A 91550-nucleotide genomic window follows, 5' to 3' on the forward strand; every position below is an offset into this window, starting at 1 on the left:
TTGACCCGCAGCTTGTCGTCGGTGACCTCGGCGATGCCGTTGGCGGCGCCGCGATCGCTCAGGCGGCGGCCGCTCTTGTCGCCATAGAAGGTGCCGGGCGGGTCGCCGCGCAGCGACGCATCGCCGAGGTACTGCATGGGCGCCTGCGGCAGGGCCAGGTTGAGGTCGGTGGCCGACTGCGGGCCGGTCGCGCCGGCCGCGGACTGGGCCAGGGCGACGCCGGGGGCAAGCAGGCACAGCAGCAGCGATAGCGAGCGGATCATGTGGGGCTCCGGAACGGGCTGGCGGCAGGCAGTGCGGCCGACAGCGCTGACGCTAGCACCGGCCGCTTGAACGATGCCTGTCATGGCACCGACCCTGGGGGAACTTTACTCCAGCCGTCCGAACCCGAACAGCGCCGCCAGCGGATGCCGGCGGCGTTCGATCTGGGCGCGCAACACGCCCGCGCCGATCATGGAGTAGGTGATGCCGTTGCCGCCGTAGGCCATCGCGAACAGGACCCGCGGCCCCCACTGCGGGTGTGCGCCGAAGAACGGCAGGCCGTCCTTGGTCTCGGCGAACGTGCCGGCCCAGGAGAAGGCAGGCTGCAGCGGCAGGTGCGGGAACAATTTGGCCACCTGCTTGAGCAGGGTGCCGGCCTTGGCCTGGACGCGGCGGTCGCGCCGGGCCGGGATGTCGATCGCATCGTCCTCGCCGCCCACCAGCAGGCGATGGTCGCCGGTGGCGCGCAGGTACAGGTACGGCCGGGCCGACTCCCACAGCATGGTCTGCGCCAGCGGGCCCAACTGGTCGGGATCGATCGGATCGGTGATGAAGGCATAGCTGCTGCGGTTGCGCGCCACCGACGGCTTGAGCCAGCGCTGGCTGGCATACCCGGCGGCCATGACCACATGCCGGCAGTGGATCTGTACGCCCTCGGGCGTGCGCGCGGTGACCCCACGGCTGGTGGGGGTGAGGGTATCGAGCACGGTGCGGTCGTACACGCCGCAGCCGCGCTTCTGCAGTCGCATCAGCAGCCGATAGGCCAGCCGGTACGGGTCCACGCGCGCGGCAAGTGCGCTGAGGATCGCGCCGGGTGCGCGGATGCCGAACGCGTCCTGCACCTCGTCGGCCTCCAGCCAGCGCACGTCGAACCCATGTCGTTGGCGCAGCAGGAATTCCTCATGCAGCACGGCATGGTGGCCGCGCTTGCTGGCGTAGTACAGGCTCTGCATGCGCTGGCAGTCCACGCCGGAGAAGGCCCCGGCCACCGCGCGCAGCGCCGGGATCGCATCGGCGCAGGCCTGGTAGGCCATCACCGCGGCGTTCTCGCCGTACTGCCGGGCAAGGTCGATCATGTGGGTATCGATCTCGTACTGCAGCAGCGCGGTGCTGGCCGCCGTGCTGCCCCAGCCGACGTCGCGCTGCTCGATCACCGCCACGTCGTGGCCATGGGCGCACAGCTCGTTCGCGATCAAGGCGCCGCTGATCCCGCCGCCGACCACCAGCACCTCGCAGTGGAGGTCCTGCTGCAGGGGCGGAAAGGCGTGCATCAGGCCGTTGCGTATGGCCCAGAACGGATACCCGCTTTTCAGGTCCATGGGTCAGGCCGTGGGCCGGCCGGTATGCGGGGTGTGGATGAGCGGGGTCAGGTCGAACCCCTGCTGGCGCGCCTGGGCCAGGTAGTGCTCCTGCACGGTCGCATCCAGCGTCGGCGTGCGCGAGAGCAGCCAGAGGAACTTGCGGTCCGGGCTGCCGACCAGCGCGACGCTGTAGTCCGGGGCGACCTGGATCACCCAGTAGTCGCCCTTGGTGAAGGGAATCCAGCGCAGCCCGCGCGGCAGGAAGCTGACTTCCAGGCGCGCGCTGTCGTTGTCGACCGCGCAGGCCTCGCCTTCGGCTTCCTCGATCTCGTCACCCAGCCGGCAGCGGTTGAGCACGGCCACGTGGCCGTTGTCCTTCAGGCTGTAATGCGCCGACACATCGGTGCAGTCCTCCGGCTCGTGTTTCATCGGCAGGCGGGCGATCTCGTACCACGTGCCCAGATAGCGCGGCAGCTTGAGATCGGGGACGGTCTTGAGGTCGGCGTGGGTGTTCATCGAAGGCGCGCGGTGGAAGAGGTCCCAACCATGCCGGGGCCCCTGCCACGGGCGGGTGAAGCCGGGGCGATGGCGGTGTCGAGAACGCTGCGTTGCCGGCGTGGCGCGCCCCGGTCGCGGGCGCGGCGCTATGCTGGGGCCAGGCGCACCGTGCGCCGGTATTCAATGCGATGGAGGTGCGGATGTACCAGGTGATCCTGCTCACGAGCGAGACCACGTTTGCGCGCGAGCGCTGGGATGCGGTGGAGGAGGTCCTCGACTACGACGGGGCGACCTACTCGCTGCGGGCCGGCCCGCGCCAGCCCTTGCCCACCGATCATGCCTGGGACCCGGTGGCGGTGTATGCGCCGGACGAGATCAGCGAAGAGGAATTCCAGGACTGGTATGCGCGGCTGCAGCCGCAGGTGGAGGAGCTGAGGCTCAAGTACTGAGGGCGGCCGGGGCCGCACACCTGCTCTGAACGGGGCGCGGTTTATAGTTCGCGCAGGCGCGGTGGTCCGCGCGAACCCCGTGGTGTGCCGGCTTTGTCTTCCCGTCTTTTTTCCTCCTTCCTGCGGCCGCTGGCCGGGTTGATGGTGTATGCCTGGCTGGGCATGGCACCGGTCGCGCTGGCCCAAGGCGACGATGCGGTCGATGCGGACCCGATCGCGCAGCTGGCGCAGGCCGGCAAGGACCTCAAGCAGATCCAGGCGTCGCTGGACGACGCCGATACCCGCGACACGCTCAAGACGCTGTCCGACCGCGCACTGGCGGTGCAGCGCGATGCCGATGCCGCACGCAACGCATTGCAGCCGCAACTGGATCAGATGGACGCACGCGTGGCGCAACTCGGCGATGTGCCCGAGGGCACCGTCGAGGCGCGCGACATCGCGTTGCAGCGCAAGACCCTGAACCAGCAGCGCAGCGACATCGCCTCGGCGATCGCGCGGGCCAAGCTGCTGGCCGGCGATGCCAGGCAGCTGGGCGCGGACATCGAGAAGATGCGGGTCAGCCAGTTCAGCGAAGAACTGGCGCGCAAGGTCAATTCGCCGCTGTCGCCGTCGCTGTGGCGGCAGTTCGCCACCCATGTGCCGGCCGACCTCGGGCGGCTGGCATCGCTGTACCGCCAGGGTGAAACCACGGCGCGCAAGGCGATCGCCGAGCACGGCTGGGCGGCGCCATTGACCGGGCTGGCGCTGGCCCTGCTGATGTTCTTCCCGCTGCGGCTCTGGCTGCGTGCGGCCGGGCGCCGCTATGCGGCCTCCGAACGCGCGCCGGACGGGCGCCTGCGCCGTTCCGGGCTGGCGGTGTGGCTGCTGGCGGTGGGCACGCTGCTGCCCGGCTTCGCGGCGGTCGTGCTGGTGGCCTCGCTGGAGAACATCGGCGCGATCCCGCCGCGGCTGGAACAGCTGGCCCTGCACTTCCAGGTGGCCACCTTCGTGGCGGCCTTCATCACTGCGCTGAGCGCCTGCTTGCTGGTACCCAAGCGCCCGTCGTGGCGCCTGCTGAGCCTGGATGACAGCGCGGCCTGGCGCCTGCGCAAGTACGCCTGGGGCGCCGCCGGGCTGACCTTCCTCAGCATCCTGCTGGTGGAGATCAATCGCGCCTCGCGCACCAGCGAGATCACCACGGTGGCGGTGGACGGGCTGATCGCGATCACCTACATGGCGCTGATCATTGCCATCCTGGTCTCGCTGGCGCGCCTGCACCGGCGCCAGGCCGACGAGGCCCAGGCCAAGCTGGACGCGCAGGCCGATGCCGGCGCCAAGCAACCCAAGGCCCCGGTGCGCAGGAGTGGCTGGATCGTGCTGGCACGCCTGGCCGGCCACATCGTGGTGGCCGCGGCGGTGATCGCCACGCTGCTGGGCTACCTCAACCTGGCGCTGTTCGTGGCCCAGCAGCTGGTGTGGGGCGCGGTGGTGCTGCTGGCGGCGTCGCTGCTGCTCAAGTTCGCCGACGATCTGTCGTTGTGGGTGCTGTCGCCCACCAGCCGGGTGGGGCAGAGCATCGTGCTGACCACCGGGCTCAACGACGCCAAGGTGGAGCAGGCCGGCGTTCTGCTGTCGGCGGTGCTGCGCATCGGCGTGATCCTGCTGGCGGTGCTGGCGTTGACCGCGCCGTTCGGCAACCTCAACGCGTTCTTCGGCGCGATGGACTCGCTGTCCAACGGGCTGACCATCGGCACCACCACACTCCGGCCCAGCAGCGTGGTGTACGCCGTGCTGGCCTTCCTGGTGGTGTGGGCGGTGATGCAGGCCTTCCAGAACTGGCTGACCAACACCTACCTGCCCAAGACCGACCTGGACGCCGGCGCGCGCAACTCGATCAGCACCGTGACCCGCTATCTGGGCATCATCGCAGCCGTGTTGTGGGGCCTGACGGCGCTGGGCATCGGCTTCGAGAAGCTGGCGCTGGTGGTGAGCGCGCTGTCGGTGGGTATTGGTTTCGGCCTGCAGGCGATCACCCAGAACTTCGTCTCCGGCCTGATCCTGCTGGCCGAGCGGCCGGTGAAGATCGGCGACTGGGTCAAGCTGGGTGACCAGGAAGGTGACATCAAGCGGATCAGCGTGCGCTCCACCGAGATCCAGGTGGGCGACAAGTCCACGCTGATCGTGCCCAACTCCGAACTGATCACCAAGACCATCCGCAACATGACGATGGGCAATGCGCAGGGCCGCATCCAGATCCAGTTCTCGGTGCCGCTGAGTACCGACGTGGCCTCGGTGCGGCAGATCCTGCTGGACAGCTACGCCGAGCATGTGGCGGTGCTGGCCGAACCGGCGCCGTCGGTGTTCATCGACTCGATCGCCAACGGCCAGATCGCGATCAACAGCTTCGCCTACGTCTCCGGCCCGCGCGCGGTGTACGGCGTACGCAGCGACCTGTACTTCACCATGCTGCAGAAGTTCGCCGCCGCCGGCATCGCGTTGTCTTCGCCGACCGACATCCACCTCGTCCGCGATCCCACCGCGCCGCCGCAACCGGAGGCGTAAGCGGGCGACCGGCCATCGGTCGCGACCGCACACGCGGGGTGCCGGCCGCTGGCCGGCACTCGCGCCGCACGATCAGCCGCGGTTGCCGCGGCGCGAGGGGACCAGGGCGACGTTGTCCACGGCCAGCTTCTCGGCATGGTTCAACCACGCACGGATCTCCAGGTCGTCCACTTCATGGTCCAGGCCGAACGGCACGCTGATGCGGCCTTCGGCATCCGGCTGCACCCACTGCTGGGCCACCACGACCTTGCGTTGCGAGGACACCGCCTCGATCCAGAAGCCGCGGTCCGGCGACTGCTTGGCCACGAACTGCAGCATGTACTGGCCGGCACGGGTGCGGCGGCCCTTCTGGGTGATCATGTGCGCCTGGCGGATGCTCGGGCGCGGGCCGCTGAACGGCTCCAGCGGGCCATCCACCGCAAAGCCGTCGCGCAGGGCGTCGTCGCGGTACAGCTTGATGCCCTTGTCGCGGTTGACCAGCATCGCGCACCAGTCACCGTCGGCCGAGCCGTCCTCGAACGCCGTGCAGCGGTCCACGTAGGCCAAGGTGTTGGCCGGGTCAGCCAGGTCGAACTGCTTGGAGGTGTTTTCCAGGTACACCGACTTCAGGTCGAACTGCTTGTCGTACTCCAGCAGCACCGGCGGCTGCACGTGCTGCAGGCCGATCACCACCTGGTTGTCGTCGTCGATGCGTAGCTGGCGGGTCTTGTCGCCCAGCCACAGCGAGCGTGAGAAGGCCAGGTAGCGCGGATAGTCCTTGCCGTTGTCGCGCAGCGCGGCCGCGCTGGCACTGTCGGTGCGCTTGGGGTCCAGCAGCGAGCGACCGAAGCCGATGGCGTTGATGTTCGGCTGGATCAGGCTCAGCAGGGTGGCACCGGAATCCAGCGTGGAGCCGGCGGTGGTGGCCAACTGGCGCGGTGCGATGTCCTTGCCCAGGAACAGCAGCAGGTTCTCGCGCTTCTGCTTGGCCAGGATGTGGCTGAGATCATTGGGCATGGCCAGGTGGTCGGAGGCGATCACGATCAGCGTGTCGTCGCCGTACGGGCTGGCCTGGATGCGGTCGACCAGCTTGGAGATCAGCCCATCGGTGCACTTGAGCGCGTTGAGCATGCCGATGTTGCCGTACTCGCTCTGGTAGCGGGTGCGCTTGCACGCCGAGGGCAGGTGCCCGGCCGGGTGGTGGGTGTCCATGGTCAGCGTGGTCAGCATGAACGGCTGGCCCTGTTTGGAGAGCTGCACAAAGCGGTCGTAGGCCTTGTCCAGCAGCACGTCGTCGTGCACGCCCCACGGCGAGAAGTGCGAGCGTGCCACCTTCTGCTGCTTGAACCAGGCCAGGTCGTCGACCGCATCGAAGCCGTGCGTGGCCAGGAACTGGCCCTTGCCGGCGAACTGCCCGTTGGCGCCGCCCATGTAGTGGTTGGTATACCCCTGCTGCTTGAGATAGTCGCCCAGGCAGACCGCTTCAGGCAGGAAACTGCCCATGCGGCCCATGCTGTTCTCGTCGTCCTTGGCGGTGGTCAGCGGCACGCCGCACATGGACGACACCAGCCCGGCGATGGTCCAGCCGCCGCCCTCGGCCGACACCAGGCCGCGCACATCCAGCGCCTGGCCGGCGAGGCGGTTGAGGTTGGGCATCAGGTCCGGGAAGGTGGACGCATCCAGGTAGGTGCGCTCCAGGCTCTCGCCGTAGATCCACACGATGTTGCGCGGCTTGGCCAGCGCCTGTTGCGGCACGCGGTATTCCGGCGCGATGACGCTGTAATCGACCGGACGGGTCTGCTGGTACAGCCGCTGCCCGTCGCTGTACAGCGGGCTCACCAGCACTGCCACCAGCCACATCGCGATGAACCCGCCGAACACCGCCTTGCCGTGTTCGATGCGGCGCCAGCGCTGCACGCGAACAAGCGCCAGCGGCAGCAGCGAGACCAGCAGCAGCGCGATGTAGGCGGCGATGTAGCCCTTGAAGTCGGCGACGCCGGCCCCTTCCATGTCCGCGCCGAGGTGGTACAGCGTGGCGGCGTTGAGGCCATCGCCGGACAGCTTGTTGATCAACCACCACGAACTCAGCAGCACCAGCAGCAGCGACATCAGGCTAGCCTTCCACCATATCCACTTGCGCGAGGCGAGCAGCAACCCGGTGAGCAGCAACAGAGACAGCAGCAGGATCCAGAGCATCGGCGGTATCGGTAGCGAAGGACAGTTGGTGATGGACGCCATGACGACGTATTTCCCATCCGACCGGCTGTCCAACCACACCTGCATGACAAGCCGATGACCCGATCATGCATGCACGAACCTGACTGAAATGTTTGTTTGGCGATACCGCCGATGCGTTACAACACACCGTGTTTCAAGGTGTAAAACGAGCGTGAAGGAAGACCCGCGTTCTTGCAGCGCAGCAGCGGTAATCGATGCAGGAGGTGAATGCGCGCGCTGCGCGTCAGCGGTGCCCGCGCTCTTCCTTCGAACGTGCGCGACGATCGAAGATCAAGGCGCTCAGCACGATGCCGAGGCCAAGGAAGACCCCGATGAACATCAGCATGAAGGCAATGGCTGGATAACCGAACAGGTGCCAGCCGGTCTCCACCTTCATCATCATCGCCGCGGCGAGAATGAGCGCCGCGGTGACGATGCCGGCAGACACGCGGTTGGCGATCTTCTGCAGGTTCTCCATCAACCGCGATTCTTCCAGCCCGGTCACCTTCATCTGCAGGCGGTTCTCGGCCAGCAGCGCGAGGATGTCGGACATCTTGCGCGGGCCTTCGCGCAGCAGCTGTTGCATCTCCATCGCCTCGCTGGCCAGGTTGGCCGCCGACAACGATTTCTTCAGCCGCGCACGCATCACGTGCTGCAGCTGTTTCTCCACGATACGACGGGTATCCAGGTCCGGCGACAGCAGCCGGCACACGGTTTCCAGGTTGAGCAGGGCCTTGCCGAGCAGGCTCAGCTCCGGCGGCGTGCGCAGGCCGCTGGCGGTGGCGATGCGGACCAGGTCGAGCACGACGCGGCCTTCGGAGTAGCTGGTGTTGGCGGCGTAGCGGGCGATCATCTGCCCGGTTTCGCGCAGGTAGCGCTCCTCGTCGAAGGATTCCAGCCGCGTGCTGATGCCGATGATCTCATCGGCCACTTCCTCGCCGCGCCCGTCCACCGCGGCGAAGAGCAGCTTGAGCAGGCGCTCGCGCAGCCGCGGCGGCATGTGCGCGACCATGCCCAGGTCGAAGATCGCCAGGCGCCCCTCCGGGGTGACCCGCAGGTTGCCCGGGTGCGGGTCGGCATGGATCTCGCCGTGCACGAAGATCTGGTCGACATAGCCACGGATCAGCGCCGCCGCCAGCGGTGCCATCGGCTGCTCGGTGCGGCGCACGTCGGGGATCATGTCCACGCGCACGCCGTGGGCCAGCTCCATGGTCAGCACGCGGTGGCTGCAGTAGTCCCAGATCGGCTGCGGCACCCACAGCGGCTTGAACGGCTTGAGGTGTTGGCCGAAGCGCTGCAGGTTCTCGGCCTCGGCCTGGTAGTCCAGCTCCTGCATCAGGGTCTTGGCGAACTCGTTGAGCCAGTCGCGCAGGCGCACGCGACGGCCGACCTGGGTGAGGTGGTCGGCGGCCAGCGCGAAGCTGCGCAGCACCTCCAGGTCCGAGCGCAGCTGGGCGGCCACCTCCGGTTTCTGCACCTTGACCGCCACCTCGCGGCCGTCATGCAGCTGGGCGCGGTGCACCTGGGCGATCGAGGCGCAGCCCAGCGGCACCGGGTCGAAGCTGGCGAACAGCTTGGAGACCGGTGCCCCCAGTTCCTGTTCGATGATGGTGGAGATGCGCTCGACCGGGATCGGCGCGACCTTCTCCTGCATCCGCTCCAGCGCCGTGGCGAACTCCACCGGCACCATGTCCGGGCGGGTGGAGAGCATCTGCCCGAGCTTGACGAAGGTGGGGCCCAGCGATTCCAGGTCGGTGACGAACTGCTCCGGGTTGCCCTCCGGCGGCAGGTCCTGCATCGCCCGCGCATCCAGGTTCATGCCCGAAAACACCCCCGAATGGCGGTACCGCAGCAGCAGGCGCAGGATCTGGCTGCGGCGGTTCATGCCCTTGACCAGCGACGGCGTACCGGGGGCGACAGGCGTGGTATTCAAGCAGGGCTCCAGCAAAGGGATCATCGGCAGTGTCGCCGGGAGGGGGTGGTGGGCCGGTGAATCCGCCGGCCGCTACCGCCCCACACCCCGGATCGGGCAGAATCCACGCTCCCGCTTGATCTATTGGATTGCCATGGCCGGTGCCAGCCTGTTTGCGTTGCTCGATGACATTGCCGCGCTGTTGGACGATGTGTCGGTCCTGACCAAGGTCGCGGCCAAGAAAACCGCCGGCGTGCTCGGCGACGACCTGGCGCTGAACGCGCAGCAGGTGACCGGGGTCAACGCCAACCGCGAGCTGCCGGTGGTCTGGGCGGTGGCCAAGGGCTCGCTGGTCAACAAGGCGATCCTGGTGCCGGCCGCGCTGGCGATCAGCGCGCTCGAGGCCTGGCTGCGCGGCAAGGGCTACCCGGTGCCGATCGTGGTGCCGCTGATGATGATCGGCGGCGCGTTCCTCTGCTACGAAGGCGTGGAGAAGCTGGCGCACCGCTTCCTGCATTCGCAGGAAGAAGATGCCCAGCAGAAGGCCGCGCGGCTCAAGGCGCTGGCCGATGAAAAGGTGGACATGGTCGCGTGGGAGAAGGACAAGGTGAAGGGCGCGGTGCGTACCGACTTCATCCTCTCGGCCGAGATCATCGTGCTGTCACTCGGCGTGGTGTCCGCGTCGCCGTTCCTCAACCAGGTCACCGCGCTGGTGATCATCGCCCTGGCGATGACGGTGTTCGTGTACGGCCTGGTGGCCGGTATCGTGAAGCTGGACGACGTCGGCCTGTACCTGTCGCGCAAGGGCGCGGCGCTGGCGGCGATTGGCCGTGGGCTGCTGGTGACCGCGCCGTGGCTGATGAAATTCCTGTCGGTGGCCGGCACGGCGGCGATGTTCCTGGTGGGTGGCGGCATCCTGGTGCACAACGTGCCGGCCCTGCACCACCTGGTGCTGGAACTTGGTGGCGAAGGCCGTTGGGGCTGGCTGGTCAACGCGGTGGGCAACATGCTGGTCGGCGTGGTCGCCGGCGCGATCGTGCTGGCCGCGGTGACCGGCATCCAGAAGCTGCGCGGCAAGCAAGCCGCGCATTGAGGGTGGCGCCGCCGCGCCTGGCGCGGCGGCGCTGGCCGTCGTGGCGCACCGCCGTTGCGCGGGACGCTATCCAAACGCGCGGCGGGTCAGTCGGCCTTCCAGGCCCGCACTGCATCCAGTTCCGCACGCGCGCGGGCCAGGCGACGACCGGACAAGGCGTCGAGGGCGCGCTGCAGGCGTGGCGACTGCGGATCGCGCCGATGCCAACGCCGTGCCAGGACCAGCAGGGCGGTCATCAGCGCCGCCCCGGCCACCAGCGAGATCAGCAACCAGCGCGTGGCAAACACCGACAGGTCCACGCCCCACGCCTGCCAGGCCACCAGCACCGGCACCGCCAGCCACAGCCAGCACCAGGGCAGGCCGAGCAGCAGTTCGCCGGCGGCGGTCTGCAGGCGCAACGCCGCCAGTTGCCGCGACTGGTCCAGCACCGGCTGGTCGGCATGCAGCTGCCGGCGCAGGTGCAAGCGTGCCGCGCTGGCGATGATCACCGCCACGCAGTAGGCATGCAGGGCCATCGCGCTGAGCATGACCGCCAGCGGTGGCCGCGGCCACCAGATGCTGCCGCAGTAGATCGCCAGCGCCAGCCAGAACAGCAACCGCATCACCTGCATCGCCCCGAAGGCGGACAACTGGCGCTGCGCGGCGTGCTGGCGGTGGCGGCGCCACGCCTCCAGCGCGGCGGCGTCCTCGCCATCGCCGCGGGTGGCGTGCTGCTGCCACATCTGCTTGAGCGGATCGGTGGTCTGCATCGGCATGTCCTCAGGGGGTGGGGTCGAAACGCGCGCGCAGCTGCTGGCGCAGCCGGTGCAGGCGGGTGGAGACGTTGGCGCTGCTGATGCCGAGGATGTCGGCGATCTGGCGGTGGTCGTAGTCGTCCAGGTGCAGCAGCATCAGCGCCCGGTCCAGCGGCGGCAGGGCGTGGATCGCTGCTTCCAGCTGGCGCAGGGCGTGCCGTTGTTCGGCCGGCGCGGCCCCATCGGCCGGCAACGCCTCCTCGTCCAGCGGCGCATGGTGGCGCTGGCGCAGCTGCTGGCGGCGCAGTTGCGAGATCGCCACGTTCAAGGCCACCCGGTACAGCCAAGTCGAAAAGCGTGCGCGGGCCGGGTCGAAGCCGTCGAACGCATCCCACGCCTGCACGCTGATCTCCTGGATCAGGTCGAGCCGGTCTTCCTGGTGGGCGCAGTAGCCGCGCGCGATCTTCAGCACGATCCCGCGGTGCTGCTCGAGCAGGCGGGAGAACTGGGTGCGCGGGTCGGCGGCGGTGGTCTTCATGGGCATACCGGGATGATTCGCACCGCCGCGACAGATATCACAGCGCGGCGACGATCATGGTGGCGCGTCCGCTGCCTGCACGCGGTTCTTGCCGACCCGCTTGGCTGCATACAGCGCCGCATCGGCACGCCGCAGCAGCGCATCGGCGCTTTCGCCCGGCAGCCACTGCGCCACGCCGGCGCTGAAATGCACCGGTACGCGCTGTTCGTCCAGCTGCAGCGGGCGCTGGGCCAGCGAGCGCTGCAGGCGCAACAGGGTGGACATGCTGTCCGCGCCGGGGGTTTCCGGCAGCAGCAGCACGAACTCGTCGCCGCCGAGGCGGGCGATCGCATCGGTGCTGCGCAGGTGCAGCTGGCACACCGCGACCAGGTGGCGCAGCACTGCGTCGCCGCCGGCATGGCCGTGCGCGGCATTGGTCTGGTGGAAGTCATCCAGGTCGATCAGGGCCAGCGCCAGCGGGTGTGCGTGGCGGCCGGCCCGGGCCAGCTCGCGTTCGACCAGTTCGTCGAACCCGCGCCGGTTCAGTGCGCCGGTCAGGGGATCGGTCCGGACCAGCCCGGAGACGTCGCGCAGTTCCTGCTCCAGCTCGGCGATGCGGGCCTCGGCCTGTTCCACGTCGCGGCGGGCATTACCCAGGTGATCACGCGCCTGCAATGCCTGTTCCTGCACGCGGGTGGTGTCCTGCAGCACGTCCTGCAGCAGCTGGTTGAGGTCGGCGATGCTGCGCGCTTCGCGCAGCGCCAACGCGTAGCTGCTGATCCGGTCGTGGTACTCGCCGGTGCTGACCGCCATCCCGTCGAGGCGTTCGATGAAGCCGCCCATCAGGTGCTTCATCGCCGCCTTGGATTCGCTGATGCCCTGCTTCAGCAGGCCCTGCTTGTAGATCACTTCACGCAGGTTGATCCGCGCCTGCTCGACCGACTCGCGGTCCAGCGGCCCGCCGATCAGTTCGCGCACCGCATGCACCTGGCCGTGCAGCCAGCTGCTGTCGTCGAGCAGCTCGCCGATGTTGTCCAGCAGCAGGTCGAACAGGCTCAACAGCAGCTCCTGCTGTTCCTGCCAGCCATCGCTGCGCACGCCGATCTGGTGGGTCAGTTCGCGCAGGCGCAGTTCCAGCGGCTGCAGCGGCTGGCCGGGATGCCAATGGCGCAGCTCGGCGGCGATCTGCACCGGCTCGTCCTTCAGCTCGGGCATGTTCTGCAGCAGGCTGGCCACGGTCACCCCGAGGGTATGCCGCAGCAGCTCGCGCAGGCGCACGCTGTCGGGCTGGCCGTCGGGGCTGTCCTGCTCGATGGTGCGGATGTACTTGTCGATCAGCTGGCGCATGGCCCGGCCGTAGCTCACCCAGTCGGCGCTGCGCTGGGCCGACTGCAGGCGCAGGCCCATGTCGCCGAGTTCGCCGGGCAGGGTGGACATGCCATTGGCGAAGGCGGCCAGCAGCGGCTCGGGGCTGTCGATGCCGGCGAACAGGCGCTGCAGCATGGCGCTGGTGCCGCCCTTGGGGCCGGGCGCCTGCGCGCTCGCCGCATCGATCACGCGGGTATCGGCCTGGCGCCGCGACAGCAGCCGGCCCACGGCGGTGCCGGGGCTGGGAGGAGCGTCGTGCGGGTCGGTCATGCGGCAGGTCCTTGGCGGATGACCGGCGTCGGTCGCCGGGGCGGTAGGGAGGTTGGAACAGTATCGGCGCGGCGCAGGCAGGCTTGAACGCGCCCTCCCGCCACGGCCGGTATGCCACGATGGTAGGCAATCTGAAGGCAGGAGCGTGCGATGAAGGTGATGCTGGTAGGCGCGACCGGCCTGGTCGGCGGGCAGGTGCTGCAGCAGCTGCTCGACGATGCCCGCTGCGATGCGGTGGTGGCCCCGACCCGACGGCCGCTGGCCGTGGCCGATCCGGTCCTGCTCAACCCGGTGGTGGACTTTGCCGCGCTGCCGGTGGACGCCGACTGGTGGGCGGTGGATGCGGTGGTCTGCGCGCTGGGCAGTACGATCAAGCAGGCCGGCAGCCGCGAGATGTTTGCCCGGATCGACCACGACTATCCCTTGCAGGTGGCCACCCTGGCCCAGGCGCACGGCGCGCAGGCGTTCGTGCTGAACTCGGCAATGGGCGCCAATGCGCAGTCGCGGATCTTCTACAACCAGGTCAAGGGCCGGCTGGAGCAGGACCTGCGCGGCCTGGATTACCCGTCATTGACCCTGGTGCGGCCGGGCCTGATCGGCGGCGAGCGCGCCGAGCGGCGCACGGGCGAACACCTGGCCGGCGTGGTACTGGGCGCGCTCGGCCACGTGCTGCCGCGCGCTTGGCGGATCAATCCGGCCGAAAACATCGTCGCGGCGATGCTGGAGGCGGCGTTGGAGCCGCGTCCGGGCGTGCAGGTGATCGATTCGTCGCAGTTGGCCTGATTTGCGTAAAGGCAAGTAGGCCGATCCCCGCGTTGGAGGGCCTCGGCGGGGGCGGCCCAAAACTGCTGGCGACGGGAGAGCGGGTGACCCGGCCGATGGCAGCACGGCCAATGGGCGCATAGGTCGTGAATCACAGGCGTCCCTCAGGCGGCTACTCCAGTGGCCGGACGCTGGGCGCACGCTCCTCGGCAAACGTCCTGTAAAGCGAAGACGCACGTTCGTCCGCGACGGCACGTTCAATGCTGCTCAGGTCTCTTCCAGCCAACTCGCCCGCCGCCTTGCTGTCGCCCAGGATGTAGGCCAGCCGCAGGTATGCATAGCTATTGATGGGGTCCGCACTACTTCCTTCCAGATAGGCGTCCGAGATGCCGTAGTAGGCATAAAGAGACCCTGCCTGCGCCGCCTGACGAAGAATCGTAAGGCCAGAGAGGAAATTCGACTCGACGGCTATTCGCTTGCCGTAGAGCACCTGCGCCGCGCGATTGCCGGCATCTGCCTCGATCCCAAGCTGGGCGGTGTTGAGAAGACTGAGTCGCTTGCTTTCGTCCTCGCTGGGATAGCCATTTTCAATGAGCCATCTCGCCTCATTCAGGCTGCGCGCCTGTAGCCGCCCACTGGCTCGACAGCGTTCGGGGATGCACAGGTAGTCCTGCTCTGCGCGGCGATTGAGCTGCTGCTGAGGGGCCGCAGTTCTGGGATGCGCTCGCCGCCCCTGATTCTCTGAGGCAGTCGGATGCAACGCCGGGTCGGACGGTGTTGATTCGCCAGTGCAGGAAGTTGCCACAACAACCATGCAAAGAGCGCACGCTCCGGCGAGAAGCTTTCCTTTCATCACGGTACCCCGCACGTGTTCTGATGTATCGCTCTCCACCATTGAGAGCAGCCAGCGTCTTCAGTAGTGACTCGCCATTTCGCTCCGATCGAATTCTGCACATCGGCCGAATCAAGGATCGCGGGTGGAATGTAGTCCCCAATCGGTAATCCGTACAGTTTCGCCTGCGAAATGAACCAGTCGATGAAGGATTGTTCGTCATTGCTCTCCTGATCGAAGGACCTCATGATCTCAAAGCAATACCTCTCGGGTCCCGTCAGCGTGCCGTGCAGGCGGTACGCGTTTGAGGCGTTCATCTGTGCGTTGCAAGCAAGATCGAGGCCTATTCTGAAGTTCCGGTTGGCATCCTTCAGTGACATGCCTTTGGCAAAGTTGTCAGTCTGATCACGAAGGGCACCCTCCATGAACCAGCGCGCACCTTCGCTTACCTGGATAGCTGAGCCCTCGTAGGAGACAGTGTCTCTCGAGAACGCCAATGCCATCCGCATGGTTGATTTGCTTCGCAATGAGGCGCCGGGATACTGATCCTCTCCATACTCAGGTCCCGACGGGAACGGAATAGGGTTCGGGCAGGATTGGGGCCTCGTGGCCATCAAGGTCCGGCATATCTGCTCAGTGTCTGGATTGCCTCCGGGGCCCCCACCATCTTCGCCCCCATCCAAGTCAGGCGGTTTAGGATCCGGAGGGGGAGGTGGCGTGTAATCAGGTGGAGGTGGGGTAACTTCGAACTCGGGCGGTGGCGGATCGGGCACCGCATCAACTGGCGGTAGGTTGGTGGTTGGTGGCCCCTGCGTATCTGTCGTATCAAGTGCTGATGCGTCGGCTGATGCCAATCCAATGCCGGCGAGAAGCAGACCTATACTCAGAGCCTTCTTGATGCTGATGCGTAGATCATCAGCACAGCATGTAGCGGCAAATGCTCTTCCTTGGTAGATCACGTCGACTCCCTTCGCGATTATTGAGTTGCTTCGTTTGTGTAAAAACCATTAATCCACGCGCTTCATGCTGTTTCCAAGATTCATGGCGCGTCTCTCGAAGACCTCGTTGAATAGTGTTTCTCCATCAGTATTGAAATCGGACCTTGCTTTCTCGATGAGCTTCCTGGCCAGTTGATTGCCCATAGATGGGAACAAGTGGGTGAGTGCAGCGACCGATGCATGACCGAACAGCGTGATGGCATCGGCGATGCGAGGGTCCACCGGGCCGCTGTTAGACCCATGGAGCGCTGATGCGAGCGAGGTCGCCTCGTCCAGCCACGACCTGTAGTGCATGCATGGATATTGATCACGGGGGGCTGCCGACGGAGATTGCCATTTCCGCGCAATCCCCTGTTTGTCGAAAATCAACCTCCATGCAAAATACATCGCGTACGAAGAACGGCTTGCCAGAGCAAGCTGGAGGACGATGAAGCGTGTCGAACGTCCATTTCCGTCCCTTAAGGGATGGATCATGAGGAGCTGGTAGGCGAGAGCCTCGAAAAAGGCATTCGACTCTGATCGCCGATTGTTTCGAAAGAAAAGTGCCAGATCCTGAAGCTGCGCCGGGATACACGTGGCTTCGGGAAGTACGAGCGATGAGGCTTTCGGACCGGCCGATCCCACCCACGCGAAATCGGACCTTCTCATGGCATCCGGGATCTGAAGGGCTCCGGCTATCTCAGCGAGCTTGGACTCCGGATCGTCCGGAAAGTCCGAGACCGCATGCTTGGTTGCCTTCGCGACCCACGCGAAGTCTTCAGCGCTGATGCGGCCTCCGACGCGCTGTCCTCGATGGGTAAGGCTGAGCCTGTGGCTCAGGTTGTAGAGCGCTTTGAATACAGGAGGGGAAAGATTCTCCCATTCCTCCCTGGTCGAACGCTCGCATTTGAGCTGAGCGATGGGATGTGGGTGAGCGACGCGCAATGTGTGTGCTCCCCAAATTCTGTCAGATGCGCAGACGCGAATCAGCGGCCTCGGACTGAAATGGGTTTTGGGCGAGATCTCTCTCAAAGCTGCTGCTTTCATGGAAAAGACGCCGGATCGTGGTGCCTGAATCTTCTGCGTTCACCGACAGTAATGACCGTGAGGCCCGTAGCAGTATCAGATCATTCGATCCCGCTGCCTCTTTCGGCCCGGTGTTCTTCTCTCCAATATCTATTGCGGCGGTATGTTTCGCTTATTGAGTACGCAGTTTGCCCATGGGTGAGGCACGCATGGGGGATGTCGAGGTCGTGGCAATGCATGCACCGACAGGATGCACGGCACGCACGCGGGGTCGCTGCGTCGCTCAACGCTCGGTGTTGTCGGGGTGAGACGTGGAACGCCGCAAACGACAACGGCCACCGTGCGGTGGCCGTTGTCGTCTTCCTCATTGCCTGCCGACCCGTCGTCGGCAGTTACCACATCAGCTGGCCAGCGCCAGGTCATCCATCATCGCGCGCAGGAAGCGCGCCGCTTCGCCGCCGGTGGCGGCGCGATGGTCGAAGGTGACCGATAGCGGGATGACCTTGTGCGCTTCCACGCCGCCCATCACCGGGGTCATCTGGTGGCGGGCGCGACCGGCACCGACGATGGCCACGCACGGCGGCACCACCACCGGGGTCGCGTAGCGGCCGGCGAACATGCCGAAGTTGGACAGCGAGATGGTGTAGCCACTCAGCTCGGAAGCGGCGATCGAGCGCGATTCCACCTGTTCGCGCAGGCGGTTCACGCCTTCGCGGATGCCGCGCGCGTCGAGCATGTCGGCATTGCGCAGGGCGGGCACGAACAGGCCATCGTCGGTGTCCACCGCGATGCCGATGTCCACCTGGTTGTGCAGCGTGCGGGTGAGCGCGTCGCCGTCGAACCAGGCATTCAAGGCGGGCACCTTCTGGCAGGCCACCACGATCGAGCGCACCAGGCGCGCGGTGACGTCGTTGCCGGGCACCCAGGCGTGGATGTCGGCGTCGTCGTTCAGCGTGGTCGGTACGACCTTGCTGTGCGCGTCGGCCATGACCCGGGCCATGTTGCGGCGCACGCCCTTGAGCGGTTCCGGCTGGCCCTTGGCGACCACGCCCGGCGGCTGCGTGCGCATCGGGCGGCCGGCCGCCGACAGCGGCGTACGCGATTCGGACGGGCGGGTAGCCGCTGCCGGTGCGGCCACGGCGGCCCGCGCGGGGGCGGCACCGATCTTCGCGCTGCCATCGGCGGCGGCCTGCTTGACGTCGGCCATGGTCACCGCGCCGTCGGCGCCGGTGGCACGCACGCGGCTGAGGTCCACGCCGAGCTTGCGCGCGGTGGCACGCACGGCCGGCACGGCCTTGACCCCGCCGACCGCCACCGCCTGCTCGGCGTGCACGGCGTTGGAGCTCTGCATCGCGCCGACCACGGTGCCGGCGTCATCGCGCTCGGCGGCGGGCTTGGCGATCTCGCCACCGTCATCGGAGGCGACCACCTTGTCCGGGTGCGCGGCCGCAGGTTGGCCGGTGCTCGGGGTGGGGGCCGGGGCGGCGTGGCCGTGGCTGTGGCCGGTATCCTGGCCATCGGCGCGCTGCGGCAGGTTCGGGTCCAGTTCGAACTGGGCCAGCACGCTGCCGGTCGGGATGATGTCGCCCTCGCCACCGGCCAGCTTCAGCACCTTGCCCGAGAACGGGGAGGGCACTTCAACCACGGCCTTGGCGGTCTCCATGGAGACCAGCGGCGCATCCAGCTCGATCACGTCGCCGACCTTGACGAACCATTCCACGATGGTTGCATCGGGCAGGCCTTCGCCGAGGTCGGGCAGGTGGAAATTCTTGTTCTCACTCATGTGCAGTTCTCTTCCAGCAGTTCGAGATCGCGGGCCGGCAGCCAACCCGTCGCGCCGTTCGCGCGCTCGGACCACCACCAGCCACCGTGTTCATGATGCAGTTTGACCAGTTCACCGCTGTCCACGTCCAGTTCGCGGGCGTCATAGTCGCGCAGGGCTTCTGCGCGACCATCGTCCAGCAACTGCAACCACGCCACCGGTGCCCAGCCGGCACGCCCGTCATCGGTGCGTACCCAGGCAAACGCCGGCCATTCCTCGTCACGAACACCGAGTTCGACGATCTGGCCGGTGCGGAACCGGAGCGGGTTGGGGTACTGGCTGCGGTACGGGCCTAGGAGGCGGGCCCGCACGTCAGCCTGCCGCAATGGCGCGTTTGGCCGCGCTCACGATCCGGTCCACGCTGGGCAGGTACTTCATTTCCAGGCGGAACAGCGGAATGTGGGTGTCATAGCCGGTGACGCGCTCGACCGGTGCCAACAGGTCGTACAGCGATTCCTCGGCCAGGCGCGCGGCGATTTCCGCACCGAAGCCCGCGGTCTTCGGCGCTTCCTGCACGATCACGCAGCGGCCGGTCTTGGCCACCGATTCGGCGATGGTGGCAAAGTCCAGCGGGCGCAGCGTGGCCACGTCGATCACTTCGGCGCTGATGCCTTCGCCGGCCAGCTTGTCGGCCGCTTCCAGCGCTTCCTTCACCTGCGCACCCCAGGTCACCAGGGTCACGTCGGTGCCATCGCGCAGCACGAAGCACACGTCCAGCGGCAAGGCTTCGCCGTCGTTGACGACCACTTCCTTGTACTGGCGGTAGATGCGCTTGGGCTCCATATAGATCACCGGATCCGGCTCGCGGATCGCGGCCAGCAGAAGGCCGTAGGCACGCTGCGGGGACGACGGCAGCACCACGCGCAGGCCCGGCACGTTGGTGAAGATCGATTCGTTGGCTTCGCTGTGGTGTTCCGGGGCGCGGATGCCACCGCCCCACGGCACGCGCAGCACCATCGGGCAGTGCAGGCGGCCACGGGTGCGGTAACGCAGGCGCGCGGCGTGGCAGATGATGTGGTCCACCATCGGGTACATGAAACCGTCGAACTGGGCTTCGGCGACCGGCTTCATGCCCTGCGCGGCCAGGCCGATGGTCAGGCCGGCGATGGTGGTTTCATCCAGCGGGGTGTCCAGGATGCGGTCGGCGCCGAAGCGCTGCTGCAGGCCGGCGGTGGCGCGGAACACGCCGCCGTTGACGCCCACGTCCTCGCCCAGCACCAGCACCGACTTGTCGTGCTCCAACTCCCAGGCCAGGGCCTGGGTGATGGCTTCGATGAGGGTGATCGGGGTGGTGGTCATGCTCTGTTCTCCGCGCGCGACGGCGGCGCTGTCGGCGGCGTTGGTCTGCGCGCCGGAGGCGCCGTTCTTGATCTCATCCATGGCGCTGCTCCAGGGCGATCGCCTGCGCACGCTGGGCCAGCAGGTCCTGCGGCGGATCGGCGTAGAGGAAGTCGAACATCGCCTCGACCGGCTGCACCGGGGTGTTGAGGTAGAGGTTCACTTCCTCGTCCACGCGCTTGCCGCACTCGGCGGTCCACGCCGCTTCCTCCGCCTCGCTCCACACACCGGCATGGGTGAGGTACTTGCGCAGGCGCAGCATGGGCTCGCGCTGCCAGGCATCCTTCACCTCGGCGTCGTCGCGGTAGCGGCGCGCGTCATCGGCGGTGGTGTGGTCGGACAGGCGGTAGGTCATCAGTTCCAGCACCGTGCCACCGTCGCCGGCCAGCGCGCGCTCGCGCGCCTGCAGCATGGCGGCCATCACCGCGATCAGGTCGTTGCCGTCCACCTGCAGGCAGAACAGGCCACCGGCCAGGCCCTTCTGCGCCAGCGTTTCGGCACCGGTCTGGGCCGAACGCGGGACCGAGATGGCCCAGCCGTTGTTGACGATGCACAGGATCAGCGGGAGCTTGTAGGCACCGGCGGAGTTGAGCGCAGCGTAGAAGTCGGTCTTGGAGCTGCCGCCATCGCCGCACACCGCGACCGCGATCTGCTTCTCGTTGTTGAGCTTGAACTTCAGCGCGGCGCCGGCGGCGTGCAGGCACTGGGTGGAAATCGGCACGCAGAACGGGAAGTCCTTGGCCGCGTTGCCGCCGTAGTCGTTGCCACGCTCGTCGCCGCCCCAGTACATCAGCACGTCGCGGGGGCGCACGCCACGCATGAACATCGCGCCGTACTCGCGGTAGGACGGCGCGAACACGTCGTCCTTCTGCATCGAGGCGCCAATGCCCACGTGCGCGGCTTCGTGGCCCAGGCAGGCGGCGTAGGTACCCAGCTTGCCGGTGCGCTGCAACGCGATCGACTTGCCGTCGAACACGCGCACGAACAGCATCTGCTTGAACATGGGCAGCAGCGCGCGCGGGTCGCGCAGCGCCTCGGGCAGGTCATCGCGGACGAGCATGCCGTCCGTGTCCAGGTACTGGAGGTATTCGATCTTGAACTCAGCGGCAACCGTCATTGCGTACTGCACCTTCGACAGGAAGTTACAAATGATATGAATTGCCATGTTAAGGAAGGCGTACGAAAAAGCCGTCCTGCGGCGCAGCAAGTGTCCCGGTGGACATTACGCCGATATACCCCATCGGGGGTGCGAAATGCCAATGACTGCAACGTATTCAGTTGCTGCAACCGGGCATGAGCGGGTGCTGGCGGGGCCGGTCAGGCGGCAGCCGTAGGCGGCCTGCCCGCGCAGAAATCCCGGCCTGGCCTGGCACCACACGGCGGCGTAGGGTGCCCGCCGCCCGGGAGCGCATGCTCTGCGCTACCCTTTGACCCCCTCATTTGGCCCACGCCATGTCCGTCGAGAAGAACCAACGCGACCTCGAAGCCGGTATCCACACCGATCTGGAGGGGCGCCTGACCTACGGCGGCTACCTGCGGCTGGACCAGCTGCTCAGCGCCCAGCAGCCGCTGTCCAACCCGCCGCACCACGATGAGATGCTCTTCATCATCCAGCACCAGACCTCCGAGCTGTGGTTGAAGCTGCTGGCCCACGAACTGCGCGCGGCGATCGGCTTCCTGCAGCGCGATGAGGTCTGGCAGTGCCGCAAGGTGCTGGCGCGCAGCAAGCAGGTGCTGCGCCAGTTGACCGAGCAGTGGTCGGTGCTGGAAACCCTGACTCCCTCGGAGTACATGGGCTTCCGCGACGTGCTGGGCCCGTCCTCGGGCTTCCAGTCGCTGCAGTACCGCTACATCGAGTTCCTGCTGGGCAACAAGAACGCGCAGATGCTGCAGGTGTTCTCGCACGACCCGGCCGGCCAGGCGCAGCTGCAGGAGGTGCTGGACGCGCCGAGCCTGTACGAGGAATTCCTGCGCTACCTGGCGCGCTTCGGCCACCCGGTCCCGGCCGCGTACACCGGCCGCGACTGGCGCCAGCCGCACGTGGCCGACGATGCCCTGCACCCGGTCTTCGAGCGGATCTACCAGAACACCGACCGCTTCTGGCGCGAGTACGCCCTGTGCGAGGACCTGGTGGACCTGGAGACCGCCTTCCAATTGTGGCGCTTCCGCCACATGCGCACGGTGATGCGGGTGATCGGCTTCAAGCGCGGTACCGGCGGCTCCAGCGGGGTGGGGTTCCTGCGCCAGGCGCTGGAGCTGACCTTCTTCCCGGAGCTGTTCCAGGTGCGCACCACGATCCGCAACGACGACCCGATGCCGCCGGACGCCTGATCCGGCCGGTGCACGAATAAGCCTATTCATATTTGTCGAGCGCATCCGCCGTACGGTGCGAGAGGCCCCGCCGTTGCTGCGCTGGCGGGGCCGGCCGGTGGTTGCAGATGCAAGTTCAGCGACCGTGCCGGCAGTTGCAGGAATCGGCGTGTATTTGACGTGAACGCCGTTGGTCTGGGATTCTCCCGCGCTGTTTCGCACATCGGACGTGCATGTCTTCCACCGAACCCAGGAATCCCGCATGAGCGTAGACGCCGCCGCGAAATCCGTCCCCGATCCGGCGCTGCCGGAGTTCAAGACCACGATGGGCCACCCGCGCCCGCTGTGGATGCTGTTCATGACCGAATTCTGGGAGCGCTTCGCGTTCTACGGCATCCGCTGGGCGCTGGTGCTGTACATCGTGTCGCAGTTCTTCGAAGGCGACGCGGCCGGCCAGGCCGCCGCCAGCCGGACCTACGGTGCCTACCTGGCGCTGGTCTATGCCGCGGCCATCTTCGGTGGCTACGTCGCCGACCGGGTGCTGGGGTACCAGCGCTCGATCCTTACCGGGGCGGTGATCATGGCCGCCGGCCTGTTCATGGTGGCCATGCCGAACAAGGAAGTGTTCGAGCTGGGCCTGGCCACGATCATCATCGGCAACGGCCTGTTCAAGCCCAACATCTCCACCATGGTCGGCAAGCTCTACGGCCTGAAGGATGAGCGCCGAGACTCGGGCTTCACCATCTTCTACATGGGCATCAACATCGGCGCGATGATCGCCCCGGTGCTCACCCAGTACCTGGCCGAGCAGGTCTTCGGTACCCAGGCGATGCCGTCCTACAAGATGGTCTTCATCGCCTCCGGCATCGGCATGCTGATCAGCCTGGTGTGGTTCTACATCGGTCGTGCCGGCCTGAAGGGCATCGGCGCACCGCCGGTCGGTGCCGAAGGCTTCGGCCGCATCGTCATGGTGTTCGTCGGTGCCCTCGTCGCCATCCCGGTCGCCTACTTCCTGCTGTCCACCGGCGCCACCGCGCTGGCCTGGATCCTGGGCGTGATGTTCATCGCCCTCGGCGTGTTGCTGCTGGTCGAAGGCATCCGGGAGGGCAAGGTCCAGCGCGACCGCGTGATCGCCATGCTGATCATCTTCGTCTTCAACGTGATGTTCTGGATGTTCTTCGAGCAGGCCGGCAGCTCGTTCACCTTCCTGGCCGATGAGATCGTCAACCGCAATCTCGGCGGCTGGACCTTCCCGACCGCCTGGTTCCAGTCGGTCAACTCGGTGGCCATCATCACCCTGGCCCCGATCATCGCCTGGATCTGGATCAAGCTGGGCCGCGCCAACCCGTCGATCCCGCGCAAGTTCGGCCTGGGCCTGCTGTTCAACGGCGCGGCGTTCGCACTGCTGATGCTGGCGCTGTCGAGCATGGTGGTGGATGGCAAGATCCCGTTCTGGACGCTGTTCATGGTCTACGTCATCCAGTCGGTGGGTGAGCTGTGCCTGTCGCCGATCGGCCTGTCGATGGTGACCAAGCTGGCACCGGTGCGCCTGGTCGGCTTCGGCATGGGCGGCTGGTTCCTGTCCACCGGCATCGGCAACAACCTGTCGGGCATCTTCGCCGGCGTGGTCAGCGGCGAAGGCGGCATGACCGTCGAATCGGCGCTGAAGGGCTACACCTTCGGCTTCTGGGCGTTGATCATCTCCGGCGTGCTGCTGTTCCTGCTCGCCCCGCAGATCAACAAGCTGATGCACGGCGTCAAGTGAGATCCGCGATGCGCATGCAAGCCTGGGGCTATTCGATGATCGTGGCCGGCCTGCTGGCCGCCTGCTCGCCATCGTCGGCGCCCACCGCTGCGCCTGCGCAGCCGGTGGACACCACGCCGCAGAAGGCAGCGGTCGCCGATCCCGGCGAACCGGTCGCCTCGGGCAACACCCCGGCCGCGGCCGATGTCGCGGCCATCGCCGCGCTCAACGCGCAGTTCGACCCGGGCCGTGATCCGGTCGCCGACCTGGCCACGGCCAAGGTCGAGGCCCAGCGCAGTGGCAAGCGGATCGTGCTGGACGTGGGCGGCGAGTGGTGCTCGTGGTGCCACCTGATGGATGCCTTCATCGAAGGCGATGCGGAGATCCGCAGCTTCCGCGACGCCCACTTCGTGTGGATGAAGGTCAACTACAGCGAAGACAACGAGAATGCGGCGTTCCTGTCGCAGTTCCCGGCGATCAAGGGCTACCCGCACCTGTTCGTGCTCGACGCCGACGGCACGTTGCTGCATTCGCAGTTCACCGGCGAGCTGGAGGCCGACAAGGGCCAGCCCAAGGGCTACAACCGCACGCGGTTCTTCGCCTTCATGAAGGACTGGGCGCCCAAGGCGCCGTAAGCAGAAAAGCCGCGGATTCCGCGGCTTTTTTTTGTCGCGTGCTGCAGGGAGTCGAGCTACTTCAGCACGCAGATGCCGAAGGTTTCGGTGTCGGGATGGGCGACCGCCTCGTGCGCGAGGTCGCACACCAACGCCAACGGCCGGCCCTTCACTTCGCCCCGCCGGTCGTAGTTGTGCTTGGCCATGAACCAACCCGTGTGCTCCTTGCCCTGGTAACGCAGCGTGAGGCGTTGGACGATGACCGGCTCATGCGGCAGCAGTCCGGCGGTCCACGACGTTCCGGTCACTTCCGCGAAGTGGAAGCGGCCCTGCGCATCGGTGGTCACGGTCGTGGTGCGCTTCTGTTCGCCCCAGTGCCAGTGGTAGTCCTGCTCCACTTCGACGCCCTGCACCGGCTGCCCGTGCAGCAGCACGGTGCCGTGCACTTCGGAGAACAGATACAGCGTCTTTGAAAAGGCCATTGCCCATCCTGGTGTGAGGAGTCCCGCCAGCAGCAGCGTGAGGCAGGTCAAGCGGATCCGTTGTGCGTTCATGGCCGTGGCTCGCCTGCTCAACGCAGCGTGCAGATGCCGAAGGTTCTCAGCTCCGGACGGGCCACTGCGTCGTCGGCCAGGTCGCAGACCAGCTGCAGCGGCCGGCCGGCCACTTCGCCCAGCCGGTCGTAGTTGTCCTTGCCGTGGCTCCAGCCGCTGTATTCCTTGCCCAAGTAGCGCAGGGTGATGGTCTGCATGATCACCGGCTGGTGGGGCAGCAGATTGGCGGTCCACGAGGTTCCGGTCACTTCCGCGAAGTGGAAGCGGCCCTGCGCATCGGTGGTCACGGTCGTGGTGCGCTTCTGTTCGCCCCAGTGCCAGTGGTAGTCCTGCGCCACTTCGACGCCCGGCACCGGCTGCCCGTTCAACAGCACCGTGCCATGCACTTCGGAAAACAGATACAGCGTCTTTGAAAAAAATGCCATCGCCCCTCCTGGCGTGAGAATGCCTGCAAGCAGCAGGGTGCAACCGGCCCATCGCCTCGTTCCGGCATGCATTGGCGTGCCCTGCCTCGTCCCTGATCAAGCGGCCATGGTCGCATCATTGGCCGCGCTGCCGGAACCCGCCCTCAACTTCCGCGCCTGCCTGCCGCTATCCCCAAGGACCTCATGCCGCGCAGTTCGTGGCGCACAACCGACGGATCGATACGCATGCAGCCGGGCACCAGCGACAGCACTTCCGATACCACCCTCGAGGCACCGGCTGGCGTGAGCCTGCCGCCGGTGGACGTCCTGCTCGACGACCACGGCGCTGGCGAGACCGCCGCCGCCGACACGCCCGCCCCCGGCGCGATCCGCTACCGCCTGCCGTTGGTGGCCGTGCCGGACAACGTGCTGCTCAAGGCCGCGGTGCAGAAACTGGTCGAGCAGAAAACCCAGCTGGACATGCTGGCGCGCACCCCGGCGCTGGCCGGCGTGCTGCCGGCCGAGTGGCAGGGCAGCGGGGTGCGGGCAGTGGACCTGCAGGGCTTCGTGCTGTCGGTGCTGCCGTTCCTGCACAACGCGGCCAAGGCCGAGACCTCCCCGGCGCGGCTGCCGCTCAAGCACGTGCTGGGCGATACCGGGCGCTGGGACAGTGGCGACGTGGACGAGCCCAAGTCGCTGGCGTTCTTCCTGGCCAGCGACGATCGCGCCAGCGCGGGTGCCAAGGACCCGGCCGAGGCCTACCTGGTGGCCGCGCTGGGCCTGGCCTGGGCGCACGAAGGGCGCACCCGCCCCGGCTTCCTGCGCCAGATGGGCTACGACAGCATGGCCGCGCGCGTGCACCTGCTGCCCTATCCGGAGCCGGGCCAACTGGCGCTGTATGGCGTGGTCGCCAACGGGGTGAGCCAGCTGTGGTGCGTGCTCGACCGGCGCAAGCTGCGCCCGCTGCTGGCGCCGTGGATCAGCGTGCCCTTGCTGACCGCCTACGGGGTCGCGGCGCCGGGGACATGGCCGACCTCATTCCCACCGGTGGAGGAGGTGGCGCAGATGCTGGCCACCGCGCGCACCGGCAAGGGGCCGGTGGAAGTGGACCTGACCAAGGTCGCCGCCAAGGTCCAGCAGGACGCCTCGGCCGAAACCTGGATGCCGGTGAGCCTGCTCCAGGTCGGCACCTGGGCGCCGCGCTGGGGCTACTTCATGGCCACCTTCATCGGCCTGCCGACGGCGCTGCTGGTGCTGGCCGCGCTGGCCCTGCCCAACGCCATCGAAGCGGCGGTGGTGGCCGCCTCGCTGGCGTTCGCCGGTGGCGCCATCGGCGCGCTGGCCGCGCCCTGGGTACATGCCCGGCGCAAGCACCTGAGCTGACCCGCAACGCCCCTGCGGGGGCGTCGCCGGGCTCAGCCCTGGTCCATTTTCTGCAGGCCTTCCCCGGCCAGGCGCAGGATCAGCGTTTCCAGCATCTGCTCCTCCTCCTCGCTCAGCACGGACATCAGCTTGCGGGTGATCTCGATCACCAGCGGGGCGATGGTCTCGTACACCTCGAAGCCGGCCGCCGACAGCGCCAGCACCGAGCGGCGGCGGTCATCGCCGTGGGTTTCACGCTTGATGAAGCCCCGCTCGAGCAGTCTGGCCACGGCGCGGCTGACGGCCACCTTGTCCATCGCGGTGCGGTCGGATACCTCGCTGGCCGAGGAGCCGGGGTACAGGGCCAGGATGGTGATGACCCGCCATTCCGGGATCGCCAGACCGTAGCGGTCCCCGTACAGCTTGGCGATATTGCCGCTGACCCGGTTGGACAGCACGCTCAGCCGGTACGGCAGGAACTGCTCCAGGTCGAGCAGGGCGTGCGAGGCGCGGATGCTGTGGCTGCTGGGATCGGGTGGGCTCATGCTGCGGTGCACCTTGATGGTGGTTTCATGTGAAACTATAAACCTTAGTTCCGGACACCGCATTCTCGCGGGTCTGCCTTCCGCCCGCACCTGGTTTTTTCCGCTGCGGACCTGCTTTGGAGCCACATCATGACCAGCCAACTGAGCACCGCGTCCTACGCACCCGATCCGGGCATGCAGGTCACCACCTTCGAAAACCCGATGGGCATCGACGGTTTCGAGTTCGTCGAGTTCGCCGCACCGGCCGGCCGCGGCCCCGAACTGCACGACTACTTCCGCAAGATGGGCTTCACCGCGGTGCTGCGCCACAAGCGCCGCGCGATCACCGTCTACCGCCAGGGCGACGTCAACTTCCTGGTCAACGAAGAGCCGGACTCGTTCGCTGCCGATTTCGCCGACAAACACGGTCCCTGCGCCTGCGGCTTCGCCATCCGCTTCAAGAAGCCGGGTGACGAGGTGTACCAGATGGCGCTGGGCAACGGTGCCGAGCCGATCGACTTCAAGCCCGAATCCAAGGCCGTGCCGGCCCCGGTGATCAAGGGCATCGGCGACTGCATGCTGTACCTGGTGGATCGCTACGGCGCGGCCGGCAGCATGTTCGATGCCGACTACGCGCCGATCGAAGGCGTCAACCAGCGCCCGACCGGGTTCGGCCTGACCTTCATCGACCACCTCACCCACAACCTGTATTTCGGCAACATGCAGCAGTGGTCGGACTACTACGAGCGCCTGTTCAACTTCCGCGAGATCCGCTACTTCGACATCAAGGGCCTCAAGACCGGCCTGGTGTCCAAGGCGATGACCGCCCCGGACGGCATCGTGCGCATCCCGCTCAACGAATCCTCCGATCCGAAGAGCCAGATCAACGAGTACCTCGACGCCTACAAGGGCGAGGGCATCCAGCACATCGCCTGCTTCACCGACAACATCTACGACACCGTGGAAGCGATGCGCGCCCAGGGCGTGGAGTTCCTCGACACGCCGGACACCTACTTCGACGTGATCGACATGCGCGTGCCCGGGCATGGCGAAGACGTGGCGCGCCTGGCGAAGAACAAGATCCTGATCGACGCCGATCCGGAAACCAAGCAGCGCAAGCTGCTGCAGATCTTCACCACCAACTGCATCGGCCCGATCTTCTTCGAGATCATCCAGCGCAAGGGCAATGAAGGGTTCGGCGAAGGCAACTTCACCGCGCTGTTCGAAAGCATCGAGCGCGACCAGATCAAGCGCGGCGTGCTGTAACGTCACCCGGCATCGGTCCGGCGCGGCGTCCGCCGCCGGACCACCTCGTAGCGCCGGGCACTGCCCGGCTGCTTCAATGCCCCCCATTGCACACCTCCCAGGCTCCGCCAGGACACGCATAGATGAGCACCTCCATCACCGCCCGCGGCTACCAGACCGGCTTTGGCAACGAGTTCGCCACCGAGGCCGTCCCCGGCGCGCTGCCGGTAGGACGCAATTCGCCGCAGCGGGTTGCGCATGGCCTGTACGCCGAACAGCTGTCGGGCACCGCGTTCACCGCACCGCGCGGCAGCAACCGGCGCAGCTGGCTGTACCGCATCCGCCCGGCAGTGGCGCACGGCGAATTCAGCGCGTACGCCCAGCCGCACCTGCACGGCGATTTCGCCGCCGCGGCGGTGTCGCCCAACCAGCTGCGCTGGGACCCGCTGCCGCTGCCCGGCACCCCCACCGATTTCATCGATGGTCTGTACACCATGGGCGGCAACGGCGCGCCCGATGCGCACCATGGCGTCGGCATCCACCTGTACGCGGCCAACGCCGACATGCAGGGCCGTTACTTCTACAACGCCGACGGCGAGCTGCTGATCGTGCCGCAGCTGGGCCGCCTGCGCCTGCTCACCGAGCTGGGCGTGATCGAGATCGAGCCGCAGCAGGTGGCGGTGATCCCGCGTGGCGTGCGCTTCCGGGTCGAACTGCCCGACGGTGAGGCACGTGGCTACGTCTGCGAAAACTTCGGCGCGCTGCTGAAGCTGCCGGACCTGGGGCCGATCGGCTCCAACGGCCTGGCCAATCCGCGCGATTTCGAAACACCGCAGGCCGCCTTCGAGAACATCGAGGGTAGTTTCGAGCTGATCGCCAAGTTTGGCGGGCAGCTGTGGCGTGCCGACATCGATCATTCGCCGCTGGACGTGGTCGCCTGGCATGGCAACTACGCGCCTTACCGCTACGACCTGCGTCGCTTCAACACCATCGGCTCGATCAGCCACGACCATCCGGACCCGTCGATCTTCCTGGTGCTGCATTCGCCCAGCGATACCGCCGGCACCAGCAACATGGACTTCGCGATCTTCCCGCCGCGCTGGCTGGTGGCGCAGGACACGTTCCGCCCGCCGTGGTTCCACCGCAACATCGCCAGCGAGTTCATGGGCCTCATCCACGGTGCCTACGATGCCAAGGCCGAGGGGTTCGTCCCCGGCGGCGCCTCGCTGCACAACTGCATGAGTGGCCACGGCCCGGATGCGGCGACCTTCGACAAGGCGTCGGCGGCCGACCTGAGCAAGCCGGACGTGATCAAGGACACCATGGCCTTCATGTTTGAAACGCGTGGCGTGATCCGCCCCACCGCGCAGGCGATGGACGCCGCGCACCGGCAGCGTGGTTACCAGCAGTGCTGGAAGGGGCTGAAGGCGAACTTCGTCCCGTGACGTCGGCGTTGCCGAAGGCCGCGTTGGCGATGTTGTACGCGGCGGGGGCATCGCTGCCGCTGCCGCCTCGTGCGCGTTTCGTGGACGAGCAGATCGACGACCTGGCGCTGCAGGGCGTGACCCTTGCAGCGCCGATCTTCGAGGGGTGCCGGGTGCAGCGGGGAACGTTCGCGCACTGCGATTTCTCCGGTGTCCGCTTTTTCCACCGCAACCAGCTGGCCGGCTGCCGCTTCACCCGCGCGGACTTCCGCAACAGCGGGCTCAATGACACCGTGTTTCGCGAGTGCGTCTTCGACCGGTGCGACTTCCGCCAGAGCCGGTTCAATGAGTGCGTGCTCGACCGCTGCACGTTCATCAACTGCCGGATCGTGGACACCGACATGCCCGCGCAGGCCACCACCGGGTGTCGCTTCGAAGGCACGTTGAAGGACGTGAGATTCGTTGCCGCCGGTGCACCGGCCCAGCTGGACGCCGATTTCAGCCGCTGCATCCTGGACGACGTGTCCTTCGAAAACTGCCGGCTGGACCACGTCGTCCCGCCGCGTGATCCCCGCCATTCCTACCTGCCGGACGTCGCGGTGCGCGCGCGGCGCGCATTGGATGCGTTGCCGGCCGCGCCGGACGACACGACCACCAAGGTCCTCATGCGCCGTCTTCGCCGTTATGCGCAGATGCAGGGCACCATTCTCAACCTGGACAACCTGCGTTGCGTGGAAGACCCCGCCGTGGCCGCGGCGTTGATTGCCGCGCTCGCGGTGGCGTGATCCAGGGTTCCGGCGACGGGACGCGAACCCTGCTCAGGCCGTGGCGATCGCGGCATGGGCCAACTGCGCGGCGTGCGCGTCCGGCATGGCCTCCACCACGCGCTGCCGCACCCGCTCGGCATACCCGGGCGAGGTCAGGCCGGGCAGCGCCATCAGGGCGGTGTGCAGCGAGGCGATGACGTCTTCGTCGCTGCGCGCGCGCTGCAAGGCGTGGAACAGCGCGGCGGCCTGCGGGTGGCGCTGCAGTTCGAGGATGCCCAACAGGTAGATGCGCGCGGCCACCAGCGAGCGACGGCGTTCGGCAGGGGCGGGCGCGGCCACGGGTGCCGCGCCGGGCGGCGCCGGCAGCGTGGCCGGTTCCAGCGGTGCGCTGGACACCAGGTACCCGGCCTGGATCAGCTGGATCACCATGGCGGAGGCTTCCGGCCCGATCATGCCGGTGAGCTGGGCCAGGTCGCGCTGGCCGTCGCACAGGATCAGCAGGCGGCGCTGGCGCATGTCGAGCGGCGCGCGGTGGGCCTGCAGGGCGGTGCGGGCGAGGTCGGTCTTGCGCGGTTGCATGGGCGTGGGGTCGATGCGGTGCAGGCCGAGCCTGAACCCGGCAGGTGAAACCGCGATGACAATCACGTTCCTGCATGCAGCCGCTGCACGGCGATCGCGCTAGGCTGCCGGGCACTGACTGGAGGACACGCATATGAAGCAGCTGGGAAGCGTTTTGGCACTGGCTATCGTGCTCGCATTGGGTGGCTGCGCGCGCAGCCCGGAAACCCCGTCCAAGGACGCCGATGCGGCTGCGCCGGCACCGACCCCGACCCCGACCGCGCCTGCTGCCGGCGCTGCGCCAGACCAGGGGGCGGCTGCCGGCTCCGATGCCGCCGCCGCCGCGACCGGTCCGGCCCGGCTCGATGGCTACGGCCCGGTCGCCCTGGGCAGCACCCTGGAGCAGGTGCAGGCCGCCTGGAAGGAACCGCTGCAGGGCGAGGTTCCGGACGACTACTGCCACGCGCTGCGGCCGCAGGGCGCGCAGGCCGATGATGTGGTCTTCATGATCGAAGGCAAGCGACTGGTCCGCTACGACGTGCGCAACGACCGCATCGTCGCACCCGGCGGCGGCAAGGTCGGCATGTCGCTGGGCCAGTTGCAGACGCTGTACCCCGATCGCGGCGACGTCACCGCGCACAAGTACGACGAGAAGGGGCACAACCTACGGGTGCGCCCGGCCACCGAGGGGGGCGCGCTGATCAACTTCGAGATCGGCGGCGACGGCAATGTCACCGCCTGGCGGGTCGGCCAGACCCCCCAGGTCGACTACGTCGAAGGCTGCTCGTAAGCCAGCGGCGGCGCGTGCCCGGAGCGGGCCGCTCCGCTGCACCCTGCGTCGGCGGTGTCCTCACCCCCCTGCGCGCGCGGTGGCTCTAGAATCGGGCCATTGCTGCCTGGGGATGTGTCGATGATTGCTGCTACCTCGTGGTTCCTGCTGGGATTGCTGCTGCTCGCGCTGGGCGGCGACTCGATCGTCAAGGCGGCCTCGGGCCTGGCCCAGCGCTTCGGCGCCTCGCCATTCGTGGCCGGGCTGCTGCTGGTGGCCTTCGGCACCTCGCTGCCCGAGCTGGTGGTCAACGCCCGCGCGTTCGTGGTCGGGGCCGAAGAACTGGCGCTCGGCAACGCGGTCGGTAGCAACATCGTCAACGTCGGGCTCACCCTGGGCCTGGCCGCGCTGGCGGCCCCGTTGCTGGTCCGCGCCCGGTTGCTGTCACCGCTGCTGGTGCTGCTGGCCGTGGCCAGCCTGGCCCTGATCGTGTTCGGCCTGGATGGCGTGGTGACGCGCTGGGAGGGCGGGCTGCTGCTGCTTGGTTTCGTGGCCGTGCTGGTGTTCCTGCTGCGGCAGGCGCGGCGCGAATCCGAGCCGGTGCGCGAGGCCATCGCCGGCTATGCGATGACCCGCACCGGGCTGTTCCTCAACGTCCTGCGGCTGGTGTTCGCCGCGCTGTGCCTGCATTACGGCGCGCGCTGGATCGTGCAGGCCGCGCCGGTGTTCGGCGCCGGCCTGGGCTGGTCGCCGCTGCTGGTCGGCCTGCTGCCGGTGGCCATCGGCACCGCGCTGCCGGAAGTGGCCGCGGCGATCGCGGCGGCACGGCGTGGGCAGGGCGACATGGTGCTCGGCCACGTGATCGGCTCGAGCCTGTTCAACCTGCTGGTGGTGGTCGGCGGCATGGCCGCGCTGCGACCGCTGGCGGTGCCGGCCTCGTTCGTGCGCCTGGAACTGCCGGCGGCGATCGCGTTCGTGCTGGTGCTGTACCCGATGCTGCGGGGTGACCTCACCATCAGCCGTCGCGAGGGCGGGGTGCTTGTGGTGGCGTTCCTGGCCTGGATCGGGTTGGAGCTGGCGCTGGTCCGGGGCGGCTGAACGAAGCCGCGCGTAGCGCCGACCGTTGGTCGGCTGCTCCAGGTGCGATGTGAGTGCAGCCGACCAACGGTCGGCTCTACGCGCGGGATTGGCGGCAGCCGACCAACGGTCGGCTCTACGTGTGGGATTGGCGGCAGCCGACCAACGATCGGCTCTACGTGCGGGATTGGCGGCAGCCGAGCAACGGTCGGCTCCACGTGCGGGATTGGCGGCAGCCGAGCAACGGTCGGCTTTGTGCCCGATGCTGCGGGGTGACCTCACCATCAGCCGTCGCGAGGGCGGGGTGCTGGTGGTGGCGTTCCTGGCCTGGATCGGGTTGGAGCTGGCGCTGGTCCGGGGCGGCTGAGCGAAGCCGCGCGTAGAGCCGACCGTTGGTCGGCTGCTCCAGGTGTGATGTGGGTGCAGCCGACCAACGGTCGGCTCTACGGGTGGGATTGGCAATAGCCGACCAACGGTCGGCTCTACGCGTTGGGATTGGCAATAGCCGACCAACGGTCGGCTCTACGCGTTGGGATTGGCAATAGCCGACCAACGGTCGGCTCTACGGGTGGGATTGGCAATAGCCGAGCAACGGTCGGCTCTACGCGTGGGATTGGCAATAGCCGACCAACGGTCGGCTCTACGTGGTTCCTGGCCGGTATCCGATCCCGGGCCGGGCTCCACCCGGCTCCCTCATTACGGCGCCTGGTCGACGTCCGGTTGCGGGGGCGGCAACTGCTCTTCCTTGGCGGTCTCATGGCCCGGCAGGCTGGGGCGCTTTTCCATCATCAGCGACAGCGCTGCCTTGGCCATCATGTGCGCGCTGATCGGCGCGGTGATGAACAGGAACACGGTGATCAACAGCTCGCGCGGCTGCGGGTCCTGGCCCAGGAAGATGTGGTAGCAGACCGAGCCGACCAGCACACAGCCCACGCCGAGCGTGCTGGCCTTGGTCGGTGCGTGCAGGCGCTTGAAGAAGGTGGACAGCTTCACCAGGCCGAGCGCGCCGACCAGGATGAAGAAGCAGCCGAACAGCAGCAGGATCGACAGCACGATCTGGATGACGGTGATCATTCGACGATGTCCCGGCGCAGCACGAACTTGCTCAGCACCACGGTGCTGCCGAAGCCGAGCATGGCGATGATCAGCGCCGCTTCGAAATACACCGCCGAGTTGAGGTACATGCCGAACAGCATCAGCTCGGCAATGGCGGTGACCGACAGGGTGTCCAGCGCCAGGATGCGGTCGGGCACGGTCGGGCCGCGCAGCAGGCGCCAGGTGGCCAGCAGCATGGCCAGCCCGACCACGTGCATGCACACCACCATGGTGGTCTGGATGAAGGTGTAACCGGTCATGGGAAGATCTCCATCAGCGGGGCTTCGTAACGGCGTTTGATCTGCGCGATCAGCTCGTCCGGGTCGTCCAGGTGCAGCACGTGCACCAGCAGGTAGCGGCGGTCGTCGGACAGGGCCGCCGATACCGTGCCCGGGGTCAGCGTGATCATGCTGGTGAGCGCGGCGATGCCGTGGATGTTGGCGATGTCCAGCGGCAGCCAGATGAAGCCGGGGTGGATGCGACGCTCCGGCCCGAGCACCTGGATGGCCACGCGGATGTTGGATGCCAGGATGTCCCACAGCGTCACGAACAGCAGCTTGGGCACCGGGCGCAGGGAGCCGATGCGGGCGAACTCGCGGTCCAGGCGCGCGGCGAACAGCGGCACCACCAGGCCCAGCAGCATGCCCAGCACGAACTGGCCGACGGTGAAGCTGTCGGACATCAGCAGCCAGAACGCCACCACCATCACGCTCAACGAGGGCGACGGGATCAGGCGCTTGTACAGCGAAGGCGTACGCGTCATGGCTGGCGGATCTCCGGCGGGGTGGCGCGCAGCTCGCCGACATAATCGCCGGGATGCAGCAACTGGTTGGCCATCGCATCGGTGTGCTGCATCAGCGGGCCGGCGAACAGGCTCATGGCGATGCCGTAGCAGAGCAGCAGCGCGGCGGCGAACAGTTCGACGGTGCGGGTCGGTGCCTTGCGTGGCGGCGGTACGCCTTCTTCCTGCACCGGCACGCGCCAGAACAGGCGGATGCCGCCGCGGGTGAGGCCCACGATCACCATCAGGCTGCTGCCCAGCACCACCGTCCAGACTACGGCGGTGTACTGCGCCGGCATCCCGGCCAGCAGCGCGGCCTTGGCCAGGAACCCGGACAGCGGGGGCAGGCCGGCCACGGCCACCGCCCCGATCAGGAACAGCACGGCGGGCGTCTGCTTGCCAGGCATCGGCGCGATGATTTCCTTCCTGTCGCTGGCCCCGCCGCGGCGGCGGCGGATCAGGTCGGCGATCAGGAACAGCGCGGCGGCCACGAAGGTGCTGTGGGGCAGGTAATACAGCCCCGCCGACAGCACCTGCGGGGTACGCACGGCGAAGGCGATGAACAGCGTCGCCGCCGACACCACCACCAGGTAGGAAATCATCACCCGCAGGCGCGCGGCGGCCAGCACGCCCAGCCCGCCCAGCACCAGGGTGGCCACGCCGGCCCACAGCAGCCAGTCGCTGCCGTAGCCGGCCATCGGGCCGGCGCCCTCGCCGAACCACAGCGTGCTCACCCGCAGCACCGCATACAGGCCGACCTTGGTCATGATCGCGAACAACGCGGCCACCGCGGCCGGCGCGCGCGCATAGGCCTCGGGCAGCCACAGGTACAACGGCATCAGCGCCGCCTTGCTGCAGAACACCAGCAGCAACAGGCCCATGGTCGCCTTGACCAGCACCAGGTGCGAGGCCGGCACCTCGGCGATGCGCTGGGACAGCTCGGCCATGTTGAGCGACCCCAGCGAGGCATACAGCAGGCCGAGGGCGATCAGGAACAGGGTCGAGGCGGTGACGTTGAACACCACGTAATGCAGGCCGATGCGCATGCGCAGGCCGCGCCCGCCACTGAGCAGCAGGCCGTAGGAGGCGATCAGCATCACCTCGAAGAACACGAACAGGTTGAAGATGTCGCCGGTCAGGAAGGCACCGTTGAGGCCGACCAGCTGGAACTGGAACAGCGCATGGAAGTGCGGCGCGCGCCGGTCCCAGCCCGAGCACGCATGCAGCAGGCACGGGATGGCCAGCAGCAGGGTGGTGACCAGCATCCATGCCGACAGCCGGTCGGCCACCAGCGCGATGCCCAGCCGTGCCGGCCAGTCGCCCAGCAGGTACACCGCGATGCTGCCATCGGCAGTCTGGGCGAACAGCAGGGCCACCGCCGCCGCCAGCGCGGTCAGCGTGGTCCAGGCCACGCTGCGCTGCACCCTGGGGCCATAGCGGCGATGCTCGACGAACAGCGAACAGGCCGCGCCGAACAACGGAATCAGGATCGGCAGGATCACCGCATGGTTCATGCGCCACCCTCCCGGCCCGGCGCGGTATCGGCGGGGGCGTCGTCGGCCTCTTCTTCGTGCGCGTCGACGTGGTCGCTATGGTTGTCGCTGCGGCTGCGCATGGCCAGCACGATGCTCACCGCGGTCATCGCAAAGGCGATCACGATCGCCGTCAGCACCAGCGCCTGCGGCAGCGGGTCGGTGTAGTTGCCCAGGTCGCTGTCGATGCCCTCGCGCAGCACCGGCGCCTTGCCGGTTACCAGGCGCCCACCGGCGAAGATCAGCAGGTTGGTGGCATAGGACAGGAAGGTCATGCCAAGGATGACGTCGAAGGTGCGCGCACGCAGCAGCAGGTAGATGCCGATCGCGCTCAATATGCCGATCGCGCTTGCCAGGGCCAGTTCCATCAGTGCATCTCCCCGGTTTCTGCCGAACGACGGTTGGGATCGATCTCGCCCTTGCGGGCGTTGCGGGTGCGCGAGGGCTTGATCGTGCCCATCATCGACAGGATCAGCATCGCCCCGCCGAACACCACCAGGTACACGCCGGTGTCGAAGCCGATCGCGCTGGCCAGCGGGACCTCGCCGATCAGCGGGATATGCAGGTCCAGGTGGCCGCTGGTCAGGAACGGCACCCCGAACAGCATCGACGCGCTGCCGCTGACGATCGCGATCAGCAGGCCGGCACCGATGCAGCGGATGTAGTCGAAGCCGAACCGCGACTCCACCGAGGTGGTGCCCTGGATGACGTACTGGATCAGCAGCGGCACGGCCAGCACCAGGCCGGCGATGAAGCCGCCACCGGGCGCGTTGTGGCCGCGCAGGAACAGGAAGATCGACACGGTGAGGGTGAGCGGGAACATGATCTGGGCCAGATCGGCCGGCACCGGCAGCTTGATCGGCGGGCCCGGCATGATCTGCTCCGGCGCCATCCGCGAACGCCGCAGCATCGCGTGCACCACCAGCGCGGCGATGCCGAACACGGTGATCTCGCCGAAGGTATCGAAGCCGCGGAAGTCGACCAGGATCACGTTGACCACGTTCTGGCCATAGGCCTCGGGCAACGCACGGGCGACCAGCTCGCCGGCCATCGTATTGGGCGGCAGCGTCATCGCCGTATACGCCAGGGCGGCCAGGCCGCCGCCGCCGATCACCGCGATCAGCGCGTCGCGGCGCTTGCGCCAGCGCGAATGCTCCGGCGGCGACTGGGTGGGCAGGTAGTTCATGCCCAGCAGCATCAACACCAGCGTGACCATCTCCACCAGCAGCTGGGTCAGGGCCAGGTCCGGGGCGGACAGGAAGACGAAGGTAAGCGACACCATCAGCCCCACGCCTCCCATCACCAGCACCGCCAGCAGGCGCTGCCGGTACACGAACAGGGCACTGACCGCGCAGGCCATCATCACCAGCCACAGGGTCCAGCCCAGCAGTGGCAGCGGTTGCGGCGACGGCCAGTTCGGCGACCCCGGGTTGGCCACGAACGGGGCCAGCGCGACGATGATCGCCACCACCACCAAGGCCATCAGCATGCGCTGCAGGCTGCCGTTGGCCAGCGCCTGGGTCAGCCGGTGGGCGAAGCCGAACACCAGGTCCAGCTGCCTGTGGAAGATGTTGCGGCCGATCGCACGGGTCACCACCGCATGCAGGTCGATCAGGCGGCGCAGCCCGAAGTACAGCGCGACGCCGCCCACGACGCCGGCGAGGCTCATCATCAGCGGCATGTTGAAGCCATGCCACACCGACAGGCTGTAGGCCGGCATCGCCGTGCCCAGGATCGAGGATGCGGCGGCGTGCAGCACCGGGGCAATGGTGATCGCCGGCGCCACCCCGACCGCCACGCACACCACCACCAGCACTTCCACCGGCACCGTCATCCAGCGCGGCGGCTCATGCGGTACCCGGTCCAGGTCGTGCGGCCCCTTGCCGAAGAAGGTGTCGTGCACGAAGCGCAGGCTATAGGCCACGCCGAACACGCCGGCCAGCAGCGCGGCGATGGACATGGCCAGGCGCATGGTTTCCGGGCCGCCGGCGTCCAGCGCCTCGGCGAACAGCATCTCCTTGGACAGGAAGCCGTTGAGCAGCGGGATGCCGGCCATCGCCAGCGAGGCGATGATCGCCAGCGTGCTGGTGAACGGCATCAACCGGCGCAGCCCGCCCAGCTTGCGCATGTCGCGGGTGCCCGTTTCGTGGTCGATGATGCCCGCTGCCATGAACAGCGAGGCCTTGAAGGTGGCGTGGTTGAGGATGTGGAACACGCCGGCCACCACCGCCATCGGCGTGGACAGCCCGAACAGCATCGTGATCAGGCCCAGGTGGGAGATCGTCGAATACGCCAGCAGGCCCTTGAGGTCGTGCTGGAAGATCGCGTTCCAGGCGCCGATCAGCAGGGTGATCGCGCCGATGCCGCTGACCGTGTAGAAAAACAGGTCGGTACCGGCCAGGGCCGGATGCAGGCGCGCCAGCAGGAACACGCCGGCTTTGACCATCGTGGCCGAGTGCAGGTAGGCCGAGACCGGGGTCGGCGCGGCCATCGCCTGCGGCAACCAGAAGTGGAACGGGAACTGCGCGCTCTTGGTGAAGATGCCGGCCAGCACCAGGAACAGCGCGTAGGGGTAGAGCGCACTGGCCCGGATCGTGTCACCCGCGGCCAGCACCGCGTCCAGTTCGAAACTGCCGACGATGCGGCCGATCAGCAGCACGCCGCCGAGCAGGGCCAGGCCACCGCCACCGGTCACCACCAGCGCCATCCGCGCGCCTTCGCGGGCGTCCTGGCGGTGCGACCAGAAGCCGATCAGCAGGAACGAGCTGATGCTGGTCATTTCCCAGAACACCATCAGCAGCAACAGGTTGCCCGACAGCACCATGCCCAGCATGGCGCCCATGAACAGCAGCAGGTAGCAGTAGAAGCGATGGGCGCTGTCGCGCGGGCTGAGGTAGTAGTGCGCGTACATCACCACCAGCGCGCCGATCGCCAGCACCATGCCGGCGAACATCCAGGCCAGGCCGTCCAGGCGCAGCGAGAAGGCCAGCCCGATCTGCGGCAGCCATTGGCCGAAACTGCTTACGACCCTGCCGGCAAGGACCTCGGGGGTCATCGTGGCCAACAACGCCAGCCCGCCCAACGGGGCGGCCGCGGCCAACCAGGCGGCCGTGGAGCGGGAGGTGCGGCGGAATGACGCCACGGCCACCGCCATCAGGAAGGGCAGGGCAAGTAGCAGGAGCAGGCTGGGATTCATGCAGGGAATACGGGATTCGCGAGCAGGTCGTTCAGTCTAACAGGCAGTCAATTGCTGCCGATACACCCGAATACGCCACCAATTGCATGTAACGTGCGTGATTCATTTTTTCAGCCCTCGTATCGCCCCCATTCGAGACCGCATGGGGGCGTATGGAACCGGTTGCGGGACTTTGCCGGATCTGGCCCCTCGGTGTACCCCGAAGCCAGCAACCACGGGGGCTGAACGCCAGCACGAAGATGAACGCCGGATGCATGCGGAGCCCCGGCCACGGCCATGCTGGACGCTCCGGCGTCGCGTGCCGGTGAGCATCCATCTCGTTCAGGAAAAATGACGCGTGTGCCGCCGGTGGGCGGCACGGCACCCTCAGTAGGGCACGCCCATCCGGCGATACAGCTTGGCCACGACCCAGGCCGGCCCGATCAGCAGGTAGGTCAGGTCGGTGAGGAAACTCGGCTTGCGCCCCTCATGCTTGTGGCCGATGAACTGGGCGATCCAAGCCACCACGAACACGCCGATGGCCAGCCAGAACAACTTCTGCAGGCCGATTTCGGCCTCCAGCAGGCGGCACAGGCAGCCGAACACGAACAACAGCACCAGCATGCCGATGCCCAGTGGGCGTGAGAGCTTGTTGTAGAAACACCATGCGGCAAACATGGCAAACCCCGCCCAGATCCCGTTCTGGAACCAGGTGATCAGCGGCGGCAGGCACCACAGCAGCGCCACCACCGACCACAGGATCGCCGGCACCGCCACCACGTGGATGCGCTGGTTGAGCGCATTGCGGTGATCGTCGGAATAGCTGGCGAAGTAGCGGTCGATCGGGCGCGCAACGGTGGTGGTGGTCATGTTCCCTCCCAGGAATCGGCACAGCATACCGCCCCGGCGGGTAGAGCCGACCGTTGGTCGGCTGCTCCTCGCCCAGACGAGACCCCCCTCGCGCTCCGCCCCGGCGGGTAGAGCCGACCGTTGGTCGGCTGCTCCTCGCTCAGACGATACCCATCGCGCTGCACGCGATAGGCGATTCACGGCCCCGGCAGTCGACCCACGGTCGACTCTACGCCGGGACCCCCTGCCATCACAGCCGGGGGCGCAGGCGAATCAGTCGATCGAGATCCCGGCCAGGCGCTGCAGCGCCTCGGCGTACTTGGCGCGGGTGCGCTCGATGATCTCCGCCGGGATGGACGGGCCCGGGGCGGTCTTGCCCCAGTCCAGCGTCTCCAGGTAGTCGCGCACGAACTGCTTGTCGTAACTCGGCGGGCTGGTGCCCACCTCGTATTCGTCGGCCGGCCAGTAGCGCGAGGAGTCCGGGGTCAGCATCTCGTCCATGATGTACAGGCGGCCGTCGGCATCGGTGCCGAACTCGAACTTGGTGTCGGCCAGCAGGATGCCGCGTTCGCGGGCGTAGTCGGCGGCGAACTTGTAGATGCGCAGGGTGGCATCGCGCACGCGCTCGGCCAGGTCCGCGCCCACCGCCTTGACCATCGCATCGAAATCGATGTTCTCGTCATGGTCGCCCACGGCGGCCTTGGTCGACGGGGTGAAGATCGGCTCGGGCAGCTGCTCGGCCTGGCGCAGGCCATCGGGCAGGTCGATGCCGCTGACCTTGCCGGTGCGCTGGTAGTCCTTCCAGCCGCTGCCGATCAGGTAACCGCGGGCGATCGCCTCCACCGGCACCGGCTTGAGCTTGCGGGTGACCACCGCGCGCTTGGCGTACAGCGCCGGGTCGACGCCGTCGGGCAGCACGCTGGCCACGTCGATGCCGGTCAGGTGGTTGGGCATCAGGTGCGCGGTCTTGGCGAACCAGAAGTTCGAGACCTGGCAGAGCATTTCGCCCTTGCCGGGGATCGGATCGGGCAGCACCACGTCGAAGGCCGACAGACGGTCGGTCGCGACCATCAGCAGGTAGTCCCCCGGCGGAGTGCCGGCGGGCAGCCGGTCGCGCGGAATGTCAAAAACATCACGCACCTTGCCGCGATGGCGCAAGGGCAGGCCGGGGAGATCGGATTGCAACAACGTGGTCGGCACGGGCACTCCTGGGGCTTCGTCATGACAGCTGTCCAGGGGACCCTGAGGGCCCGCACAGACAGCGGGCGGCCTAGTGTAAAGCGGGTTGGGGCCGCTGTGACGTAAAATGGGGCTCCTTTGTTGCCACGGCCGCCCAGACGACCATGCGCTGGTACGGAAAACTGCTCGGATTCATCGCCGGGGCCCTGCTGTTCAGGCCCAATCCGCTGTTCGGTGCCGTGGTCGGCCTGCTGATCGGGCATGCCTTCGACGCCGACTGGTTCCGCCTGAACAAGGAAAACCCCTACCGGGAGCTGGGGCTCACCTCCGAGGCCACCGATGCCGAGGTCGACCTGGCCTACCGTCGGCTGATCTCCCAGTACCACCCCGACAAGGTGGTCGGCGCCGCCCCGGAGCTGCGCCAGCAGGCCGAGCGCAAGTCGCGCCAGCTCAACGCCGCCTACGACCGCATCAAGACCCTGCGCAAGCGCTGAGCGCGCGCGGGCCCCCTTTCCAAGTACTGAAGGCCCCGGCCATGTCCAACTGCATCATCGCCCCCTCCATCCTGTCCGCCGATTTCGCCCGCCTGGGCGAGGAAGTGGACAACGTGCTCGCCGCCGGTGCGGACTGGGTGCACTTCGATGTGATGGACAACCATTACGTGCCCAACCTGACCATCGGCCCGATGGTCTGCCAGGCGCTGCGCAAGCACGGCGTGACCGCGCCGATCGACGTGCACCTGATGGTCGAGCCGGTGGACCGCATCATCCCGGACTTCGCCGAGGCCGGGGCCACCTACATCAGCTTCCACCCCGAGGCCTCCCACCACGTGCACCGCACCATCCAGCTGATCCGCTCGCTGGGCTGCAAGCCGGGCGTGGTGCTCAACCCGGCCACCCCGGTGGACATCCTGGACTGGGTGCTGGACGACCTGGACCTGGTGCTGATCATGTCGGTCAATCCGGGCTTCGGCGGCCAGGCCTTCATCCCCTCGGCGCTGGACAAGCTGCGTGCGGTCCGCAAGAAGATCGATGCCAGCGGCAAGGACATCCGCCTGGAGATCGACGGCGGCGTGAAGGCCGACAACATCGGCGCGATCGCCGCCGCCGGTGCCGACGCCTTCGTGGCCGGCTCGGCGATCTTCAACGCCAAGACCAGCTACCAGGACGTGATCGCGCAGATGCGCCACAACGTCGCCCAGGCGAGGGCCTGAGCCATGTCGGTGGCCACTGTGAACATCCGCGTGGCCACCGCCGCCGATGCGGCGCTGATCCTGCGCTTCATCCGTGAACTGGCGATCTATGAAAAGGCCGAGTCCTCGGTGCAGACCGACGAGGCCGGCATCCGCGCCAGCCTGTTCGGGCCGGAAGCCAAGGCCCAGGCCCTGATCTGCGAAGCCGACGGCGTGGCCATCGGCTACGCGGTGTATTTCTACAATTACTCCACCTGGCTGGGCCGCAACGGCATCTACCTCGAAGACCTCTACGTCAGCCCGGCCAGCCGCGGCAGCGGGGCAGGCAAGGCGCTGCTGCAGCACATCGCGCGCATCGCCGTGGTCGAAGGCTGCGGCCGCTTCGAGTGGTCGGTACTGGACTGGAACGAACCGGCGATCCGGTTCTATGAGGCGGCCGGGGCGAAGCCGCAGAGCGAGTGGACGGTTTACCGGATGGACGGTGAGGCCTTGCGGGCCTTCGCCGAAGGCTGAGCACCCGTAGAGCCGACCGTTGCCCGGCTGCGCGCATCGCCGCTCAAAAGAAAGGCCGCACCCTCACGGATGCGGCCCTGGGAATACTTGGAGGCTGATCCTGCCTCCATCCATCGTCCCTGCTATGGCCTTCCATTCTCCGGCGGCCCGATGACCGTTTGATGACGTTCACCGGGCACCACGGTGCGCGCTGATAGCCTGCGCTTCCCCCTGCCCTGGCCGAGCTGCATGCGTAGTCCCCACTGGCGTTTGATCCTCAACGGCAAGTCCACCGGCAACGTGGACCTGCGCGAAGCCGTGCACGCCCTGCGCGAGCGTGGGGTGCAGCTGGAGGTCCGGGTGACCTGGGAGGACGGGGATGCCGAGCGCTACGTGGCCGAGGCGATCGAACACGGCGTGGACACCATCATCGCCGCCGGCGGCGACGGCACCCTGAGCGAAGTGGCCGAGACCCTCGCGCACCGTCCCGAGCCCGCCGACGCGCTGCCGTCGCTGGGGCTGGTACCGCTGGGCACCGCCAACGACTTCGCCACCGCGGCCGGCATCCCGGTCGATCCGTTGGAGGCGCTGGACCTCATCGAGCAGCATCCCGCCCGTCCGATCGACCTGCTCAACATCGATGCCGACGGCAAGCGTTGGTGGTGTGCCAACGTGGCCAGCGGCGGCTTCGGCACCGAAGTCACCGTGGAGACCGACGAGGGCCTGAAGAAGGTGCTCGGCGGGCTGGCCTACCTGGTCACCGGCATCTCGCGACTGGGCCGGATCGACCCGATCCGCGCGCGCCTGCACACCCCGGACTTCGACTGGGAAGGCGGCTTCATTGCGCTGGGCATCGGCAACGGCCGACAGGCCGGGGGTGGCCAGGTGCTGTGCCCGGATGCCGTGATCGATGACGGGTTGCTGGATGTCACCGTGATCCCCGAACTCACCGGCGAAGTCGCCTCCACCATTGGCGCGCTGCTCAAGGGCGGCAAGCAGGGGGCGCTGGAGCAGGTTGCCGAGCGTACCCGTGCGCCGTGGGTGGAGATCCATGCCGAGGCTCCGATCACGCTGAACCTCGACGGCGAGCCGGTACAGGCCCGGCAGTTCCGGATCGAGTGCGTGGCCTCGCGGGTGCGGATGCATGTGCATCCGGGCAGCCACCTGCTGGGCGGCTGACTGCAAGGCGTGCCCGTTCAAGGCAGGCGGGTCACAGCAGCGGGATGTCTTCTTCCTTGCTGGGGAACTTGAAGGCTTCGCGCTTCCTGCGGATGTGCTCGGGCATGGGCGGCCTGGGGATGTTGCGTGCAATCAGCCACTGTTGGCATTTTTTCTGCCAGGGCAGCAGGTCGGGCGAGGTGATTTCCCAGTAGATCGCTTCGACCATCAGTTGTCTCTGCGACTCGACGGGATCGCTGAACAGCCCCGCTTTGATGGTGGGGTCCGCCCCGTGTTCCAGCAGCCAGTAGGCATGTTTGAATCCGCCACGCTTGGTGTACCAGCTGAGTACGGTGTCATCCCGGTACCTGTTCGCCAGGTTCACATCGGCGCCGCCCTCGACCAGGCGTTGGACGTTCTGCCATTGGTTTCCGCTGATGAAGGCCTGGAAGAGCAGGGTTTCGTTGTCTGCATTGCGGGTATTGGGGTCTCCGCCGTGGTCCAGAAGAAGGCCCAAGTAACGCGAATCTTCCATCTGGGCCGCATATACCAGGGCGTTGTCGTCACGGTATGGCTTTCCTTGCAGTTGCCTTACGCGTCGCGCGTTCGGGTCCGCGCCGCTCTCCAGCATCGCGCGCAAGCCTTCAAGACTCTGTGCGCGTAGCGGCCAGGCGAGTAACGGGATGCCCCCGCGCTTTGAAAACGCTACGTCGGGATCCACGCCCTCGTCTTTCATGAGTCGCCGTATCTCCTGGGCGTCTCCCGTTTCGCTGGCGATGGCCAGATCCAGTGCCTTTCCCTCGAAGTAGCGATCAGCGCCATGCGAGGAGGATGACGAGCACCCCGCCAGTGGGGCAAGAAGGGCAAACGTCAGCAGGCAGGTGAGCGTGATGCGCATTGGCTTGGGATCCTTCCTTTTAAGCGTGCCGCTGGGTCACAGCAGCGGTATGTCTTCTTCCTTGCTGGGGAAGTTGAAGGCTTCGCGCTTCCTGCGGATGTGCTCGGGCATGGGCGGCCTGGGGATGTTGCGTGCCATCAGCCATTGCTGACATTTTTTCTGCCAGGGCAGCAGGTCCGGCGAGGTGATTTCCCAGTAGATGGCCTCGACCATCAGCTGTCGCTGGGAGGCAACCGGGTCGGGAAAGTACGCCGCCTTGATGGTGGGATCGGCGCCGTGCTCCAGCAGCCAGTATGCATGCTTGAAACCACCACGCTTGGTATACCAGCTGAGTACGGTGTCATCAACGGCGAGGTTCCCGAGGTTGATATCTGCCCCCTTCTCGATCAACAGCTGCACGTTCTGCCATTGATTTCCGCTGATGAAGGCCTGGAACAGAAGCGTGCCGTTGTCAGCATTGCGGGTGTTGGGGTCTCCGCCATGCGCCAGAAGAAGATTGAGGTAGCGTGAATCTTCCACTTTGGCCGCGTAGACCATGGCGTTGTCGTCGCGATATGTCTTCCCTTCAAGCTGTTTGACATCACGCGCGTTTGGATCAGCACCGTTATCGAGCATCGCACGCAGTCCGTCCAGGCTCTCCGCGCGCAGCGGCCAGGCGAGCAGGGGTATCCCGTCGCGTTTGGAAAACTCGACGTCTGGATTGACGCCCTCACCCTTCATCAACCGACGAATTTCCTTGGCGTCGCCGGTCTCGCTGGCGATGGCCAGCTCAAGCGCCTTTCCCTCGAAGTAGCGGGCAGCGCCGTGCGAGGATGTTGGCTTGCATCCAACAAGTGAACCAGGCAACGCCAGGGCAAAGAGGAAGACGAGTATGCCGCGCATTGGGGTGGAGTCCTTTCTTGACAGCGTTCGGCTGGGTCACAGCAGCGGGACGTCTTCTTCCTTGCTGGGGAAGTTGAAGGCTTCGCGCTTCGCGCGGATGCCGCTAGGCATCGGGGGGCGGGAGACGCCGTGGGCGATCAGCCATTGCTGGCACTTCTTCTGCCAAGGCAGGTGATCGGGTGAGGTGATCTCCCAGTAGATATCTTCGGCTATTGTCATACGGGTCGGTTTTCCGGACACCTCGGGCGGAACGTACATCAGCGTGGGATCGGCTCCATGTTCAAGCAGCCAGTAGGCCTGCTTGAACCCGCCGCGACCGGTGTACCAGCTCAGTACGGTATCCGCACTGCCTCGATTCGACTCGTTCACGTTGGCTCCCTTGTCCACCAGCAACTGGACGTTCTGCCATTGGTTGCCGCTGATGAAGGCCTGGAAGAGCAGGGTTTCGTTGTCAGCATTGCGGGTATTGGGGTCTCCGCCGTGCTCCAAAAGGAGGCGGAGGTAGCGCGGGTCTTTCAGCTGGGCCGCATACACCATGGCATTGTCATCGCGGTATGGCTTTCCTTGCAGTTGCCTTACCCGACGCGCGTTCGGGTCTGCGCCGCTTTCCAGCATCGCGCGCAAGCCTTCAAGACTCTGTGTGCGTAGCGGCCAGGCGAGCAACGGAATACCTTCGCGCTTTGAAAACGCTACGTCGGGATCCACGCCCTCGTCTTTCATGAGTCGCCGTATCTCCCCGGCGTCTCCCGTTTCGCTGGCGATGGCCAGATCGAGGGCTTTTCCCTCGAAATAGCGGTCAGCGCCATGCGAGGAGGCTGACGAGCACCCCGCCAGCGGTCCAAGAAGGGCGAAGGTCAACAGGTGGATGAGCATGCTACGCATTGGCTTGGGATCCGTCCTTGAAAGCGTGCGGCTGGGTCACAGCAGCGGGATGTCTTCTTCCTTGCTGGGGAAATTGAACGCCTCGCGCTTCCTGCGGATGTGCTCGGGCATGGGCGGCCTGGGGATATTGCGTGCGATCAGCCATTGCTGGCATTTTTTTTGCCAGGGCAGCAGGTCGGGCGAGGTGATTTCCCAGTAGATGTCTTCAACCATCATCTGGCGTGCCGGGGCGCCAGACCCGGGCGGAGGGCGCGACGAAATCGTCGGGTCAGCCCCATGCTGAAGCAGCCAATAGGCAGCATCGAAACCGCCTCGGCCCGTATACCAGCTCAGCACGGTGTCATCACCCCTGCTTAGACTGGACGCGTTGATTTTTGCGCCATGCTGCACCAGCGTCTGGATGTTCTTCCACTGATTTCCACTCAAAAATGCCTGCAGCATCAGCGTTTCATTTGCAGAATTTCGTGTGTTCGGATCCCCGCCCTGCTTCAGGAGCATGTCCAGGAATCGCGGATCATTCATCTTCGCTGCATATACCATCGCATTGTTGAAATGGATCTCCCTGCCGTTCATCCGTCTCACTTGGCGGGCATTGGGATCGGCACCGTTGTCCAGAAGGGCGCGCAAACCATCCAGACGTTCCGCGCGCAGTGGCCACGCCACCAGGGGAATCCCGTCGCGCGCTGAGAATTCGACGTCCGGATTGACCCCCTCTTCCTTGATCAACCGCCGAATCCCATTCGCGTCGCCGGTTTCGCTGGCGATGGCAAGCTCCAGTGCCTTTCCCTCGAAGTAACGACCAGCTCCATGCGAGGAGGATGACGTACACCCAGCCAGCGGGCCAAGAAGGGCGAACGTCAATAGGTAGATGAGCATGCTGCGCATTGTTCTGGGATCCTTCCTTGGAGCGTGCGGCTGGGTCACAGCAGTGGGATGTCTTCTTCCTTGCTGGGGAACTTGAACGCCTCGCGCTTCCTGCGGATGTGCTCGGGCATGGGCGGCCTGGGGATGTTGCGTGCAATCAGCCACTCTTGGCATTTTTTCTGCCAGGGCAGCAGGTCCGGCGAGGTGATTTCCCAGTAGATGGCTTCGACCATCAGTTGTCTCTGTGACTCGACGGGATCGCTGAACAGCCCTGCCTTGATGGTGGGGTCCGCCCCGTGTTCCAGCAGCCAGTAGGCGTGTTTGAATCCGCCACGCTTGGTGTACCAGCTGAGTACGGTGTCATCCCGGTACCTGTTCGCCAGGTTCACATCGGCGCCGCCCTCGATCAGACGTTGGATGTTCTGCCATTGATTGCCGCTGATGAAAGCCTGGAAGAGGAGCGTTTCGTTGTTGCTATTGCGGGTGTTTGGATCTCCACCGTGGTCCAGAAGAAGACTCAAATAGCGTGGATCTTCCATCTTGGCTGCGTAGACCATGGCGTTGTTCTGACGGTACATCCTTGTCTGCAGTTGCTTGGTCTGGCGCGCGTTTGGATTGGCGCCGTTTTCGAGCATGGCGCGCAGCCCCTCTACACTCTCTGCGCGCAGCGGCCAGGCGAGCAGGGGTATCCCGTCGCGTTTGGAAAACTCGACGTCTGGATTGACGCCCTCATCCTTCATCAACCGACGAATTTCCTTGGCGTCGCCGGTCTCGCTGGCGATGGCCAGCTCTAGCGCCTTTCCGGAAAAATAGCGACTCGCGCCATGGGAGGATGGCCTCGCACAGGCAGTGACAAAGAGTAATGCGACGCAAGCCGCAAAATAAATTGTGCGATTAAGAATTTTCTGACTTTCGATGCGCACGATTATGCCTATTCTGAGGCTCTGAGGGAGAACACTATCAGAGTCTCCCGTCAGGCGATAATCGGTCTGACGCTTCAGTCGGGTCTATCGCCGCGCAAAGGAGCTAGCGATGAATGGCATGGGCGTGGATGAACGGATTCGAGCGATTCAAGAACAGAATCGATTGGTTGAGCAACTTCGTAGCGGCGGCCACTACAGAGAAGCTCTCAAACTACAGGAGACGTATCACTCACGCGAGGCAGCTGGGCTGAGTGCAGATGTGTACAGGTCTGCGGCAGGAGAGGATGGCTCTCCCCCGGGATGGACTCGCGCAAGCGATGACCCTGAGATCCTTGTGAGAATGGGGATTGGTTGGAGTAGTAAAGAGATCCTGTCCGCCTTACGGCCAGACGACTCCGGGTTTCGAGCGGAGATCTATGTTCCCGATCCCAAGGTCTTTGGTGAAGAGGCAGTGCCGGTCCTGGTTTTCAAGGGATCGACGGGCATGATCCTTGATCCTAATGCACCGCTCGGGCGGCGCGAATCCGGTGGTGAGGACTTCCTCAACAACGGGCAGCAAGGCTCTGGTGAGCGTAGTGAATACTACGATCGAGCAATGGATCTCTCCTCGCTGCTCAACGAATTTACCAAAGGCAAGTTCGAGATAGCCGGGCACTCCCTCGGTGGCGGCTTGGGCTCCGCTGGTTCGGCGGTCACCGGTGTACGTGCCATCACCTTCAATGCTGCCGGTCTTCACCCGGAAACCGCTGCACGCTACGCAAGTGAGAACGGACTACCGCTGTTCAATACACAGAGCACGGTGAGCACTTACCAAGTCACAGGCGAGGTGCTCAACGACGTGCAGAACGGATGGCAGCGGTTGAACGATCAGCAGCGCCGCGACTTTGGCGTGGTGGTCAACGAGACCAGCATGCTGTTGCGAGAGCCCTTGATGAAGGAGATCGTCAAGGAAAAGCTGGAGGCTTCACTCCCCGCCGGTGCCCAGACGGCCGCCGCGCAGTTCATCGATCGGTTGGCCACACCTGAGGGGGCCAAGGCCCTGCGTAGCGTGCCCGTGGCGGCTGGCAAGATGGAGATTCTGCTGGATCCCAAGGCCCTGGATGCGGAGGGAAATGTTGTCGACCGCAGACGGGTGGAGTCGCCGAGCCAGGTGGCCGAGCTTGCTGGTCCGTTGTCCCACGTCCTTGTGGATGCCGCGCGTGCGATGCGTAGCGGGCGACAGCTGGGCGAGCACGTTGAGCGCGTGGGTGCCGGTGTGGCCGCGTCGATGGAGCGCAGCGGCGCCATGGCAGTGCAGGCCGGGCGCGTGCAGAGCGTGCTGGCGGGCAACGCGGTGGACATGGGGTCCCAGAGCATGCGGGTGGGCGTGCAGGGCGCGGCCACCGTGATTGCGAAGGGGCAGGAGCTGAAGGCGCTGGTGGAAAGCACGGCCCATCGCGTCGACGGCTACCTGGCCGGGAAGTACGCCGGAGCACTCTCCAGAGGGGCCGAACTGGTCGGGCTGGACGCGGCGGCGAAGCACCTGCGGCACGGGGCCGATCAGTTCGCTGCGTCCCAGGATGCGAAGGCTGACCAGGTGATGCAGCGCGGAGCGGCACAGGCGGAGGAAACCCGCGCGGCGGGCAGTCGTGGTGCCGAGGCGATCAGGCGGACGGGCGAGGCGGCGTCAGAGGCAATGAGCGACGCGTCGGCCAGATCAGCGGCGTTCGTGGAACAGGGCTACCACTGGGGAAGTCAGAAGGTCAGGGGCATTACGGAGGATGCACCTGCGGTCATGGCAGGCACTGCCGGGCTGGTGGCAGCGACGGCCAGCGTGGCGGCGCGCCACTCGCCGACCTATGTCGCGCCGGAGAACGTAAAGAACCTGGAAGACACCGCACAGTTCGCACGAAAGATCGGCAGATCCTTCAGCGAATCCATGGCGCGCCACGGCATGGACGAAACCGTCATCCCCAGCCTCGACGCCGAAATCGCCCGGCAGGAGGCCGCTGCACGCACGCTGCTCCGCGCTGACCAGGACAGGCTGCAGGAAGGCGATACGCCCAAGCCGCCGCCGCTCAACGCGCCGGCGGTCGGCATCAACCACCCGGCCAATGCCGACTTCCACCTGTTCAAGGCGGCGCAGGCCGGTGTGCATGGGATCGACGCCAGCGTCGGGCATACGCCGGATATCTACAGCGACCAGCTGGCCGGCGCGCTGGCGGCCAAGGCCAAGCAGGAGGGGCTGCAGTCGATCGCACAGGTGGTGCTGAGCAAGGACCAGCGCCTCGCCGCGGCGGTGGACACCCTGGACCTGGCCGCGCCGGACCGGCATGCGGCCTATGTCGATGTGGTTGGCGGCCGCCAGCAGCCTCTGGCCGTGAGCACCGAGCAGGCTGCCGAGGTGGATCGGCAACGCGCGCAGGCAGCCAATGGACCGCAGATGGGGGCCGAGCAGCGGCCCGACGGCCGCGCCATGGGCTGAGTGCGGGCCCGCCGCGCCGGGCCGGGCGGGGTTTCCCCACGCGGGTCAGTGCGGTACAGTCAGCGGGTGTCCATTCTGACGACCCCGCATACCCTTTCTTCCGCTCGCCGCTGGTGGCGATGGTGGCCTGTTGCCGTCGTCCGTCCCGCCACCGCCGTTTCCCGGAAGGAAAGTCGTCTTGATCACGTTCGAGCAGTTCCAGCAGCAGGCCGCTGAAGGCCACACCCGCATCCCCGTCGTCCGCGAAGTGCTGTCCGACCTGGACACGCCGCTTTCGGTCTATCTGAAGCTCGCCGACGGCCCACATACCTATCTGTTTGAATCGGTCGAGGGCGGAGAACGCTTCGGGCGCTATTCGATCATCGGCCTGCCGGCGCGCCGGGTGTATGCCTTCCACGGCCATACGCTGACCGTCAGCGAGTCCGGCCAGGTGGTGGAGACCCGTGAGGTGGCCGACCCGTTCGCCGAGGTCGAGGCGCTGCGCAGCGCCCACTCGGTGCCCAAGCTGGCCGGTCTGCCCGGCTTTACCGGCGGCCTGGTGGGCTGGTTCGGATTCGAGTGCATCGGCTACATCGAGCCGCGCCTGGCGCCGCCGCGTGGCCGCGACGAGCTGGGCACGCCGGACATCCTGCTGCTGCACTCCGAAGAACTGGCGGTGTTCGACAACCTCAAGGGCCGCCTGTACCTGATCGTGCACGCCGACCCCGGTGAAGCCGGGGCGTGGGACCAGGCCCAGGCCAAGCTGGACGCACTGGTGGCCAAGCTGCGGGCACCGGGTGCCGGCTACCCCGCGCCGATCACCCGCGACGTGCTGGACGAGAACGACTTCGTCTCCGGCTTCACCCGCGAAGGCTTCATCGCCGCGGTCGACAAGTCCAAGGAATACATCCGCGCCGGCGACATCTTCCAGGTGGTACTGAGCCAGCGCCTGAGCGTGCCGTTCAAGGCGCGCCCGGTGGACGTGTACCGCGCCCTGCGCGCCCTGAACCCCTCGCCATACATGTATTTCCTGGATACCGGCGATGTGCAGGTGGTCGGCTCCTCGCCGGAAATCCTGGTGCGCCTGCAGGACGGGGAAGTCACCGTGCGCCCGATCGCCGGCACCCGCCCACGCGGGGCGACGGTGGAGGAGGACAACGCGCTGGAAGCCGAACTGCTGGCCGATCCCAAGGAGCGCGCCGAGCACCTGATGCTGATCGACCTCGGGCGCAATGACGCCGGTCGCGTGTCCAAGGCGGGCACGGTGGAAGTGGGCGAACAGTTCGTGATCGAACGCTACAGCCACGTCATGCACATCGTCAGCGAAGTGACCGGGCAACTGCAGCCCGGCCTGAGTTATGCCGACGTGCTGCGCGCGACGTTCCCGGCCGGCACCGTCAGCGGCGCGCCGAAGATCCGCGCGCTGGAAGTGATCCGCGAGCTGGAGCCGATCAAGCGCAACGTCTACGCCGGCAGCATCGGCTACATCGGCTGGCATGGCGATGCCGACACCGCGATCGCCATCCGCACCGCCGTCATCAAGGACGGCCGCCTGCACGTGCAGGCCGGTGCCGGCATCGTCTACGACTCCGATCCGGGCAAGGAATGGGACGAGACGATGAACAAGGGCCGCGCGTTGTTCCGTGCCGTCGCCCAGGCGGCCAAGGGCCTGTGAGTTTTCCTGCCGTGGCGCGTGCCACGGCGTTCGCTGCACCACCCAGACAAGGAATACCGCATGAAGCTGCTGAGCGCATTGCTGTTGTCGACCACGTTGGCCGCTGTCGCACCCGCGTGGGGCCAGGCCAATACCATCCCCTCGCAGCCGCACCTGCTGGTCAAGGGCAGCGCCACGCGCACGGTGATGCCGGACCGCTTCACGGTAAAGGTGGCGCTGGAATCGGTCGATATGCAGACCGAGACCGCCCGCGCCCGCGTGCAGGCCAACGCCGAACGCGTGCTGCAGTTGTTCGCCCAGCACGGCGCCATCGACGGCACCGTGCGCGCTGACAACCTGAGCATTGCCCCGTCCACGCGCTATCGCAACGATGAGGAAGTGTTCAACGGCACCGCCGCCCGGCGCGACCTGAAGGCCGAATTCCCCGACGCGCAGGCGCTGAAAGCCTTCCTCGGCGATCTGAAGGCCAGCCGCGAAGTGCAGGTCAGTACCGCTGAGCCCACGTATTCGGGTGAAAGCCGCCTGCGTGGCGAACTCAAGGCCGAGGCCGCCGCGCAGACGCGCGAATCGGCCAAGGGCCTGGCGGGCGCATACGGCACGAAGATCACCGGCCTGTACACCATTTCCGACGTCGCACCGAACTTCGCTTATGGCGTGCAGGCCGGTACCTGGGGCACGCCCGGTCGGGATCGCTTCGGCGACGGCGGAGAAAGCGCAACGCTGGACAAGATGGTCGTGACCGGGACGCGCCGCGCGCCGTCGGCTGGCGAGCTGCTGACGGCTGCACCCATCACGTACACCGAAAACGTGTACGCCATTTTCCTCATCCAAGACGGACCCTGACCATGTTGTTGATGCTCGACAACTACGACAGCTTCACCTACAACCTCGTGCAGTACCTGCAGACGCTGGGCGCCGAGGTCAAGGTGGTGCGCAACGACGCCCTGAGCGTCGACGAGATCGCCGCGCTCGCCCCCGAGCGCATCGTGATCTCGCCCGGCCCGTGCACGCCCAACGAAGCGGGCGTGTCGCTGGAGCTGATCCGCCGGCTCGGCCCGAGCACGCCCATCCTCGGCGTGTGCCTGGGCCACCAGGGCATCGGCCAGGTCTACGGCGGCGATGTGATCCGCGCGGGCACCATCATGCACGGCAAGACCTCGGCGATCCGGCATGAAGGCAAGGGCGTCTTCGCCGGCCTGCCGGACCGCTACCAGGCCACGCGTTACCACTCGCTGGTGGTGGACAAGACCACGCTGCCGGCGTGCCTGGAAGTGACCGCCTGGACCGAAAACGCGGACGGCACCATCGAAGAAATCATGGGCCTTCGCCATCGCGAGTACCCGGTCGAAGGCGTGCAGTTCCATCCCGAATCGATCCTCACCGAGCACGGCCACGCCCTGCTGAAGAACTTCCTGCAGCGCTGATCGGCGCCGCACCCGCATCGCAAAGGACCCCCCGCATGACCTTCTCCCCCCAGGAAGCCCTGCAGCGCACCATCGAGCACCGCGAGATCTTCTTCGACGAAATGGTCGACCTGATGCGCCAGGTGATGCGCGGCGAGGTGTCGCCGGTAATGACCGCCGCGATCCTCACCGGCCTGCGGGTCAAGAAGGAAACCGTGGGCGAGATCGCCGGTGCGGCCACGGTGATGCGTGAGCTGGCGCTGGCGGTGCCGGTCGAGGACAAGGCCCATCTGGTCGACATCGTCGGCACCGGTGGCGACGGCTCGCATACCTTCAATATTTCCACCTGCGCGATGTTCGTGGTGGCCGCGGCGGGGGCCAAGGTAGCCAAGCATGGCAACCGCAGCGTGTCCTCCAAGTCCGGCAGCGCCGATGCGGTGGAGGCATTGGGGGCGGTCATCGACCTGCGCCCGGAACAGGTGGCGCGGGCGATCACCGAGACCGGGATCGGCTTCATGTTCGCGCCGATGCATCACCCGGCGATGAAGGTGGTCGCTCCGGTCCGCCGCGAGATGGGCGTGCGCACCATCTTCAACATCCTCGGCCCGCTGACCAACCCGGTGGGCGCCACCAACGTGCTGATGGGCGTGTTCCACCCGGACCTGGTCGGCATCCAGGCGCGCGTGCTGCGCGAACTGGGCGCCGAGCGCGCGCTGGTGGTGTGGGGGCGCGACAACATGGACGAGATCTCGCTCGGCGCCGGCACCCTGGTGGGCGAGCTGCGCGACGGCAAGGTGCGCGAGTACGAAATCCACCCGGAGGACTTCGGGATCGCCATGTCGGCCAGTCGCAACCTCAAGGTGGCCAACCCCGAGGAATCCATCGCGATGCTGCGTGGGGTGCTCGACAACCAGCCCGGCCCGGCGCTGGACATCGTGGCCCTCAACGCCGGCGCGGCACTGTACGTGGCCGGCGTGGCCGACAGCATCGCCGATGGGCTGGCCCGCGCCCGCGCGGCCATTGCCGACGGCGGCGCGCGCGCGCGCATGGCGCAGTACGTGGCCGCCACCCAGCGCATCGCCGCCGGCAGCTGAGCCGGCGATTTCACGCTTCACCCGCGGCTGGCCGATAATGGCCGGCCTGAAGGACCCGACCGACATGAGCGACATCCTCGACACCATCCTGGCCCGCAAGGCCGAAGAAGTCGCCGCCCGGCGCGCCGACGTGCCGCTGCAGGTCCTGATCGACCGCCTCGTGCAGGCGCCTCCGGTGCGGGGCTTTGCCGATGCGCTGCGCGCCTCGATCGCGGCCGGCAACCCGGCGGTGATCGCCGAGGTGAAGAAGGCCAGCCCGTCCAAGGGCGTGATCCGTGCCGACTTCCACCCGGCCGACATCGCGGTGAGTTACGAATTCGGCGGCGCCAGCTGCCTGTCGGTGCTGACCGACATCGATTTCTTCCAGGGCAGCGACGCCTACCTGCAGCAGGCCCGCGACGCGTGCACGCTGCCGGTGCTGCGCAAGGACTTCGTGATCGATCCCTACCAGGTGTATGAAGCGCGCGTGCTCGGCGCCGATTGCATCCTGCTGATCGTGGCCGCACTCAGCGACCGCCAGCTGGCCGAGCTGTCCGACCTGGCCATGCAGCTGGGCATGGACGTGCTGGTGGAAGTGCACGACATCGACGAGCTCGAGCGCGCCATCCAGGTGCCGGTGCCGCTGATCGGCATCAACAACCGCAACCTGCGCACCTTCGAGGTATCGCTGCAGACCACCCTGGACATGCGCCAGGCCGTGCCCCGCGACCGCCTGCTGGTGACCGAAAGCGGCATCGTCGATGCGGACGATGTGGCCCGGATGCGCAGCGCCGGCGTGCACGCCTTCCTGGTCGGGGAGGCCTTCATGCGCGTGGAGGAGCCCGGCGAGGGCCTGCGTCAGCTATTCTTCAGCGCATGACTGCGATCTACCCAACGCCGCGCGACGACGCCCCGCTGGTGGTCTTCGATTTCGATCACACGCTTTATGACGGCGACTCGGGCAGCCATCTGTTCGCCTGGCTGATCAAGCGCAACCCGTTGCGCCTGCTCGCCGCGCTGCTGGCCACCCCGGTCCTCGGCCCGCTGGTGGCGTTGCTGCCCACCCGGCGCCGCGGTATCTCCGGCTATGTGTGGATCGCCACCTTCGGCCTGCACCGCGCGCGTGACCTCAACAAGGCCATCGACCGCTACGTGCTCACCCACGAGGCCGACATCCGCCGCCGGCTGCTGCCGGTGGCGCTGGACGTGTTCGCCCAGCACCGGGCGCAGGGCGACCGCGTGGTGGTCGCCACCGGGGCGCCGCCGGAGCTGGCCCGGGCGATCCTTACCTTCGTGGCCCATCAGGGCGTGCCGGTGATCGGTACCGAGGTCGGCCCGTTCCTGGGCGCGGTGATCGCCACCCGGCACTGCCACAACGAAGAGAAGATGCGCATGCTGCGCGAGCGCGGCTACGGCGAGATCGCCATCGCCTATTCCGACAGCAGCGCCGACCTGCCGCTGCTGCTGGCCGCCAAGGCGCCGGTGGTGGTCAATCCGAAGGCCTCGCGGGTGGCCCACTTCCGCCAGGTGCTGCCCCCGGGCACGCCGGTGCTCAACTGGGGTTGCCTCGATCGGGCCGGCGATCCGGTCTGAGCGACGCGATCGATGATGCGTCTCGCGTCGTCCCGCCGGGATGACGCAACCGGCTCAGGCCGCGCGCCACTGCACCAGCGCATGGCCGATCTGGAACAGGCTGATCGCCAGCACCAGGACGCCCACGGCCACCAGCACCCAGCGCTCCTTGATCCGCTTGACCAGCAGCGCGGCGACCGGCGCGGCCATCATGCCGCCGATCATCAGCCCGGCCACGATGTTCAGGTACTGCAGGCCCATCGACAGCAGGAAGGTGATCGACACGGCCAGGGTGACCACGAACTCGGCCGCGTTGACCGTGCCGATGGTGGTGCGGGCCTGGCCGCCGCGGGCGAGCAGGGTGGAGGTGGCCACCGGGCCCCAGCCGCCGCCACCGCTGGCATCCAGCAGCCCGGCCACGAACCCCAGCACCGGCACCCGCTTCACTTCCTGGGCCGGCATCAGCCGCCCGGCCGCGCGCAGCAGGATGAAGATCGCCAGCACCAGCAGGTAGCAATAGATGAAGGGGCGAATGACGTCCCCGGGCAGCTGGGTCAGCACGTAGGCGCCCACGACGCCGCCCACCGCACCGGGCAGGGCCAGGCGCAGGAACAGGCGGCGGTCGACATTGCCGGCCACCAGGTGGGAGACGCCCGAGGCGCCGGTGGTGAACACCTCGGCGGTGTGGATGCTGGCGCTCACCGCTGCCGGCGGCAGGCCCATGCTGAGCAGGACCGAGGACGACACCAGCCCGAAGGCCATGCCCAGCGCGCCATCGACCAGCTGCGCGCCCAGGCCGATCAGGATGAACCAATAGAATTCGCTGCCCAGTTCCATGGCAACAGCCTAGCGGCAAATGGGTGAAATGGCGGCCTGGGTGGTGCTGGCGGCTGGCGGGCGGCTGGCGGCATTGGCCCGGTGGCATGCCGGGCGGGACCCTGGAAGCCGACCAATGGCCGGCCCTACGAATCAGCGGGTGCCGTACAGGACCACGGTCTTGCCGCGGGCGTGAAGGAGCCCGTCGGTCTGCAGCTTCTTCAGCACGCGGCCGGCCATCTCCCGCGAGCAGCCGACCAGCCGGGCCAGTTCCTGGCGCGAGACGCGCAGCTGGGTGCCCTGCGGGTGGCTCATGGCCTCCGGCTCGCGGGACAGGTCGTGAAGGGTGCGCACGATACGATCGGTGACGTCCAGGAAGGCCAGGCGGCTGGCTTTCCTGCTGGTGTCCAGCAACCGCTTGGAGATCTGCTGACCCAGCGCGTACAGCAGGCGCGGGGCATCGGCCGACAGCGGGCCGAGGAACAGCTGGTGGAGGCGCTCGTAGCTGATCTCGGCCAGCTCGCACGGGGTGCGGGTGCGCAGGATCACCTCACGGCGGTCGGATTCGACGAACAGCCCCATTTCGCCAACGAATTCACCTGAACCGAAGTAGCCGAGGACCAGCTCGCGGTCGTCCTCTTCCTCAGCAATTATAGAGACCGAGCCACTGATCACGTAATAAAGGGTGCCGGCGGGATCCCCGGGGCGGAACACATCGGTGCGCGCGGGGTAGCGGCGGCGATGGCTGTGGGCCAGGAAACGGTCGATGGTGGCGATATCCAGGGCCAGTGGACTTGTGGCAAGGCGCACAGTTGACACGTTTGAGGCGCTCCCTTTGCTCATGAACAATTCACGGCTATGTCCCGCGAGCTTAACGATCCGGTTTGTGAAGGGCAAACACAGCACACCTATTCCTTTCGATGCAAGTTTCGCCCCCGATCACTTTGCCCCATAATTGCGCCTTTCCCACCACACACAGGATCGACCGCCGTGGTCAAGCCGTTGCCTCGCCTGAGGTTGCAGGGTTTCAACAACCTCACCAAGGCGCTGAGCTTCAACATCTATGACGTGTGTTACGCGCGCACCGAAGAGGAGCGTCAGCGCTACATCGAATACATTGATGAAGAGTACAACGCCGATAGGCTTACTCAGATCTTGACCGATGTCGCCGAGATCATCGGCGCCAACATCCTCAACGTGGCGCGCCAGGATTACGATCCGCAGGGTGCCTCGGTGACGATCCTGATCTCTGAAGAACCGGTGATCGACAAGAAGCAGGCCGGCAAGGAGCTCATCTCCGACGCCGTGGTCGCGCACATGGACAAGTCGCACATCACCGTGCACACCTATCCGGAAACGCACCCGCAGGAAGGCATCGCCACCTTCCGCGCCGACATCGACGTGGCCACCTGTGGCGTCATTTCGCCGCTGAAAGCGCTGAATTACCTGATCGAGAGTCTGGAATCGGACATCGTGATCATGGACTACCGCGTGCGTGGCTTCACCCGTGACGTGAAGGGCAAGAAGCACTACATCGATCACAAGATCAACTCGATCCAGAACTTCCTGGCCAAGAACATCAAGTCGCGTTACGAGATGTTCGACGTCAACGTCTATCAGGAAAATATCTTCCACACGAAGATGCACCTGAAGGACTTCGACCTGGACCAGTACCTGTTCGAAGAGAAGGCCAAGAACCTGTCGTTCAAGGAACGCATGAAGATCGAGGCGCTGCTGCGTCGTGAGATCGAAGAGCTGTTCCACGGGCGCAACCTGGCCGAGTAATGCGGCGGTGACAGCCGCCCCGGGCAACCGGTGGCGGTGCTGCGCAGGACGGAAGCGTCCTGCCTGTGGAACCTGCGGTTTGCGCAATTGACGGTTCCACGGACGCAGATCAACAACGGCTCGGTGTGAAGACACCGGGCCGTTGTCGTGTTCACGTTCCGGGTCCGGAGGCGGCCCGCCGGGCCAGCCAGCCGCGCTTACACGCGGTAGGCGATGCCCTTCATCACCGCCGAGGCCAGTGCCATCACCGATGGGATCGGGAACGGCAGCTTGCGTGCGCCGGCATGCTCGGCGTGGTCGGCATGGCGGGCTTCGTCGATCTTCATCACCTTGAGGATCTCGCGGCTGCGCAGGTCGGCCGGGGGCAGGGTGCCCAGGTGTTCGTCCAGGTGGGCTTCGACCTGGCGCTCGGTTTCGACCACGAACCCGAGGTTCCAGCCGTCGCCGCGCAGGCCGGCCAGGGTGCCGATGGTGTAGCTGCCGGCATACCAGAGGGGGTTGAACAGGCTCGGGCGGCTGTCCAGCTCGCCCAGGCGCTGGGCGCACCACGCCAGGTGGTCGGTCTCTTCCTGGGCCGCCTCCAGCAGGTGGGCACGGGTCGCCGCTTCCCGGGCGACCGCGGCCTGGCCGAAATACAGGCCCTGGGCGCAGACCTCGCCGACGTGGTTGATCCGCATCAGCCCGGCCGCGTGGCGGCGCTCCGCACGGCCCATCTGCACGTCCGGGGTGGCCTCGGCGGGGTAGGGGCGGCTGGCCGGCGGGTTGCCGAACACCGTGTCCAGGGCGCGCTGGGCTTCGGTCAGCAGGTGATCGAGCGGGGTGATCTGGCGGGTCGCGGTCATGGGGGCGGCGGCTACGGCGGGGGATCGTCGATTCTCGCCCCCTGGCGCCGGTGTGCCAAGCCATGGCAGCGGGCGACTTGCATGTGGGTGGCATGGCCAGTACAATCCCGCCTCTTCACAACGCGTGGCAGAGTTCCGGCCGTTCAGCGCCGCAATGAGCCCGACCTACTTGAGTTCTTTCATGAGCACTTTCACTGCAAAGTCCGAGACCGTCCAGCGCGACTGGTATCTCGTCGACGCTTCCGGCAAGACGCTGGGCCGTCTGTCCACCGAGCTGGCCCGCCGTCTGCGCGGCAAGCACAAGCCGGTCTACACCCCCCACGTTGATACCGGTGATTACCTGGTTGTCATCAATGCAGAAAAGATTGCCGTCACCGGCAACAAGCTGCAGGACAAGCTGTACCACCGCTTCACTGGCTACATCGGCAACCTGAAGACCGAAACTCTGGCCCAGGCGCTTGAGCGCCACCCGGAGCGCGTCATCGAGACCGCCGTCAAGGGCATGCTGCCGAAGGGCCCGCTGGGCCGCGCCATGTACCGCAAGCTCAAGGTGTACTCGGGTTCCGAGCACCCGCACGCCGCTCAGCAGCCTCAGGTTCTGGATATCTAATCATGGCTATCACGCAAAACTACGGCACCGGCCGCCGCAAGTCCTCCACCGCCCGCGTGTTCCTGCGCAAGGGCGCCGGCAACATCACCGTCAATGGCCGTCCGCTGGACGAGTTCTTTGGCCGTGAGACTGCACGCATGATCGTGCGTCAGCCGCTGGAACTGACCAAGAACACCGAAAGCTTCGACATCATGGTCACCGCCGCTGGCGGTGGTACCACCGGTCAGGCCGGTGCGATCCGCCTGGGCATCGCCCGCGCGCTGGTCGAGTACGACGAAACCCTGAAGTCCGAGCTGCGCAAGGCTGGCTTCATGACCCGTGACGCCCGTGAAGTCGAGCGTAAGAAGGTCGGCCTGCACAAGGCACGTCGCGCCACCCAGTTCTCCAAGCGCTGATCCATTGCGCCTGGCGTGGGATCCCTCGGGGTCCCGCTGGGAGGACAGCAAAAGCCCGGCCTCGGCCGGGCTTTTGTCGTTTGTGGGCAGGGCCCAGAGCGGGGCGCATGGGTAGAGCCGAGCCATGCTCGGCTGCACGGCGCGCGCAGAAAGGTAGAGCCGACCTATGCCCGGCTACACGGCACGGGCAAAAAGGTAGAACCGAGCCGTGCTCGGCTACACGGCACGCGCAGACAGGTAGAGCCGAGCCACGCTCGGCTGCACAGCACGCGCAGAAAGGTAGAGCCGAGCCACGCTCGGCTGCACGGCCCGCGCAGAAAGGTAGAGCCGAGCCACGCTCGGCTACACGGCACGCGCAGAAAGGTAGAGCCGAGCCATGCTCGGCTGCGCCGCATGACACAGCGCAGCAGCCACGGCCAAAGCCAAAGCCAAAGCGTCTGCTCCGCGCATCAGTCCTGCCGGATCGACCGGGTCAATGGTCGGTACACCCGACAAGTCCCGCTCCGCAGCCCGGCCAGCCGCTGGCGGCTGGGCGTTCGGGCGCTTGCGAGGCGGCGCCTCGCAGGCAAGGCGCCGTCACCCATGCAAGCTCCGTCGCCGCACCTATGCGGCTCGGGGGTCCCGCCAACCCGCCCACGCCGACCCCCAACCGCTGGCGGGTGCGCAGGGGACGTGCGAGGCAGGACGGGTCCAGCACCTGGGAGCTGTGAATCAGTGCCGGCCGCTGGCCGGCAACCACGTCACCATCCGCGAGCCGATGGCGTCGCCTGCGGTGGTCGTGACCCCGATTACGTTCGTTGATCACCGGTCGCCGACCGCATGGGCGTCATCGCCTGTCAATCGCGGCGCGTCCACGCCGGTGATGGCGAACGCCATCGACCCACCCGCCGGCACCAACGGGACTCGGCGCCCCTCGCGCCCCATCACGCGAAACACCCCTTGCAGTCCAGCGGCGCGCGCCGACGGGGCAGGGATATGGGGGTGGATGAGGCGGACCCCAGCCTGGCTGGGCAAGGTCGGCGTGCTGGGCGCTAAGTCCCCAGCTCATCGCGCCAAATAAAACAAAAGGCCTGATCTTTCGATCAGGCCTTTTGTTTTATTTGGCTGCCCCGGATGGATTCGAACCACCGAATGCCTGAGTCAGAGTCAGGTGCCTTACCGCTTGGCGACGGGGCAATATATGCGTGCAAGTATTGCACTTTTTCCCTACAAAACCAAGCAGAACTTGGTGGCTATGGGTGGACTCGAACCACCGACCCCAGCATTATGAGTGCTGTGCTCTAACCGGCTGAGCTACATAGCCTAGGGAGCCGGTAATTCTGGAGATGTATCCGGGATCTGTCAACACTTTTTCATCGCGCTTGTGAGTGGCCTGCCGGCGTGTCACAGTCCCAACCAGTAGATTTTTCTAGGAGTCCGCATCGTGATCGATCCGGACGGCTATCGACCGAACGTCGGCATTGTGCTGATGCGGGAGGATGGGCAGGTGTTCTGGGCACGTCGTGTGCGCCGGGATGGCTGGCAGTTCCCGCAGGGCGGCATGAATACCGATGAGACGCCTGTCGAAGCCATGTATCGCGAGTTGCACGAAGAAACCGGGTTGTTGCCTGAGCACGTTGAAGTGCTCGGGGCCACGCCGGGTTGGCTTCGCTATCGGCTGCCGGCACGGGCCATCCGTCGCAATGAGAAGCAGGTCTGCATCGGCCAGAAGCAGGTCTGGTTCCTGCTGCGCCTGGCGGGCGACGAATCCCATGTGACGCTGGACCATACCGACAGCCCGGAGTTCGACCAGTGGCGCTGGGTGGATTTCTGGTACCCGGTCGAACACGTGGTCATGTTCAAGCGGGGCGTCTATGCACGCGCGCTGCGCCACTTGGCGCCGTTGGCGCGGGGCGTGGCGGGGGCCGGGGTGGAGTCGATGCCCAAGTCCGCCCAGGAGGCCTGGATGCCCGGCAACACGGCCGGGCACGATCGGCCGCGCAAGCGCAGCACGCCGCCGCCCAAGCGGGGCTACTGGCCGAAGAAGGCCAAGGCCGAGCCGGGTACCCCCTGAGACGGCGCCACGACCCAGGTCGTGGCTCCACGGGCCCGTCCGGGCGACGGCCTGCCGCCTTCTCCGGGCCTCAAGGCGCGAGTGGCTGAACCGTATCGAGAATGATTCAGATACGAAATTGACAACCATTCTCGTTTCGATTGGAATAGCCGCAGGCCGATCCGGGCCTGTCTGTCGAGTCCGCACGTGTACGTCTGCATCTGCAACGGGGTTACCGACCACCAGATCCGCGAAGCCGCGCAAAGCGGTGTCGCCAGCGTGTCCGAACTGACCATGCGCACCGGCTGCGGCGCCACCTGCGGCTCCTGCCTGGACATGGCGGCCGACCTGCTGGCCAAGTTCAGCGCCACCCACGATCTGCCGCTGCCCTTGCTGGGCCTGGCCCAGGTCGCCTGAGGCACCGCACGCGCAGCTGCGCGTGATTCGCGTTCCCTCATCGTCCGGCTCGAAGCGCTACAGTGCGCGCGTTCACACGCAGCAGGAGCAGCTCATGAAGGGCGACGCCAAAGTCATCGAATTCCTCAACAAGGTCCTCTACAACGAGCTGACCGCGATCAACCAGTACTTCCTGCACGCCAAGATGCTGAAGAACTGGGGCCTGAAGGAACTGGCCGACCACGAGTACAAAGAGTCGATCGAAGAAATGAAGCATGCGGACATGCTGTCCGACCGCATCCTCTTCCTCGAAGGCCTGCCGAACTTCCAGGCGCTGGGCAAGCTGCGCATCGGCGAAAACCCCACCGAGATCCTGCAGTGCGATCTGGCGCTGGAGCGCGACGGTGTGGTCACCCTGCGCGATGCGGTGTCGTATGCCGACTCCGTGGGCGACTACGTGAGCCGCCAGCTGTTCGTGAAGATCCTGGATTCCGAAGAAGAGCACATCGATTGGCTGGAAACCCAGCTCGAGCTTATCGAACGCATCAGCGAGCCGAACTACCTGCTGACCAAGCTGGACGACTGAGTCAGCCCTGCAGCGGGGCGCGCAGGCCGTTCTGATACCCGGCCAGCGCGATCCGCGCACGCGCGAATTCGGCGATGAGCAGCGCCACCGCCACGGCGGGGCGCTCCAGGGTGCCGGCGCGCGCGTCATGTTCGATCCGGCGGGCGGCCGCCGACAGGGCGATGGCCCCGACATTGGCGCTGGCCGACTTGAGGCTGTGCGCGATGGCGCGCAGCTGGTCCAGGTCGGCGGCCACCGAGGCGTCCTGCAACTGCTGGATCAGCGCCGGGGTGTCGTCCAGGAACACGCCGATGATGTGCGCGGTCTGCGCGCCGATCACCTCCAGCAATTCATCCAGCACGCTGCTGTCGAGTACCGGCAGCGGCTCGTCGCCGTTGTCGGGGAAGCCCGCCAGCCCCAGCGCGGCCAGGCTGGAGGCGATCTCGGCCGGTTCCGGCTCGCGCAACGCCTGCAGCGGGACGCGCGCGGACGGCGCCTGGCCCTGCCAGCGTTGCAGGCAGGCCTGCAGCGAGGCGCGGTTGACCGGCTTGGACAGGTAGTCGTCCATGCCCGCCTGCAGACAGCGCTCGCGATCGCCGGCCATGGCGTTGGCGGTCATCGCCACCACCGGCAGGCGTTCGGCGCCGGCCTGGGCCTCCTGCGCGCGCCAGCGCCGCGTGGCCTGGTAGCCATCCAGCACCGGCATCTGGCAATCCATCAAGACCAGGTCGACCGGGTGGCGGTCCAGGTACTGCAGCGCCTGTTCACCGTCATGGGCGGTGACCACGTTGCAGCCGAGGACCTGCAGCAGGCGCTGGGCGACGGCCAGGTTGACGCTGTTGTCTTCCACCAGCAGCACGCGCAACCCCAGGTGCGGCGACGGCGCCGGCCGGGTGGCATCGGCTTCGGCCAGCAGCGGTGCTGGCCGGGCCGTGGCGGTGGTGGGGCGCAGCAGGGCGTGCAGCTCGCCATCGGCCGCGTCGCGCGGCAACTGCAGCGCATCGTCCAGCAGCAGCGCGGCCAGCGGCTCCTTGCCCTGCAGCCACAGCAGCTTGGGCGCGGGGTCGCGGCCATCGCGCAGGACCGCCCGGTGCAGTGCGGTGGCCCCGTGGCGCAGCGCGTCGGTGTCGGCGATCACCCAGGCCAGGGCGGGCTCGATGCCGGGCCGCTGCGGCGCGCGCAGGATGTCCAGCGCGGCCGACGCGCTGTCGACCACGTGCACGCGCACGTCGTGGTGGTCCAGTACGCGCTCCAGGCGCGCGGCCAGCACCGCATCGGTGCTGACCAGCAGGGCGCGGGTGGCGCCGTTGCCGGGCGCGGGCAGGTCGCCGATCACCTTCAGCAGGGGGATCTCGAACCAGAACGTGGCGCCCTGGCCCGGGGTCGAGCTGACGCCGATGCGCCCGTGCATCAGGTCGATGATGCGCTTGCAGATGGCCAGCCCCAGCCCGGTGCCGCCGTAGATGCGGGTGGTGGAGGCGTCGGCCTGGCTGAAGGACTGGAACAGGCGCGATTGCAGGGCCGCGTCGATGCCGATGCCGCTGTCGATCACCTCGAAGCGAAGCTGGTGCTGGGCACTGGTCTCGCCCTGGCGCTGCACGCGCACGCGGATCTGGCCGCGTTCGGTGAACTTGATCGCGTTGACCAGCAGGTTGCCCAGCACCTGGCGCAACCGCACCGGATCGCCGCGCACCGACAGGCGGACCGCCGGGTCCAGTTCCAACGACAGCTTCAGCGCCTTGGGATCGGCGGTGCGCTGCATGAGCTGGACCAGGCCTTCGAGCAGTTCGCGCAGGTTGAAGGTGGTGATCTCCAGGTCCAGGCCCTTGGCCTCCAGACGGGAGTAATCGAGGATGTCATCGACGATGCGCAGCAACTGCTGCGAGCTGACCGTGGCGGTCTGCAGCATCTGCCGCTGGTCGTTGCCGAGCTGGCCGCCGGCGATCAGGTCCAGCATCGGCAGGATGCCGTTGAGCGGGGTGCGGATCTCGTGGCTCATCGTGGCCAGGAACTCGCCCTTGGCCAGTGCCGCGGCCTCGGCGGCCTGTTTGGCCTGCAGCAGTTCCTGCTCGAGCGCGTCCTGCTGCTGCACGGCGTGCTGCAGCTGGTCGCGTTCGCGTGCCAGTGCGTCGCCGCGCCGCTGCAACTGCTGCAGCCGTTGCTGGGTGTCGCGCCAGTGCTGCACGCAGGACAGGCTGGCGATGACCGCCAGCACGGCCGCGCCGGCAGCGATGGCCGGCCATGGCCCACGGCTGCCGAGCGCGGCCATGCTGGCCGCGGTGGCGCCGACGGCAGCGGCCGTGGCCGCCAGCCAGAGTGCGCGGGGAACCCGTCCGTGGGCTGTCATGCTCACAACACCGCGTTGTGGAAGTCGAAGTTCAGTTCACTGCCCGCGGACTGCACCATGTTGCCCTGGATGAAGTCGACGCCGCCCATCCACATGGCCGCGGCGGCCTGCGGATCTTCGATCTGCTGGCCGATGATGAGCAACCCGGCGCGGTGCGCGTGCTCGATCGCCGCGCGCAGTTCGTCGCGGGTGCGCTGGTTTGCATGGCTGCTGGAGAAGCGCGCGGCCATGCGCACATGGCTGAGCGGCAACTGGGTGAGCAGCGCATTGGCTTCGCTGCCGGGCTCGAACTGGCTCAGGCAGAAGCGCACGCCGGCCGCGCTCATGCGCGTGCAGAACTGTTGCAGGGTGACGGTGTGGATGAGTGCGTCGGGCAGGCGCACATCGATCACCAGCGCGCTGCCGGCGATCTGGCGACGCGCCAGTGATTCCAGCAGCCAGTCGGCGAAGGCGTCGCGGGCCAGCGTGCGCAGCGACTGCGACACGAACAGGCTCAGCGGCTGGGTGGCATGGCGGTACAGGTCCAGCAGGCCCAGGGCATGGTCCATCACCTGCTGGTCGAGGTCGGCGATGCGCCCGGCCGCTTCGGCGGCGGGAATCACCTGGCCGGCGGCGAGCACGCTGCCATCGGCCTGGCGCAGCCGCAGCAGCACCTGGTACTGCGCGCTGTCGCCGCCGGCAACGGCGACGATGGGCTGGTAGGCCAGTTCCAGCTGGCCGTCGAGCAGGGCCAGGTGTTCCTGCGCGGCGATGTCTTCGCGGCGCACGTGCGCGGCCACGCCGGCGCTGAGCAGGCGGGCCTGCAGGGTGGTGCGTTCGACCGCTTCCAGCGCCGCGCCGGCATCGCTGAAGCCCAGCGACAGCTGGGCATGGCCGACCACGCCGCGCAGGTGCACCGATTCGTCGTCGCGGATCACGAAGGCGCGCGCGGACAACTGCTCGCGCAGGTTCTGCGCGAGCACGTCCAGGCTCTCTTCGTCGATGCCGCGGGCCAGGACCAGGAAGCTGTTGTCGTTGAGGCGGGCCAGCAGGTGCGGCTGGGCGCTGTCGGCGAGGCGTTGCGCGGCCTGCACCATCAGGCGCTCGAAGGCGGCATAGCCGTAGCGCTCACGCAGGCCCAGGGCGCTGGCAACTTCGATGAAGAACAGCCCGCCCTGGTCGCGATGGGCGAGCGAGGCGGCGAGCTGCTGCATGACATGGTGGCGGGTGGGCAGGCCGGTCTCGGGATTGTTCATCGCCGGGGCACCCTGCGCGCCCGGTTGCGAGGCGGCCTGGGCGCGGGCGCGGCGGATCCGGTTGGAGACTGCGGCGATCAGGTGGCGCGGGCGGATCGGCTTGCTGAGGAAATCGTCGGCACCGCTGTCGAGGACTTCAAACTGGCGTTCCGGGTCCGGGTCGCCGCTGAGGAAGACGATCGGCAGCAGCTGCTGGCCGGGCTGCTGGCGGATCAGCGCGGTCAGGCGCATGCCATCCAGGCCGGGCAGGTGCAGGTCCATCAGGATCAGGTCGGGGCGGTTGTCGGCGATCGCCTGCTGCACGCCTTCGGCGTCGCTGTGCACGATCGCTTCCATGCCGGCGCCATGTAGCACGCTCTGCGCGAACAGGGCCTGCGAGCGGTCGTCCTCGACGATCAGCACCCGGTAGGGCGCGTCCAGCGCCAGCGGCGGTGCGGCCTCGTCGTGTTGGCCCGGTTCCAGCGGCGGCGGCACCGGCATCGGCGGCGGGGCCGGTGCGGCGGCCAGGGCAGCAGTCAGCGGCACCACGTTGCTGGGGGCCACGGCAGGCGCGGTCGCGCCGACCCAACGCTGCCAGTGATCGGCCGGCGGCGTTTCAGCGCGGATGACGCGGGTGGATGCAACAACGTTTTCGGTGACGGCCATCAGTACTCCCAGTCTGCGGCGCAATTATGCCGTGCATGTCGCTGCTTACGGTGGCAACACGTCGCGGTTCGACAGCGCGGCGGATCGTTCGGTGGCCTGGCCCAGCAGCCAGCGCATGCCCTTCCACAACGTGCGCCAGACCAGCCACACCACCAGCGCGCCGGCCAGGCTGCAGCCGACCACCACCACCAGCGCCAGCCACGGGTGCGCCAGTGCCAGCGCAAGGCCGCCGACCACCACGGTGTCCTCGGCCGCCGAGGCCATCCAGTTGCTGGCCGGTTCGGGCGAGGTGTTGAGCAGGGCGCGGGTGCCGGACTTCAATCCATGGCTGGCCAGCGCCACGCCGGCGCCGGCGACCAAGGCGGTGCCGCTGAGTTCGCCACTGGGCGACAGCGTGGCGGCGGCCAGGAACGCACCGGCCGGGACCCGCGCCAGGGTCTGCACCAGGTCCCAGGCCGAGTCGACCCCGGGGATCTTGTCGGCAAAGAACTCGGCGATCGCCAGCGCCGCGGAGGTGCCCAGCACCCACCACGACTCGGTGGCCTGCAGCGCCGGCGGCAGGTCGACCCAGCCAAGCAGCCCGGCCAGACCCACGCCGAACACGGTCAGGTACACGCGGATCCCGGCCAGCCAGGCCAGCAGGATGCCGATGACGAACAGATGGGCTTCGGTCATGGGACGGGCTCCGCCTGCAAAGTGTGCACAGGCCCACACTATCGGGGATGACGTCAATGAACGCCACCGCCGGCCACCCTGCCCGGCGCGTGAAATCCCTCCCCCCTGATTTACACTAGCCAGTCGCTCGTTCCGACAGGGGCCGTGCCGGTAGCGCCCTGCGCTGCCGCGGACAACCGCCATGAACCACCCGTCACCCTCACGTATCCAGATCCGCCGCCCCGGCACGCCGCCCGTGCAGGATCGCCGCCGTCTGGCCCTCCTGGCCGGGGCGTGGCTGCTCACGCTCATCGTGGCGGTGCTGGTCGGTCGCTGGACCGCCGGCCCGGGCGGTGACGTGGGCCAGCAGCTGGCGGCGGCCCAGGCCCGCGCCGAGACCCTGAACAAGCAGGTGGTCGAACTGCAGCAGCGCCAGGCCACGCTGCAGGCCTCCGACCGGATCAGCCGCGCGGCCAACAATGAAGTGCAGACCTCGCTGGGCGAGCGCGACGAGGAAATCGCCGGGCTGCGTGCCGACGTGGCCTTCTACGAGCGGCTGGTCGGGGCGACCAGCCAGCGCAAGGGCCTGAACACCCATTCGGTGGAGTTTTCGCCGGAGACCGGGGGCACCTGGCAGTACGCCGTGGTGCTCACCCAGAACCTCAACCGGGGCGCCATCAGCCAGGGGCAGATGCGTTTCACCGTCGAAGGCGTCAAGGACGGCAAGCTGACCTCGGTCAGCTGGGACGAGCTGCACCAGCGCACCAAGGTGCCGGGCCAGGAGTATTCCTTCCGGTACTTCCAGCAGCTCACCGGCAGCATCATCCTGCCGAAAGACTTCACCCCGCAACGTGTGCGGGTCACGCTGGGATCGGGCGCGGGGGGCGCCACCCAGGTTTTTGATTGGAAGCAGGCCGGCGCACCGGCTGCACCATCGGCAAAAGAAGGGGAGTAAGCCCATGTTTGGCAGCAATAAATCCAACCGCGACGGTCATCTGGTCGTGGACGCGTTGATCGGCGCACAGGTGGTGATCCGGGGTGACGTGGAGTTCAGTGGGGGCCTGTATGTGGAAGGCACCATCCTGGGCAAGGTGATCGCAGCCGAGGGGGCGTCCAACGCCACCCTGACCCTGGCCGAACAGGGCAGCATCGAGGGCGAGATCCGCGCCCAGGTGGTGGTCATCAGTGGCCGCCTCGACGGCGACGTGCATGCCAGCGAAAAGGTCGAACTGACCCCGACTGCCCGGGTCACCGGCAACATCCACTACCAGGTGGTGGAGATGAACGCCGGGGCCCAGCTCACCGGCCGCCTGATTCATGGCGCCGCGCAGATGGCGCTGCCGCCGCCGGCCGACGAGAACGGCGACAAAGGCAAGGACGGCAGCGCCCGCAAGAAGCTCGCCAACGCGATGGCCTGAACGGCCGATCGCTTGAAAGCGTGCTCATGCGCCCCCATGCTGGGGGCATGAGCACGCTTGTTTCCCTGCCCGGCGCCCCCGCGCCCGCGCCGAACTACCAGTCGCTGGACCGTCCCCTGAACTTCACCGAGGCCGCTGCGGCCAAAGTGAAGGAACTGATCCAGGACGAGGCCAGTACCTCGCTCGCCCTGCGCGTGTACATCCAGGGCGGTGGGTGCTCGGGCTTCCAGTACGGTTTCGAGTTCGACGAGAACCGCGCCGAGGACGACCTGGCCGTGGACACCAATGGTGTCACCCTGCTGGTCGATCCGCTGAGCCTGCAGTACCTGATGGGCGCCGAAGTGGACTACACCGAAAGCCTGACCGGCGCGCAGTTCGTGATCCGCAACCCGAACGCCAAGACCACCTGCGGCTGCGGCAGCAGTTTCAGCATGTGATGGTGCGCGCCGGCGACCCGATCGGGTCCGTCGGCGCTTGCCACTGTCGTCGAATATGGGCAGGCTTTGTGCATGTCCAGATTTTCTTCGCCGCTGTCCGGTTTCGCCTTCACCACCGACCCCCTCGAACGTGCCGATACGCTGCGTGATGACGCCGACGCGTTGGCACGCCTGTGGCCGACTGCCCACGTCCTGGTCATGGACCCGGATGGCCGCGCGCTGGCCGGCGACGACGGCCAGCCCCTCGCGCTGCGTGGCGCGCAGCTCGGCGGCGGCCCGGGCACCGCGATTTTCCTCGGCCTGCGGGGTGAGCGCGGCTGGTTCTCGGTGGAATCTGCCGCGGTCGATGTGACCGCACCGCAACGCGTGGACCTGCGCGAGTCGGCCACCACCTGGTCGGCCGCCGACGCCAGCGCGTTCTGCTATGCGCGCGGCATGTCGTACTGGCACTCGCGCACGCGCTTCTGCGGGGTCTGCGGGGGTGGGATCACCTTCTCGCGCGGCGGCTTCGTCGGGCGCTGCGGGCAATGCGGCACCGAGCACTACCCGCGGGTGGACCCGGCGGTGATCGTGGCCGTGGAAAACAACGGGCGATTGTTGTTGGGGCGCCAGGCCAACTGGGCGCCGCGCCGCTATTCGGTACTGGCCGGGTTCGTCGAGCCGGGCGAGTCGCTGGAGCAGACGGTCGCGCGCGAGGTCTTCGAGGAAAGCCGGGTGCGGGTGCGCGAGTGCCGTTACCTGGGCACCCAGCCGTGGCCGTTCCCGGGCGCGCTGATGCTGGGCTTTGCCGCCACGGCCGAAGACGACGTGCCCACCGTGAACGGTGAGCTGGAAGATGCGCGCTGGTTCACCGTGGACGAGGTGGGTGCGGCGCTGGCGCGGGATGTGGACGATGACGGGCTGGGCATTCGCCTGTCACCGCCGATCTCGATCTCGCGCAGCCTGATCGAGCACTGGTACCGCCAGCAGGTGGGGTGACCGGGAGCGCCGTTGCCGCTGGCTGAACACGCGGCAGCGTAGAGTGGCACTGGCCCGGGGAATTGCCGGGTCGCAGGGCATAGTAGCGGCCAGAAACCGCGCCGGAGGCTTACATGTTCACCACCCTCGTCGCCGTGCTGGTCGCCCTGGCCCTTGGCCACGTCGCCCCTGCCGCGGCGGTGGCGCTGCGCCGGTTCGGGCTGTACCGGCGCTGGTTGCAATGGCTGGATGCGCATGCCGCCGAGGGCGGCTTCTGGCGCTCGCGCCAGGGGTGGGTGCTGGCGCTGCTGCCCTGGCTGCTGGTCCTGCTGCTGCTGCAGTGGGCGCTGCACGGGCGCCTGTTCGGGCTGCCCTCGCTGCTGCTGGGCGTGGCGACGCTGGTGGTCTGCTGGGGCCCGCGTGACCTGGACCGCGATGTCGAGGCGGTGATCGATGCCGACGACGCGCCGACCCGGCACCTGGCAATCGCCCAGTTGCAGGCCGCCGGCGGCAGCCTGCACGAAGACGTGTCCTCGCTGGTCGAAGCGACCGTGCTGAACGCGCTGCGGCGCTGGTTCGCGGTGTTGTTCTGGTTCCTGCTGCTGGGCCCGGTCGGTGCGCTGGCGTATCGCCTGCTGGCGTTGTTGGCGGTCGGGCCGATGCGTGCGCTGGCCCCGGTGGACTGCGCGATCGGGGCGCGGCGGGTGTTGAGCTGGCTGGAGTGGCCGGTGGCGCAGCTGATGTCGCTGTCGATGGCGCTGGTGGGCAATTTCGATACCGCGTACAAGGCCTGGCGGCAGGCCCACGGCAACCAGTGGGCGGCCTCGGCGGTGTTCCTGGGCGCGGTGGCGCGCGCCAGCGTCAGCGCGGAGCTGCGCGAGGACGCGCACGATTACAGCGATGCGGGCATGGTGCCGGTGTGGCGACGCCTGCCGGAACTGCGCGATGCGATGAGCCTGGTATGGCGGATGCTGCTGCTGTGGATGGCAGCGCTGGCGCTGCTGGTGATCGCCGGCTGGGTGACCTGAGCGGGGCGATCAGCCCGGCGCGAGCCAGGTGAACGGTACCCACGGCAGGTTGCGCGCGATCCAGTACACCGGCAGCAGGGTCAGCCAGAACGCCGGGGTGGTCAGCAGGGTGATCAACGGTTGCATCCAGCGCGGGCGCCAGCCCAGCGTCCAGCCCAGCACGAGCGGGGCAATGGCCAGCATCAGCATGGCCAGCGGGTTCATCGAGATGGCGGTCAGCACATCGCCATGGGCCAACGCGTGCAGCGCACGGGTCAGCCCACAGCCAATGCAGTAGAAACCGGTGACGGCGTGGAAGCTGCACGGCGGGAACGGGCTGTTGGCGCTGTTGGGGTCGAAATGACGCAACGCCCAGAACCCCGCGCCGACGACCAGCGCCGTCGGCGGAAGGGCCGCCATCAACAACCAGCGCTTGCCGTGCAGTGCCTGCATCAGTTGCTGTTTTCGATCTGCTGCTGGAGCTGCTGGATCTGTTCCATGTAGCCCTCGGTGCCGACAGTGGCCAGCCAGATCAGCGAGAACAGGGTGGCGGCGATCAGGATGCCGGAGGTGACCCAGGCCCAGATCTTGGCGTTCTTGGAGGCATTGCGCGCGGCGACCAGGTCGCCCTGGTTGAGCAGCGTGTTGACCTTGGTACCAAACACGATGGCGACGATACCGGTGGCGATCGCCGGGAAGCTCAGGCACGACACGCAGCACATGAAGAATGCCAGGACGGTAACGATGATCGACCAGATCAGGTAGTTCGGGACGGTACCGGAGGCGGGCGGCAGCGGGGCGGTGGCATTCATTGGCGAAGCTCCATTTTCTGGGGTGGGTGGTGTCGAACAGCGCGTTCGACCGTGCTGGGCGGTAATCTAACCGATGTGAATGCCGGTATGTATACGGTTACATGGGCACCGACGGCCTCAGCCGTTGGTGCCCCGCAGGTCGCGGACCCGTTGTTCGAGTGCGTCGGCGGTGGCCGTCGCGCCCGGCACTGCCGGGCCCGCGGCGACCTCCACGTGCGCGCGGAAGCGGCGCGGGACGCGCATCCGGCCCATCCGGGTATCGCGCCGGCTCCACATGCTGGCCCACATCCCGCGCAACGCCATCGGCACCACCGGCACCGGGCGGCGCTCCAGGATCTTTTCCACGCCGGACTTGAACGCGGCCATCTCGCCATCGCGGGTGAGCGCGCCTTCCGGGAAGATGCAGACCAGCTCGCCCTCGGCCAACGCCGCGTCGACCTCGTCGAAGGCAGCCTGCATCAGCGCGGGGTCCTCGCGCGCGCCGGCGATCGGGATCGCCTTGGCGGTGCGGAAGATCCAGCGCATCACCGGGATGTTGAAGATCTTGTAGTACATGACGAAGCGGACCGGGCGCGGGATGGTGGCCGACAGGATCAGCGCATCCATGTAGCTGACGTGGTTGCACACGATCAGCGCGGCGCCTTCGTCGGGCACGTTGGCCTCGATGCCGTGCAGGCGCAGCCGGTACAGGCCGCGCACCATCACCCAGCTGAGGAAGCGCATCAGGAATTCGGGGACGATGGTGAAGATGTAGATCGCCACCACGGCATTGGCGATGGCCAGGGCCAGGAACAGTTGCGGGATGGTCCAGTGCAGGAATTTCTGCGTGACCAGCGCGATCAGCGCGGCGCCCACGATGAAGCCGGAGTTCTGGATGTTGAGCGCGGCGAACACGCGCGACATCTCCGATTTGGGGGTGCGGCTCTGGATCAGCGCGAACAGCGGCACCACGAAGAAGCCGGTGAACAGGCCGATGCCGACCAGGTCGACGATGATGCGCACGCTGCCCGGTTGCGCGACGAATGCGGCGACCCCGAGCCCGGCGGCGGTGGCGGTGCCGGCCCGGGCGAAATACAGGTCCAGCATGAAGGCGGTCATGCCGAATGCGCCCAGTGGCACCAGGCCGATTTCAACGGTGCGCCCGGACAGCTTCTCGCACAGCAGCGAGCCGACCCCGGTGCCGACCGAGAACAGCGCCAGCGCGAAGATGTACAGCGTGGGCTCGCCGCCGAGGTTGACCACCGCGTAGGTGGGCAGCTGCGAGGTCAGCATCGTGCCGACGAACCAGAACCAGGACACGCCCAGGATGGCGTTGCGCACCGCCTTCTGCTTCTTGGCCAGGCGCAGCACGGCCAACGACTCGGGGATGGGGTTCCAGTTGATCTTCAGGTCCGGCGCGCCGGCGTCGACCTTGGGGATCATCCGCGCGGTGATGTTGCCGACGATCGCCAGCGCGATCACCGCCGTGGCCGCCACCACCGGGCCGAAGCTGCCGGCCAGGGTGAAGATGATGCCGCCGCTGATCATGCCGGTCAGGATCGACATCGAGGTGCCCATCTCGACCAGGCCATTGCCGCCGGTGAGCTCCTCCGGGCGCAGCACCGAGGGCAGCACCGAGTACTTGACCGGGCCGAACAGGGTGGACTGCAGGCCGGTGCAGAACAACGCCACCAGCAGCACCGGCATGCTCTGGGTGAGGAAGCCGACCGCGGCCAGCGACATGATCACGATCTCCATCGTGGTGGTGATCACGATCAGCCGCGATTTCTCCAGTTTTTCGGCGATCTGCCCGGCCAGGGCGGAGAACAGGAAGTACGGCAGGATGAAGATGGCCGGCGCCAGCGTGGTGTACAGCGATTGTTCTTCCTGGCTCACGCCGAGGTAGAACAGCAGGCCGATGATGGCCTGGCGGTACACGTTGTCGTTGAACGCGCCCAGCGACTGGACGATGAAGAACGGCAGGAAGCGACGCTGCTTGAGCAGGGCGAACTGGCTGTGGCCGGACATGGAATCTCCTTGCGAACCGGCGCAGCCTAGCACTGTCGTCGTTCGCGCAGGATGGCAGCGCCGCGGTCCCCGGCGCTGCCGGGCGGGGTCAGACGATGTCGTCGACCACGCCGCCGTCCACCCGCAGCGCCGCGCCGGAGGTGGCCGAGGCCTGTGGCGAGGCCAGGTAGACCACCATGTTGGCCACTTCCTCCACCGTGGCCGCGCGCTGGATCACGGAGGTGGGCCGGTTGGCCATCACGAACTCGCGGCCGAGCACCTCCAGCGACTTGCCGGTGCGTGCGCGCTCGTCCTCCATCATCGCCGCGAAGCCATCGGACAGGGTCGGGCCGGGCAGCACCGCATTGACGGTGACGCCGCTGCCGGCCACGCGCTTGGCCAGCCCGCGCGACAGCCCGAGCAGGGCGGTCTTGGTGACCCCGTAATGGATCATGTCGGCGGGGATGTTGCGGGCCGACTCGGACGACAGGAACAGCACCCGGCCCCAGCCGCGCTCGACCATGCCCGGCAGCAGGGCGCGCGACAGGCGCACGCCCGACATCACGTTGGTCTGCCAGTAGTGGTCCCAGGTGCCGTCATCGGTCTCGAAGAAGTCCTGCGGGCCGAAGATGCCGGCGTTGTTGACCAGGATGTCGATGGCCGGCAGCGCGGCCAGCAGGGTGTCCACGCCGGCGGCGTCGGAGAGGTCGGCGGCGGCGCCGAGCAGGGTCGCGTTGGGCAGGGCCTGGCGCAGCGTGGCCAGCGCAGCGTCCACCGAGGCCTGGCTGCGGCCATTGACGACGACCCGGGCACCCGCGGCGGCCAGCCCATGGGCGATGCCGTGGCCGATGCCGGCGGTGGAGGCGGTGACCAGGGCGGTCTTGCCGGTGAGATCCAGTTGCATGGGCGGTTCCTTGAGCAGGGGGAGAACGCGGTCAGTGTGCGCGGCCGCCGGTAAGGGCGTCGTGCATCCCGCGTTCCCTTCATGGTGGGGCGCGTCTCTGCGGCACCCGTGCACGCGCCGCAACGCTGCGTTGCACCGCCTCAGCGCAGGGTGCGTGCCGCTTCGTTGGCAGCGCCGCGCAGCTTGGGCAGCAGGCGCAGCATGAGTCCCATCTGGGTGCGGATGAGCTGCAGCTTGGGCGGCATGTCGTCGGTGATCTGTTCCAGCTGCTCGGCCAGTGCGCGGTCGCCGTCGTTGTCGGTGTCGTCCACCGGTTCGCGCTGCTCCAGTGCCGCGGCGATGCGCTGCATGGCCTGCTCGACGCGCTCGCGCCCCGCCTGGGCCTGCGGGTCCTGGACGTAGCTGTCCAGCTGCGCGCGGTGTGCGCCGAGCGCGGAGAGGTGGCCAAGCAGGGTGTTGGACAGGGCCAGGAAGCGGAAGCCGGCATCCAGGTTGCGTCGCACGTGGCCCGGTTCGCGCAGCATGTTCGACAGCGCGGTGGACAGCGCCGCATCGGCGTTGTGCATGTCGCGCCGGGCGATGCGGTAGGCCAGGTCGTCCTGCATGCCGCTGCCGTACTGGCCGAGCACCGCGTCCAGGTAACGCGCGCAGTTGGCCAGCACCCGCGCCATCACCAGGTTGAGCCGCCGGCCCTGCCAGTCGGGCAGGATCAGGAACGCGGCCGCGGCGGCGATCGCGCAGCCGAGCAGGGTGTCGACCAGGCGCGGCCAGATCAGCAGGAACCCATCGCCGATGAGGTTGAAGCAGGTCAGGGCCATCACCGTGATCGCGGCCGAGGCGACCAGGTAGCGGTCGCTGCGGGTGAAGAAGAACAGTAGCGCGGACAGCAGCGCGATCAGCAGTTCGATGCGCAGGTCCTGGAACAGCTGCATCAAGGCCCAGGTGAGCACCAGGCCGATCAGCGTGCCGGCGATGCGCTGGGCCAGCCGCTGCCGGGTGGCGCCGAAGTGCGGGCGGCACACGAACACGATGGTGAGCAGTACCCAGGAACCGTTCTGTGCGTTGAACAGGCGGATGGCGGCGAAGCCGACGATCAGCGCCAGCGCCATGCGCAGGCCATGGCGGAACAGCACCGAGCCCGGGGTGAGCTGCTGGCGGATGCGCACGAACATTTCGCGCAGGGTGTGCGGGTTGGTGTCGCGCAGGCGGGTGTCGACGTTGTCCAGGGTGGAGTCCGACTTCTCCGCCTCGGACAGGCGCCGCTCGATGCTCTGCAGGTTGTGGCCGAGCAGTTCCAGCGAGGACAGCAGGCGCTGCCACTGCGGGTTGTGCTGGGCGCGCAGCCAGGTGAGCGAATCGGTGAGGTCGGCGGTGGCCTGCTTGGTGCGTTCCCCGTACTGGAAGGGGCGGCGCAGGCGGATGGCCAGGCCGAGGTTGGCGCAGGCCTCGCCCTGCAGCGCGAGCAGGCGCTGGCAGCGGTACAGCACGTCGCTGTGGAAGAACGCCTCGGTGAGCGCACCGTAGGGATAGTGCGAGGAGCTGGCGCGTTCGTGGAAGTCCTGGGCCATGTAGTACAGGCGCAGGTACAGGCCGGATTGCACGCCGGGGCGGCCGGAGCGGCCGAAGCGGGCGAGGATGGCGACCTTGGCGATGTTGAGCGCGTCGACCACGCGGCGGTTCTGTTCGGCCAGGGCGAGCTGGCGCTTCTGCACGTCGGCATCGCGGACCGGTTCGAACAGGTCGGCCTTGAGCTGCAGGTAGCGGCCCAGTTCCAGGTAGAGGCGGGCGACGCGTTCGCGCACCGGGCGGTTGGCGAACAGGGCGGTCCAGAGGATGGAGAGCAGGCCGTACCAGAGCGCGCCGGCGAGCAGATGGCTGACCGCGTTGATGGCCTGGGCGCGGTCGCTGGCGCCGTGTTGTTCCAGGCCGATCATGGTGTAGATGGCCAGGGTGACGGTGGCCTGGGCAATGGAGGCGTAGCGTTCGCCGAGGGCGCCGAGCAGGGTGAGGCCGAAGGTGGACAGGGCCAGGGCAGCGATGAACACCCACGGCCAGGCGAACAACTCGACCACGGCGGTGGCGGCGATGATGAAGCACACCAGGGAGAGCGCGACCGATTTGGTGCGGCCCCACGCGTTGTCGTCGGTTTCGGCGATGGCGCTGGCGATGATGCCGAGGAACACGCCAGGCAGGGCCGGCAGCTGGTCCAGATGCCAGCACACGCCCATCGCCACCGACAGCGCAATGAACACCCGCAGGCCATAGCTGGCCTTTTCGTGCGCCCACAGGCGGCTCAGGCGGGATTCTCGGGCGGACATGCGGGCTCGGGGTGCGGGGCAGCCCATTATTGCCGGTGTAGGGTGAAGGGGACAGCGCGGGTGTCCCCACCTCAACAGCGTCGCGATGGGGCCCCACCGCTGTGGGTCGTTGCCCAACGGAGAAGCCGGTAGTGCCGAGCCATGCTCGGCACCGCGCGAAGCGCGGCCGCCAGGTGCCGACGCCATCGCCCTGAACGTCGCCGAGCGTGGCTCGGCATGACCGGAACGGTTACAGGTCGAAACGCACGCTCACCGCGAAGGTGCGCGGCAGGCCGACGCCGGCATTGGACCAGTATTTTCTGTTGGCCAGGTTCTCCACGCCGGCGCGCCAGGTGACCGGGTGGCCGTCCAGCTGCATGCGGTAGCCCAGGCCGGCGTTGACCAGGGTGTAGTCGGGAAGGTTGAGGGTGTTGTCGGCGTCGTAGTAGACATCGCCGTAGTAGCGGGCCAGCGCGTAGACGCTCAGGCCCTCCACCTGCGGGATGCTGTAGTCGGCATGCAGCACGCCCTGCCAGCGTGCGGCACCGGCGGTGCGGTTGCCCTGCTGGGCGGCGCTGTCGGGGGACAGCTTGTCGTAGGTCGGGTCGAGCCAGGTGACACCGCCGCCGACGGTGAGCGTGTCGGTCAGGCGGACGTCGCCGCTGACTTCGACGCCCTCGTACAGGGTGATGCCGTCCTGCACCAGTACCTTGCCGGCGGGGGTGAGCAGGTCGATGTTGGCGCCGCGCTCTAGGCGGAAGGCGGCGGCATTGGCATTCCAGCGCGGGGTTTCGATCTTGGCACCGATCTCGTACTGCTTGCTGAGGGTCGGGTCGAGCACGGTGCCCGCGTTGATGTAGTCGCTGCCGACGCGGCTGCCGGCCTCCAGCGATTCGACGTAGCTGGCGTACACGGTGACGGCGTCGGCCGGCTTGTACATCACGGCGTAGGTCGGGGTGACCGGGTAGGTGTGGTAGGCGCCCTTGTTTTCGAAGTCGTTGTAGCGCGCACCGGCCAGCACCGACCAGCCGTCGGCGATGCTGACCGTGTCGCTGACGAAGACCGCCTGCTGCACCGTTTCGCTGCCGCGGCTGAGCACGCGCGAGCCCACTGCGTCGTGGCGCAGCACCGGGCGTTGGTAGATGTTGCCGCGGCCGATGGTGTTCCATTCGTACGGGCGGTCCCAGCCCAGCCCGGTCTGGTGGGAGACCCCGGCCACGACCTGGTGCGACAGCGGGCCGGTGTCGAAACGGCCCTGGAGGATGGCTTGGGCCAACGTCCACTCGCTCTTGCCGCCGAGTTCGTAGGTGTTGACGTTGTAGTCGCCGTTGACGTCGTCGATGTAGGCAAAGATCTTGTTGACGTCGTTCCAGGAGGTTGTCACGCCATAGCTCAGGCTGGCCTTCCAGTCGCTGTTGATCTGCCAGTTCAACGCGGTGGAGAGCAGGCTGGAGCGGGTATCGTAGTAGCTGCCGTCGATGCTGTTGTCGACGTCGCCGGCCAGCGCGCGCGGCAGCTCGGTCAGGCCGATGAAGTAGTACTGCGGGGATTCGTTGGCCAGGTCGCGCGACTGGAACACGCCATCGAAGGTCCAGGTGAGGCGGTCGCTCAGACGCGCGTCCAGCGACAGCGCGCCGACCTTGCGGTTCACGTCGCCGCCGTTGAAGGTCTCGCCCTTCTCCTGGTACGCGTTGAAGCGGTAGCCGAACATGTCTTCGTTGCCGAAGCGCCCGCCCACATCGACCTGGCCGCTGACAATGCCCGCCTCGCGCCAGCCGAGCTGCGCCGACAGCATGGTGACCTCGGTCGGCTTCCTGGTCACGTAGTTGACGATGCCGCCGGGTTGGCCGAAACCGTACATGAACCCACCGGGACCCTTCAGCAGTTCCACCTGCTCCATCACTTCCAGCGGCCACTCGGTGCCCCACGAAGAGACCTGCAGGCCGTTGACGCGGTAGCTGTCGTAGCTGAGGTCGATGCCGCGGTTGCGGATCGGCGAGCTCCAGCCGCTGGCATACGCGCTGACCTGGGTAACCACCGACGGGTCGGTCAGGAAGGCCTCGCCCAGCGAGACGACCTGGCGCTTCTCGATCTCTTCGCGACCGACCACGGCGATCGCGAACGGGGTATCGCGCACCGCGCGGTCACCCAGCGCGCCGGTGTCGGTGTGGGTGCGCTCGGCGGTGACCTTGATGGCATCCAGGTCGGTGGCCGAGCGCGCGCGCGGCGCGCCATCCGGGGCGGTTTGCGCCTGCGCGGCACAGGCCAGGGACAGGGCCACGGCGAGCGTGGCCAGGCGGGGCAGGGAAGACGACAGCATCGATGGGTTCCTTGGCGGACAGCGCAACGCCGTCCGCGATCTGCAGAAGGCGGGGGAGAGGTCGATGGCTGGATCGCGCAGGCTGGCCGGGAACCGGCAGCGGGTGCATCGCAGAGGGCGGTGCAGGACCGTGGCTGGATGCGAATTGTTGTCGTTTTGCTACGCGGCGTCAAACCCGCCCCGTGGATGACGACCGCTGGTCGTCACCTCGCCACGCCGTGGCGCGGCCGGGCATCTGCGCAGGTACCGGGCCACGCCCGGTACCTACCGGGCGACCGCGCTCCGCTTCAATGCCCGACGCTCGCGGCGGCGTGCGCGGCGGCTGACCCAGCGCTCGCGCAGGCAGGAGAAGATCACGTACAGCGCCGGGGTGCTGAGCAGGGTCAGGCTCTGCGAGAACAGCAGCCCGCCGATCATCGCGATGCCCAGCGGGCGACGCAGCTCGGAGCCCTCGCCCAGGCCGATCGCCAGCGGCACCGCCGCCAGGATCGCCACCATGGTGGTCATCATGATCGGGCGGAAGCGCACGATGCTGGCCTCGCGCACCGCATCGCGCGGGCTCTTGCCGTGCTCGCGCTGGGCCACCACGGCGAAGTCGATCATCATGATCGCGTTCTTCTTGACGATACCGATGAGCAGCACCAGCGCGATCATCGAAATCACCGACAGCTCGGTATTGGTCACGAACAGCGCCAGCAACGCGCCCACGCCCGCCGCCGGCAGCGTGGACAGGATGGTGACCGGGTGCACCAGGCTTTCGTACAGCATGCCCAGCACCAGGTACACGGTGATGATCGCGGCCAGCACCAGGATCAGCATCGAGTTCGGGTTGAGCTGCACGTTGAAGCCGCCGCCATCGCTGATGCGGATGTCGCCGGGCAGGCGCAGCCCGTCGACGGTGGCCTTGATGATCGCCTCACCCTCGCCGGTGCTCACGCCCGGGGCCAGGTTGTAGCTGAGGTCCATCGTGGTGTACTGGTTCTCATGGGTGATCTGCGGCGGCGCCAATCCCGGCACCTGGTGGGCCACGGCCGTGAGCGGGATCATGTCCCCATTGCCGGCGCGCACGTGGATCTCATCCAGCGCGCGCGGGGTGGCGGTCTGTTCGGGCAGCGCGTTGACCACCACGCTGTACTGGTTGATGTCCGAGTAGATGGTGGAGATCTGGCGCTGGCCGAACGCGCCGTACAGCGCGCCGTCGATGGCACCCACCGACACACCCAGGCGCGCGGCCTGGGCCCGGTCGATCACCACGTTCTGGCGCAGGCCGGCGGTGTCCACGTCGGTGCCGACATCGCGCAGCATCGGGTTCTTCTTCAACGCGGCCTGCACCTTGGGCAGCCATTCCTGCAGCTGGGCCAGGTCGTTGCCCTGCAGCGACACGCGGTACTGCGCGCCCTGGCTGTTGCCGCCGCCACCGTCGCTGGGCAGGTCCTGGATCGCGCGCAGGCGCAGTTGCAGGTCGGGGTAACGGTCGGCCTTGGCGCTGAGCCGCGCCAGCGCCAGTGCGGTGGTTTCCTTGCGGCCTTCCTTGCGCGTCTTCAGCTGGATGTTGAACTGCGCGCTGGAGCCCTGGCGGCCGCTGCCCAGGCGCACGCCGACGGTCTTCACCGCCGGATCGGCCATCAGCATGTCGGTGATGCGGCGCTGGCGGTTGACCATGTCTTCGAAGGACACGGTGGCGCTGGAGTTGGCGCGGCCCCAGATCAGGCCGGTGTCCTGGGCCGGGAAGGAGCCCTTCTTGACCGCACCGCCGAGCATGACCGTGGCCACGATCAGCAGGATCGGGGTGAGCGAGAGCAGCAGCGCGTGGCGCAGCGAGAAGTCCAGGCACACCGTGTACATGCGCAGCATGCGGTCATGCATGCCATCCAGGAAGCGACCGATCCGCGACGGCTTGTCCGGTTCGGTATGTGCGCTCAGGAAGCGGCTGCACAGCGCCGGGGTAAGGGTGAGCGAGACGATCATCGAGACCACGATCGCCGCCACCAGGGTGATGGTGAATTCGCGGAAGAACGCCCCGACCATGCCGCTGGCGAACAGCAGCGGAATGAACACCGCCACCAGCGAGGCGGTGATCGAGACGATGGTGAAGCCGATCTCGCGCGCCCCGGTCAGCGCGGCCTGCATGCGTGGCATGCCCTCGTCGAGGTGGCGCATGACGTTCTCGATCACCACGATCGCATCGTCGACCACGAAGCCGATCGCGATCACCAGTGCCAGCAGGCTGAGGTTGTTCAAGGTGAACCCGAACACGTACATCACCAGCGCAGCGCCGGCCAGCGACAGCGGCACGGTGACCGCGGCGATCAGGGTCGGGGCCAGCCGGCGCAGGAACAGCGCCATGGTCAGGATCACCATCGCCAGGCTGATCAGCAGGGTGATCTGTACTTCGTGCAGCGACGAGCGGATGGTCGGGGTGCGGTCGAAGTACGGGGTCATCACCGTGCCCGGCTGCAGGTAGTCGCGCAGCATCGGGATCTGCGCCTTGACCCGGTCCACGGTCTCCACGATGTTGGCGCCGGCGCGGGTGAAGACGTACATCACCACCGCCGGCTTGTGGTCGAACCACGCGGCCTGGTAGGCATCCTGCTGGCCGTCGTAGACGTTGGCCACGTCCTTGAGCCGGATCACCCGGCCATCGGCCTGGGTCTTGATGACCAGGTTGGCGAAGTCGGCCGCGCGCGCCACCGAGTCGTTGGCGATGATCGCGGTCGTGGTGTTGCCGTCGGTGAGGAAGCCGGTGGGCGAGGTCACGTTGGCCGCGCGCACCGCGTTGCGCAGGTCGTCGGGGGTGAGGTTGAGCGCGTTGAGCAGGCGCAGGTTCACGTCCACGCGCACCGCCGGGGTGGACGCACCGGCGATATCGACCGAGGACACCCCGCTGATCTGGCGGATGCGCTGGGCCAGCAGCGAGTCGGCGACGTTGTAGAGCTCGTCGGCCGACTGGGTCTGCGAGGTGAGCGCGATGGCGATCACCGGGTCGTCGTTCGGGTTGGCCTTCTGGAACATCGGCGAGCCGAGCCCGGAGGGCAGGTCGGCCTGCGAGGAATTGATCGCGGTCTGCACGTCGAGCGCAGCCGAATCGATGTCCACCCCGCTCTGGAAGATCATGAAGACCAGCGAGCTGCCTTCCGAGCTGGACGAGCGCATCTGGTCCACGCCGGGCAACTGGCCGAGGTGGCGTTCCAGCGGCGCGGTGACCGTGGACGCCATCGTGGTGGCGTCCGCGCCGGACTGGCTGGCGTGCACGAAGATCACCGGGATCTGGATGTTCGGCAATGCCGATACGCCCAGTTTCAGGTAGCAGAACAGGCCGACCACGAACAGGCCGATGGCCAGCAGCGCGGTGCCGATCGGGCGGCGGATGAAGGGGCCGGAGATGTTCATGCCGGCGCCCCCATGGCATGGAAGGACGCTGCGCTCATGCGCGGTCCTGGGCGCTGGCGTGGCGCAGCGCGCGCTGTTCGCGGCGCTCGCGCATCCACTCGGAGAAGCGCTCCATGTACAGGTAGATCACCGGCGTGGTGTACAGGGTGACCAGCTGGGACAGCAGCAGGCCGCCGACGATGGCGATGCCCAGCGGGCGGCGCAGCTCCGAGCCGATGCCGGTGCCCAGTGCCAGCGGCAGCGCGCCGAGCATGGCCGCGGCGGTGGTCATCATGATCGGGCGGAAGCGCAGCAGGCAGGCGCGGCGGATCGCCTCATGCGCGTTGGCGCCGGTGCGGCGTGCCTCGATGGCGAAGTCGACCATCATGATGCCGTTCTTCTTGACGATGCCGATCAACAGCACGATGCCGACGATGCCATCCACCGACAGCGGCAGCCCGCACACCATCAGCGCAAGCAGCGCGCCCACGCCGGCCGGGGGCAGGGTGGAAATGATGGTGAAGGGGTGGATGTAGCTCTCATACAGCACGCCCAGCACGATGTAGATCAGCACCAGCGAGGCCAGCAGCAGCCACACCACGTCGGTCTGGCTGCCGGTGAACTCGGCGGCCTTGCCGATGAACTGCGCATGCACCTGCGAGGGCATGTCCAGCGCGGCCTTGGTCTCTTCGATCGCCTTGACCGCATCGGACAGCGAGTAGCCCGGGGCGATGTTGAACGACACGGTCACCGCCGGCAGCTGCTGCTGGTGGCTGACCACCAGCGGGGTGCTGGTGATCTTGCCCTCGGCCAGCGCGGCCAGCGGGATGATGTTGCCGGCGCCGACCGGGATGCCGGTGTTCTGCGCGCCGATGCCGGTGGCGGTGGAGGAGTTGGACGAGGTGACCTGGCCGAAGTTGGTCGCGTTGCTGCCGGTCAGCGCGCCGGCACCGTTGGAGGCCACCGCGAGCTGGTTCATCAGCGCGGTACTGGTGCGGAACTCGGGCGCCACTTCCAGCACCACGCGGTACTGGTTGAGCTCGGTGAAGATGGTGGAGATCTGGCGCTGGCCGAAGGCGTCGTAGAGGGTGTCGTCGATGGTCTGCATCGGCACGCCCAGCACGCTGGCCTTGTCGCGGTCGATGTTCAGCTCCAGCGCGCGCCCCTGGTTGGACAGGTTGTTGTCCACGTCGGCCAGCTCCGGGCGCTGGCGCAGCGCCTCGGTCAGGCGCGTGGCCTGCAGCGCGACCTGCGCGCTGTCCACGTCCGACAGTGAGTACTGGTACTCGGTGGCGGCCACGCGGGTGTCCAGGGTGACGTCCTGCACCGGCTTGAGGTACAGCGCCACGCCGGGGATGCCGGCCACGGCCTGTTGCAGGCGCGGCAGGATGTCCTCCAGCCCGTCGCGGTCGCCGCGCTCCTTCAGCACGATCGAGAGCTGGCCCTGGTTGAGCGTGGGGTTCATGCTGCCGGCCCCGATGAAGGCCGATACGCCGGTCACCGCCGGGTCCTTGCGCAGCGCTTCGGCCACCGCCTTGGTGCGCTGCTCCATCTGCGGGAAGGCGATGTTCTGGTCGGCCTGGACCACGCCGGTGATCAACCCGGTGTCCTGCTCGGGCAGCAGGCCCTTGGGGATCACGATGTACAGCACCACGGTGAGGACCAGCGCGCCGGCGGCCACCGCCAGGGTCATGCGCTGGTGGTCGAGCACCCAGTCCAGGCTGCGCTCGTAGGCGCCCACGGTGCGCGTCCACAGGTTCTCCTTGCCGGCCGCGGCGGCGCGCTCGTGCGCGTCTTCGCCCTCGGGCAGGGCGTCGGGCTTGAGCAGGTAGGCGCACATCATCGGGGTGAGCGTCAGCGAGATCAGCATCGACAGCACCACCGCGATGCTCAGCACCCAGGCGAACTCATGGAACAGCCGGCCGGTGACGCCGGGCATCAGCAGCAGCGGCAGGAACACCGCCACCAGCGAGATGGTCAGCGAGAGCACGGTGAAGCCGATCTGCTGCGCGCCGATCTCGGCCGCTTCCGGGCCGCTCTTGCCCTGCTCGATGTAGCGCACGATGTTCTCGATCATCACGATCGCATCGTCGACCACGAAGCCGGTGGCCACCACCAGGGCCATCAGCGACAGATTGTCCAGCGACATGCCGGCGAAGGCCATCACCCCGAAGGTGCCGGCCAGCGACAGCGGCACGGCCACCGAAGGAATGATGGTCGCCCACAGCCGGCGCAGGAACACGAAGATCACCGCGACCACCAGGCCGATGGTGAGGATCAGGGTGAACTGCACTTCATGCACCGAGGCGCGGATGGTCTCGGTACGGTCGGAGAAGATGTCCAGGTGCACGTCGGCCGGCAGCACGTTCTGCAGCTGCGGCAGCAGGGCGCGGATGCGCTCGACGGTCTGCACGATGTTGGCACCGGGCTGGCGGCGCACTTCCAGCAGCACCGCCGGCTTGCCATCGGCCCAGGCGGCGAGCTGGTCGTTCTCCACCCCGTCCACCACGGTGGCCACGTCGGACAGGCGCACCGGGCGGCTGTTCTTGTAGCTGATGATGGTGTCGCGGTAGTCGGCGGCGCTGGTCAGCTGGTCGTTGGTGCCGATCGAGTAGGACTGGGTCTTGCCGTTGAGCGAGCCCTTGGGCGCGTTGACGTTGGCCTGGGTCAGCGCGCTGCGCAGTTCTTCCAGGGTGAGGCCCATGTTGGACAGCTGCGCCGGGTTGACCTGGATGCGCACGGCCGGGCGCACGTTGCCGGCGATGGAGACCAGTCCCACGCCCTGCACCTGGGACAGGCGCTGGGCCAGGATGGAGTCGGCGTAGTTGTTCACATCGCGCAGCGGGCGCGTGTCGGAGGTGAGCTTGAGGGTGACGATCGCCGCGTCGGCCGGGTTCACCCGGTTGTAGACCGGCTGGTAGGGCAGCGAGGAGGGCAGCGTGGCCTGGCGGATCGCGGCCTGGACGTCCTGGGCGGCGATGTCGATGTCCCGGTCCATCGAGAACTGCAGGATGATCGTGGACAGGCCGGCCGAGGAATCGGAGGTCATGATCTCCAGCCCGGAGATCTGCCCGAACTGGCGTTCCAGCGGGGTGGTCACCAGCGAGGCCATGGTGACCGCGTTGGCGCCGGGGTACTGGGTGGTCACCACCAGGCTGGGCGCGTCGATCTCCGGCAGCGCCGACACCGGCAGCTGGCGGTAGCCGAGGATGCCGAGCAGCAGCAGGCCCGCCATCAACAGCGAGGTGGCGATCGGGCGGCGGATGAAGATCGTCGAAAAGCCCACGGGCGGATCCTTGCGGTTACGTCATGCGGCGTTGGAGCGGGCAGGCGCCGGCCAGGCGGCCGGCGTCGGGAACGTCAGGCAGGTGCGCTCAGCGCGGACCGCCGCCACGGCGACCACCGCCACCGCCCTGCTGCTGCGCGGCAGCCTTGAGTTCGGCTTCGGTGGGCGCGGCCGGGGTTTCGCCGGGCTTGAGCGCGGTCACCTTGGCGCCGGGCTTGAGCCGGAACTGGCCTTCGCTGACCACGCGCTCGCCGCCCTTGAGCCCCTCGGTGATCTGCACGTTGCTGTCGCCCACTTCCACGCCGCTCTTGACCGTCTGCATGGCCACGGTGCTGTCCGGCTTGACGATGTAGACGTACTCACCGTCCGGCCCGCGCATCACCGCCTGGGTCGGGATCACCACGCCACCGCCGATGGTGCGCAGCTGCATGCGCACGTTGACGAACTGGCCCGGCCACAGGGTGTTGTCGGTGTTGTTGAACAGGGCGCGGGCGCGGAAGGTGCCGCTGTCGCTGCTGATCTGGTTGTCGACCACGTCCAGGGTGCCGCCGTCGGTGAGCACGTGCGAGTCGTTGCGGTCGAGCGCGGCGATGGTGACCGGGCCGGCCTGCTGGGCGGTGCGCACGTCCGGCAGCTGGCGCTCGGGCAGGTTGAAGACCACGTGGATGGGGTGGATCTGGGTCAGGGTGACCAGGGCGGTGCCGGCGCTGACGATGTTGCCGGCGTCCACCGCGCGGATGCCGGCGATGCCGGAGATCGGGGCGGTGACGCGGGTGTACTGCAGCTGCACCTGGGCGGCGCGCATGCTGGCTTCGTTGGCGGCCACGGCGCTTTCGAACTGGGCGACCTGGTTACGCTGGGTGTCCAGGTCGGTCTTGGCCACGTACTGGCGATACTCCGGGGAGTTGGAGCGCTGGTAGTTGGAGCGGGCGGTGGCGAGCTGGGCCTGGTTCTGGCGCTTGGCCGCGGCGGCTTCGTCGTAGCTGGCCTGGAGGGTGCGCGGGTCGATCTGCGCGAGCAGGTCGCCCTGCTTCACTTCCTGGCCTTCCTTGAAATTGATGCTGATCAGCTGGCCGCCGACCTGCGGGCTGACGGTGACGGTGTTCATGGCGGCGACGGTGCCCAGCGCGCTGGCATAGACCGGCACGTCCTGGCGGATGGCGTCGACCACGGTGACCGGGACCGGCCCGGTGTCGCGCTGGTCGCCGTCCTTGCCGGCGCCGGCGGCCGTGCCGCTGGCCTCACCCTTGTGCTTGCCGCCATTGAGCAGGTGGAGGCCGATGAAGCCAATCACCAGCACTGCAACCACCAGCAGCACGATCTTCCAGAAACGCGACATTCAACTAACTCCTGAGGCTGGCGGAGGGCAGGGCCCGATTGGCTGGTGCAAAGCATACCCGTGGTGCGCGGGCTTTCATGCATGACGGATGGGACGGGCGATCAGACCGGATGTGACGGGGCAGGTTCCATCGGAGAACGGCTGCAGGGGCAGAAAGTTACAGCAGCAAGTGCGCTGATGGCCTACATTCAGCTTGGTCCGCCTTGAGCACCCGTGGAGATCGTCGATGCCCCGTCTGTCGTTGCTGTTGTCCGCCCTGCTGCTTGCGAGCCCCGCGCTCGCCGCGGCCGCCCCTGCCGAACGCCCGGAAGTGACCGCGGCGGCGACCCGCCTGAAGGCCAAGGTGATCGACTGGCGGCGCGACTTCCACCAGCACCCGGAGCTGTCCAACCGCGAGGAGCGGACCTCGGCGAAGGTGGCCGAGCAGTTGCGGGCGTTGGGGCTGAAGCCAAAGACGGGGATCGCCCACCACGGCGTGGTGGCGATCATCAAGGGCGGCAGGCCGGGGCCACGGATCGCGTTGCGCGCGGACATGGACGCGCTGCCGGTGACCGAGCAGACCGGGCTGCCGTTCGCGTCGAAGGCGACGAGTACCTACCGCGGCGAGCCGGTGGGGGTGATGCATGCCTGCGGGCATGACGCGCATACGGCGACGTTGCTGGGGGTGGCCGATGCGCTGGTGAAGATGCAGGCGAGTCTGCCGGGCGAGGTGATGCTGATTTTCCAGCCCTCCGAGGAGGGGGCGCCGCCGCCGGAAGAGGGCGGGGCGGCGTTGATGCTGAAGGAGGGGCTGTTTGCGGATTTCAAGCCGGAGGCGGTGTTCGGGCTGCATGTGTTCTCGAGCGTGCCGGCGGGGCAGATCGCGGTGCGCGGGGGGCCGCTGATGGCGGCGTCGGACCGGTTCGGGATCAAGGTGATCGGGCGGCAGACGCATGGGTCGGCGCCGTGGAACGGGGTGGACCCGATCGTGGCGACGGCCGATCTGGTGGGGACGGCGCAGACGATCGTGAGCCGCCGGGCGAATCTGTCCAAGCAGCCGGCGGTGCTGACGTTCGGGGCGATCAAGGGCGGTATCCGCTACAACATCATTCCGGACGAGGTGGAGATGGTGGGGACGATCCGGACGTTCGACGAGGGGATGCGGCAACAGATTTTCGCGGACCTGCGCAACGTGGCCGAGCATACGGCGGCGGCGCATGGGGCGAAGGCGGTGACGGAGATCTACGAGTCCGAGGGCAATCCGGCGACGGTGAACGATCCGGCGCTGACGGCGCGGATGCTGCCGAGCCTGCAGGCGGTGGTGGGGGCGGAGAATGTGTACGAGCCGCCGCTGCAGATGGGGGCGGAGGATTTTTCGTTGTACGCGAAGGAGGTGCCGGGGCTGTTCTTCTTCGTGGGGTCCACTAGCGTGGGGATCGATCCTGCCACGGCACCGGCGAACCATTCGCCGAAGTTCCTGCTGGATGAGAAGGCGCTGGACGTGGGGCTGCGGGCGTTACTGCAGGTGAGTCTGGATTATCTCAATGGGGCGGGGGGTGCTGCGCCTGCGGCGGGGTGAGGGTGGGTTCTGGATGTAGATCAAGATCTGGATCTAGATCTGGATCCAGATCGGCGATGGGAAGGGCGAGTGTCGGCGCGGGTTTGTCATGCGTGGGGCGGGGCCGGGGGGGGGGGGGGGGGGCCCCCCCCCCCCCCCCCCCGGGGGGGGGTTTTTGGGCCCCAAGATTCCCCAAAACCGCCCCCCCACCCCCCCCCGCACCCACCCCCTTCAGTGGGTCG

The 91550-nt window shown here is 67.3% G+C and carries 82 protein-coding genes, 2 tRNA genes and 2 pseudogenes (1 of these 86 cut by a window edge); 37 read left to right on the top strand and 49 right to left on the bottom strand.

Annotated features, from left to right (window positions below; all coding sequences use genetic code 11):
* The 3 genes from M2421_RS16675 to M2421_RS16685 all read right to left on the bottom strand — a co-directional run.
* Positions 1–263, bottom strand: partial view of a hypothetical protein gene (locus tag M2421_RS16675; RefSeq protein ID WP_259208833.1) — the 5' portion only. 244 nt of this gene lie to the left of the window's left edge; only the first 263 of its 507 coding nucleotides appear in the window; the start codon lies at positions 261–263; its stop codon lies beyond the left edge, outside the window.
* 105 nt (positions 264–368) lie between these two features.
* Positions 369–1580 (bottom strand): FAD-dependent oxidoreductase, encoded by a 1212-nt coding sequence (locus tag M2421_RS16680; RefSeq protein WP_259208835.1) that lies wholly within the window; start codon positions 1578–1580, stop codon positions 369–371.
* A gap of 3 nt (positions 1581–1583) precedes the next feature.
* Positions 1584–2078, bottom strand: a complete 495-nt coding sequence (locus tag M2421_RS16685; RefSeq protein WP_259208837.1) for a lipocalin family protein — start codon at positions 2076–2078, stop codon at positions 1584–1586.
* A gap of 182 nt (positions 2079–2260) precedes the next feature.
* On the opposite strand from M2421_RS16685, the gene M2421_RS16690 reads away from it, so the two are divergent.
* Together M2421_RS16690 and M2421_RS16695 are read left to right on the top strand one after the other, a co-directional pair.
* Positions 2261–2509: a hypothetical protein gene (locus M2421_RS16690; protein ID WP_259208840.1), complete on the top strand. Its 249-nt coding sequence runs from the start codon at positions 2261–2263 to the stop codon at positions 2507–2509.
* 141 nt (positions 2510–2650) lie between these two features.
* Positions 2651–5050 carry a DUF3772 domain-containing protein gene (locus M2421_RS16695; protein ID WP_259208975.1) on the top strand — a complete coding sequence of 800 codons (2400 nt, stop codon included), beginning with the start codon at positions 2651–2653 and terminating at the stop codon, positions 5048–5050.
* A 72-nt stretch (positions 5051–5122) separates the two neighbouring features.
* On the opposite strand, the gene M2421_RS16700 is transcribed toward M2421_RS16695, so the two are convergent.
* Positions 5123–7225, bottom strand: a complete 2103-nt coding sequence (locus M2421_RS16700) for a phosphoglycerol transferase I (protein ID WP_259208842.1) — start codon at positions 7223–7225, stop codon at positions 5123–5125.
* Between the two features lie 265 nt (positions 7226–7490).
* Positions 7491–9146, bottom strand: a pseudogene (locus tag M2421_RS16705) (AarF/UbiB family protein); the annotation flags it as partial.
* A 166-nt stretch (positions 9147–9312) separates the two neighbouring features.
* Here M2421_RS16705 and M2421_RS16710 point away from each other — a divergent pair.
* Positions 9313–10251, top strand: a complete 939-nt coding sequence (locus tag M2421_RS16710; RefSeq protein ID WP_259208977.1) for a DUF808 domain-containing protein — start codon at positions 9313–9315, stop codon at positions 10249–10251.
* An 86-nt stretch (positions 10252–10337) separates the two neighbouring features.
* Here M2421_RS16710 and M2421_RS16715 read toward each other — a convergent pair whose 3' ends face one another.
* The 3 genes from M2421_RS16715 to M2421_RS16725 are packed head-to-tail and all read right to left on the bottom strand — an operon-like array spanning position 10338 to position 13140.
* Positions 10338–11000, bottom strand: coding sequence for a hypothetical protein (locus tag M2421_RS16715; protein WP_259208845.1), 663 nt, complete (start codon positions 10998–11000; stop codon positions 10338–10340).
* Between the two features lie 10 nt (positions 11001–11010).
* On the bottom strand, positions 11011–11523 hold the full coding sequence (locus tag M2421_RS16720; protein ID WP_259208847.1) for a sigma-70 family RNA polymerase sigma factor: 513 nt from the start codon (positions 11521–11523) through the stop codon (positions 11011–11013).
* Between the two features lie 54 nt (positions 11524–11577).
* A complete protein-coding gene (locus M2421_RS16725; RefSeq protein ID WP_259208848.1) occupies positions 11578–13140 on the bottom strand; it encodes a GGDEF domain-containing protein in 1563 nt (520 codons plus the stop codon).
* A gap of 150 nt (positions 13141–13290) precedes the next feature.
* Here M2421_RS16725 and M2421_RS16730 point away from each other — a divergent pair, with 150 nt between their 5' ends.
* On the top strand, positions 13291–13923 hold the full coding sequence (locus M2421_RS16730) for an NAD(P)H-binding protein (RefSeq protein WP_259208850.1): 633 nt from the start codon (positions 13291–13293) through the stop codon (positions 13921–13923).
* A 151-nt stretch (positions 13924–14074) separates the two neighbouring features.
* Here the strand turns inward: M2421_RS16730 and M2421_RS16735 are convergent, their stop codons facing one another.
* The 7 genes from M2421_RS16735 to pdhA form a co-directional block, all read right to left on the bottom strand.
* Complete coding sequence (locus tag M2421_RS16735; protein ID WP_259208853.1) at positions 14075–14755, bottom strand: hypothetical protein; 681 nt, start codon at positions 14753–14755, stop codon at positions 14075–14077.
* Positions 14755–15693, bottom strand: a complete 939-nt coding sequence (locus M2421_RS16740) for a hypothetical protein (RefSeq protein ID WP_259208854.1) — start codon at positions 15691–15693, stop codon at positions 14755–14757. Before M2421_RS16740 ends, M2421_RS16735 begins: the two co-directional genes overlap by 1 nt.
* A 48-nt stretch (positions 15694–15741) precedes the next feature.
* A complete protein-coding gene (locus M2421_RS16745) occupies positions 15742–16758 on the bottom strand; it encodes a Fic family protein (protein WP_259208855.1) in 1017 nt (338 codons plus the stop codon).
* 379 nt (positions 16759–17137) lie between these two features.
* A complete protein-coding gene (locus M2421_RS16750) occupies positions 17138–18520 on the bottom strand; it encodes a dihydrolipoamide acetyltransferase family protein (RefSeq protein ID WP_259208856.1) in 1383 nt (460 codons plus the stop codon).
* The gene (locus tag M2421_RS16755; protein WP_259208857.1) at positions 18517–18870 is read right to left on the bottom strand and encodes an SH3 domain-containing protein; all 354 of its coding nucleotides are present in this window, start codon (positions 18868–18870) and stop codon (positions 18517–18519) included. The genes M2421_RS16750 and M2421_RS16755 overlap by 4 nt, the downstream gene beginning before the upstream one ends.
* A gap of 1 nt (position 18871) precedes the next feature.
* Positions 18872–19939: an alpha-ketoacid dehydrogenase subunit beta gene (locus M2421_RS16760; RefSeq protein WP_259208859.1), complete on the bottom strand. Its 1068-nt coding sequence runs from the start codon at positions 19937–19939 to the stop codon at positions 18872–18874.
* The gene (pdhA, locus tag M2421_RS16765) at positions 19932–21014 is read right to left on the bottom strand and encodes a pyruvate dehydrogenase (acetyl-transferring) E1 component subunit alpha (protein WP_259208862.1); all 1083 of its coding nucleotides are present in this window, start codon (positions 21012–21014) and stop codon (positions 19932–19934) included. The genes M2421_RS16760 and pdhA overlap by 8 nt, the downstream gene beginning before the upstream one ends.
* Positions 21015–21349: 335 nt before the next feature.
* On the opposite strand from pdhA, the gene M2421_RS16770 reads away from it, so the two are divergent.
* From M2421_RS16770 to M2421_RS16780, 3 genes are all read left to right on the top strand, one after another.
* A complete protein-coding gene (locus tag M2421_RS16770) occupies positions 21350–22228 on the top strand; it encodes a tryptophan 2,3-dioxygenase family protein (RefSeq protein WP_259208864.1) in 879 nt (292 codons plus the stop codon).
* Positions 22229–22469: 241 nt separating this feature from the next.
* Positions 22470–23972, top strand: a complete 1503-nt coding sequence (locus M2421_RS16775; RefSeq protein ID WP_259208865.1) for an oligopeptide:H+ symporter — start codon at positions 22470–22472, stop codon at positions 23970–23972.
* Positions 23973–23980: 8 nt separating this feature from the next.
* Positions 23981–24586 carry a thioredoxin family protein gene (locus M2421_RS16780; RefSeq protein WP_259208868.1) on the top strand — a complete coding sequence of 202 codons (606 nt, stop codon included), beginning with the start codon at positions 23981–23983 and terminating at the stop codon, positions 24584–24586.
* 56 nt (positions 24587–24642) lie between these two features.
* Here M2421_RS16780 and M2421_RS16785 read toward each other — a convergent pair whose 3' ends face one another.
* Positions 24643–25047 (bottom strand): DUF4198 domain-containing protein, encoded by a 405-nt coding sequence (locus M2421_RS16785; RefSeq protein ID WP_259208870.1) that lies wholly within the window; start codon positions 25045–25047, stop codon positions 24643–24645.
* An 89-nt stretch (positions 25048–25136) separates the two neighbouring features.
* The gene (locus M2421_RS16790) at positions 25137–25544 is read right to left on the bottom strand and encodes a DUF4198 domain-containing protein (RefSeq protein ID WP_259208871.1); all 408 of its coding nucleotides are present in this window, start codon (positions 25542–25544) and stop codon (positions 25137–25139) included.
* 225 nt (positions 25545–25769) lie between these two features.
* On the opposite strand from M2421_RS16790, the gene M2421_RS16795 reads away from it, so the two are divergent.
* The gene (locus M2421_RS16795; RefSeq protein WP_259208872.1) at positions 25770–26906 is read left to right on the top strand and encodes a hypothetical protein; all 1137 of its coding nucleotides are present in this window, start codon (positions 25770–25772) and stop codon (positions 26904–26906) included.
* A 32-nt stretch (positions 26907–26938) separates the two neighbouring features.
* On the opposite strand, the gene M2421_RS16800 is transcribed toward M2421_RS16795, so the two are convergent.
* Positions 26939–27430 carry a MarR family winged helix-turn-helix transcriptional regulator gene (locus M2421_RS16800; RefSeq protein ID WP_259208875.1) on the bottom strand — a complete coding sequence of 164 codons (492 nt, stop codon included), beginning with the start codon at positions 27428–27430 and terminating at the stop codon, positions 26939–26941.
* Positions 27431–27559: 129 nt separating this feature from the next.
* Between M2421_RS16800 and hppD the strand changes: the two genes are divergently transcribed.
* The 3 genes from hppD to M2421_RS16815 all read left to right on the top strand — a co-directional run bounded on the left by hppD (position 27560) and on the right by M2421_RS16815 (position 30863).
* The gene (gene hppD / locus M2421_RS16805; protein ID WP_259208877.1) at positions 27560–28675 is read left to right on the top strand and encodes a 4-hydroxyphenylpyruvate dioxygenase; all 1116 of its coding nucleotides are present in this window, start codon (positions 27560–27562) and stop codon (positions 28673–28675) included.
* Between the two features lie 122 nt (positions 28676–28797).
* Positions 28798–30099 (top strand): homogentisate 1,2-dioxygenase, encoded by a 1302-nt coding sequence (gene hmgA / locus M2421_RS16810; protein ID WP_259208879.1) that lies wholly within the window; start codon positions 28798–28800, stop codon positions 30097–30099.
* Positions 30096–30863, top strand: coding sequence for a pentapeptide repeat-containing protein (locus M2421_RS16815; RefSeq protein WP_259208882.1), 768 nt, complete (start codon positions 30096–30098; stop codon positions 30861–30863). Before hmgA ends, M2421_RS16815 begins: the two co-directional genes overlap by 4 nt.
* A 33-nt stretch (positions 30864–30896) precedes the next feature.
* Here M2421_RS16815 and M2421_RS16820 read toward each other — a convergent pair whose 3' ends face one another.
* Positions 30897–31424, bottom strand: coding sequence for a hypothetical protein (locus M2421_RS16820; protein WP_259208885.1), 528 nt, complete (start codon positions 31422–31424; stop codon positions 30897–30899).
* A 133-nt stretch (positions 31425–31557) separates the two neighbouring features.
* Here M2421_RS16820 and M2421_RS16825 point away from each other — a divergent pair, with 133 nt between their 5' ends.
* The 3 genes and pseudogenes from M2421_RS16825 to M2421_RS16835 all read left to right on the top strand — a co-directional run.
* The gene (locus M2421_RS16825; protein ID WP_259208887.1) at positions 31558–32193 is read left to right on the top strand and encodes a hypothetical protein; all 636 of its coding nucleotides are present in this window, start codon (positions 31558–31560) and stop codon (positions 32191–32193) included.
* A 120-nt stretch (positions 32194–32313) separates the two neighbouring features.
* Positions 32314–33270, top strand: a complete 957-nt coding sequence (locus M2421_RS16830) for a sodium:calcium antiporter (RefSeq protein WP_259208889.1) — start codon at positions 32314–32316, stop codon at positions 33268–33270.
* A gap of 232 nt (positions 33271–33502) precedes the next feature.
* Positions 33503–33616 (top strand): annotated as a pseudogene (locus M2421_RS16835) (sodium:calcium antiporter); the annotation flags it as partial.
* Positions 33617–33945: 329 nt separating this feature from the next.
* Here M2421_RS16835 and M2421_RS16840 read toward each other — a convergent pair.
* From M2421_RS16840 to M2421_RS16875, 8 genes are all read right to left on the bottom strand, one after another.
* Entirely contained in the window at positions 33946–34323 is a 378-nt protein-coding gene (locus M2421_RS16840; RefSeq protein ID WP_259208891.1) for a Na+/H+ antiporter subunit G, read from the bottom strand.
* Entirely contained in the window at positions 34320–34604 is a 285-nt protein-coding gene (locus M2421_RS16845) for a K+/H+ antiporter subunit F (protein ID WP_038685776.1), read from the bottom strand. Before M2421_RS16845 ends, M2421_RS16840 begins: the two co-directional genes overlap by 4 nt.
* Positions 34601–35107 carry a Na+/H+ antiporter subunit E gene (locus M2421_RS16850; protein ID WP_259208897.1) on the bottom strand — a complete coding sequence of 169 codons (507 nt, stop codon included), beginning with the start codon at positions 35105–35107 and terminating at the stop codon, positions 34601–34603. Before M2421_RS16850 ends, M2421_RS16845 begins: the two co-directional genes overlap by 4 nt.
* Entirely contained in the window at positions 35104–36639 is a 1536-nt protein-coding gene (locus M2421_RS16855) for a monovalent cation/H+ antiporter subunit D (RefSeq protein WP_259208900.1), read from the bottom strand. Before M2421_RS16855 ends, M2421_RS16850 begins: the two co-directional genes overlap by 4 nt.
* Entirely contained in the window at positions 36636–37025 is a 390-nt protein-coding gene (locus M2421_RS16860) for a Na+/H+ antiporter subunit C (RefSeq protein ID WP_259208902.1), read from the bottom strand. The genes M2421_RS16855 and M2421_RS16860 overlap by 4 nt, the downstream gene beginning before the upstream one ends.
* Positions 37025–39853 carry a monovalent cation/H+ antiporter subunit A gene (locus M2421_RS16865; RefSeq protein WP_259208905.1) on the bottom strand — a complete coding sequence of 943 codons (2829 nt, stop codon included), beginning with the start codon at positions 39851–39853 and terminating at the stop codon, positions 37025–37027. Before M2421_RS16865 ends, M2421_RS16860 begins: the two co-directional genes overlap by 1 nt.
* Before the next feature lie 366 nt (positions 39854–40219).
* Positions 40220–40702, bottom strand: a complete 483-nt coding sequence (locus M2421_RS16870; protein WP_259208907.1) for an Mpo1-like protein — start codon at positions 40700–40702, stop codon at positions 40220–40222.
* Between the two features lie 252 nt (positions 40703–40954).
* On the bottom strand, positions 40955–41881 hold the full coding sequence (locus M2421_RS16875; RefSeq protein ID WP_259208908.1) for a phosphoribosylaminoimidazolesuccinocarboxamide synthase: 927 nt from the start codon (positions 41879–41881) through the stop codon (positions 40955–40957).
* 143 nt (positions 41882–42024) lie between these two features.
* On the opposite strand from M2421_RS16875, the gene M2421_RS16880 reads away from it, so the two are divergent.
* The 4 genes from M2421_RS16880 (at position 42025) to yegS (ending at position 44723) form a co-directional block, all read left to right on the top strand.
* Entirely contained in the window at positions 42025–42354 is a 330-nt protein-coding gene (locus M2421_RS16880) for a DnaJ domain-containing protein (protein ID WP_259208912.1), read from the top strand.
* A 41-nt stretch (positions 42355–42395) separates the two neighbouring features.
* Entirely contained in the window at positions 42396–43073 is a 678-nt protein-coding gene (gene rpe / locus M2421_RS16885; RefSeq protein WP_259208915.1) for a ribulose-phosphate 3-epimerase, read from the top strand.
* Between the two features lie 9 nt (positions 43074–43082).
* A complete protein-coding gene (locus M2421_RS16890) occupies positions 43083–43565 on the top strand; it encodes a GNAT family N-acetyltransferase (protein ID WP_259208978.1) in 483 nt (160 codons plus the stop codon).
* 228 nt (positions 43566–43793) lie between these two features.
* Positions 43794–44723, top strand: coding sequence for a lipid kinase YegS (gene yegS, locus M2421_RS16895; protein ID WP_259208917.1), 930 nt, complete (start codon positions 43794–43796; stop codon positions 44721–44723).
* A 31-nt stretch (positions 44724–44754) separates the two neighbouring features.
* Here yegS and M2421_RS16900 read toward each other — a convergent pair whose 3' ends face one another.
* The 5 genes from M2421_RS16900 to M2421_RS16920 are packed head-to-tail and all read right to left on the bottom strand — an operon-like array spanning position 44755 to position 49151.
* Entirely contained in the window at positions 44755–45600 is an 846-nt protein-coding gene (locus M2421_RS16900) for an ankyrin repeat domain-containing protein (RefSeq protein ID WP_259208920.1), read from the bottom strand.
* A gap of 36 nt (positions 45601–45636) precedes the next feature.
* A complete protein-coding gene (locus M2421_RS16905) occupies positions 45637–46482 on the bottom strand; it encodes an ankyrin repeat domain-containing protein (protein WP_259208922.1) in 846 nt (281 codons plus the stop codon).
* A gap of 36 nt (positions 46483–46518) precedes the next feature.
* Entirely contained in the window at positions 46519–47355 is an 837-nt protein-coding gene (locus M2421_RS16910) for an ankyrin repeat domain-containing protein (protein ID WP_259208923.1), read from the bottom strand.
* A 45-nt stretch (positions 47356–47400) separates the two neighbouring features.
* Positions 47401–48249, bottom strand: a complete 849-nt coding sequence (locus M2421_RS16915) for an ankyrin repeat domain-containing protein (protein ID WP_259208925.1) — start codon at positions 48247–48249, stop codon at positions 47401–47403.
* 35 nt (positions 48250–48284) lie between these two features.
* Entirely contained in the window at positions 48285–49151 is an 867-nt protein-coding gene (locus M2421_RS16920) for an ankyrin repeat domain-containing protein (protein ID WP_259208927.1), read from the bottom strand.
* 109 nt (positions 49152–49260) lie between these two features.
* Here M2421_RS16920 and M2421_RS16925 point away from each other — a divergent pair, with 109 nt between their 5' ends.
* From M2421_RS16925 to M2421_RS16955, 7 genes are all read left to right on the top strand, one after another.
* Positions 49261–51615, top strand: a complete 2355-nt coding sequence (locus M2421_RS16925) for an XVIPCD domain-containing protein (protein ID WP_259208929.1) — start codon at positions 49261–49263, stop codon at positions 51613–51615.
* Between the two features lie 178 nt (positions 51616–51793).
* Positions 51794–53269, top strand: coding sequence for an anthranilate synthase component I (trpE, locus tag M2421_RS16930; protein ID WP_259208931.1), 1476 nt, complete (start codon positions 51794–51796; stop codon positions 53267–53269).
* 60 nt (positions 53270–53329) lie between these two features.
* Complete coding sequence (locus tag M2421_RS16935; RefSeq protein WP_259208933.1) at positions 53330–54112, top strand: SIMPL domain-containing protein; 783 nt, start codon at positions 53330–53332, stop codon at positions 54110–54112.
* Positions 54113–54114: 2 nt separating this feature from the next.
* The gene (locus M2421_RS16940) at positions 54115–54693 is read left to right on the top strand and encodes an aminodeoxychorismate/anthranilate synthase component II (protein ID WP_259208936.1); all 579 of its coding nucleotides are present in this window, start codon (positions 54115–54117) and stop codon (positions 54691–54693) included.
* A 35-nt stretch (positions 54694–54728) separates the two neighbouring features.
* Positions 54729–55766, top strand: coding sequence for an anthranilate phosphoribosyltransferase (gene trpD / locus M2421_RS16945; RefSeq protein ID WP_259208938.1), 1038 nt, complete (start codon positions 54729–54731; stop codon positions 55764–55766).
* Between the two features lie 64 nt (positions 55767–55830).
* Entirely contained in the window at positions 55831–56625 is a 795-nt protein-coding gene (gene trpC / locus M2421_RS16950; RefSeq protein ID WP_259208940.1) for an indole-3-glycerol phosphate synthase TrpC, read from the top strand.
* Complete coding sequence (locus M2421_RS16955; protein ID WP_259208942.1) at positions 56622–57338, top strand: haloacid dehalogenase-like hydrolase; 717 nt, start codon at positions 56622–56624, stop codon at positions 57336–57338. The genes trpC and M2421_RS16955 overlap by 4 nt, the downstream gene beginning before the upstream one ends.
* 54 nt (positions 57339–57392) lie before the next feature.
* Here M2421_RS16955 and M2421_RS16960 read toward each other — a convergent pair whose 3' ends face one another.
* Positions 57393–58154, bottom strand: a complete 762-nt coding sequence (locus tag M2421_RS16960; RefSeq protein WP_259208943.1) for a sulfite exporter TauE/SafE family protein — start codon at positions 58152–58154, stop codon at positions 57393–57395.
* 132 nt (positions 58155–58286) lie between these two features.
* On the bottom strand, positions 58287–58976 hold the full coding sequence (gene crp / locus M2421_RS16965) for a cAMP-activated global transcriptional regulator CRP (protein WP_256776562.1): 690 nt from the start codon (positions 58974–58976) through the stop codon (positions 58287–58289).
* A gap of 147 nt (positions 58977–59123) precedes the next feature.
* Here crp and speD point away from each other — a divergent pair, with 147 nt between their 5' ends.
* Positions 59124–59918 (top strand): adenosylmethionine decarboxylase, encoded by a 795-nt coding sequence (speD, locus tag M2421_RS16970; protein ID WP_019185315.1) that lies wholly within the window; start codon positions 59124–59126, stop codon positions 59916–59918.
* A gap of 197 nt (positions 59919–60115) precedes the next feature.
* Here speD and coq7 read toward each other — a convergent pair whose 3' ends face one another.
* Complete coding sequence (coq7, locus tag M2421_RS16975; RefSeq protein ID WP_259208949.1) at positions 60116–60760, bottom strand: 2-polyprenyl-3-methyl-6-methoxy-1,4-benzoquinone monooxygenase; 645 nt, start codon at positions 60758–60760, stop codon at positions 60116–60118.
* 181 nt (positions 60761–60941) lie between these two features.
* Between coq7 and rplM the strand changes: the two genes are divergently transcribed.
* Positions 60942–61370, top strand: a complete 429-nt coding sequence (gene rplM / locus M2421_RS16980; protein ID WP_017354548.1) for a 50S ribosomal protein L13 — start codon at positions 60942–60944, stop codon at positions 61368–61370.
* Between the two features lie 2 nt (positions 61371–61372).
* Positions 61373–61765 (top strand): 30S ribosomal protein S9, encoded by a 393-nt coding sequence (gene rpsI / locus M2421_RS16985; protein WP_017354549.1) that lies wholly within the window; start codon positions 61373–61375, stop codon positions 61763–61765.
* Between the two features lie 1101 nt (positions 61766–62866).
* On the opposite strand, the gene M2421_RS16990 is transcribed toward rpsI, so the two are convergent.
* Positions 62867–62941 (bottom strand) — tRNA-Gln (locus tag M2421_RS16990).
* A 50-nt stretch (positions 62942–62991) separates the two neighbouring features.
* Positions 62992–63068: transfer RNA gene (locus M2421_RS16995), tRNA-Met, on the bottom strand.
* Between the two features lie 120 nt (positions 63069–63188).
* On the opposite strand from M2421_RS16995, the gene M2421_RS17000 reads away from it, so the two are divergent.
* The 3 genes from M2421_RS17000 to bfr all read left to right on the top strand — a co-directional run bounded on the left by M2421_RS17000 (position 63189) and on the right by bfr (position 64779).
* Positions 63189–63818: an RNA pyrophosphohydrolase gene (locus tag M2421_RS17000; protein ID WP_259208952.1), complete on the top strand. Its 630-nt coding sequence runs from the start codon at positions 63189–63191 to the stop codon at positions 63816–63818.
* A gap of 186 nt (positions 63819–64004) precedes the next feature.
* Positions 64005–64214 (top strand): (2Fe-2S)-binding protein, encoded by a 210-nt coding sequence (locus M2421_RS17005; protein ID WP_259208953.1) that lies wholly within the window; start codon positions 64005–64007, stop codon positions 64212–64214.
* 94 nt (positions 64215–64308) lie between these two features.
* Complete coding sequence (bfr, locus tag M2421_RS17010; protein ID WP_259208955.1) at positions 64309–64779, top strand: bacterioferritin; 471 nt, start codon at positions 64309–64311, stop codon at positions 64777–64779.
* 1 nt (position 64780) lies between these two features.
* Here the strand turns inward: bfr and M2421_RS17015 are convergent, their stop codons facing one another.
* The 3 genes from M2421_RS17015 to M2421_RS17025 all read right to left on the bottom strand — a co-directional run bounded on the left by M2421_RS17015 (position 64781) and on the right by M2421_RS17025 (position 69660).
* Complete coding sequence (locus tag M2421_RS17015; RefSeq protein WP_259208979.1) at positions 64781–67027, bottom strand: ATP-binding protein; 2247 nt, start codon at positions 67025–67027, stop codon at positions 64781–64783.
* A gap of 80 nt (positions 67028–67107) precedes the next feature.
* A complete protein-coding gene (locus tag M2421_RS17020) occupies positions 67108–68985 on the bottom strand; it encodes an EAL domain-containing response regulator (protein WP_259208956.1) in 1878 nt (625 codons plus the stop codon).
* A gap of 45 nt (positions 68986–69030) precedes the next feature.
* Positions 69031–69660, bottom strand: coding sequence for a DUF4126 domain-containing protein (locus tag M2421_RS17025; RefSeq protein WP_259208957.1), 630 nt, complete (start codon positions 69658–69660; stop codon positions 69031–69033).
* Positions 69661–69841: 181 nt separating this feature from the next.
* Between M2421_RS17025 and M2421_RS17030 the strand changes: the two genes are divergently transcribed.
* From M2421_RS17030 to ampE, 5 genes are all read left to right on the top strand, one after another.
* A complete protein-coding gene (locus tag M2421_RS17030) occupies positions 69842–70594 on the top strand; it encodes a DUF6776 family protein (protein WP_259208959.1) in 753 nt (250 codons plus the stop codon).
* 4 nt (positions 70595–70598) lie between these two features.
* Positions 70599–71057: a polymer-forming cytoskeletal protein gene (locus tag M2421_RS17035; RefSeq protein WP_259208960.1), complete on the top strand. Its 459-nt coding sequence runs from the start codon at positions 70599–70601 to the stop codon at positions 71055–71057.
* 47 nt (positions 71058–71104) lie between these two features.
* Positions 71105–71494 carry an iron-sulfur cluster insertion protein ErpA gene (erpA, locus tag M2421_RS17040; RefSeq protein ID WP_256776573.1) on the top strand — a complete coding sequence of 130 codons (390 nt, stop codon included), beginning with the start codon at positions 71105–71107 and terminating at the stop codon, positions 71492–71494.
* 66 nt (positions 71495–71560) lie between these two features.
* Positions 71561–72472: an NAD(+) diphosphatase gene (gene nudC / locus M2421_RS17045; protein ID WP_259208961.1), complete on the top strand. Its 912-nt coding sequence runs from the start codon at positions 71561–71563 to the stop codon at positions 72470–72472.
* Positions 72473–72585: 113 nt separating this feature from the next.
* Positions 72586–73479: a regulatory signaling modulator protein AmpE gene (ampE, locus tag M2421_RS17050; RefSeq protein WP_259208962.1), complete on the top strand. Its 894-nt coding sequence runs from the start codon at positions 72586–72588 to the stop codon at positions 73477–73479.
* 9 nt (positions 73480–73488) lie between these two features.
* On the opposite strand, the gene M2421_RS17055 is transcribed toward ampE, so the two are convergent.
* The 9 genes from M2421_RS17055 to M2421_RS17095 form a co-directional block, all read right to left on the bottom strand.
* Positions 73489–73878, bottom strand: a complete 390-nt coding sequence (locus tag M2421_RS17055; protein ID WP_259208980.1) for a DUF2752 domain-containing protein — start codon at positions 73876–73878, stop codon at positions 73489–73491.
* A 32-nt stretch (positions 73879–73910) separates the two neighbouring features.
* The gene (locus M2421_RS17060; protein WP_259208963.1) at positions 73911–74270 is read right to left on the bottom strand and encodes a CD225/dispanin family protein; all 360 of its coding nucleotides are present in this window, start codon (positions 74268–74270) and stop codon (positions 73911–73913) included.
* Positions 74271–74387: 117 nt separating this feature from the next.
* The gene (locus tag M2421_RS17065; protein ID WP_259208964.1) at positions 74388–76277 is read right to left on the bottom strand and encodes an MFS transporter; all 1890 of its coding nucleotides are present in this window, start codon (positions 76275–76277) and stop codon (positions 74388–74390) included.
* Between the two features lie 88 nt (positions 76278–76365).
* Complete coding sequence (locus tag M2421_RS17070) at positions 76366–77160, bottom strand: SDR family oxidoreductase (RefSeq protein ID WP_259208965.1); 795 nt, start codon at positions 77158–77160, stop codon at positions 76366–76368.
* 140 nt (positions 77161–77300) lie between these two features.
* On the bottom strand, positions 77301–79478 hold the full coding sequence (yccS, locus tag M2421_RS17075) for a YccS family putative transporter (protein WP_259208966.1): 2178 nt from the start codon (positions 79476–79478) through the stop codon (positions 77301–77303).
* Between the two features lie 229 nt (positions 79479–79707).
* A complete protein-coding gene (locus tag M2421_RS17080; protein WP_259208967.1) occupies positions 79708–81777 on the bottom strand; it encodes a TonB-dependent receptor in 2070 nt (689 codons plus the stop codon).
* A 264-nt stretch (positions 81778–82041) separates the two neighbouring features.
* Positions 82042–85167: an efflux RND transporter permease subunit gene (locus M2421_RS17085; RefSeq protein ID WP_259208968.1), complete on the bottom strand. Its 3126-nt coding sequence runs from the start codon at positions 85165–85167 to the stop codon at positions 82042–82044.
* A 34-nt stretch (positions 85168–85201) separates the two neighbouring features.
* Positions 85202–88432 (bottom strand): efflux RND transporter permease subunit, encoded by a 3231-nt coding sequence (locus M2421_RS17090; RefSeq protein WP_259208969.1) that lies wholly within the window; start codon positions 88430–88432, stop codon positions 85202–85204.
* A gap of 88 nt (positions 88433–88520) precedes the next feature.
* Positions 88521–89771, bottom strand: a complete 1251-nt coding sequence (locus M2421_RS17095; RefSeq protein WP_259208970.1) for an efflux RND transporter periplasmic adaptor subunit — start codon at positions 89769–89771, stop codon at positions 88521–88523.
* Between the two features lie 226 nt (positions 89772–89997).
* On the opposite strand from M2421_RS17095, the gene M2421_RS17100 reads away from it, so the two are divergent.
* The gene (locus M2421_RS17100; protein WP_259208971.1) at positions 89998–91329 is read left to right on the top strand and encodes a M20 family metallopeptidase; all 1332 of its coding nucleotides are present in this window, start codon (positions 89998–90000) and stop codon (positions 91327–91329) included.
* The last annotated feature ends 221 nt before the right edge of the window (positions 91330–91550 follow it).

The organism is Stenotrophomonas sp. BIGb0135 (assembly GCF_024810105.1).
GTDB classification, from domain to species: Bacteria; Pseudomonadota; Gammaproteobacteria; order Xanthomonadales; family Xanthomonadaceae; genus Stenotrophomonas; species Stenotrophomonas maltophilia_AB.

What these genes read in the sequence shown, in the direction of transcription:
- M2421_RS16680 (WP_259208835.1), bottom strand. Translation starts at nt 1,580, where the DNA reads ATGGACCTGAAAAGCGGGTATCCGTTCTGGGCCATACGCAACGGCCTG.
- M2421_RS16685 (WP_259208837.1), bottom strand. Translation starts at nt 2,078, where the DNA reads ATGAACACCCACGCCGACCTCAAGACCGTCCCCGATCTCAAGCTGCCG.
- M2421_RS16690 (WP_259208840.1), top strand. Translation starts at nt 2,261, where the DNA reads ATGTACCAGGTGATCCTGCTCACGAGCGAGACCACGTTTGCGCGCGAG.
- M2421_RS16695 (WP_259208975.1), top strand. Translation starts at nt 2,651, where the DNA reads ATGGTGTATGCCTGGCTGGGCATGGCACCGGTCGCGCTGGCCCAAGGC.
- M2421_RS16700 (WP_259208842.1), bottom strand. Translation starts at nt 7,225, where the DNA reads ATGCTCTGGATCCTGCTGCTGTCTCTGTTGCTGCTCACCGGGTTGCTG.
- M2421_RS16710 (WP_259208977.1), top strand. Translation starts at nt 9,313, where the DNA reads ATGGCCGGTGCCAGCCTGTTTGCGTTGCTCGATGACATTGCCGCGCTG.
- M2421_RS16715 (WP_259208845.1), bottom strand. Translation starts at nt 11,000, where the DNA reads ATGCAGACCACCGATCCGCTCAAGCAGATGTGGCAGCAGCACGCCACC.
- M2421_RS16720 (WP_259208847.1), bottom strand. Translation starts at nt 11,523, where the DNA reads ATGAAGACCACCGCCGCCGACCCGCGCACCCAGTTCTCCCGCCTGCTC.
- M2421_RS16725 (WP_259208848.1), bottom strand. Translation starts at nt 13,140, where the DNA reads ATGACCGACCCGCACGACGCTCCTCCCAGCCCCGGCACCGCCGTGGGC.
- M2421_RS16730 (WP_259208850.1), top strand. Translation starts at nt 13,291, where the DNA reads ATGAAGGTGATGCTGGTAGGCGCGACCGGCCTGGTCGGCGGGCAGGTG.
- M2421_RS16735 (WP_259208853.1), bottom strand. Translation starts at nt 14,755, where the DNA reads ATGAAAGGAAAGCTTCTCGCCGGAGCGTGCGCTCTTTGCATGGTTGTT.
- M2421_RS16745 (WP_259208855.1), bottom strand. Translation starts at nt 16,758, where the DNA reads ATGAAAGCAGCAGCTTTGAGAGAGATCTCGCCCAAAACCCATTTCAGT.
- M2421_RS16750 (WP_259208856.1), bottom strand. Translation starts at nt 18,520, where the DNA reads ATGAGTGAGAACAAGAATTTCCACCTGCCCGACCTCGGCGAAGGCCTG.
- M2421_RS16760 (WP_259208859.1), bottom strand. Translation starts at nt 19,939, where the DNA reads ATGGATGAGATCAAGAACGGCGCCTCCGGCGCGCAGACCAACGCCGCC.
- pdhA (WP_259208862.1), bottom strand. Translation starts at nt 21,014, where the DNA reads ATGACGGTTGCCGCTGAGTTCAAGATCGAATACCTCCAGTACCTGGAC.
- M2421_RS16770 (WP_259208864.1), top strand. Translation starts at nt 21,350, where the DNA reads ATGTCCGTCGAGAAGAACCAACGCGACCTCGAAGCCGGTATCCACACC.
- M2421_RS16775 (WP_259208865.1), top strand. Translation starts at nt 22,470, where the DNA reads ATGAGCGTAGACGCCGCCGCGAAATCCGTCCCCGATCCGGCGCTGCCG.
- M2421_RS16780 (WP_259208868.1), top strand. Translation starts at nt 23,981, where the DNA reads ATGCGCATGCAAGCCTGGGGCTATTCGATGATCGTGGCCGGCCTGCTG.
- M2421_RS16785 (WP_259208870.1), bottom strand. Translation starts at nt 25,047, where the DNA reads ATGGCCTTTTCAAAGACGCTGTATCTGTTCTCCGAAGTGCACGGCACC.
- M2421_RS16790 (WP_259208871.1), bottom strand. Translation starts at nt 25,544, where the DNA reads ATGGCATTTTTTTCAAAGACGCTGTATCTGTTTTCCGAAGTGCATGGC.
- M2421_RS16795 (WP_259208872.1), top strand. Translation starts at nt 25,770, where the DNA reads ATGCAGCCGGGCACCAGCGACAGCACTTCCGATACCACCCTCGAGGCA.
- M2421_RS16800 (WP_259208875.1), bottom strand. Translation starts at nt 27,430, where the DNA reads ATGAGCCCACCCGATCCCAGCAGCCACAGCATCCGCGCCTCGCACGCC.
- hppD (WP_259208877.1), top strand. Translation starts at nt 27,560, where the DNA reads ATGACCAGCCAACTGAGCACCGCGTCCTACGCACCCGATCCGGGCATG.
- hmgA (WP_259208879.1), top strand. Translation starts at nt 28,798, where the DNA reads ATGAGCACCTCCATCACCGCCCGCGGCTACCAGACCGGCTTTGGCAAC.
- M2421_RS16820 (WP_259208885.1), bottom strand. Translation starts at nt 31,424, where the DNA reads ATGCAACCGCGCAAGACCGACCTCGCCCGCACCGCCCTGCAGGCCCAC.
- M2421_RS16825 (WP_259208887.1), top strand. Translation starts at nt 31,558, where the DNA reads ATGAAGCAGCTGGGAAGCGTTTTGGCACTGGCTATCGTGCTCGCATTG.
- M2421_RS16830 (WP_259208889.1), top strand. Translation starts at nt 32,314, where the DNA reads ATGATTGCTGCTACCTCGTGGTTCCTGCTGGGATTGCTGCTGCTCGCG.
- M2421_RS16840 (WP_259208891.1), bottom strand. Translation starts at nt 34,323, where the DNA reads ATGATCACCGTCATCCAGATCGTGCTGTCGATCCTGCTGCTGTTCGGC.
- M2421_RS16845 (WP_038685776.1), bottom strand. Translation starts at nt 34,604, where the DNA reads ATGACCGGTTACACCTTCATCCAGACCACCATGGTGGTGTGCATGCAC.
- M2421_RS16850 (WP_259208897.1), bottom strand. Translation starts at nt 35,107, where the DNA reads ATGACGCGTACGCCTTCGCTGTACAAGCGCCTGATCCCGTCGCCCTCG.
- M2421_RS16855 (WP_259208900.1), bottom strand. Translation starts at nt 36,639, where the DNA reads ATGAACCATGCGGTGATCCTGCCGATCCTGATTCCGTTGTTCGGCGCG.
- M2421_RS16860 (WP_259208902.1), bottom strand. Translation starts at nt 37,025, where the DNA reads ATGGAACTGGCCCTGGCAAGCGCGATCGGCATATTGAGCGCGATCGGC.
- M2421_RS16865 (WP_259208905.1), bottom strand. Translation starts at nt 39,853, where the DNA reads ATGAATCCCAGCCTGCTCCTGCTACTTGCCCTGCCCTTCCTGATGGCG.
- M2421_RS16870 (WP_259208907.1), bottom strand. Translation starts at nt 40,702, where the DNA reads ATGACCACCACCACCGTTGCGCGCCCGATCGACCGCTACTTCGCCAGC.
- M2421_RS16880 (WP_259208912.1), top strand. Translation starts at nt 42,025, where the DNA reads ATGCGCTGGTACGGAAAACTGCTCGGATTCATCGCCGGGGCCCTGCTG.
- rpe (WP_259208915.1), top strand. Translation starts at nt 42,396, where the DNA reads ATGTCCAACTGCATCATCGCCCCCTCCATCCTGTCCGCCGATTTCGCC.
- yegS (WP_259208917.1), top strand. Translation starts at nt 43,794, where the DNA reads ATGCGTAGTCCCCACTGGCGTTTGATCCTCAACGGCAAGTCCACCGGC.
- M2421_RS16900 (WP_259208920.1), bottom strand. Translation starts at nt 45,600, where the DNA reads ATGCGCATCACGCTCACCTGCCTGCTGACGTTTGCCCTTCTTGCCCCA.
- M2421_RS16905 (WP_259208922.1), bottom strand. Translation starts at nt 46,482, where the DNA reads ATGCGCGGCATACTCGTCTTCCTCTTTGCCCTGGCGTTGCCTGGTTCA.
- M2421_RS16910 (WP_259208923.1), bottom strand. Translation starts at nt 47,355, where the DNA reads ATGCTCATCCACCTGTTGACCTTCGCCCTTCTTGGACCGCTGGCGGGG.
- M2421_RS16915 (WP_259208925.1), bottom strand. Translation starts at nt 48,249, where the DNA reads ATGCGCAGCATGCTCATCTACCTATTGACGTTCGCCCTTCTTGGCCCG.
- M2421_RS16925 (WP_259208929.1), top strand. Translation starts at nt 49,261, where the DNA reads ATGAATGGCATGGGCGTGGATGAACGGATTCGAGCGATTCAAGAACAG.
- M2421_RS16935 (WP_259208933.1), top strand. Translation starts at nt 53,330, where the DNA reads ATGAAGCTGCTGAGCGCATTGCTGTTGTCGACCACGTTGGCCGCTGTC.
- M2421_RS16940 (WP_259208936.1), top strand. Translation starts at nt 54,115, where the DNA reads ATGTTGTTGATGCTCGACAACTACGACAGCTTCACCTACAACCTCGTG.
- trpD (WP_259208938.1), top strand. Translation starts at nt 54,729, where the DNA reads ATGACCTTCTCCCCCCAGGAAGCCCTGCAGCGCACCATCGAGCACCGC.
- trpC (WP_259208940.1), top strand. Translation starts at nt 55,831, where the DNA reads ATGAGCGACATCCTCGACACCATCCTGGCCCGCAAGGCCGAAGAAGTC.
- M2421_RS16955 (WP_259208942.1), top strand. Translation starts at nt 56,622, where the DNA reads ATGACTGCGATCTACCCAACGCCGCGCGACGACGCCCCGCTGGTGGTC.
- M2421_RS16960 (WP_259208943.1), bottom strand. Translation starts at nt 58,154, where the DNA reads ATGGAACTGGGCAGCGAATTCTATTGGTTCATCCTGATCGGCCTGGGC.
- crp (WP_256776562.1), bottom strand. Translation starts at nt 58,976, where the DNA reads ATGAGCAAAGGGAGCGCCTCAAACGTGTCAACTGTGCGCCTTGCCACA.
- coq7 (WP_259208949.1), bottom strand. Translation starts at nt 60,760, where the DNA reads ATGACCGCGACCCGCCAGATCACCCCGCTCGATCACCTGCTGACCGAA.
- rplM (WP_017354548.1), top strand. Translation starts at nt 60,942, where the DNA reads ATGAGCACTTTCACTGCAAAGTCCGAGACCGTCCAGCGCGACTGGTAT.
- rpsI (WP_017354549.1), top strand. Translation starts at nt 61,373, where the DNA reads ATGGCTATCACGCAAAACTACGGCACCGGCCGCCGCAAGTCCTCCACC.
- bfr (WP_259208955.1), top strand. Translation starts at nt 64,309, where the DNA reads ATGAAGGGCGACGCCAAAGTCATCGAATTCCTCAACAAGGTCCTCTAC.
- M2421_RS17015 (WP_259208979.1), bottom strand. Translation starts at nt 67,027, where the DNA reads ATGGCCGCGCTCGGCAGCCGTGGGCCATGGCCGGCCATCGCTGCCGGC.
- M2421_RS17020 (WP_259208956.1), bottom strand. Translation starts at nt 68,985, where the DNA reads ATGGCCGTCACCGAAAACGTTGTTGCATCCACCCGCGTCATCCGCGCT.
- M2421_RS17025 (WP_259208957.1), bottom strand. Translation starts at nt 69,660, where the DNA reads ATGACCGAAGCCCATCTGTTCGTCATCGGCATCCTGCTGGCCTGGCTG.
- M2421_RS17030 (WP_259208959.1), top strand. Translation starts at nt 69,842, where the DNA reads ATGAACCACCCGTCACCCTCACGTATCCAGATCCGCCGCCCCGGCACG.
- M2421_RS17035 (WP_259208960.1), top strand. Translation starts at nt 70,599, where the DNA reads ATGTTTGGCAGCAATAAATCCAACCGCGACGGTCATCTGGTCGTGGAC.
- erpA (WP_256776573.1), top strand. Translation starts at nt 71,105, where the DNA reads ATGAGCACGCTTGTTTCCCTGCCCGGCGCCCCCGCGCCCGCGCCGAAC.
- ampE (WP_259208962.1), top strand. Translation starts at nt 72,586, where the DNA reads ATGTTCACCACCCTCGTCGCCGTGCTGGTCGCCCTGGCCCTTGGCCAC.
- M2421_RS17055 (WP_259208980.1), bottom strand. Translation starts at nt 73,878, where the DNA reads ATGGCGGCCCTTCCGCCGACGGCGCTGGTCGTCGGCGCGGGGTTCTGG.
- M2421_RS17060 (WP_259208963.1), bottom strand. Translation starts at nt 74,270, where the DNA reads ATGAATGCCACCGCCCCGCTGCCGCCCGCCTCCGGTACCGTCCCGAAC.
- M2421_RS17065 (WP_259208964.1), bottom strand. Translation starts at nt 76,277, where the DNA reads ATGTCCGGCCACAGCCAGTTCGCCCTGCTCAAGCAGCGTCGCTTCCTG.
- M2421_RS17070 (WP_259208965.1), bottom strand. Translation starts at nt 77,160, where the DNA reads ATGCAACTGGATCTCACCGGCAAGACCGCCCTGGTCACCGCCTCCACC.
- yccS (WP_259208966.1), bottom strand. Translation starts at nt 79,478, where the DNA reads ATGTCCGCCCGAGAATCCCGCCTGAGCCGCCTGTGGGCGCACGAAAAG.
- M2421_RS17080 (WP_259208967.1), bottom strand. Translation starts at nt 81,777, where the DNA reads ATGCTGTCGTCTTCCCTGCCCCGCCTGGCCACGCTCGCCGTGGCCCTG.
- M2421_RS17085 (WP_259208968.1), bottom strand. Translation starts at nt 85,167, where the DNA reads ATGAACATCTCCGGCCCCTTCATCCGCCGCCCGATCGGCACCGCGCTG.
- M2421_RS17095 (WP_259208970.1), bottom strand. Translation starts at nt 89,771, where the DNA reads ATGTCGCGTTTCTGGAAGATCGTGCTGCTGGTGGTTGCAGTGCTGGTG.
- M2421_RS17100 (WP_259208971.1), top strand. Translation starts at nt 89,998, where the DNA reads ATGCCCCGTCTGTCGTTGCTGTTGTCCGCCCTGCTGCTTGCGAGCCCC.